This window comes from Sphingomonas pseudosanguinis, assembly GCF_014196255.1.
In the GTDB taxonomy this organism is placed as follows: domain Bacteria; phylum Pseudomonadota; class Alphaproteobacteria; order Sphingomonadales; family Sphingomonadaceae; genus Sphingomonas; species Sphingomonas pseudosanguinis.
In genome coordinates this window covers 57,672-173,014 of record NZ_JACIDH010000004.1, presented here as the reverse complement: position 1 = coordinate 173,014, position 115,343 = coordinate 57,672, and the positions used below count along the sequence as shown (strand labels likewise).

Here is a 115,343-nt window from a genome sequence, read left to right as displayed (position 1 = left end):
TGATTTTTCAAAAGAGCCTTTATCTCAATCTCTTTATGAAATTGGTATAAAATACGTTTTCATGGGGGATTTACTTGGCGGTAGACCGAAAGACCATGATTGCTATACAGATGGTCACGTCGATTATCGAAAAACACGGTCTAAAGATTTTTTTCTAAGGGGAATAGAAAGACTGAAAACTGCGCATAGTAAGGGGCTTCGGGTTTGTTTACTATGTAGTGAAGGTCAGCCTTCGCAGTGCCACCGATCCAAACTAATTGGTGAGGCACTTATGGATCATAAAATTGATGTTGCACATATATTGCCAGACGGTTCCTTGAAATCACAGGCTGATGTCATCTCTGAGCTCACGGATGGGCAATCTGAAATGTTTGGGAGCCAGTTTGTTTCGCGACGGGCTTACCGCTGAAAGGAGCGCCGTGAGGATTGTTACGATAGGTGGATATGGCTTTACAGAGAAGTCATTCATTGAAGCCCTTAAAGAGGCTAAGGTTGATACCTTCGTTGATATACGGCAGCGTAGAGGGATGCGTGGTCCTAAATACGCATTTCTCAATAGTCAGAAACTCCAGAAAATTCTTGCGTTAGAAAATATAAGGTATTTGTATGATCGAGACCTGGCTCCCACATCTGCGGTGAGGGCGGCTCAAAAAAGTAGCGATCAGATCAACGGAGTTGCAAAACAAGACCGAGATCATTTGTCTACGGATTTTGTCAACAGGTATAACTCGGAAGTTCTTGGAGCGTATGACGCTGAACACCTTTTAAAATCTCTTGCTACATCCAAAACGGTTGCATTTTTTTGCGTTGAGGGCCCGCCAGCCGCATGCCATCGCTTGCTTGCTGCAAATTACCTACTAAGCGTGTTAGATAGCAAAGAAAATGTAGAGCATCTCAGGCCATGAATGTCTTGATAGTCGGACGGACTAAAATGTCTGGATCAGCCCGCTGTATCGGCGGCCTGTTGCCGGATGGCTCTTCAGTTCGGCTAACTAAGGCAACAGGCCATTGGGATACGAATACCCCATTGCAGGTTGGTCAGGTGTGGGACATAGATTTTGATGCGGCGACCCAATTGAACCCTCCGCATGTCGAGGATGTAATTGTAAAAAACGCATCACTCGTTAGTACATCAAATAATATAGCTGCTGATATTAGGTCAACAATCACGCCGTGGAAGGGCTCCATAGGAAATATATTTCAAGGTCTTCTAGGATTTACAGGCGGCAACAACGGATACATAAGCAAATACCGTGGCGTTCCAGATCGGAGCACATGGTTTTGGGAGCCAGATAAAGACCTTACGCTTAGGTCCGACAATAAGCACTATGATTACAAAAGCTTTTTTATCAAAAGAGGTTTGTCTTACGTCGGCGAAGTGCCACCTATCCCAGTAATAGCTGCTGGAACTCTTGTTCGTGTATCTCTGGCGCGTTGGTGGCGCCCAGATGATGCGCCAGATTTGGAAGAGCGATGCTATCTTCAGCTTTCTGGGTGGTTCTAGTCCCAAGTGAAAATTGCTACATAGGCTACCATTTAACGCCTGATTCTGACGAAGTAGCATGTGTCACAACCGAGCGGTTATGACACTAGTAAGCTGCGCCAACGCGAAATTAGCGAGCGGCAGAAACTGCGCCTGCGGAAATGGGGCCGCCAGCGTCTGCACTTGGTCGGCGGAACAGAAGGGAAGGGCGGCAGCTCCCGACCAGCTTAAGTCGTTCGCCTATTGTTTTTTGAACGGCTGTTCCCGCTAAAATCAGCCATTCGCCCAGCGCGAAGCCGTCAGACAGAGATGTTGAGGGCGGCGGACCTGGCCTGAGACTCCGCGAAAGCCGCGATCGGCGTAAGTGCCTCGCTGGTTCAACATGCGCCAGCCAAATGCCCGGCGCTACCTGGTCCGCTTTGGCCGCCAGCGGCTCAGCGTCAGGGATGCGGCTGCGGTTCGTTTGCAGCCGGTATCTCCTTGTCCATGTTGAACCGCAGCACTTCCTCGAAGACTCGGTTGCGCGCCTTGGCGTCAGTTATGAGCGAGGCGGCAGGCATCACATAGAGGTGCAGCGGGACATCGTCGGAGGCGCCGATGACGAAATCATCATAGACCACCCGTTCACTGAGCGAGAACACGTCCTTGAAGCCGGTGCGCTTCATGTCCTTGTAGAATTCGTCATCGATCTCGACGACGGAGAAAGCGAACACCTCCCGCACCGTGGCGATGCGATCGACCAGCTCGCTCGCGTAGAGCCGGCACTGCACCAAGGCCTTGTTGTTCTCGAAGATGTCAGCGCCTGGCTTCTTGAACTCGATGATGACGAGCTTGTTCGGGCGCCCCTCATTATCCTTGGAGAAGAACGCGGCAACGTCGGGTTTCCGCTGCTGCTTCGACTCGGTCTCGATCCCGACCTCGCGAACGATCCGCGCCAACGTCTCGTCGCTGTAGATGTTGCTGTAGGACAGGAACTTGTCGTCCACGAGCCAGACATTATTCTCGCGGATGTCGCTGCCGTCGCTGTGTTTACGCAAGATCGCATTGTGCAGGACGTCCTCGGCCGAATCGCGCGGCATCTTCGCCAGCGAGTCGATGACCAACGCGCGGTGGACGATGAAGCGCGCCAGGTCGTCGCTGGCGAGATGCGAGATATCGTCGAAGGCGACGGCGCGTCCTTCCTCCATCGCTTCCACCAGCTGGTCTTCGCGTCGCGCCTGTTGGGCACGATAGGTTCTGACGATCTCATCGGCATCGAGCATCGCGGCCTCGCCGCTCAGCGATTCGACTTGGATGAAGGGATAATATTTCTTGAGCTTGTGGAGGTTGGCGAGCTTGAACGCCTCGATGTCGCCTTCAGCCGCCTCGTTGATCATGGCTAGGCATTCCTCGTGAACGCGCGGCATCAGCGCTTCGCGGCTGATCGGCGAGGCCATGTCGGTATCGGCTTCGGTTTTGGGAATTTCGAGCTTCTGCCGCTCGATGTTGGAGCTTCGGTTCAGATAGGCCGACGTAACGGAGATGAGATATCGGCAAATGTCGAACCGCTTGCTGATCTGATATTCCTCGACGCACAGTTCGTCGGCGCAGAGCATCGCCACGATACCGCGGCGCGGCGCCTCGTCGCGGAAAAGATAGCAGTCGAAAGTTTCGCCCTGGAGCTCGAACGACCGGGTCTTCTGCGCCTCTATCGCTTCGCCCGAGAAGGTGAAGTCGTCGGCGAAAGGCTGCTTGCTGTTGTGGGTGAATCGGATCGAGATGATCCGCCCAGCCTGCTTCTTCAGGAACAACAGCAGCCGGAGGTCGTCGCACATCGCATTGACGAGCTTGGTGACCTGGGTGTTGATCTTCTCCTTGAGCTCCGAAATCGTGATCGTCGTTTCCCGGCGACCGGCCAAGGTGCTCCGCTGGACGTCGTCCGGAGTGAAATCCGGCGTATAGCGAAAGGCGACCAGTTCGCTGTCCAGCTGGCTGCGAACCTCGACGCGGTTCCCATATTTCAGGAACGCCAGCCGGCCCACGCCCTTGCCGCCGATATCGTCCTTATGCCCGGTGCAGATTTCATCGAAGTAATTGAGATTGTCCTGAGTGAAGCCCTCGCCGTCGTCGGTGATCGTGATCTTCTCGAGGACATTGCGAACCTCGTCGCCGAACAGACCCGGCTGGCGATCGAACCACAGATCGACGGTGATGGCGCTCGCACCGGCATGGATCGAATTGGTCACACCCTCGCGGATGACATCCCGCGCGGTGACGCCCCCCTTATAGTGCTCGGCAATGAATTTCTTGAGGTTGATCCGTGCCATCGCGACCTGTCTAGTCGGTGGTCCAGAGGCAGGCAATCAGCTTTGCGGCGCGCCTGCCCGACATCGGCTAAAGGCGATGGAGGGTCGTTACTTTCGACAAATTGCCGACATGCAGCACGAGCGGGTCGGCCACATTCACCGCGAGCATCGGCACCCCACCCCCGGTTTCGAGCGCTAGGTCAACATTCTCGACGGCGAAGGCACCCTTGCGCCCAACGACGATGCGATGCTCCTTCTGCCACGCCTAGCCATCCGGCTTGATAAAGGCCACGCGTTTGGGAAGCGCCCAATCGATGCCGGGCGCCGCGTCCAGGTCACGATAATTAATTGCGTGACTATAGACGTGGCGATCGAGCCTCGAGCACAGCCGAACATGGCTCGAAATCCTGCTGAGCAAGCGCACGGGCTCCGAAATCTCCACGCAAAACGGGCATTCGAACTTCGCGGCAATCTCAGCCGAAAGCTCGGTGCTCAGGCAATAGACGAAGATGTCGTCGGCTCGGACCGACGCCCTGATCCCGGTCGTCGAAGCGCATTGCGGGCACGCCCATTATCCGATTTGGCATTTATGCTTCCTGGCGCGGTGCACGCTCAGCCATCCGGTCCGATATGGACCTGACGGGACCGCCCGGGTTGCGATAAGCAGCACGCAAAGCAGCATCCGCAGCACAGGTGGCGACCAAATCCGATGGGCACTTCGATCGAACTGGAAATCGGCGCGGTGTCGCTCGATTATGCCAAGAATCATATGGGCACCGATTATGGCTATCTGTTCCAGCAAGCCGACCTTTGCCATCGGCGCTCGGACCAGATCAATTACGCGGATGTCCCGCCAGGCGGCGATTCCGAAGAAATGGGCGAAAGCGAAGAGGCCTTCGTCCGGCCGCTCTCCCGCGTTCTGTCGCGGCTGCGCGTGCTCGGCCATTCGATTGAGGGTGCACGCGCCGAGTATCAGGCCGTCATTGACGATGCGGTGTCACTCGATGACGGCGATGAGGAAGATGCGGCATCGCGCTATTTGAGCTTCGATGAATTCTGCGCACTGATCTGCAAATATCCGGTCGCCAGCCTCGCTGACGCCTATATCGATTACGATACGGACGTTCGCCAGACGATCGCCCAAGGCAGGTTCGCGGCCGATGCGGCTCTATTCGAGCGCCTACCATGGACCGACAATTCAGATCTCTATTGGTCCGAGGCGAGCTATCTGGCCGCAAAGCTCGGCATCCTCAGCCCTGCCTCGATGTTGGAAGTCTTCGCGCTCAATCCGGCGAACGCACATGCCCCCGTTATCTGGCAGTTCGGTCCGATCGTGACCTCCGGATGGGCCACGCGCGAAGCATTTCAAGCGGGCGCAAGGCGAAGCCAGACCTTGCTGGTCGCAACGGAGGGCGCTTCGGACGCACGAATCCTGCGCCGCGCACTCGACCTCTTGCGGCCCGATGTCGCCGACTTTTTCCGGTTCATCGACGGCGAGGAGCGCCATCATTTCTGGGGCACCGGCAATTTGGTCAAGTTCGCCGAAGGGCTGATGCGGATCGACGTCCAGAACCGGGTCCTGTTTCTGCTCGATAATGACGCCGAGGGCGTCGACGCCTATCGCAAGCTCGAGGAACTCAAGCTCCCAGGAAACATGCGGGCGATGGTCCTGCCGGCGTTGGAAGCGTTCCGCGATTTCCCGGCACGTGGACCGGACGGTGTCCGGGCCTGCGACATCAACGGCAGAGCGGCTGCAATCGAATGCTATCTAGACCTGAAGTTGCCCCAATATCCCCCCGCCCAGATCGTTTGGAGCAATTACAAGAAGGAGCTGGATTCGTGGCACGGCGCGCTGGAGCATAAGGAATCCTATATGCGCCACTTCTTCGATCAGGACACAGAGACCCTCGCGGGCGGCGGCTACGATATCTCGAAGCTGACCCAATTGCTGGACGCACTGATCGCCGAGATCTCATGCCTCACGGGCGCCGACCCGATAAAAGCCTGAATTTCAAAAAAATTTGCGCATCCGACAGGATTCAGACCTTTGACCTTCGCCTTCGGAGAGCGTTGCTCAGGAGCAATTGATGGCTGCTATTATAGTCCTTGCAATTGGAAGCCGACATTCTGCTGATGGCCCAATTGCAGCTGCTGTGCGAGGGCGATCCACCAGACGCTAAATGTCGGCTCCTGGCGAGACCTGACGTTCAGCCCGGAACTCGGGAATGGCGGCTTTGTCCCAAAATCGGAAGCACCTGGGCCTTCGAACCCGATGTAAAACAGGAATGGGTGGCAGGAGTTGGGGAGCGGAATTCGCGGTTTGAACGGCCAATTTTGGGTCGTGGTGACAGCAATCGTGACCGCACAATCGTTAGCTCCCGCAACTGACCCCGGAAGCAAAAGGCTGATACCGATTTGCACGGATCGGCGGCCCCGCTAAGCCATGCTCATGGCATTCGGCGTTTTCATCCATCGGTTTGACTCGATCTACGACGACACGCCAGCGGAGCGTTACCAGTTTCCGGCCCAGTATCTGAGCCGGGCCCAGGCCTGTCTCGGTGACTGGATAATCTATTACGAGCCTCGCAAAGTCCGAGACACGCGCGGCTATTTCGCGGTCGCCAAGATCGAGCAGATCGTACCGGACCCGACGGCGCCCGGTATGTATCTCGCGCTGGTTGAGCCGGGCAGCTATCTCGATTTCGCTATGCCGGTCCCCTTCGCGGATGCCGATGGCCAAATTATCGAGCGTGGCGTTCTCAACGAAGCCGGCAGGATTTCTGGTCGTGCTCAGGCCGCTGTACGATCGCTGTCTCCAGCGGACTTCAATCGGATCGTGTCCGCAGGACTGGAGGACATCAGCCCGCTCCTGCCACGCACTGGCGACGTCGGCGTGCCAACTGCCGTGCAGGAAGAGCGCGCGCCCTTCATCTTCGACGAAGCACGCGAACGTGTCGCGACGCTGGTTTCACGAGTCGTGCGGGACCGGGTGTTCCGCCGCATCGTTCTGCGCGCGTATGACGAACGCTGCGCCGTCACCGGGCTGAAGCTGATCAACGGCGGCGGCCGCGCAGAGGTCGAAGCCGCCCATATCCGGCCGGTCGAAGCGAACGGTCCCGACATCATCAGCAACGGCATGGCGCTGTCGGGCACGGCACACTGGATGTTCGACCGGGGGCTGATCGGTTTCGACGACGACATGCGGATTCTGGTGTCGCGCCAGGTCAACGATCCAGACAGTGTCCGCTCGATCATCAACCCGTCTGAATGCGCGATCCTGCCCGCACATTTGGCAAGCCGGCCGCACCCGGAATTCGTGCGCTGGCACCGAGAGCACCGCTTCAAACAGTAGCTGGCGTCAGCCCGACTGATCCGTCGAGGTGGAGTAGTGAGCAGGATGATTTGTTGAGGCGCAATTCCGCAAACGTGAATCCTTCAGCTTTGCGTGCGCCGCCGTGCGGCGAGGCGGTTCCGGGACGCCGGGGTCGGCGTCCTCAAGGGCGCGCTGAGGCGCGGCCCGTCGGCGGCTGAGCCCCCTCGGGGAAAAATTGAGGGGGTGATTCACCCGGTGATTCGCGTCCTGTACCATGATGCCGGCAATAGGAGCCCGGCCATGTCGATCCAGCGTCCCCTCGGTCCAATAGGTCATTGTTCCGCACGGCTGCGACGCGCGCTCGCGATCGAAGAGGAAGAAGCGCTCGGTCGCGCGGTGCGCGTCCGCAAGGATGTTCGTGATCAGGTCAAGGACCGGAAGGCCGGTGGCAATCGCTGGTCGCGGTCCCCCAACTTCGCAGTGCCCGGTGCTTTTCACGAACGTTTCGTCTCTGCGGGCGGCAAGGTCACCTTCCATTTCGAATTTCAGGCGATCAGCAAGACGAACGACGGCGGGTGCCGCATCACGACGCCGGAGGGAAGCAAGCGCTTGGCGGTCGGGGCGCCGGCGGCGCATGACGCCTATATCGATCGTCCGGAAGCGGTGGAGGTTACGATCTCGCCGGACGGCTTCGACCGCTATGCCGTACGGCCGTCCGCCACCGAGGCGATCGATGGCGACCGCGCTGTATTCTCAAATATTTCGCACGATCCCCAGGAACGGCAAGCCTATTGGCGCGCCGTGCATCGCCATGAACGCACGCCAGGCGCAGACCGGCTGACGCTGGTGCCTGAGAGAGCGTCGCGTGCGGCGTGGCGTGTACTGGCAGATGCACAGGACGTTCCCTGTGCCGTGCGTGACGTGGCAGCAAAATTCGCGAATGACAGAGGCAAGCGCAGGCCCCGTACGGTCCCGCTCGATGAGCTGGCGATCAACCGTGTTGCCGCACGCAAGCTGGCGAAGACGCTTGCCAGCATTCTCGGGACCACGAAAGGCAAGCTGCCGGTTCGGCTCTCGGAGGCGCGCGGTGGACGGTCGCAGTATCGGCTAACGGCAGAGTTTCCAGATGGCCTTGATGCCGCTGGTCGGCGGGCGGTGACCGAAGCGATGTGCGCAGAACTGGAAGAGATCGGCATGATGTACGTCGCGGCGATCCATGCGCCCGATCACCATAATGACCGCCGCAATCATCATCTGCACGTCGCCTGTCATGACCGACCGGCCAGGAGGATGGGGGACCGATGGGACTTCGAGATCGCCGAGCCGGTTGAGGGTCAGCATGAGCGGGTGCGTTATCCGTACGCGCAAAAGAAGATCGCGGAATGGTCGCGAGACAGCGATGGCGGAAATTACCGCGCCTATGGCACCGCTTCGATCGCCGACATGCGCCGCTTCTTCGCCGAGCGGTGCAACGAAGAACTCGACCGGTTGGGCGTTACCCGCCAGCTCCATCCGGGTGATCTCCGCTCGCTGGGTTGCGAGCGCCAGGCGCAGAAGCCGCTTGGCACCCGCGCGGCTCCACTCGACGCAGTCGGCGTGTTGACCAGCCGCGGCATCGAGAACGCCGAGATACTCTGGTCCGCGCTGCTACGCGAGGCGTGGATCGCAGCCGAGAAGCGGGCGAAAGCCCGGGCGGACCTTCGGCGTCGGCTGCTAGAGGCGGAGCGCCTCTGCGCGGAGGGATCGGTCATCGATCAGGCTCGGACGGCCTCCATCCGCGATCTGATCGCCCGGTTCGATGCGGCCAGCGTGGTCCTGCAACAGCACGATGCCGAATGCGCCGAGTATGACGTCACGCTCGCCATGGCGCGGGCTCGGCCGGACAAAACGATCGCCGTATGCCGCCGGATGCTGGAGGCTATCAAGGGCGGGACGGCGGACCGGGCGGAGCAGCAAGCGAAAGGAGCGATCGTCGCGCGCGCAGACCAGGCAGAGGCATTTCTCGCCGGCATCACTGCGATCGAGCGCGACCATGCCCCGGTCCTGACCGAGCATCGAACCGCCGTCGCGAAGGCACAGGCGGCGATCGACGAGATCACGTCAGCGGCGACGGCGCTGATAGACCGCCCGGAGCCTCGGCGCGCGTCCAAGCCCGCCCGCCTAGACGCGCGGTCGACGCTCGATGCCCTGTTCGACAGGATCATGAAAGACGACATCCCGGTCCTGCCGCCGGAGGGGCCCGTGACCGAGTATAGGGTTCCCGGCGTAACTCGGGCCGAATTCACCGCCCTGACCACACCCGCACTGGCAGAAATGGCGCAGAGGCGTCTCGCCGCTTTCGCCGACCTCCAGGCAAAACGGATGATCGCCGCAGCAACGGACGTGGCATCGGTGGGCCTCGACAGCCTGCAACGCGCCGCCGCAGGTGGTGACGCGAGTGCAGCGCGAACGCTGAAACATGTTCGCGCCTATGGCGAGCATCCCGTCTATCGGCGCGTCCTCGCCGAGAAGCGATCCGTCGAGCGAGTCTTCGCCGTCGGTACATCGGAAACTGGTCGTGGATGGCGCGATTGGGTCGGAGGGCTGCTGGGCCGGAGCCCGCCAATCCAATCGCGTCCGCCGATCGAGCCAGCGCAGCCGCATCCGATGCCGGAACCGGCGAAGGATGCGGTGCTGTCCCAGCGCGACGAGGCCGTGGCAGCGCTAGCCGCCGCGCTGTTCTCCGAACCCGCCCTGCGGGTCGTCGAAGGGGAGCATGGGCTCGTCATCGACGCTACCCACGCTCCCGACTGGCGGTTTGCCGCCAACGCCTTCGCCGACGAGCCTGCCGTCGCCCATGCGATGCGGCGGCGTCATGCGTCGCCGTGGCTTAACAACAGCGTCGTCGAGCGGAACCGCCTGCTGGCCGATCTGCGCGCTGCCCTGATGAGCGCCGCCCGGTCTCCACTCCGGAAGGTCGGGAAAGAGTGGGAGGTCGACCTCGCCGACGAACGGCTCGCCACCCTCGTCACCGCGTGGCGTGGGTACAGGCGCCTGGAGGACCTGCTCGCCGACGTCGATCGTCAGCGGCACGGATCCGGGACCGACCGATATGTCGTGGAGGAACCCACCCGCGCTGGTGTCGGCGATGACGTGGTCAGCCGCGCCGGCGATCTCGCCGTCAGCCATAGCGACATGCCGAGCGACGATTTCGCCACCGTCATCACCGACTGGCGGGGACGTGACCGTGGGCGCTAGATAGCGCTTCACGGTCGCCGCGCTGATGCCGAAATGGCTCGCGGTGGCGGACAGGCTCGCCGCGTTGGCCACGCGCCAGGCGGCGACGCTGGCGGGGTCCGCCTTGAGCGGCCGCCCCAGGCTGGTCTTGCCCCGGTGCGTACGACCGGTGGCTGCGAGCGACTGTTTCGCGACGTCCAGTCCGGCCCGGGTACGGGCGCGGATGGCCTCGCGCTCCATTTCCGCGATCTGCGCCAGCACCGCGAGGATCAGGAGCCCCGCGCCCGACGTGATCGAACCGAGCCCGCATACCACGACCTCGACGCCCTTGTCCATGAGCGCGCGGACCGTCGCCTGGATATCCAGGGCATCACGGCCCAGCCGGTCGATGGCGGACACGTGCAGCCTGTCGCCCTCACGGGCATATTCGAGCATCGCAGAGAAGCCCGGCCGGCTCCGGGCCAGGACCGAGCCGCTGACGCCCTGATCTTCGAACTCCTTGTCGAAGGGACGGCCCATCGGCCCAGTCAGTGCGCCGCGTTGCGCCGCGATCGTCTGGCCTCCGGTCGACACGCGGTAGTAGGCAATATCACTCATTCTTTTTTCATCCTGGGGTGAAAGGTACCCCAGCACTTCCAAACCTGGCTCAATTGCCTTCTTCCTACCTTCTGCACCAAAGCCGGCGCTGTTCGAAGTCCTGGTGCAAAAGCTCCAAGTTCTGAACAGCGTCGCACGGGCAGCAAGCCTCAGCGCCTTGGCAGCTGGATCATGGGCTGGCCCCGCATCTTGGCCCAGTATCTCGCCGTCTGCTCCTTAATCCGCATCTGGAACTGAAAGTTACCAACGCGCTCAACAGAGATACCGAACGCGCGTGCGGTTCGGGCGCGGCTGGCCTTGTTGTCGACGATCCAGCGGCAAACAGCCTCTCGAAGCGCGTCGTCGGCATACGCACGGGCTTGGCGGCGGTCTGCGTCGACCTGCTTTGCATTCAGTCTCATCTTTTCCTCCAAAGGATAGTTGCTCCTTTGAAGATCCCATCCTCACCGCAGGCAGAGCCTTCACTCCCCTCCTGTGGTTACCGCGACGCGTGCATCACAGAACGGAGGGGTCACCTTCTCTGGGTAAGGTGTAGAGGACCGGGTGGCAGCTGAATGGGCACGGCGGTCCTGCAACCAGGCTCGGGGGTGCCAGGCCGCGCGAACGAAATCGTGCACCAGCGCAAAGGGGTTTGCAGGGTTTCAGGGCTGACCTGTTGGATCATGCCGAACGGGCGTGACGCCCCCATCCGTCAGCGACGCGCATCGGACGCAGGTCGGATTAGAGAGGAGGTGGGGTGTAGTCGTTGGACCCGAGTCCTTCGCCTCCACCCCACCTCCCTCTATATCTGAAACGAATCTTTCGTTTTCCTTAACGCCATCGCCGTTTTGCGACGAACGGTGGCGGCCTATCATCGGCCGTTGATCGTCATATCCCCTTAAGCCCGTGCCCTTAGAACCGCGCATCAAAGGGAGAATGACAGATGACCGATGAAAGCTGGACGGTTCGGGCGCGCAAGGGAGACTATCGGGCGATCGATGCCGCGTCGCAGAACCGCCAGATGGACTATGCCGTGGATGGCCTGATGCCAGCGACCGGTGCGACCATATGGTTCGGAGCCGGATCGACCGGGAAGACGCAGCTACTGCTCTGGATGGCCGCCCATATGGCCGCGACCGGAGATGCCGCACCACGCCAGTGGCTCGGTGCTGACCTTGGCGTTCGCGGGAACATCCTCGTCCTGACCGCAGAAGATTTGCGGGAGCATCTTCTGCTGCGCATCGGCTCGATCGCACGCCGCCTGATGCGGGAGAACGGCGGTACCGAGGAGGATGCCGTCGCTCTATGCCAGCGCATCCACGTCATGGCGTTCCTGAGCATGACGCAAACCGAGTTCCCGGAGCCGAACGCGTGCCTTTTCCAGCACGGTCCTGGCGGCCGCTGGCAGCCAAGCCCCGTTCTGAACGGCATCGAGGCATTTCTCGACGAGTGGAACAAGCAAGTCGAAGAGGACGGACGGCCGGAGGATCGCATCGTGGGCGTCATCCTCGACTCTGCGGTATCGATGGCAGGCTTCGAGTTAGCCAACTCGGAGGCGGCCACGAACTTCCTCTTCCATCTGAACAGACTGTCGTACCGGCAGAAGATGTTCTGGGCGGTGATCGGTCATACGCCCAAGGATGCCGCTCGGAAGACCGAGGACGCCGCGATCGAACGACTTCGTGGATCAGCCATGTGGTCTACCACGCCACGCTCCGTGGTCGAAGTGCGGCTCGCCGGAGCGTCCGAAAACCTCGAGACAGTCCGCGCCGTTCATCCGGGTCTGACGGACCGCGATGTCGTCATCGTCGAGGTGGCCAAGGCGAACTCGCTCGGGGCGGATCTTCGACCTCGCGCGCTGCTGAGGCGCAAGGACGGCGCCTATGATCACATCACGGCCGACTTCCCCGGCATCTTCGGTACGGCGTTGCTCCAGCCACGTGGCAAGAAGGGCGTGCATACGGAGGAACTCCGGAAAGCAGTGCTCTCGCTTCTGGCATCGTTCGACGGCGGCAAACCCAACACGGTCATCGAACGGGATGCGCTTCGTGCCGCATTCAACACGACGAAGGCCTCCTGTGCGGTCCTGGCCACGATCACCGACGAGGTAGACGGCGAGAAGGCGAAAACGCCAGGCACTCTGGCCAGGGAGTTGGCGCTGATAAGCAAGGACGGCCTGATCGATACGCGCCGGGGCAAAATCCGGATCGTCAACCTCGGCTTCAACCCACCGGAGCCGATTGCAGAGGCTGCTGAATAGCACCGCTATACTGGCTCATCGGGTCGTCCGTATATGGCCTCTAAAGTTGCCGAAATGGCAATTACGGGCCATATATGGACAATGATGTATGCGCCGAGCGAGATCTCTGTTGAAATCGGGCAGAAGGTCCAGCGCCGCCGACTGGCGATGAACCTGACACAGGTCGATGCGGCAGCCCGCGCCGGGGTCTCCTATCGCACTTGGCGACGCCTGGAGACCGAGGGCAAGGCGTCGATCGACGACCTCGTCCGCGCGGCCGTGGCGCTACGGTGCGAGCAGGATCTGTTCACCCTCTTCCCAGAGCCGGTGGCCAGTTCGATGGATGCTCTGCTGGAGCAAAACCGGATGACCGAACGCACCGCGTCGAAGCGTCGCCGCCGTGCAGTGTCAAGGATCCCATCGTGAAGCTGAGGCCGGGGGCACCGTTGGGGCTCACTCTGGCGTTCGACGACTCCGCGCCCGCTGCGCCAGCTTGCCGGGTCGTGATGGCCGGTGGTGTCGCCCAGCTCGAATGGTCGCCCGACGTGATCCGCAGCGGCTTGCTCGTCGCCCCGCTGCTCTATCCTCCCGAGCCGGGCCTGCATGCTGCACGGAGCCGGTCGTTCGGCGGACTGCACGGCTTCCTGGCGGACAGCCTGCCCGACGCCTGGGGACGGCTGTTGCTGCGGCGTCGCCTCGCCAGGATCGACGTCCAGTTCGACACGCTGAACCCGGTCGATCAGCTGGCCATCATCGGCGCTGGCGGGCGTGGCGCGCTGGTCTATCAGCCAGCCGCCACACCCGACGACGAGATCGGGATGATCGATCTCGATGCCCTGGCCGAGGAATCGCGGCTGCTCCTCGCCGGGGACGAGGGCGCGCTGGTCGACACGCTGGCGGCGCTGGGCGGGGCATCGGGCGGCGCTCGCCCCAAGGTCCATGTCGGCTTCGCCCCCGACGGCGCGATCAGCGTCGGCGAGGCTGCGGACGGCCATGACGCCTGGATCGTCAAGTTCCGCGCGACCGGCGATCCCGTCGATATTGGCCCGGTCGAGGAAGCCTATGCGCGCATGGCCCGTGCGGCCGGTCTGACGATCGCGGAGTCTCGCGTCCTGCCCGAGCGCGACGGACCGGGCTATTTCGCGACACGCCGCTTCGACCGGCCGTCCCCCGGACGCCGGCTGCACATGGTATCGCTCGCCGGGGCGGCCGAAGCCCCGTCCGAGATGCCGAGCCTCGACTATGACGGGTTCCTGCGCGCGACCATGGCGATCACCCGCCATGCCGGCGACGTCGAGCAGGCCTTCCGCCGCATGGTCTTCAACGTCCTGTCGCACAACCGCGACGATCACACCCGGCAGCACAGCTATCTGATGGGCACCACCGGCGAGTGGCGCCTCGCCCCGGCCTATGACCTGACTTTCTCCGTCGGTCCGGGCGGCGAACATTATCTCGCGGTCGAAGGCGAAGGCCGCACGCCGACCCGCGCGCACGTCCTCGCGCTGGGCCGTCGCCATGGACTCTCGGATCGCGTCATCGCCCAGATCATCGACCGGACGCGCGGCGCGCTGGCCGAATGGCCCGTCATCGCCGCCGATGTCGGCGTCACCGTCTCGCAAAGGGAGATCGCGGATCGTCTGAAGGCCACCGACGACCGCTTCGAATGAGAAGAAGGCCCTGCACGTGGGGTAACCCACGCCAGGAAGGAAAAGACATGACGAGCATCGACGCGGACGCCGGCGGCACCGTCACGATGACCCCGGGGACCGGCTCGGTCCTCCCCCAGGATATGATCGACGCGGCAACCGCCGACGCCCTCCTGCAGCTCGACCGCAGGATCGTTCGCGCGATCCAGACGAACCGGGGCATCAACCTGAAGTCGGAGGATCTCGACCTCCTCACCTTGGTAGGCGCAGTAAAACTGATCGGAGAGGCGCGAAGCGAAATCCTGAAGGAAAAAGCGCAGTGCCGTCACCGGAAGACCTCTATCGCCGCGGCGAATTCTACCTCGACCGCGTCCGTGGCAAGGACTGCGAGGTCGTCAGCCCGAACCTCTACATCTGCTGGTACGACCCGGTCACCGGCCGGATGCAGCGGCGCAGCACGCGCACGGCTGATCTTCGCCTAGCGATTGAGATGCTGGATCGTCACTATCTGGCGTTCCACCAGCCTGCGGACGACGACAAGGCGTCCTATACGGTTCATCAGGCGATGACAGACTATTGGACGCTGCACGGCGCCGAGAAGGCCAGCGCTGACGCGATCCATGCCCGGCTGAAACTGGTAAACCGGTTCATCGACCATGAGATCGCGATCGGTGTACTGCGTGAACCTGTGCTGCCGACGGTGCTGGACGCCGAATGGCTCATGCGATTTCGAAAATGGGGGACCGAGATCGATCCCGTGACCCAGCGGCGGCGTGACCCGGAGACCGGCGAATGGACCGTGTCGACCCGCAAACGGGCGAAGTCGACGGTCGAGGAGAGCATCATCCAGCTGAAGGCAGCCTTGCGGTTCAACGTGAAGCGTATGGAGGCGGTGCCCGAACTGAAGCACCTGCCCCGCGCCGCCGTGACGCCGGAGCGCAACTTCCGCCTCTCGCTCGACCAGATCGCCGAGATGCTCGACTATACGGCGGAAGGAGACCCGGAGCGCAGCCCGGCGCATCCGCCACGACTGATGCCACTGCGCCGCTACCTGATCGGTGCGACCTGCACGCTCGCGCGGCCGGACGCGCTCTACGATATCTCGGTGCGGCCCGACCGGCAGCAATGGCACCGCGACGCCGGCGTGCTCGACCTCAACCCGGCGGGGCGGATCCAGACGCGCAAGAACCGACCGGCGCTCCCCGTCACATCGCTTCTGGCGAACTGGCTGGAGGCGACGGACGACCGGCTGGTCTGTCACGAGAGCGTGGCAGAGGAGGATGAGGACCGTTGGGTGGTTCAGCGGCCCGTGGCGGACGTCAAGAAGGCGTGGAGCGTCATGGCAAGGCGGTTCGGGGTGCCGGTTGGCTTTGGCCCCAAGCTGATGCGCCATAGCATGGCGACCCTGATCGCACAGCGCGGCGTCTCGCAGCAGGAGATCCCGCTGGCGCTCGGTCACGTGGTGCTGCCCCCGTCGACGCGACGCTACGTGATCTTCAGCCCGGCTTATCTCTCCGAAACCCGACAGGGGCTGGAGGACATTGCCTCCGAGCTGGCGCGGAAGATGGCGACGCCGCTTCACGCAAAACCCACGCAAGTCGGTCCCGATGGACGGCGGCGGCAGGTATGATGGCCAGTCGCTTTCACACCATCGCTACCGGTCCCAATCCGCTGGCACGGCCGCCCTAGCGCCTCCGAGGCCCCCGTGAGCCCGGATGTTCCACTCGGCATGACACGCAAAAGGCACGCAAAACCGTGACGCGCAACTCGGGGGTCTGAAAACCAAAAACCCCGCTAAGCCATTGGCCTAGCGGGGTTTTCGATGGTGGGCGTGGCAAGGATTGAACTTGCGACCCCTGCGATGTCAACACAGTGCTCTACCACTGAGCTACACGCCCGCCGGAGGCCGGCCAATTAGCCGGGTGGTGGGGGGCTGGCAAGCCCTAAATTGCACCATCGAGCGAATTGGCGTGAAAAAGTCTGTCCACCTCCATCACCAGGTCGCGCAGATGGAAGGGTTTGGACAGGACGCGGGCGTTGGGCATCGCCTCGCCGGCCTTCAGCGTCACCGCCGCAAAGCCGGTGATGAACATCACGCGCAGGTCGGGTACCAGCGCGGCGGCACGCTGGGCGAGTTCGATGCCGTCCATCTCGGGCATGACGATGTCGGTCAGCAGCAGATCGATCACCTCCGTCTCCAGCAGCGGCAGCGCGGCAGTGCCGCGATCCACCGCCGTGACACGGTAGCCCGAACGGGTCAGCGCCCGGGTCAGATATTCGCGCATGACCTCATCATCTTCGGCCAGCAGGATGTGAAGCATGTCGTGATCCCGATTCATCGTGCCTTCCATCTAGCGAGGCGGCGGTTAAGATTTCCAGACCATTGCCGCCCCCGTTTTCCCGCCATAGGATCGGCCGCGATGGCATCTCCCTTTCCCGGCGCGAGCTACGAATGCCTGGGCACCGACAGCCCCAACGGCCCGGTGGTGATTTCGGTGCCGCATGGCGGGCGCGACTATCCGCCGGCGTTGCTGGAGGCGCTGCGCGTGCCGCTGTCCGCCATCATGGGGCTGGAGGACCGGCTGATCGATCTGGTCGGCCATGCCGCGCGCAGCGACGAGCCGATGATCGTGCAGACCCGCCCGCGCGCCTGGATCGACCTGAACCGGGATGAGCGGGACCGCGATCCCCTCATCGATCTGGGCGCGCGAGCGAGCGGTCGGGGATCGAGCAAGGTGCGCAGCGGCCTCGGCCTCGTCCCGCGTCGGATCGGCGGGCATGGCGACATCTGGGCGCGGCGCTTCACCGATGCGGAGATGGTGGCGCGGATCGCCAGCGATCATCGCCCCTATCACGCCGCCCTGTCGGCCTGTCTGGCGGCGGTGCGTGCGCGGTTCGGGGTGGCGGTGCTGCTCGATCTTCATTCCATGCCGCCGCTGGGCGCGGCCGACAGCTATCCGCGTGTCGTGATCGGTGATCGGCATGGTGCGACGGCGGCGATGCGCTTCGTCCGCCGGGTCGATGCCACCGTCCGCACCGCCGGCATCGCGGTGACGCGCAATGCGCCCTATGCGGGGGGCCATGTCGTCGAGCGGCATGGCGACACGTGGCGTGGCATCCATGCCATCCAGCTGGAGCTCGACCGCTCGCTCTATCTCGACGCCGCGCTGGAGGCCCCCGGCCCCGGCTTCGACGCGACGGTCCTGCTGGTCCGCCGGATCATCGCCGCGCTGGCCGCCGAAGCGCTCGGCCAGCCCCTGCCGCTCGCCGCCGAATAAAAAACCACCTCGCGCAAGGGGGAGAGCGCGAGGTGGCCAAGGTTCAGGGAGGAGACACGCTGAAAGCGTGTCATACGACACCGCGAAAGGGGGGACACGATGTCGTACTGGTATAAATAGGAAGGGGCCTATTTGGTTCAACCCCAGGCCCGGCAATTCGTCATTTTTTCGTCACGGGTGGTGGGCAGGCGGAAGAACAATCTTCCCCGGCACGGGGAGGTGGCAGGCCGAAGGCCTGACGGAGGGGGGCCACCTCATGGCATGACCCTTGTCGCACGCCCCCTCCACCACCGCTGCGCGGTGGTCCCCCTCCCCGTGCCGGGGAGGATCAGCTTTTGCGAAGACTCATCCGCGCGAGCAGGCCGTCGCGTAGCAGATAGTGATGGCGCAGCGCCGCGGCGACATGGATGGCGACCAGCGCCAGCATCACCCAGCCCAGGATCTCGTGCGCCTCATGCCCCACGCCACCGGCGGCGCGGCCGATCGGGAGCGGCGGTACGTCGAACAGGCCGAACCAGCTGACGGGGCGCGGCACCGCGCGGCCCGATCCCATCGCCCAGCCGGTCATCGGCATCGCGATCATCAGCAGATACAGAGTCATGTGCAGCGCATGGGCGCTGCCGCGTGCCCAGGCGGGAATCTCGGCGGGCAGCGGCGGCGGACGATGGCCGAGCCGCCACAGGATACGGCCGGCGGTCAGCGCCAGCACGGTCAGCCCGATCGATTGGTGCAGCGGGATCGTGCCCGGCAACAGGCTCTCATGGAGCAGGCCGATCGCCAGATTAGCGACGACCAGGGCCGCGATCGTCCAGTGAAAGACGATCGCGACCCGGCTGTAGCGCGGACCGGCAAAGTCCCGCCCGCGCATCGGATCAGCCGACCGGCTGGAGCTGCGGCTGCGGCATCTTGCCCAGCTGCGCCTGGCGGGCGAAGATGTCGCGCATCAGCGACAGCGAGAAGAGGTGCGCATAGAGCAGCGGGAGCATGCCCGACTGGCTCATCTTGCGCAGCTGGTCGCCGCGCAGGTCGACCAGCTTCTCTTCATTGACCATCTGGAAGCCGCGATAGACGAAGGGCTGATCCGCGCCATCGGGCTGGATCGAGACTTCGCCGTCCATCAGCAGACCCATTTCGGTCAGCTCGGTCATGAAGTTCTGGGTGCGGGCACCCGCCTGTTCGAACGATTCGTTGAACGACAGGATGTTCTTGGTCAGCTCGCTGGGCTGGCCGTTCTCGAACAGCGCATCGCCCTCGTCGAACGCACCGATCGTCGGCGAGGTCGGGTCGAAGCACAGCGACAGCTCTTCCGCCTCGGGACGCAGGCGCGCCAGCATGTACGGATAGCGGCGGACATAGGCGGGGACGTAGAAGTTCGTCTCGGTCAGACGGCCTTCGTCGCTGACGAAGACGTTCACGCCTTCGTTCAGGCCCATCAGCGCCAGCGGGATCGGCTGTTCGCCGACCGAAAAGACGATCGGCATGAAACGCTGCACCAGCGGAAATTCATCGACGGTCACGGGGATCGCATGCTGGCCGACCAGGAAGGGCGCGGTGTCCTGCGGGCGGACCTTGTAATTGGCGTGGGCCTCGCTCGAAAGCGGCTCCAGGCCATTATAGAAAAGCGGAAGCGACGGCGCGCTGGCCATGATGATCTCCAAAAAACCTTATCCACGCGAGCCCCCCGGCCGCGTGTCGTGCCCCCGTGTCTATGGGGCCGGGGCGTCATGCGCAAGCGATGAGCTTGCCCGGATTGAACAGGCCGTGCGGATCGAGCGCCCGCTTGATCGCGCGGATCGCCGCGACCCGCTCCGGCGACAGTCGGGCCAGTTCGTCGCGCTTCATCTGCCCGATGCCATGTTCGGCCGAGATGGTGCCCCCCGCCGCCGTCACCAGATCATGGACGAAGCGGGTGATCGTCGCCGCCTGTTCCGCATAGAAGCGGTCGCGATCGGTGCCGGGTGCGGCGCGGACGTGGAAATGGATGTTGCCGTCGCCCAGATGGCCGAAGCCCGAGGCGTGGGTGCCGGGGAAGCGCGCGTCGCAGGCCGCCGCCGCCTCGACCATGAAGCGCGGCATGGCGTCGACCGGCACCGCGATGTCATGCTGCACCGCCGGCCCCAGCGCGCGCTCGGCATCGGACAAGGAATGACGGAGCAGCCAGAAGGCTTCGGCTTGCGCATCCGAGGCGGCGATCACCGCATCGGCGATCACGCCATCCGCCAGCGCGCGGCCGAGTTGCGCCTCCAGCATCGCGGACGGATCGACCGCCGGATCGCCGGTCACCGCCTCGATCAGGACATGCCAGGGATGCGCGCCCTCGAGCGGCGCGCGGGCACCGGGCAGATGCGCGACGGCGGCGGCGAGGCTTTCGGCGGGCAGGATCTCGAAGCTCTCGATCATGTCGCTCGCCGCCTGCAAACGGCGGAGCAGCGCCAGCCCGGCGGCGGGGTCGGACAGCCCGACCCAGGCCGTGGCATGGCCCGCGATCGCCGGCGCCAGCCGCAGCGCCGCCGCCGTCACCACGCCCAGCGTCCCCTCCGCCCCGATCAGCAACTGGCCCAGATCATAGCCGCGATTGTCCTTCTTCAGCGCCGACAGACCGTCATGCAGCGAGCCATCGGGCAGCACCGCCTCGATCCCCAGGGTCAGCCCGCGCATCGTGCCGAAGCGCAGCACCTGCGTACCCCCGGCATTGGTCGAGGCCAGACCGCCGACCGTCGCATTGCCCTTGGCCCCCAGGGTCAGCGGAAAGCGCCACCCCTGCGCCTCGGCCGCGTCGTGCAGGTCGCCGAGGATCACCCCCGCCTCGGCCACCGCGACGCCGCCCTCCGCATCGATCCGGCGAATGTGGTTCATCCGCCGGGTCGACAGGATCAGCGCGGCACCGTCCTGCGGCGGGGTCGCGCCGCCGACCATCGAACTGTTACCCCCCTGCGGCACCAGCGGCACGCGGTGCTCGCCCGCCGCGCGCAGCACCGCCTGCACCTGCGCGGTGTCGGCGGGCGCCAGTATGGCGGGGGCATGGCCATGGAAGCGCCGCCGCCAATCGATCTCCCATGGCGCGATCAGATCGGGATCGGTGACGATGCCGCGATCCCCCAGGACGGGGCGCAGCGCGGCGAGCAGGGCGGTCTGGGCAGCGTTCATGTCCTTCGCGCTAGATCAGGTTCATAAAGCGTTCAATCTCGGCGGCTATAATCCGCATCCACAGACATGGCTCGCCCCGGACCGAACCTTCTCCCCGCCGCCCTGACGATGTTGGCGACGCCGATCCTGCTGGGGTCGGGCGATCCGCCGTCGCAGGTCCAATATGCCCAGATCACGATCCGCGAACGGGTGATCCTGCGCGTGCCGCGCTCGCCGATGCCCGCCGTCACCGCCAGCCGGTGGAAAGAGCGCAAAGGCCCCCGCTGCATCGCCGCGCAGGCGCTGGCCGGCGCGCTGCCGGGCGAGGCGGGCAGCGTCGATATCGTCCTGTCCGGCGGCAAGCGGGTGCGCGCGAAGCTGGCGCGGGCCTGTCGCCAGATCGACTATTATTCCAGCTTCTATATCCGCCCCGGCGCCGACGGACAGATTTGCGCGGACCGCGATCCGATCCGCACGCGCGGCGGCGCGGTGTGCGAAATCGAGAAGTTCCGCGCGCTTTCCCCACGCTGACATCCGGTCCATATTCGGTTCGGATGCGCCACCCCGGATTTGGGGCAAAACTTGACTTTTCCTGCCAAATCCGCAAGCGCCCGTAGAGTGCTGGGCGAGCGCGGGGCGATTCCCACTCCACGCCATATTCCGGAAAACTGCATGAGCTTTGCCGATCTCGGCCTCTCCGACGAACTCCTGAAGACGGTCACCGACGCCGGTTATACCGAGCCGACCCCGATTCAGGCCTCCGCCATCCCCTCCGTGCTGATGATGCGCGACATCATCGGCATCGCGCAGACGGGGACGGGCAAGACCGCCTCCTTCGTCCTGCCGATGATCGACATCCTGGCCCATGGCCGCAGCCGCGCGCGCATGCCGCGCAGTCTGATCCTGGAGCCGACGCGCGAACTCGCCGCCCAGGTGGCCGAGAATTTCGAGAAATACGGCGCCAACCACAAGCTCTCGATGGCGCTCCTCATCGGCGGCGTGTCGATGGGCGACCAGGTCAAGGCGCTGGAAAAGGGCGTCGACGTGCTGATCGCGACACCGGGCCGGTTGATGGACCTGTTCCAGCGCGGCAATATCCTGCTGACCGGCTGTTCGATGCTGGTCATCGACGAGGCGGACCGGATGCTCGACATGGGGTTCATCCCCGATATCGAGGAAATCTGCACCAAGCTGCCCAAGCAGCGCCAGACGCTGCTGTTTTCCGCGACGATGCCGCCGCCGATCAAGAAGCTGGCCGACAAGTTCCTGGAAAACCCCAAGACGATCGAGGTTGCGCGTCCCGCCTCGACCAATATCAACATCGCCCAGTTCGTCGTGCCGGTCGCGGCCCAGTCGTTCGAGAAGCGCAAGCGCCTGCGTCAGCTCCTCAAGCAGGACGAGGTTCGCACCGCGATCATCTTCTGCAACCGCAAGACGACGGTGCGCGAGCTGAACAAGTCGCTCAAGCAGCACGGCTTCCGCTCGGGCGAGATCCACGGCGACATGGAACAGCCGCAGCGTCTGGCCGAGCTGGACCTGTTCAAGCGCGGCGAGATCAACATCCTGGTCGCCTCCGACGTGGCTGCGCGCGGACTGGACATCAAGGGCGTCAGCCATGTGTTCAACTTCGACGCGCCCTGGCATCCGGACGATTATGTCCACCGCATCGGCCGCACCGGCCGCGGCGGTGCGACCGGCGTCGCCTATACCTTCGTCGCGCCCGATGACGCCGAAAATCTCGACAATATCGAGAAGCTGACCGGCCAGAAGATCGACCGGCTCGAACTGCCCGCCGTCGTCGAGGAGGAGCGCCCCGGCCGCCGTCGTCGTGAACGCGCGCCGCGCGAGGAGACGGTCGAAATGGCCGCGCCGGCCGACGCGGAGGTGGAGGCACAGCCCGCGCGTGCGCCGCGCCCGCGCCGGGACGAGCCGCGTTTCGAGGCACCGCGCGACGAACCGCGTGGTGGCGATCGCCGTCGCGACCGTCGCCGTCCGAACGCCGGCGAGGCACCGGACGATGGCGGCTGGAACGGCCCGATCCCGGACTTCCTCAAGGTCACGCTGACCGTCTGAGGCCCATGTCGCTCGACATCATCAGCTTCGTCGAACCCCAGTCGCCGAGCATCGCCAGTCCGTGCGTCAATGTCTGCACCATGGACAAGGCGACGGGCTGGTGCCTGGGCTGCGCCAGGACGATCCGCGAAATCTCCAACTGGAGCGCCAAGCCCGCCGAGGAACGCCGTACGATCCTGGCCGCGCTGCCCGCGCGCAAGGCCGAACTGGCGTCGCGCAAGGGTTGAGGGCTTAACCTCCGCTTCCCATACCCGACCCCCCGTTCCGCCTGAGCGTAGTCGAAGGCCAAGGGAAGCCATAGCCGCCGGGCACCCAGCCATCGACGAGAGCGCGCCCCTCCCCTTCAGGGGAGGGGCTAAATTCGATCGGAACCGCTCAGGCCGAACGGAGGTCGGGAGCTCTCACCGCCCCAGGAACCGCCCCGGCCGCCGTTCGGTGACGGCGCGTACCCCTTCCGCGAAATCCTCGGTCCGCATCAGCACCGCCTGCTCGGCCAGCTCATGATCGGTCGCCGCCGCAACCAGCGCGTGCAGGTCGCCGCGCAGGGTCGCACGCGTCGACGCGACCGCCAGCGGCGCGGCCGCCGCGATCTCCTGTGCCAGCGCCATCGCGGTGTCGTAAAGCGACTCGGCCGGAACCAACTGGTCGACCAGGCCCCAGCGCTCGGCCTCCTCGCCGCGTATCCGTCGCCCGGTCAGCAGCATCATCGCCGCGCGCTGCCGCCCGATCACGCGCTCGAGCACCGCCGAGATACCGAAACCGGGATGCAGCCCGAGCTGGACGAAATTGGCCACGAAGCGCGCCTCGGGCGTGGCGATGCGGAAGTCGGCGACCAGCGCCAGCCCCAAGCCGGCCCCGACCGCCGCCCCCTGCACCGCCGCGACCACCGGCGTCCGTACGCCATAGAGTCGCGCCGCCGCGACATAGAAAGGACTGCGCGTCCCCGGTGGCAGGGGATCGGCCACGGGATTGGCGTTGACCAGATCGGCGCCGGCACAAAAGACCCGACCTTCGGATCGAAGCAGGATGGCCCGCACCCGGGAATCGGAATCCGCCGAATCGAATGCATCGGCGAGTTCCGAAATGGTTCCCAGCCCCAGATGATTATTTGGCGGATTCCGTAGCGTAATGACGGAAACATAGCCGTCGCGATCCAATTTCACCGTCATATCGGCCTCTTTGCCGACATTTGCCATTCGACGCCAGCACCATACCCGTTGCTCGAAAGACACAGTGTTCGAGCATCCCGCTGTGCTGCGCCAACAGATGCTTGAGCCGACGCCATCACAGCGCGTAGATGAGCGCCATGTCAGAATGACCGGCCGACCACAGGCTGGCATCGGCATCAGGAGCCGGCGGGCTCCGTGCCCGGAGAGGATGCCGGGCGGCCCGGAGGCGGGCCGCCCCTTCCCCCCCTCGCCGACCCGCCCTTCGCGTCGATGCGTGAAGCCCATCCGGGATGGCACCTGAACACGGGACCGGCGCCGATAACCGCTTGGGGCCGCCGGCATATGGGGAACAATGATGAAGACGATGATGACGGCTGCGCTGCGCGCAACGCTGGCCACCTCCACGATTCTGGGCGCCGCGACGCTGATGGTTGCGCCCGCCGCCGCGCAGACGACGACCGCGCAGGTGCGAGGGCAAGTGCGCACGGCCGATGGCGGCCCCGCCACCGGCGCGCAGATCGCCGCGGTCAACACCGGCACCAACCAGACCTTCCGCCAGACCGCCGACGCGCAGGGCAGCTATGTGCTGGGCGGCCTGCGCCCCGGCCAGTATCGCATCACCGCGACGGCGACCTCGGGCGAGACCGTGACCCAGGTCGTGGTCGTCGCGATCGGCCAGTCGGCGACGCTCGACCTGACGATCGGCACCGCGACGCAAGCGGGCGGCGCGGACACGGCCGACATCGCCGCCGGCGGCAGCAGCAATGTCGAGGGCGGCGAGATCGTCGTCACCGGCGGTCGCCTGGTCGAGACGAAGACCAGTGAAATCGCGACCAACATCTCGCAGGAGCAGATCCGCACCCTGCCGCAGACCGACCGCAACTTCCTGAGCTTCGCCGCGCTTGCGCCGGGCGTCCGCTACAATGACAGCGAAACCGACAAGAGCTTCTCCTCGGGCGCCTCGCCCGCCGGCCAGGTCAACGTCTTCATCGACGGCGTCAGCTACAAGAACAACGTGCTCGACAGCGGCGTCGCGGGCCAAGAGGATAGCCGCGGCAATCCCTTCGGCCAGCTGGCGGTCGGCGAGTTCCGCGTCCTGACCCAGAATTACAAGGCCGAGTATGAACAGGCCGGCGCCGCGATCATCACCGCGACGACCAAGTCGGGCACCAACGAATTCCATGGCGAGGCGTTCGCGCAATATACCGACCGCAACCTGTCCTCGACCGACTATTTCGTGAAGCAGGCCGGGCTGCCCAAGCCCGCCTTCGAGCGCAAGCAATATGGCATCTCGCTGGGCGGTCCGATCATCAAGGACAAGCTGTTCTTCTTCGCCGCCTATGAAGGCAACGACCAGAACCGCGCGTTCAACGTCCGTCTTCAGAACCGCACGCCCGAAAACGTCGCGCGCTTCGGTCAGTATGAGGGCGCGTTCGTCAGCCCGTTCCGCGGCGACTTTTATTTCGGCAAGCTGACCTTCGTCCCCGACGATCGCCAGACCTTCGACCTGATCGTCAGCAAGCGCGTCGAAACCGACATCACCGGCTTTGGCGGTGCGTCGACCAACGCCTATTCCAACGCGCTGAACAAGAAAAACAACGTCGACACCTATATCTATCGCTGGACCTATCGCGGCGACAGCTTCATCAACGAGTTCAACGCCAGCTATCTGAACTATACCTACAACCCGACCTCGCTCGATCCGAACAGCAGCACGTTCAACTATCAGGGCGTGATCCGCTTCGGCGGCAAGGAAAGCACGCAGCGGATCAACCAGTCCAGCTATACGCTGCGCAATGACCTGACCTGGACCGGGATCGACAACCACGTCATCAAGGGCGGCATCCGCTTCGCTTTCCAGGACTATACGTTCCTGAAGAACTTCTTTGTTCAGCCCTTCTACGACTTCCGCAACGATCCGACCAACGGGCTGGACTTCTCCTTCCCCGCGACCGCGCAGATCGGCATCGGCAATCCACGCATCGCCGCGTCCAACTCGCAGCTCGGCCTGTATCTGCAGGACGACTGGGACGTGACCGACAAGCTGCAGGTCAATGTCGGCCTGCGCTGGGATTATGAGAGCAATCTGTTCAACAACAATTATCGCACGCCGGACGCCGCCGCCGCGCTGCTGCGCCAGTTGCCGCAGACCTCCTATTTCAACTCGGCCGATTACATCACCGACGGCACCAACCGCCCGCCCTTCCTGGGCGCGTTCCAGCCGCGCGCCGGCTTCTCCTATGACTTCAAGGGGGATCAGAGCACGGTGCTGTTCGGCGGCTATGGCCGCTATTACGATCGCAACGTGTTCAACAACACGCTGGATGAGCAATTCCGCCTGCAATATGCCTATGGCTCGCTGTTCTTCTCGCGCGATGGCCGCCCGCGTGCCGATGGCACGCCGACCGTGGTGTGGAACGACCGCTATCTGACGCGCGACGGCCTGCTCTCGCTGATCGCCAATGCGCAGACCGGCCAGCCCGAGCTGTTCGCGGTCAAGAACAACGCCCGTCCGCCCGTCACCGACCAGTTCACGCTGGGCGTGCGTCAGCGGGTCGGCATCTTCCAGGCGAGCCTGAGCGGCAGCTATGTCGCGGGGCGCAACGGCTACACGCATCTGTTCGCCACCCGCAACGCCGATGGCACCTGCTGCAATGTCGGGGTGGGCAGCCCGACGCGCAACGCGGGCTTCTCCAACGTGCTGATCGGCTATGACGGGCTGAAGACGCGCTACAAGGCGCTCTTCTTCACCCTCGACAAGACCTATACGCAAAGCTCGGGCTGGGGCTTCAACCTGGCCTATACGCTGTCGAAGGGCGAGCAGAACGGCAACGACCTGTTCAGCCTGCAATATGCGACGCCCGAGGCCTATGGCTATCGCCCGCGCCCGGGTGACGAGCGGCACCGGCTGGTCCTCTCGGGCATCGTCGACCTGCCGCTGGGCTTCAAATTCTCGACCATCACCACGCTGGGCAGCGGCAGCGCCTATCAGGTGACCGACGAGACGCTGGGCAGCACGCCCAGCCAGGTGCAGGTCTATACCGTCTATCCGCCCAAGAATTGCATCAAGGGCATCGCCGCCTTCTGCGAGGTCAACATGACCCTCCAGAACGACATCGAGATATTCTCGGGCCACAAGCTCAACGTCGCGGTCGACCTGCTCAATGCGTTCAACAGCAAGAATTTCGGTGGCTTCGACGATTTCACCAACGCCACCGATCCGTTGACGCAGTTGCCGCGCGAGCTGATCACCCTGCCCCGCCGGGTGCAGTTCCGGGTCGGCTATCGCTTCTGACGATCGGCCGGGCCGGGGGAGCGATCCCCCGGCCCGGCGAGGCTCTGATTACGAAGGACGGACCATGTACGATCGCCGCCGCTTGCTGGGTCTGGGCGGCCTGAGCCTGGCCGCGTTGATGACGGGCTGCACGGACCGGCAGGGGCGCGTCGCACCGCCGCGTATCATCCCCGCCGCCCAGCCCGACCTGATCCGCGATTTGCAGGAGCGGACCTTCCGCTTCTTCTGGGAGACGACCGACGCCCAGACCGGCCTCGCCCCCGATCGCTGGCCCACACCCTCCTTCGCCTCGATCGCGGCGGTGGGTTTCGCACTGACCGCCTATCCGGTCGGCGTGGTCAATGGCTGGATCACCCGCGAGGAGGCGCGCGCCCGCACGCTGACCACGCTGCAATTCTTCGCCGACGCGCCGCAGGGGCCGGGTGAGACGGGGTTCAGCGGCTATAAGGGCTTCTTCTACCATTTCCTCGGCGTGACCAAGGGACTGCGCTTCGCCCGGTGCGAGCTGTCGACGGTCGACACCGCGCTATTGCTGGGTGGCATCCTCTTCGCGCAGAGCTGGTATGACGCCGACCATCCCGATGAGGCGCGCATCCGGGCGCTCGCCGACCAGATTTACGGCGCGGTCGACTGGACCTGGATCACCCCGCGCGCGCCGCTCCTCTCGATGGGCTGGCATCCCGAGAGCGGATTCATCAAGTCCGACTGGGACATATATAACGAGGGGATGCTGCTCTATCTGCTGGCGCTCGGCTCCCCGACCCATCCGCTGCCCGAGGGGACCTGGGCCGCCTGGTCGAGCCGGTTCGAGAGCAGCTGGACCGATCGCTGGGGCGAGCCGCATCTGCACTTCTCGCCGCTGTTCGGCCATCAGTACAGCCATGTCTGGGTCGACTTCAAAGGCATCCGCGACCCCTATATCGCGTCCAAGGGCATCGACTATTTCGAGAACAGCCGCCGCGCCGCCTATGCGCAGCAGCGTTACGCCATCGCCAATGCCGGACGCTGGCGGGGTTATGGCGCGGATGTCTGGGGGCTGACCGCCTGTGACGGGCCGGGCGATTTCGGCCTGACGATCGACGGGGTGCGCCGGCAATTCTACAGCTATTCCGCGCGCGGCCCCGGCGACCGCGACGACGGTACGCTGGCCCCGACCGCGGCGGCGGGATCGATCGCCTTCGCCCCCGACATCGCCATCCCCGCGGTGCGCGCGATGCACGACCGCTATGGCTCGGCCATCTATGGCAAATACGGCTTTCTCGATGCGTTCAACCCGACGCTGACCGCCCCGCCCGAGCCGCTGAAGCATGGCGAGATCGTCCCGGGCATTGGCTGGGTCGACAAGGATTATCTGGGGATCGACCAGGGCCCGATCGTCACGATGATCGAGAATCACCGCACCGGCCTGATCTGGAAGACGATGCGGCGGAACCCGCATCTCCGGCGCGGATTGCTAAGGGCAGGATTCACCGGCGGCTGGCTGAACGGATAGCGGCCGCCCCCTTTTGGGAAGGCGGCCATGACCGATACCATCCTGATCACCGGCGCATCGGCCGGATTGGGCGCGGACTTCGCGCGGGCGCTGGCAAAGAAGCCGGTAACGCTGGTGCTGACCGCCCGGCGGACCGACAGGCTGGCGGCACTGGCGCAGGAGCTGGGCCAGCGCCCGGGGGTGGAAGTGCATGTCGTCTCCGCCGACCTGGGGCAGGCGGAAGGGGTGAAGGCGCTCCTCGACGGTATCGCGGATCGCGGGCTGCATATCGACACGCTGATCAACAATGCCGGTTACGGCGCGCTGGGGTCGTTCGCCGAGGGCGATCTGGCGACGCAGCTGGGGATGATCGACCTCAATACCCGTGCGCTCGTTGCGCTGACCCATGCGCTGCTGCCGCCGATGCTGGCGCGCGGACGTGGGCGGGTGCTGAACGTCGCCTCGACCGCCGCCTTTCAGCCGGGGCCGTATATGGCGGTCTATTATGCCAGCAAGGCGTTCGTGCTGCACTTCTCCGAGGCGCTGCACGAAGAGGTGAAGGAACGTGGCGTGACCGTCACCGCGCTATGCCCGGGGCCGACCAACACCGAATTCGCCGATGTCGCCGGGATGGCGCAGACGCCACTGTTCGAGCGCTTCGCCGGTACGTCCGAGCAGGTGGTGCGCGACGGGCTGGAGGCGCTGGAGCGCGGCCAGGCGGTGATGGTGTCGGGGCTGCTCAACCGGCTGACCGCCGCGAGTACGCGCGTCGCCCCGCGCGGGGTGTTGCGGCGGGCTGTCGCGAAATTGCAGAGCGGGCGGCGGTAGATTGGTTCGCGCGGAGACGCGGAGGCGCGGAGCTGCCTGGACGTGCCGCACTGTGCCGAATCGCCATCCATCTTATTCCTCCCCTGTAAGGGGAGGGGGACCATCCGAAGGATGGTGGAGGGGTGTCAGCCCATCGAGAGCGGGACACCCCTCCGTCAGGCCTACGGCCTGCCACCTCCCCTTCCAGGGGAGGAAAATATTGATCTGACCTATAGTCCGGGCGAGCAAATCGCGCTGCTCGGGTGGAGGCAGCCTGCGGCTAGGCCGATCCCCCCGCGTCTCCGCGCGAGTTAATCAGGCCGCAACCGGCGTCCGGCTCGCCCGCACGCTGTCGAAAGCATAGAGTGCGCACCCGGCCCAGATCAGCGCGAAGGTCACGATATGGACCGGCTTCAGCGGCTCGCCGAACAGCAGCACGGCCTGCGCGAATTGCAGCGTCGGGGCGAGATATTGCAGCAGCCCCAGCGTTGAATAGCGCATCCGCCGCGCCGCCGCCGCGAACATCAGCAGCGGTGCCGCCGTCACCGCCCCGGCCAGGATCAGCAGCATGTCGAGATGCCGGTCGACGCCGAACGCCGCCGTACCATTCCCGCTCGCCTGAAGCAGCACCGCCAGCGCGGGCGCGGCGAGCAACAGCGTCTCGACCGTCAGGCCGCCCAGCGCGTCGATCGCCGCGATCTTGCGGACCAGACCATAGAAACCGAAGGACAGCGCCAGTGCCAGCGAAATCCAGATCGCCCCGCCCCCGCTGATTGCCAATATCGCCACGCCGAGGGCGGCGATGCCGACCGCGATCGCTTGCCCTTTGCGGATTCGCTCGCCCAGCAGCGCGACGCCGAGCGCGACATTGATCAGCGGATTGATGAAATAGCCGAGGCTCGCCTCCAGCACATGGTTGTTCTGCACCGACCAGATATAGACCATCCAGTTGACCGCGATCAGCGCCGCACTGGCGCAGAGCAGCAACAGCGTTCGCCCTCGCGCCGCCGCCATGATCGCCTTGCCACGCTTGAGGACCAGCACGATGGCCGCCAGCAGGATGAGCGACCATAGAATGCGATGCGCCAGCACCTGAAGCGCGGGCACGCCCTTCAACAGCTTGAGATAGAGCGGCAATATGCCCCAGCTGACATAGGCCCCGATGCCGAGCAAAAGGCCGGTGCGAGCAGGTTGAGCGGTCGTCATGCCGCCCCCTGTTCACGCTTGGCGCGCGGAAGGCAAGGCTGGGGTCAGCCGGCGACCATGCCCTCCACCTCGACCATGCCGCCATGATTGACGACCCGGCCCGACACCATGCCGGTGATCCGCACCCGCGCGCCGGGTTCGACGATGACGTCCCCTGCGATCATGCCCCTGATCGTCGCATCGACACCGGACGCCACGATGACGTCCCCGCCGACCATCCCGCGCACCGTTCCGTCCGACGTCACTTCGACCGATCCCGCCGTCATTCCGCGCATGGCATCCTCCTGTCTCCGAAGACAGGACGCCGGGGGCGGGATTTGGTTCAAGGCCTGAACGTGGCCTTCGACGTCGCTCAGGCTGAACGGAGGTCGCGAAACAACACCAACAGCCGTTCACGCTGAGCGAAGTCGAAGCGCACGCCCCGCCCCCGCCCCCGCCCAGCGCGCAACCTCAATCCGCGAACAGCATCACCGGCGTTTCCAGCAACCGCTTCAACGCCTGGACATAGCTCGCCGCATCATAGCCATCGACCACCCGGTGATCGCAGCTGATCGACAGGTTCATCAGCTTGGCCCGCGCGATCGTCTCGCCGCCGCGCCCGTCGGAGCGGAAGACGGGGCGCTCGACGATGCGGTTGGGGCCGATGATCGCCACCTCGGGCCGGTTGATGACCGGCGTCGTCGCGATGCCGCCGAGCGGCCCGAGCGAGGTCAGGGTGATCGTACCGCCGCCCATGTCGGTGCTGGCGATGCTGCCCGCGCGCGCCGCTTCCGCCAAACGGCCGATCTCGGTCGCCAGCTGCCAGACATTGCGGCTCTCGGCATGGCGGATGACAGGGACCATCAACCCCGCCGGGGTCTGCGTCGCCATGCCCATATGCACCGCGCCCGAACGGTTCACCACGCCCGCCTCGTCATCATAGCGCGCGTTGAGCATCGGGAAGTCGGGCAGCGTCTTGCAGATCGCGACGATGAGGAGCGGCAGCATGGTCAGCTTGGGCCGGTTGCCCCGCCCCGCGTTCAGCTGCGCGCGCGTTTCCTCCAGCGCGGTGACGTCGATTTCCTCGACATAGGTGAAGTGCGGGATGGCGCGCTTGGAGGCGGCCATATTCTCCGCAATGCGGCGGCGCATGCCGATGACGCGCACGGCCTCATCAGCGCGAGGGGCGCGGGCGGGGGTGTAGCCCTGGCCCGAACCATAACGCAGGAACGCGTCGAGGTCCGAATGGCGCACCCGATCGCCCTCGGCAGGCTTCACGCTGCCCAGATCGATGCCCAGATCCTGCGCCCGCGCCCGGACGGCCGGCGAGGCCAGCACCTTCTTCTGCTCCCTCTCCCCTTGTGGGAGAGGGTCGGGGTGAGGGGTGGCCACGGGGGCTTCGGCTTGCGGCACCGCCCCCTCACCCCGCCCCTCTCCCACAAGGGGAGAGGGAGATTGCGCTTCTTCGACGCCGGGGTTTTCGGCCTCCAACACCGCCTCTTCCGTCGCGGGCGACGCAGGCTCCTCGGCTGCATCGGTCTCGATCACCATCAGCGCCGATCCGATCGGCACCTGATCGCCGACCTCGCCCGCCAGCTCGACGACGGTGCCCGACACAGGCGATTCCATCTCGACCGTCGCCTTGTCGGTCATCATGTCGGCGACCGACTGATCCTCCTCGACCCGGTCGCCGAGTTGCACGTGCCACGCGACGATCTCGGCCTCGGAGATGCCTTCGCCGATATCGGGCAGGCGGAAGGTGAAACGAGCCATGTCAGGCGTCCTTCAACAGGGTCTTGAGCGCCTGGCCGATGCGGACCGGGCCGGGGAAATAGGCCCATTCCAGGCTGTGCGGATAGGGCGTGTCGAAGCCGGTCACGCGCGCGATCGGCGCTTCGAGATGATAGAAGCAGCGTTCCTGGACCAGCGCGGACAGCTCCGCGCCAAAGCCTGCGGTCCGCGTCGCCTCGTGCACGATCATGCAACGCCCGGTCTTCTTGACCGATGCCTCGATCGCCTCGATGTCGAGCGGGATCAGGGTGCGCAGGTCGAGGATCTCGGCATCGACCCCCATCTCGGCGACCACCGCGGCGCAGACATGGACCATCGTGCCGTAGCACAGGATCGTCACCGCTTCCCCTGCTCGCACCGTCGCCGCCTTGCCCAGCGGGATGCGGTAATAGCCGGTCGGCACCTCGCCGCCGGGATGCTTCGACCAGTTCTCGGCCGGGCGATCCCAATGGCCGTTGAACGGGCCATTATAGATGCGCTTGGGCTCGAAGAAGAGGACGGGGTCATTGTCCTCGATGGCGGCGATCAGCAGGCCCTTGGCGTCGTAGGGCGTTGCGGGGATCACCGTCTTGATGCCCGAGACATGGGTGAAGATACCCTCGGGGCTCTGGCTGTGCGTCTGGCCGCCGAAGATGCCGCCGCCAAAGGGCGAACGCACCGTGATCGGCGCGGTGAACTCGCCCGCCGAGCGATAGCGCAGCCGTGCCGCCTCGCTGACCAACTGGTCGAGCGCGGGGTAGATATAGTCGGCGAACTGAATCTCGGGCACCGGGCGCAGGCCATAGGCGCCCATGCCGACCGCGACGCCGATGATGCCACATTCCGTGATCGGCGTGTCGAACACGCGGGTCTTGCCGTATTTCTTCTGCAAGCCGGCGGTCGCGCGGAAGACGCCGCCGAAATAGCCGACATCCTCGCCCATCACGACCACGTCCGGGTCGCGCGCCATGACCACGTCCATGGCGGAGTTGATCGCCTGGATCATGTTCATGCGGGTGGTTTCGCCCGCCTGTTCGACAGTCTCAGTCATGGTGTCGCTCACTGTCCCTCTCCCATCGGGAGAGGGAGGGAGGCGCAGAGCGCCGGGAGGGTGAGGGCAGGGAATACGGCGAGGATGCCCTCACCCTCCCACTCAGCGTTACCGAGCGGGCCCCTCCCTCTCCCGATGGGAGAGGGGACATTCATTTCCGCGCCCATGGCCGTCCGCTCGCTTCTTCCTCGTCGAGCATCTGCTGACGCTGCTCGCGCAGGTGCCAGGGCATCTCCTCGAACACACCGTCGAACAGGCTGTCGAGCGGCTGGTGCAGGCCATGGCCCAATATGCCGTTCGCCTCGGCGGCCTTTTGCGCGGCGCGGACTTCCTCGGCGACTTCGCGGTCCTGGGTCGCGTGGCGCTCCTCGTCCCACTCGCCCAGTGCGATCAGGTGATCCTTCAACCGCCGGATCGGATCGCCCAGCGGCCAAGCGGTCGGCTCGCCCGCCGAGCGATATTGGGTGGGATCGTCCGAGGTGGAGTGGCCTTCGGTGCGATAGGTGAAATGCTCGATCAGCGTCGCGCCCTGGTTGGTCCGCGCCCGCTCGGCGGCCCATTGGGTGGCAGCATAGACGGCGAGTGCGTCATTGCCGTCGACGCGCAACCCCGCAATGCCATAGCCGATCGCCCGCGCGGCAAAGGTCGTCGCCTCCGCGCCTGCGAAACCGGAAAAGCTGGAGATCGCCCACTGGTTGTTGACGACGTTCATGACGACCGGCGCGCGATAGACGGCGGCGAAGGTGCAGGCCGAGTGGAAATCGCCCTCCGCCGTCGAGCCCTCGCCGCACCACACGGCGGCAATCCGCGTATCGCCCTTGGCGGCCGAGGCCATCGCCCAACCCACCGCCTGCGGGTACTGCGTCGTCAGATTGCCCGAGATCGAGAAGAACCCGGCTTCCTTGGCCGAATACATGATGGGCAACTGCTTGCCGCCCAGCCGATCCGCGCTGTTGGAATAGATCTGGTTCATCATGTCGGTGAGCGGCCAGTCACGCGCGATGAGCAGCCCCTGCTGGCGATAGGAGGGGAAGCACATATCCTCATAATCCAGCGCATGGGCGGCGGCGACGGCGACCGCCTCTTCGCCCAGCGCCTTCATGTAAAAGCTGGTCTTGCCCTGGCGCTGGGCACGGAACATGCGCTCGTCGAACGCGCGAAGCAGCACCATGTGGCGCAGCATCCGGCGGAGTCGATCGGGCGATAGCTTGGGGTCCCAGGGACCCACGGCGCGGCCCTCGTCATCCAGCACGCGGACCAGCGTATAGGCGAGTTCGTGGAAGCTGTCGGCAGGCGCGGCGGTGTCCGGGCGGCGCTGGGCACCGGCGGGCGGAACCTCGACACTGGCGAAGTCGACCGCATCGCCCGGCCGGAACTTCGGCTCAGGGACATGCAGCTGCAACGGGGCCAGGTTGGCGCGCGAAATGCCTTCTGGCGGCACGGCCATGCTCTCTCCTCAACGCTTCGCCCGATTCTGCTCGGGTCGTTGCTATCTTTCAACCGGATGGAATTTTATTTCAAGCGCCTTTTCGGGGCGTTGGTCGGTTGAACGCGTCGAGTGGTGGCGTTTTCCCCTGCAGTGAACTGACCTGCCCTCACCCTTCCCACCCGCGATGCGGGCGGACCCCTTCCCTCTCCCGCTGGGAGAGGGAGGGAGGCGCGAAGCGCCGGAAGGGTGAGGGCCGTTTCAATCAGTTCCCCGTAATCGCGATCTCGAACGGCACCACCGGATGCGGGGCTTCGTCGTAGAAATTGACCACCGGCGCATCGGCCCAGGCATAGCGCACGTGCACATCGCTCGGGCGGGCATCGGCCAGCCGCACCTCCGCCCCATTCACCGTCGCATCAGCATAATGGCAAGCGCTAGCATCGCACAGTTCGAACCCGATCGGCGCCGCCGCGCTCCACGCATGAAGCGTGCCCTGCACACCGTTGAAGCGCAGCACCACCTCACTCCCCGCACGGGTCGCCGAGGCGATCATCGGCCCGGAGGCATTGGCGCGGTCGCCCGCCATCAGATGCTGTTCGGCGAATACCAGCCGCTTGGCGAGTTCGTTCTTGTCCGCCGGGTGGATGTCGTTGCGCACGCCAATATCGATCGTCGTCGCCAGCGCGGCATGTTCATCGCGCAGCATTGCCAGACGCTGCGTCTCGCGCAAGGCCGCCCAGCCGCTGTCACCGATCTTGACCGGCGGCGATCCGAAATTGGCGAGCTGCACGATCAGGAAGGGCAGCTCGGGGTTCTGGAACTGCCGCCGCCAGCCGGTCATCAGCGCCGCCAGCCGGTCGCCATAATCGGCGCGACCGACATCGGACTCGCCCTGATACCAGGCGACGCCTTTCAGCCCGATCGGCCCCAGCGGCGCGATCATGCCGTTATAGAGCGTGCCCAGCCCGGCATGGCTTTCCCAGGGGCTGCGCGGATAGCTCTGGTCGTCGCGCTTGTAGATCGAATAGCGCCAGCCTGTACCGAGCGGGATCGGTTGGCCGCTAGCGGGCGTGAACTGGATATGGTCGGCGGGGCCGAACATGCCGCCCGGACCATAGGTGTCGCCCAGCCCGACGACGATCTCGTTATGCCCCTTCTTCAGCGCCGAACGCGGCACGGTATAGCGCCGCCAGTCGCCCCAGCCGAACGTCGCGCCGACCACCACGCCATTGACCCAGACGGTATCGAGCTCGTCGATCCCCGCCAGTTCGATCACCCCGTCGCCGGTGGGGGCGGTCGGCAGGTCGAAGCCCTGCCGGAACCACACCAGCCCGTTATAGTCGGCGAGTTGTGGCACGCCCCATTCCTCCCACGGGGAGAATTTGGGCACCGGCGTCCAGCTCAGGCGATCGGGTGCGTTCCACGGTTCCTGCCCGCGTTTCGCCCCGCTCGCCTTGCGCCACCAGTCGCCCCAGCGATCACCGAAGCTGCGCAGCCCCGCCGCATGGTCGCGGGCATAGAGCGCCAGCAGATCGGCATCGGCGGACAGGCCGGGCAGTTTGCGCGCATCGGTGGCGTCGATCCACGGCAGGATCTTGGTTCCGCCCCAGCTCGAATCGATCGCGCCCATCGGTACGTTCGCCTTGGCCGCGAGATCCTTGACCATCAGATAGCAGGCGGCGGAAAAATCGGCGACGCTGGCGGGTGAGGCGGCGGCCCAGACCGGGCGCTTCTCCAGCGGCTCGTCGGCGGACAGCCCGACATGGTGGGCGATGTCCAACAGGCGGATACGGTCATTGGTCGCACCCCGGACCAGCCCTTCGCCGTTCAGCGCCTGCTTGGTCGGATATTCCATGTTAGACTGGCCCGAACACAGCCAGACATCGCCGACCAGCAGATCGTCCATCGTGTCGACCGCGCCGTCCTTCCCCGTCGCGGTCAGGGTCAGCGGGGTGGCCGTCGCCGTCATGGCAGGCAGGGTCGCGCGCCAGCGGCCCTTGGCATTGGCGGTCGCGGTGGCGCTGTTGCCGCCCAGCGTCACGGTGACGCCCTCACCCGCATCGGCCGAGCCCTCGACGATGATCGGGCGGTCACGCTGGAGGACGGCATGCGCGCTCATCGGGGTCAGGATGCGCGGCCGCGCCTCCGCCATGGCGGGCCAGGCCGCCGCCGTGCCCAGCAACAGTGCCAAACCCATGCGCCGCCCGGCGCCGGACCCTGAATGCCCCATCCGCATGCCATCCCTCTCCTATGCCCGCGACCGCGCCATTCCGCGCCGCGATCGGCTGTCCACCGATCATAGGAGGGCCCAAATGATAACGCTATCGGGAAACGATCCTCCCCGGAACGGGGAGGGGGACCAGCGAAGCTGGTGGAGGGGGCGTGCCGCATAGGACACCCCTTATGGAAGCCCCCCTCCGTCAGGGCTTCGCCCTGCCACCTCCCCGTACCGGGGAGGATTTCAGCGATCGAACATAAGCGTCGCTTGAACCGGGAAGTGATCTGATGGATAGGTCTTTCCCTGATGATAGGTGTCCGTCGTCACCGCCCCCGCCTTGAATCCGCGCAGGAACAGATAGTCGATCCGCCGGTCGGGCGTGCCGGTGAAGTCGTGGAACGTCATCGCCGGCCCCTCACGCCGCTTTGCGCTACCCCAGGCATCGGTCAGCGCGCCGGCGAAACGGCGGTAAGCCGCCGTATCGGGCCGCGCGTTCATGTCGCCCGCGACCACCACCGGCAGGTCCTTCGCCAGCGCAGGCAGCCGCGACAGGATCAGCGCCGCCGCCTTGTCGCGCGCCTCGGCATCCTCGTCGCGGTGCGCCAGATGCGTGTCGAGGAACAGAAAGCGGTGCGGCCTCGCCTCCTTCGTCTCGAACACCGCCCAGTTCGCCATGCGCGGCAGGTCGGTGCCCCAGCTCTGGCTGCCGACGACCTCGGGCGTATCGGACAGCCAGAAATCGCCATGCTCGACCAGCGTCAGCCGGTCGGGGCGATAGAAGATGCCCATATGCTCATTGGCATGCCCGCCCATCCGGTCGCGGCCGAACCAGCGATAGCCGGGCAGCGCTTTGGTCAGGTCGTCGCCCTGCCGCTGGAGCAATTCCTGCGTCCCGATCACGTCGGGCGCGGCGCGACGAATCAGTTCGACCATCACCGGCCACCGCACCGCCCAGCGCTCCGCCCCCTCGTCCGAGGCATAGCGGACGTTGAACGTCATGACCTTGAGCGGATCGGCCATCGCACCCAGCGGCGCGAGCACCGCCGCCATCATCGCCGTGATCCGCAACACGCGTCGAAACCCGGTCATATCATCGTCCCTTACACCAACCCGCCCGGCCGCCGCCCGAGCCGGACCCCCTTGGCAAGCGAGCATGGCAGCGTCGTGACACACACCAAGACCAAAATCGATCCAATTTTTGATTGAGAGTTATTAGCATTATCGATATTGGCGCCGTGCAAATCGATTGAATGGGGGTCGCTCGGAAATGTCGAAGACAATGGGCCGCGTCATGCTGTTGGCCGGATGCGTCATGGCGCAACCCGGCTGGGCCGCGGATCGGCCGACCGCCCCCCTTTCGCCCGTCGACGACAAGACCGCCGCGACCGACGCGCAGAGCGACATTGTCGTCAAAGGCCTGCGCGAGGCGAGCGCCAGCATCACCGGCACCGACGCCTCCGCGCGCCGCTATCCCCAGTCGCTGCGCATCATCGATCGCGCGCTGATCGACCGGCTGGGTGCGACCCGACTGGACGATACGGTCGAGCTGGCCGGCGGCGTCGCCCGCCAGAACGACTTTGGCGGGCTGTGGGACAAATATTCGATCCGGGGTTTTGCCGGCAACGAAAACAGCGGCCCCGATGTCCTCATCAACCGGTTCAGCAGCAATCTGGGCTTCAACGCCCCCATCGACACCGCCACGGTCGAGCGGTTCGAATTCCTGAAGGGTGCCGCCGCCGCCCTGTCGGGGCTGGGCGAGCCGGGGGGCTCGCTCAACATCGTCACCAAGACGCCGACCGCCACCCGCCAGGGTGAAACCTCGCTCAGCTATGGCAGCTGGAACCGGGTGCGCGCGACCGGCGACATCGGCGGGCCCGTCACCGACACGCTGGAGGTGCGGATGATCGGCGTGGCGGAGGAGGGCGACAGCTTCCGCCGCTACGTCCATACCGACCGACTGCTGCTCGCCCCCTCGGTCGCGTTCACGCCCAGCGACAGCCTGCGCCTGCTCTATCAGGCCGAGTTCATGCGCAACCGCGCGCCGATCGATCGCGGCGTGGCGGCGATCCGGGGCGATGCGCGCGCGATGGACCGCGCCACATATCTCGGCGAGCCCGCCGATGGCCGCATGACCCAGCGCATGCTGTGGCAACAGGGCAGCGTCTTCGCCGCGCTCTCTGACCGCGTCTCGCTGGAGGGCGGGGTGTCGAGCCGCGACGGCTTCCTGACCGGCTATGCGACGCAAGTCGATTTCGGCGCGCGCGGGGTGCAGGCCGATGGCAGGACGATCGGGCGGTCGCGGCGTTTCCATGATTTCCGCTGGCAGGACCTGACCGCGCGGATCGAGATGACCGCCAAGCTCGACTGGCTGGGCCTTTCGCACGAGCTGCGTTTCGGCGCGGACCGGGTGCGGCACGGCATGGACTTCCGCATGGACCAGGCGCGCGGGCGGCCGGGCGCGCCGATCCTGACCATCGACGCCTTCAACCCCGTCTATGGCCAGCCGCTGCCGGTGCCGACGCCGTTTCAGGACCGGCATCATTCCTTCCGCAGCGAGAGCCTCTATGCGCAGGACCTGATCCGCTTCGGAGACTTTACCGCGCTGATCGGGGCGCGCTGGAATAATTTCCGCGAGTCGATGCTCAACCGCATCCGGGATCTGCGGCTGGAGACGGTGGATCGCGGCATCACCCCGCGCGCCGCGCTGACCTGGGCGGCGACGCCCAACCTGTCGCTGTTCACCAGCTGGGGTCAGTCGCTGCGGCTCAACCCGTCGGACGGCGTCGCCAGCTTCGATGCGGAAAAGAGCGATTCGGCCGAGGTCGGCGCGAAATACACGCTGTTCGGCGGCGCGCTGACCGGTCAGACGGCGCTGTTCACCATGACGAAGCGCAACGTGCTGAACCCCAACGCCACCGACGTCTTCGTCAAGACGCAGATCGGCCGCCAGCGCTCGCGCGGCGTGGAGACGGTCGCCGATCTGGCACTGACCGGCGGGCTGACCGCGACCGGCACCTTCACCTATACCGACGCAACGGTGCGCAACGACAAGAATGCCGCGCTGATCGGCACGATGCTGTCCAACGTGCCGCGCTATCTGGGCGCGCTCGACCTGCATCAGCGGATCGGCGCGGTGACGATCGGCGGCGGGGTGAACCATGTCGGCGCGCGTAACGGCGATCCGTTCGCCTCGGGCTATCGCCTGCCCGCCTATACGACGCTGCGCGCCGATGCGACGTGGCGGGTCAATCCGCAGTTCGACGTGCGCGTCGACCTCGAGAATATCTTCGACACCTATTACATCGCCAGCAGCTATGCCGATGTCTGGACGATGCCGGGCGCGCCGAGGAATGTGCGGGTGACGTTGCGGGGGCGGTTCTAAGCTCCCCGCCCTCACCCTTCCCACCCGCCTATGGCGGGTGGGCCCCTTCCCTCTCCCGCTGGGAGAGGGAGGGAGGCGCAAAGCGCCGGAAGGGTGAGGGTGGAGGCTCAGGCGTCGGCCCAGCGGCGCAGCAGATTGTGATACACCCCGGTCAGCTCGACGACCGAGCGATCGCCCTGCCCCTTGTCGGCGCCCAGCCGCTGGATCGCCCGGTCCAGGTCGAACAGGATGCGCCGCTCGCCATCGTCGCGGACCATCGACTGGACCCACAGGAACGACGCGACGCGGGCGCCGCGCGTGACGGCCTCGACCCGGTGCAGGCTGGAGGCGGGATAGAGCACGGCGTCGCCCGCGCCGAGCTTCACCCGCTGTTCGCCGAACAGATCTTCGACCACCAGTTCGCCACCGTCATAGGCGGCCGGGTCTTCGAGGAAGAGGGTCAGCGACAGGTCGGCGCGCATCCGGAAATCGCTGCCGCGCTTCAGTCGCACCGCATTGTCGACATGGACGTCGAACGCCTGGCCGCCGGCATAGCGGTTGAACAGCGGCGGATAGACCTTGAGCGGCAGCGCCGCCGCGACGAACAGGGCTGAGCGGCCCAGCGCGTCGAGGACCATCCGCCCCGCCTGGATGGCGGCGGCGCTATCCTCCGGCAATTGCTCGTTGCGCTTGGCGAGCGCGGCCTGCGGCCCCGAGGTCGCGTTGCCGTCGACCCAGGGACTGTCGTCGATGATCCCGCGAATGGCGGCGACGCCGGCGGGATCGAGTATGTTCGGAATCGCGATCAGCATGGCGGCAACGCTATCCGGTTCAGAAATTGTAGAACAGGCTGAGCGTCGCCTGCCGCCGGTCGCCGGGCACCGCCCAGCCGCCGGTGACCATGCCGGTCGTCGCATTCACATTGTTGCGCACGCCGGTGACGTATGTCTCGTCAGTGAAGTTCTGGACATTGAGCTGCAGGGTCCAGCGCTGCGCGATGGTATAGGCCAGATAGGCGCGGTGGATCAGATAATCGTCCACCCGGAACTGCACCAGGTTCAGGCCCACCGGCGCGTTGGTCGCGAATGATCCCTGATAGGTCAGGCCATACCCGACCTCCAGGCCGAAGGGCAGCTTGTAGGTGGTGAACAGGCTGCCCGAATGTTCGGGCGTCTGGATCAGCCGGCTGCCCGCCTGCGGATCGACGATGCCGGCCGCCTTGTCGCGGTTGGAGATGCTCTGCCGGACCTTGCCGTCGAGATAGGTGTAGTTGGCGAAGATCGTCCAGGCCGGGGTGATCGCGCCCGATGCGCCCAGTGCGATGCCGTCCACTTGGCTGCGTCCGTCGAGTACCTGCAGATTGGCGGGCAGCGACGGATCGTTGGAGGGCACGCGGTAATTGGTGCGTTCGTTGCGGAAGACGGCGGCGGTCAGCTCCAGCCGGCGGTCGAACAGCCCGGCCTTCACGCCGACCTCGTAATTCTTCGCGGTTTCGGGTGCGACCGCGCACGGGTTGGCGGCGGTCGCCGAGGCCGGCACGCCGCAACCCAGCCGGACGGTCGTCGAGGACGGCGTCCTGGCATTGCCATAGCCGGCATAGACGCTGACATGCTCGACCGGGTGGAACACGCCCCCGACCCGCCAGGAGAACAGCCGCTCGCGACTGACCTGCGGCTGCGTCGCCAGCGTGTTCACCGCCGCCGCAGCCAGCGGCAGCGACCGGAAGTTCGCCTCCTGATACTCCCAGCGCACGCCGCCGTTCAGCTCGAAGAAGCGGTTCAGCTCCAGCGTGTCGAAGGCATAGACCGCGATGTTGCGCGTCTCGCTGCGCGACTGGGCGGTGGTGACGAAGTTGATCGGCCCGGCATAGTTGGTGTCGGGCGCGGCGATATTGATGAGGGGCAGCGTCACCGCGCTGCCATCGGCGTTGCGCGGCAGCGAGCCTTGGGTGATCCGGTAATTCTCGACCATCCCCGACACGCCGATGTTCAGGACATTGTGCAGCCCGCCCTTCGCGCCGGCCTCATGCCGCAGATCGGTCTGGTTGTAGAGCAGCTGGTTCTCCTGGTTCCGCACCAGCCCGCGCGGACCCGAGGGGAGATAAAAGCCGGCCGGGACATTAGCGGGGCAGGCCGCGCCGCTGGGCTGTCGGTTGGTCGATGCCAGGCAGAAAATCCCCTGCGGTGCCGAGGTCACGCTGTCCTGCTTCACCTGTTGCCAGCGGGTCAGGTTGCGCACGCTCCAATGATCGTCGATCGCGTGGCGGAAGGTGGCGGTCAGCCGGTCGACGGTGATCGCCTGACGGTCGAGATTGGCCATGCCGAAATAGCTGTCGCGCCGCGCGCCCGGCACGAAGCCGTCGATCAGGCCATTGTCGAACCAGGGCACGCCGTACACCGGCGTATTGCGATCCTCCTGATGGACATAGGCGAGCGTCAGGCTGGTCGGCCCGCCGATGCCGATGGTGACCGACGGCGCGATGCCCCAGCGCTCCATCGTCTCGACGTCGCGGCCGGGTACGTCATTATGGTGGTACGCGCCGTTCAGCCGCACCGCGACGAGATCGGACACCCGCACATTGCTGTCGATCGCGCCACGATAGTAATTGTCGGTGCCGGCCGATCCCTGGACGATGGTCAGCGTCTCAGGCGTGGGCACCTTGGAAACCAGGTTGATCGTGCCGCCGACCGATCCCGATCCGTTGAAGACGCTGTTGGCGCCGTTATAGACCTCGACCTGTTGCAGGTTGAACGGGTCGGTGCGGCTATACTGTGCGCTGTCGCGGACGCCGTCGATGGTGACGTCGTTGTTCGCCGAATAGCCGCGCAGGTTGATCGAATCGCCATAGCCGCCACCGCCCTCGCCCGCGCCGAAGGTGATGCCCGGTATCGTCTGGAGCACGTCGCGCAGCGTCTGGAGATTCTGTTTCCGGATGGTCTGTTCGCTGACCACGGTGATCGTCTGCGGCGTGTCGAGCAGCGGCGCGGTCGCCTTGGGACTTTCCAGCGTCGCGGCATGCGCGCGCTGTCCGGTGACGATCACCGTATCGCGCTGACCGGCGGCGTCCTGCGCGCGTTCGGCGGGTTCGACGCGCGGCGCCTCCTCGGCGGCGGCGACATGTGGCGCGGTGGCCAGAAAGCCCACGCAGGATAGCGCGATGAACGAATGCGACATGATCTTTTCCCCTTCGATCCAGTCGCTATTGCGAAACAATCGCACTGTCAATGCTATTGATATTGATTCTCATTTATCCAACATTCCCTCTTTTCCTTCCCTGCGAGGGGAGGTGGCAGGCCACAGACCTGACGGAGGGGTGCCCCCCATTGTTACGATCCGCCTCCGCTCACGACCGCGTACGCCTCATCGGCATGCTCCACATGAGTGCGAGCGCGATGGTGCATCGGGATGTCGATACGATCCGGTCGGCGCGACTGACATGCGGGCTACATAATCGCCCGCTAAGCGCGCCCGCGTCGGACCGGCACCCATGCGCCGGATCTGGGGGATCGGGCGCGGATAACGGATGACAGACGGGGCGAAGGGCCGCCGCACCGGCACGGGTCGGGTGCGGGGATGACGCTGTTGCTGGCGATCGCTCTGGCCGGGAGCGTGCAGGACGATCCCGTCCTGGCGGTCGACCTGCCCGCCGGCCCCGTCGCCGCCGGTCTCGACCGGCTGGCGCGGCAAGCGGGACAGGCGCTGGTCGCGCGGCCCGCCGATCTGGCGGGGCGTCACGCCCCCCGATTGCGCGGCGCGATGCGGCTGTCGACCGCGCTAGATCGCTGGTGCCGGCCGGCGGGACTGTCCTGCCGCCAGCGTGCCGGCGGGATCGTCGTCCGCCGCGCCATTCCACGACCGCCCGAAGCGCGCCCCGCCCCGGCCGGTCCGCCCCCCGTTATCGGTACGGAGGTGATCGTCTCCGGCCGGCGCGGCACCAGCGTGCAGGGGGAATTGGAGCGAAGCTATTCCGCGTCACAGATCGCGACCGTGGAGCTGGCCCGCCGCGCGCCGCAGAGTCTGGCCGAGCTGCTGTCGGGCCTGCCGGGGCTATGGGTGGACAATTCGGCCGGCGTCGCGGCGAACACGATCCGCGTGCGCGGCATCCCGCTCGACGGGTATCAGGCGATCGCGGTGCAGGAGGACGGCCTGCCGGTGCAGCATGACACGCTGCCCTGGACCGATATCGACCAGTTCGTCCGCCCCGACCTGATGATCGAGACGGCCGATTATGTGCGCGGCGGCCCCTCGGCGGTGTTCGCCAGCAATGCGCCGGGCGGCATCCTGAACCTGCGCAGCCGGGCGCCGACGAGGCGGCGATCGGCGGAGACCCGGCTCACCCTGACCGATTACGGCCTGGCGCGGTGGGAGGGCTATGTCGCCGGCCCCATCGCGCCGGGCTGGCGCGCGATCGTCGGCGGGATGGCCACCCGCGACCCCAGCGTCCGCCGCATCGCCTCGACGCTGGGCGGGGGGCAGGTGCGGGCGCGGGTCGACCATGATCTGCCGCAGGGCGGCACGTTGACGCTGGCGCTGTATCTGCTGGACGACGACACGCTCAACATCTCGTCCTTTCCGATGCGCTATGATCGCGGCCGCCTGTCGCCATTGCCCGGTTTCGATCCCCGGCGGGGGAGCTTCTTCGGACCCGATTTCGCCACGCTCGACTTCGCGGCGCTGAGCACGCGACCATTGGGCCGCAACAACCGCAATCGCCTGGCCATGCCCTCGCTTGCGTGGAGCCAGCCGCTGGGCGCGGGCAAGCTGACCCTGCGCGCGCATTACCGCGCCTCGCATACCGAGCGCTACGCTCTGTCCTCCTCGGGCAGCGCGGTGCCGGCGGCGGACATGCTGACCCAGGCCCTGCCCCGCCTGATCGCCGCCTTTCCCGACACGGCCAGCGTCGCGCTGCGCCATGCGGGCGACGGCACGCCCTTCGCCGCGCTGCCGGGCAATGACCGCGTCACCATCCTCAACCCGGTCGCCGCCGATACTCGGCTGCATGAGGCGATCGCCGACCTGTCCTATTCGCGCGCGCTGGACGCGGCGGGGCATCATGACCTGACGCTGGGCGTCTATGGCGTCGGCTATGACTGGCACTTCGCCCGCGCCGTCGCGCGTGCGCTGGTCGAGGCGCGCGAGCAGGGGCGGCGGCTCGATCTGGTCGCGCTGGATGTTAACGGTCGGGCGATCGGCCGGCTCACCGATCGGGGCCTGCTGACCGCCGGTTCGACCTATGAGGCGCTGGAGGGGCGACAGCGCATGGTCGCGCTCTATGCGGCGGACGAATGGCAGGTCGCGCCGCGCTGGCGGATCGACTGGGGTCTGCGTCACGAACGCGCGCGCCTGTCCGCCCGGATCGAGCGGCCCGCGATCCGCGACGGTGGCGATCCGGAGACACTGGCCGACGACCGGCTGATGATCGGATCGAGCCTGTGGGACGATCGCCGCCAGCCGCTGGCGCGGACCGCCGCGACCGTCGCGCTGCATTGGCGTGCCAGCGAAACGCTGGGGAGTTTCGCGCGGCTGACCCGCGCGATGCGGCTGCCCGATCCCGGCGTCTTTCGCATCGGCAGCGGCGACGCCCCGCGCGCGCTGACCATCGAACAGGCCGAGCTTGGCCTGATCTGGCGGCGCGGCGCTTTCGGCCTCGACGCGACCGCCTTCGCCAGCCGCTTTCCCAATATCGGCCTGCCCAATCTGTCGCTCGATCCCGCCACCGGCGGGGTGCAAGTCGGGCAATATGACGCGACCGCGCGGACGCTGGGATTGGAACTCGCCGGCCGGGTCGAGCCGATCCCCGGCCTGTCGCTGCGCGGCACCGCGACGTGGCAGGACCCGCGCCTGCTCTCCTATCGCCTGTCGCGCATCATCGACGGCCGCCCGGTCGTCACCGACCTCAGCGGCCGCCTGCCCCGCCGCGTACCGCAATGGATGGGCCGCCTGTCCGCCAGCTGGATCGCGCCCGGCGCCGGCGTCACGCTCGACGGCGATGTGTCGGCGATGGGCCGGCGCTTCGCCGACGATGCCAACACGCTGGCGCTGCCCGGCTTCGCCGTTATCGATCTGGGCGCGAGCTGGGCGGCGACGCCCGCCCTCACTATGCGGCTACGCGCCACCAACATCCTCGACCGGATCGCGGTGATGCAGGGCGACGCGCTGGGCGGCGAGGTCCGCGCCAGCGATGCCGGCGGCGTCATCACTGTTCGCGCCCAGCAGGGCCGCGTCATCGCGCTCAGCGCGGATTGGCGGCTGTGAGCGTCCGGCGATAGGCCGACAGCTCCTGCGCCGCCGCCGCCATGTCGCGGCGGAAGGCGGCATCGCCATGCTCGCGCGCCACCACCGCGCTCGCCGCCAGATAGCCGCCCTCGACCGCGCTCAGGCTGTGCGCGCCGCAGATCCAGCGGCTGTCGCCATAGTCGCGGCCACGCGCCAGGATCGCCTGCGCCCGGTCGGGCAACAGTTCGGCCATGATCAGCGCGAAGCCCCAGCCATGCGCGGTGTGCCCCGAGGGATAGTCGCCATTGGCGATCAGCGAGGGCGTGCGCGGCTCGCAGATGGGCAGGTCGGCGCCGATGAACGGTCGCGCGGACTGCCAATAGGCCTTGCCCGCCCGGATCGCCGCCGACCGATCGGCATCGAAGCGCGCGATCAGCGCCCTGGTCACCGGCAGCCGTGCCCAGTCCGGGCGAAAGCCCAGCGCGCCGGCGAAACGCTCACCCAGGTCGCTCGACACGTCCGCCGTCGCCTGCTGCCAGCGCGGCGAGCCCTGCATCGCGCGGCTGTCACGGAATATCTGTGCGTCCGCCCGCGCACGCGGCGAGCCGGCGGCGGGCGGCCCGGGCAAAATGGTCGCCAGGTCCAGCCCCTCGCCCGCGCGCAGATAGCCGTTCGTGTCCCGCGCCCCGGCCGGAGCCGACAGCATCATGATCGCCGCCAGACCCGCCCGCCATGCCATCGCCCGCATATTCCACCCCATGCCCAAGATGTGATCCGTGTCCCCAAGAGTATCGCAAAGATGTAACGGGGACAGCCATGGCCCGACAATTTTGCGAAAGGTCCGACATCGCCAGCGATGTAACAAAAACGCCATAAATGTCTTAAAACTTTTACAAAAATCCTTGTCCCCGTTTGTCGGCCGCCCCCGTCTTCCCCCGCGATCGTCCGCATGGCCGGGCGAGCTATTGGATTTCCTTGGGGGGTATTTCGTGACGGAGTGGACGAAGAGGGCGCTGCTGCTGGCGTCGAGCACGCTGTTCGCGGTGCAGCCGGCGCTTGCGCAGGATATGGAGGCGCAGGATGGGGCGCAGGACGCCACCGCGCCGGATCAGGGCAGCCCGACGAATGCGGCGGGCGACGTCGTCGTCACCGGCTATCGCACCAGCCTGGCCGCCGCGCGTAATTCCAAGCGCGAGGCGACGATCATCAAGGACTCGATCTCGGCCTCCGACATCGCCGCCTTTCCCGACCTGAACCTCGCCGAAGCGCTGCAGCGCCTGCCCGGCGTCGCGATCAACCGCGAGGCGGGCGAAGGTCGCCGGATTTCGCTGCGCGGCCTGGGTCCCGACTTCACCCGCGTCCAGCTCGACGGCATGGAAGTGCTGGGCAATGTCGACTCGCCGCAGGACAGCCGTGGCCAGACGACACGCGACCGCGCCTTCGACTTCAACCTGTTCGCCGCCGAACTGTTCAACCATGTCGATGTCGAGAAGTCCTACCAGGCCAGGCAGACCGAGGGCGGCCTGGCCGGCACGGTCGGCCTCTATACCGCGCGGCCGTTCGATCATAAGGGCGACAAGGTGGCCTTCTCGGCGCAGGGCGGCACCAACTCGCTGACCCGCGATTTCCAGCCGCGGCTGACCGGCCTGATCTCGAAGAGCTGGGGTGATTTCGGCATCCTCGTCTCGGCCGCCTATAGCCGCCGCAACACCCGCGAAGAGGGCTTCGACACCTATCGCTGGCGCCGCAACAAGGCCAATGGCAGCGACCTGTCGCGCCTGACCGCCGCCGAGCGGGCCAAGATCAATTCGGGCGACCTGCTGTTCCCGCGCGGCAACCGCCTGTCGGTGTGGGACAGCACGCAGGAGCGGATCGGCCTCACCAGCTCGGTCCAGTGGAACCCGACCGACAAGGTGCATCTGACGCTCGACGGGCTGTACGGCCAGTTCAAGGGCGACCGGTTCGAGACCCATCTCGCCTCGCGCGGCGGCGGCAGTTCGACCTGGCTGGGCGGCGGCGAGACCTTTGCCGGCACCGTCTATCCCAACTCGCGCGTCAACGCGATCCAGTGGAACGACCGCAACGAGGTGGTCTATCTCGACGTCAGCGGCGGCAAGGCATCGACCGAGACCCGCGTCCAGAACACCAAGAACATCTTCAAGCAGCTGGTCCTGTCGGGCGATGCCGAGCTGGCCGACGGCCTGACCTTCACCTGGCTGGGCGGTGTCGAGCGGTCGGGCTATGCGATGCCGGTCAACGACAAGTTCACCCTGGAAGGGTTCGGCGACGTCATCTCCGACTATCGCGGCGGCACCTATTCGATGGTCAACACCTATAAGTTCAACACCGCCGATCCCAATTTCTGGCATGCCAAGCGGCTGTATGCGAACAAGACCTATCAGGACACGGCGTTCGATAACGTCAAGGGCCGCTTCGACTACAAGGTCACGGCCGACGACACGATCAGCGTCGGCGGCGAATGGCGGCGGTTCGGCAATTCGGGCTATTATGCCGAACAGGACAATATCCTGACCAGCGGCTTCGTGTCGGGCAAGGTCAACGCCAATCCCAGCGCCTATGCGCAGACCTATACCGGTTATTCGGGCCAGGACTGGACGATCGTCGATTTCCCCAAGATGCTCCAGACGCTGGGCATCAACCGGTCGCAATATCTGACCAACAAGCTGGGCGTGTTCGCGGTCGAGGAGTGGACGGGTGCCGCCTTCGTCCAATATGACTGGAACCATATCCTGGCCGGCGTGCCGTTCCGCGGCAATATCGGCGCGCGCTATTATCGGACCACCGTCACCTCGGACGGTCTGGCCAGCGTCGGCCCGGTCACCGTGCGCGGCGAGTATGAAGGCGTGCTGCCCGCCGCCAACCTGATCTTCGAGCTGGATCAGGGCCTGATGGTCCGCTTCGCCGCGTCGAAGAACATCAACCGCCCCTCGCTGGGCGCGCTGGCGGTCAACGGCTCGGTCAACAACGACAATGGCAATATCACCGTGTCGCTGGGCAACCCCAATCTGCGTCCCTACAAGTCGACCGATTTCGACATCTCGACCGAATATTATTTCGGCTCGGTCGGCTATGTTGCCGCTGCGCTCTTCTACAAGACGCTCGACGGCTATATCTCGACCCAGACGGTCAACAATGTGCCCTATGCGCAGACCGGGCTGCCCGACAATCTCTATCCGGGCGTCACCGGCAGCACGATCGTCGACAGCTATTCGCGGCCCGTCAACCTGCTGAAGACCAACCTGTTCGGCGTCGAGCTGTCCGGCCAGACCGACTTCAAGTTCCTGCCCGCGCCCTTCGACCGGCTGGGGACGGCGGTGAACTTCACCTATGTCGACTCGCGGCTCGACTATTCGAAGATCTACACCGGCAGCATCGCGACCACGCTGGAGGGGCTGAGCAAGTACAACGCCAACGCCACCCTCTATTACCAGGACAAGGCGTTCGACGCCCGCGTCTCGGCCAATTATCGCAGCGGCTATATCTTCAGCGCCTCGCCGGTGCTGACCGCGCTCGGCCCCGATCATGACGTGACCGGGTTCGAGGGCACGGTCTATGTCGATATGTCGGCGCATTATGCGCTCACGAAGAACGTCCAGCTGACGCTGAACGGCATCAACCTGACCAACCAGCGCGAGCGGCAATATTCGAACAGCACCAGGCGGCTCTATGTCGTGACCCGTTCGGGCACGACGCTGCTCGGCGGTATCCGGGTCAGCTTCTGATCCCGATGCCTCTTGATGTCCCGCCGTTGCGGGGTATCGAAATCACCGCGCGTCGGCCCCTGACGGGGTCGGCGCGCGCCGTTTTTCGACAAGGAATGTCCCCGGATGCCCTGCAACCGGCTCTTCATGGACGGGACCGAATGACCGGGTCGGCGGCCTGGGTCGTCGAAGGGCGGGCGCGTCTGCTGACCTATGTCCGCCGGCGCATTCGCAAGCCCGAACAGGCCGAGGATATCGTGCAGGAGGCGATCATGCGCGTCATCGAACAGGAGGGCAAACAGGTAATCGAACAGCCGCTCGCCTATGCCTTTCGCGTGGCGGATTCGGTCATCCATGGCCGCGCCCGGCGGCCTGCGCCCGATACAGGGCCGGTCGATGTCGACCTTGCCTGCGCGCTGCCGCTGGCCGACGAGGTGCTCGACTATCGCCAGCGCTTCGGCCGTTTCCAGACCGCGCTCGCCGCCCTGCCGCCGCAACGCCGTGCGGTGTTCGTCGAACGGCATCTGGAGGGCAAGTCGCGCAGCCAGATCGCCGAGGAGATGAATATCAGCGTCGAGGCCGTGAAGAAGCATCTGGTCCGCGCCATGATCGATCTGGCCGGCTGTATCGACGACCTGCCCGTGCGCCTCGGCGGGATCGTGGCGCATGACTGATTCCCTGACACAGGCGCAGCTGGAGCAGGCCGCCGACTGGGCCGATCGGCTCGACACGCTGTCGCCCGACGAACGCGGCGAACTGGGCCGCTGGCTGCGCGCCTCGCCCGATCATCGCGCGGCGCTGGCGCGCATGGTCCGGCTGCTGGGCGACCCCGCGCTGTTCGAGGTCGTCGAGCAGGCGCGACGCGAGGCGATCCCGCCGCTGCCCGCGATGACCGAACCTCGGCCCGCCCGACGCTGGCCGGCTTGGACCGCCCGTCCGGTTCGCCGGCGGGTGGCGGTCGGCATCGCCGCCGCGCTGGCCGCCGCCGTCGCGACGCCGCTGATATGGCGCGCCGCCGCACTGGAGGAGGCCGCGACCGTCCGTCTCTACGCCAGCGCCATCGGCCAACAGCGGCAAGTGGCCTTACCCGATGGATCGGACATGACGCTCGACGCCGCATCGCGCGTCACCATCGCCTTTTCGGACGAGGCCCGCGACCTGACGCTGCGATCGGGTGCCGCGCGATTCGAAGTACGGCACGACTCCGACCGCCCCTTCGCCGTATCCACGCCCGAGGGACGGATGGTTGCGCTCGGCACCAATTTCAGCGTCGATCGCGGCGCGGGGCATAGCGAGCTGCGCGTGTTTCGCGGCCGCGTTCGGCTGACCGTGCCCGGCCAGCCGTCCGTCATCGTCACCGCCGGACATTGGGCGGAGGCCGGCGCCGGCCCCGTCATCGTCCATGACTTCGATGTCGGCGGCTATCAGGGCTGGCAGGACCGCTGGCTGAGCGGCGACCGCATCCGCCTGGGCGACGCGATCGCGCGGCTGGGCCGCTATAGCGACCGTCCGATCCGGCTCGCCGACCCGGCGCTGGCGGACGAGACGTTCAACGGCCGTTTCCGACTCGATCGACCGGTCGAAAGCCTGACGCTGATCGGCGAGCTGTTCGACATGCCCCTCGATCGGCGCGGACATGTCCTCTGCCTCGGGCTGAAGCGCCGCGACTGACCAAATTCGACAAATTTTTCCGCCGGCGAGGGCAAATCTTATCTCTTCTGGACAGACACGCCGTGCGTCCGAAACTGAAATATATATGTTTTCCCGCAGGTTAGAGAGACACAAGCCCCCTAAATCGTTTTCGAGGCTCAACGAAGCCTTTACCGCCTTTCCGCTACGGCTGGCGATATGACCGACCGTTCCGACCCGAATCGCTATCTCCGCATTGAAGGGCGGCAGGCGGAACTGGGCATGTATATCCATGCATTGCACTGTTCGTGGCTGGACAATCCGTTCTGGCGCACCAGCTTCCTGCTCACCGAGCAGGCCGACCGCGAGCAGATTCACGAGTCGATCCCGCATGTCACCATCGACCTGACCAAGGGGCGCGGCCTGACGCTGACCCGCGCCGCCGCCATCGCCGAGGACAGCCCGCCCCCGCCCGCCAAGGTCGCGCGCATCCGGCCGCCCCGGCGCAAGCCGCGCACCGATGTCGAGATGGCGACCGCGCTGACCGAGCATGCGACCGCCACCGTTTCCCGCCTGTACGGCGAGGCGCGGCTGGGTCATTCGATCCATGTCCCCGACCTGACGCCCGTGGTCGAGGAGATCGCGCAGTTCATCGCCAAGGGGTCGGCCACCATGCTGGCGGTCACCCGGCTGAAGGACGGCGATCAATATACCTATTTCCACTCGGTCGCGGTCGCGACGCTGATGATGGGGCTGGCACGGCATCTCGGCCTGCCCAAGGAAGATATTCGCGTGGCGGGCATGGCCGGCCTGCTCCATGACATCGGCAAGATGCAGGTCGCCCCCGCGATCGTCGACAAGGCGGGCAAGCTGACGATCAACGAACTGGCCGAGATGCGCCAGCATCCGCGCTGGGGCTATGACGTGCTGGTGGGGATCGAGGATCTCGACCCGCGCATCCTGGACGTGTGTCGCCACCATCACGAAAAGATGGACGGCACCGGCTATCCCGACGGGCTCCGCGACGATCAGCTCAGCGTCTTCGTCCGCATGTCGGCGATCTGCGACGTCTATGACGCGGTGACCTCGATCCGCCCGTACAAGCGCGCTTGGTCGCCGCACGAGGCGCTGGCGCGCATGGCGTCCTGGCAGGGGCATCTCGATCCCGAGATGCTGCGCGCCTTCATCGCCAGCCTGGGCATCCAGCCCTATGGCGCGCTGGTGCGGCTGCATTCCAACCGGCTGGGGCTGGTGGTGCGCGAGGGCGACTGCCCGCTGACGCCGATCGTGCGCACCTTCTTCCACATCCCCGACCAGCAGCCCCTGCCGCCCGAGGATGTCGCGACCGCCGCCGATCCGATCCTGCGCGGTGAGCGCGGCGATTACTGGTTCGGCGAGCGCTGGCCCGCCATCTATGACGAGATCATGGCGCAGGCCGCGCTGCCCGATCCGCCCCGGCGGCGGCTGGCGGGCGGCACCGCCTGATCCACCGGGCGACACGCCTTTCGCGCGATGGCGCGGGGGCGGCGGAGCATGTATGGCGCAGGCATGATCCGTCTCAGTGAATTGAAACTGCCTCTCCACCATGCGGACGAGGCTTTGCCCGCCGCCATCTGTCGCCGCCTGCGCGTGACGCCGCGCGACATGATCCGCTTCACCATCGCCCGGCGCGGCCATGACGCGCGCGACAAGAACAATATCCAGCTCGTCTATTCGGTCGACGTCACGCTGAAGAACGAACCCGCGGTGCTGGAGCGCTTCCGCCGCGACCGCGATGTGCAGCGCACCCCCGACCAGCGCTATCACCTGCCCAGCGCACCGCCGGCCGGCGCCAGGCGTCCGGTGGTGATCGGTGCCGGCCCGTGCGGCCTGTTCGCCGCGCTGATCCTGGCGCAGTCGGGGCATCGCCCGATCATCCTGGAGCGTGGCAAGGTGGTACGCGAACGCACCCAGGACACCTGGGGCCTGTGGCGGCGCAGCGTGCTGAACCCCGAATCCAACGTGCAGTATGGCGAAGGCGGTGCCGGCACCTTTTCGGACGGCAAGCTCTACAGCCGGATCAAGGACCCGCGCCACCTGAACCGCAAGGTGCTGACCGAGTTCGTGAAGGCCGGCGCGCCGCCCGAAATCCTGACTGAGGCGCATCCACATATCGGCACCTTCCGCCTGGTGACGATGGTCGAGAGCATGCGCGCCTCGATCGAGGAACTGGGCGGCGAATATCGCTTCTCCACCCGCGTCGACGGACTGGATGTCGAGACCGACGGATCGGGCGAACGGCGGGTGCGCGGGCTGCATCTGAACGGCGGCGGCTATCTGGAGGCCGATCACGTCGTCCTCGCCATCGGCCACAGCGCGCGCGACAGTTTCGAGATGCTGCAGGCGGCGGGCGTCCATGTCGAGGCCAAGCCCTTTTCGATCGGCGTGCGGATCGAACATCCGCAAGGGTGGATCGACCGGGCGCGTTTCGGGCATCAGGCGGGGCATCCGATCCTGGGCGCGGCCGAATATCATATCTCGCACCACTGCTCGAACGGGCGCACCGTCTATAGCTTCTGCATGTGCCCCGGCGGCACGGTGGTCGCCGCGACCAGCGAGGAAGGCCGCGTCGCGACCAACGGCATGAGCCAATATTCGCGCAACGAGCGCAACGCCAATTCCGGCTTCGTCGTCGCGATCGATCCGGAGCGCGATTATCCCGGCGATCCGCTGGCCGGGATCAAGCTGCAACGCGTGCTGGAGGAGCAGGCCTTCGTCGCGGGCGGCTCGAACTACAAGGCGCCGGCGCAACGGGTCGGCGACTTCCTGGCGGGGCGCCCCTCGACCAGCCTGGGATCGGTCACCCCCTCCTACCGCCCCGGCGTGACGCCGAGCGACCTGTCGCAATGCCTGCCCGATTTCGTGATCACCGCGATGCGCGAGGCGATCCCCGCCTTTGGCCGGCAGATCGCGGGCTACGACCATCCCGATGTGGTGATGACGGGCGTCGAGACGCGCACGTCCTCGCCGGTCCGCTTCACGCGCGGCGAGGACGGGCACAGCCTGAACACGCGCGGGCTGTTCCCGGCGGGCGAAGGCGCGGGCTATGCCGGCGGCATCCTGTCGGCGGCGGTGGACGGGATCAAGACGGCCGAGGCGGTGGCGCGCAGCATCGGCACCGCGTGAAGATCTTCTTCGACGGCGGCCACCGCCCCGGCGGCATGGAATATGCCGTGGTGCTGGGTGGGCAGGTCCATATCGTCCGCGACCTGGGGCCGGGGACCAGCATGACCGCCGAATGGCTGGCGCTGATCGCCGCGACGCGGTTGGCGCATGCGGCGGGGTTGGCCGATGCGGTGCTGCTGGGCGATGCGGCGGCGGTGATCGCGCAGGCGTTGGGCGAGGTGCGCGTGCCGCCGGCGCACCGGGCGCAGTTCCAGCTCTGGTCCGACCTCCCCCGCCCGCCCGGCCGCTTCCGCCTGCGTCATATCAAACGCACGCAGAATCTGGCGGGCATCGCGCTTGCCCGGCCGGCGCTTCGCCAGTCGACCGGCTGAGCGTCACCGCATCGCGAAGGTACGCGACAGGCCGTGATAGAGCTTTTCGCGGCATACCAGCTGGCTGACCCCGTCGGCGATGAAGGCGGCGGCGAACATCGGCAACATCAGGCCACGGCTGGCGGTCGTCTCCGACAGGATGATCACGGCGGTCAGCGGCGCGCGGACCACCCCGGCAAAATAGCCGACCATGCCGAGGATCACGATCGCCGAGGCGGGCGAGCCGGGAAAGATCGAGCAGAGCAGATTGCCCAGCCCTGCACCGACCGACAGCGACGGCGCGAAGATACCGCCGGGCAGTCCCGCGACCGCCGTCGCCAGCGTGGCGAGGAACTTGGCGGGCCCGAACCACAGTGGTGCATCGACCCCGACGATCATCGCGCGCGCCGCGCCGTAACCGGTGCCCCAGGTCAGCCCGGTGCCGACGCCCAGCCCCGCGACGACCAGGCCGCAGATGCCGGCGAACAGGACGGGGCGCTGCTTGCTCCACCGGGTCAGCCCGTTGGTGCCGGTTGCCATCGCCAGCATCAGCCGCGCGAAACCGCCCCCCGCCAATCCGCCGACGATGCCCGCGACCGGGGCCGCGACCAGCGCGGTCAGGATCGGCATATGTGCGCCGATCAGCCCGAAATAGACATAGTCCCCCTGCACCGACTGCGCGACCATGCCCGCGATCGCGATCGCGGCGATGACCAGCAGCGTGACCTTCTGCTCATAGGCCGAGGCCAGTTCCTCGATCGCGAAGAGCAGCCCTGCCAGCGGCGTGTTGAACGCCGCCGCGACGCCGGCCGCGCCGCCCGCGATCAGCACCGCACCGCGCAAGGGCACCCCCAGGATACGGTGCGTCAGCCCCATGATGGCGGCGGCGATCTGCACCGTCGGCCCCTCGCGCCCGACCGAGGCGCCGCCCAGCACCGCCGCCAACGTCAGCCCGGCCTTGCCGACGACGGTGCGGACCGACACCAGCCCCTGAGTCGCGCGTTCGGGATCGGCCTGCGCCGCCATCACCTGCGGAATGCCCGAGCCGCGCGCCAGCGGGACATAGCGGCGGGTGATCCACACCAGCGCGGCGAACAACAGGGGCGTGATCACCAGCGGCGCCCAGTGGTAGCGCGCGGCGAAATGGCCGAACATCTCGCTCGCCATGTCCGCGCCCTTCGCGAACAGGGTCGCCGCCAGGCCGATCGCCACCGCGCCGATCAGGATCGCCAGCCGCGTCCGGAACTTGACCGAGCGCGGCCCCTGTCGGCGCAGCAGCGCGCGGTAACGGGCGGGCGTCCAGGTCCGGTATCCGGGGCGGGGCGGGTGCGACTCGGCCATGCTCCGGCTGTACGGCGGCGACCGCGTCGTGACCAGCGGCACGACCCTCCCCCCCGGCTGGCACGGATCATCGACCGGGCCATGACGGAATGCGCCGGCCTCCATCCATGTTATGGCGGCGCGCCTCGCCTGTCGCTCTACTCGGATCGGCAAGGAGGTACGTCGTGCCACTCCACCATCGCCGCATCCTGATCGTCGAGGACGAATATATGCTCGCCTTCGACCTGCAGACCGAATTGGAAGACGCCGGGGCGGTGGTCATCGGCCCCGAGCCGTCAGTCGCGCGCGCGCTGTCGCGGATCGACCGGGAGGCGCGGATCGATGCCGCGCTGCTCGACATCAACCTGCGCGGCGAAATGGCCTTTCCGGTCGCCGATGCGCTGGCGGCGCGGCACATCCCGTTCCTGTTCGCCAGCGGCTATGACGACACGGTCATCGGCACCCGCTATCCGGGGGTCGACCGGTGCAACAAGCCGTTCAGCAAGCCGTTGCTGCTGGGTTCGCTCGGCCGGTTGCTGGACGCGGCGCCCGCGCGCCACCCCTGACCGGCGGCCGAAAGGAGATGGCCCATGACTCCCCCCGTGACGCCCGATGGCCGCTATATCGTGGTGCGTGGCCGGCTGTGGCGGCGGGCCAACCCGAACCTGCCGGAGGATGAGCGTCAGGCGCATGTCGATGCGCTGATGCGCGCGCGCCGGGCCGTCCGCGACGCGCTGGCGGGGGATGATGCCGAGGCGCTTCGCGCCGCGCGGGCGGCGGTGAACGAGGCCAAAGTGGCGCTGGGTGAGCGGGGGCCGACCTGGTGGCCGGGCGTCGAGGATCTGAACCGGCACATGGCGCACAACACCCGCTATGCCGACTGGTACGCCGCGCTCGACCCGTCGCAGCACCGCTGAACCAACCGCGACGGCGATCGGTTCTGTCTGCTCCAGATCAGGAGACGAGGCAGAATGGCGAGGATGACGCTGAACGGGTTGGAGATGGCCTATACCGATACCGGTCCCCGCAACGGCCCGGCGGCGCTGTTGCTGCATGGCTGGCCCGACGATGCCTCGACCTGGGATGCGGTGGTCAGCGTGCTGGCGGGTGCGGGCCTTCGCGTGATCGTGCCGACCTTGCGCGGCGTCGGCGAAACGCGATTCCGCCGCGCCGACATCCCCCGCACCGGCGACAGCGCGATCTTGGCGCTGGATGCGATCGCGCTGATGGACGGGCTGGGCATCACCCGCTTCCAGGTCGCCGGGCATGACTGGGGCAGCAATATCGCCGAGGCGCTGGCGGTCGGCTGGCCGACGCGGGTCGAGCGGATGGCGATGCTCAGCACCCCGCCCCGGCTGGGCGGCATGCCCACACCGTCCTTCGCGCAGGCGCAGCGCCAATGGTATCACTGGTTCATGGCGACCGCGCGCGGCGCGCAGGCGGTGCGCGACGATCGCAAGGGTTTTGCCCATATCCATTGGACCAACTGGTCGCCGCCGGGCTGGTTCGATCAGGCGACCTTCGACCGGGTCGCGAAGTCGTTCGAGAATCCCGACTGGGCGGCGGTGACGATCCACAGCTATCGCGCGCGCTGGGACGAGGCCAAGCCCGATCCCGCCGGGCGCTGGCTGGCCGAACGGGTCAAGGCGAAGAAAAGCCTGTCGCTCCCAACCCTCTATATTCATGGTGACCGCGACGGGGTGAACCCGCCCTCGACGGCGGACGATGTGGCGGCCAAATTCACCGGGCCGTTCGCCCGGATCACGCTGACCGGCGTCGGTCACTTCCCGCAGCGCGAGCGCCCCGACGCGGTGGCGCAGGCACTGCGCCGCCTGTTCACGGGTGACGCCAGCCTGTTCCCGGCGGAAGCCGTGCCGGCAAAGCCGGTGTCGCTGGCGCTGGGCGTCGCCGCGATCGGACTGGCGGTCGCGGTCGCCGGGATCGTCGGCAGCCGCCGTCAGGCGGCGGGGCAGTAGCTGCGCAGGAACGCCGCATGGGGCGGGATCGGCGCGATCGCCTCCTCGATCTGGCGATCCAGCCCCGTCAGCGACTCCCGCAACGCCTGGGGGCTGAGCATCCGGACGATCTGATGATGCGCGCGCGGCATCAGCCCCTGGCCCAGCATCACCGACACCCAGGAATCGATGCGGAACAGATCGTCCTGCCCCTGCCACGCGCCCGCGCTTTCGACGAACAGCGCGATGCGTTCCTTCAGGCTGTCGGGTAGCGGCATATCGGCGCACCGCTTCCAGAAGGGGGAATCGTCGCGCTCGGTCTGGGCGTAGTGCAGGATGATGAAGTCGCGGATATGCGCCCATTCATGCGCCGACTGGGCGTTGAACCTCGCCGCCAGCGCACCCGTATCGCCGCCACGGAACGGGAAGGACTGGATCAACCGCATCACCGCGATCATCACCAGATGGATGCTGGTCGATTCGAGCGGCTCGATGAACCCCGCCGCCAGCCCCAGCGCGACGCAATTGCGATTCCAGGCCCGCCGCCGCATGCCCGCGCGAAATCGCAAGGGACGCGGATCGAACAGCGGCCGTCCCTCGACCGCGCCGAGCAGGGTCGCCGTGGCTTCGTCATCGCTCATATGATCGCCGGCATAGACCAGGCCGTTGCCGACCCGCGTCTGAAGCGGGATCTGCCAGCGCCAGCCGGCACGGTGCGCGATGGCGCGGGTATAGGGCACGGGTTCGCGCACCGCCTCGGTCTGCACCGCCAGCGCGCGGTCGCAGGCCAGCCATTGGCTCCAATCCTCGAACCCAGTCTCCAGCGCTCCTTCGATCAGCAGCGCGCGAAAGCCGGTGCAGTCGATGAACAGGTCACCCGCGATCCGCTCACCGCGTTCGAGATGCAGCGCGGCGATGTCCCCGCCCTCACCGTCGCGCTCGACACGCGTGATCCGCCCCTCGACCCGACGCACCCCCGCCGGCTCGGCGATGGCGCGCAGGAAGCGCGCATAGGCGGTGGCATCGAGATGATAGGCATAGGCCAGCGTCTCGTTCGCATCGCGCGCGAACCGCCCCGCCGCCGCCGCGCGCGCCTCGCGCGAATAGTCGGTATAGTCGCGCCCGAAGCCCTGGGCGCGCGCCTCCAGCCAGAAATGCTGGAAATCGGCGATCGGGATCGACCGGCCCACCGTGCCGAAGGGGTGGAAATAGCGCGCGCCCACGTCCTGCCAATTCTCGAACGCGATGCCCAGCTTGAACGTCGCCTGGGTCGCGGACATGAACGCCGCCTCGTCCACCCCCAGAAAGGCGTGGAAGCTGCGTGCGGTGGGGATGGTCGACTCGCCGACGCCGACCGTGCCGATCTCATCCGATTCGACCAGCATGACGTCGACCAGCGGCCCCAGTTGCCGCACCAGCGCGGTCGCCGCCAGCCAGCCGGCGGTGCCGCCCCCTGCGATGACGACACGGGTGGGCGGGGGCCTGTCGCTCATCGATTCAACCTGTGCAGCAGATAGGCGCGCAACCGCCGCGCACCCTGATCGTCCAGCGGGGCGAGCGGCCCGTGCACCGCCGGCGGCAGATGGCCTGTCACCGCCTCGTCGGGGCCGAAGATGTAATGGTCGAGGATCGCGCGCCAGGCCTGTTTCTCCGCCGCCGGCCGGTCGCGCAGCGAGAGGATCGCGTGCATCACCGTGTCCATCGGGCTGTCGAGGAAGTCGGGCGCGGCGTTCCACCAGTAATTCACCAGGACGTTGAAATCGTCCAGCGCCTCGACATGATGCCACCAGAGCGCCGGATAGACGAGGAGATCGCCGGGGCCGAGTTCGGCCACCTGCGCATGGGCGACCGCCTCGGCAAAGCGGGGAAAGCGGTCGAGATCGGGGGCGGCGAAATCGACCATGCTCACCACCTGCCCGCCCGGGGTCGGCGCCAGCGGCCCCGGATAGAGATTGCCGATCTGGTCGGGCGGGAACAGCGTGAAGCGGCGATGCCCGACCGCGCAGATCGCGGCATTGTTCGCCATGTCGTAATGCGCCGAGGCGATGGTGCGATTGCCGATCCAGATGCTGGCGAGCGGCGGATGCTGCGCGAACAATCCCCCCGCCGGCGTGAGTTCATTCTCGGTCCGAAAGCCGGGCAGATAGGTGTCGAGGTCGGTCGACCCCATATAATAGGCCGTACCCGACCGGTCGCCGAGCAGCCGATCGAGAAATTCGGGCAAGGCGAAGGGCCGCGCCTGGAAATTCAGCGCGGTGGCGCCGGCGTCATAATGGAAACGCCCCCGGATCGCAGGGTCGCCGATATAGCCGGTGACCGGCCGTCCCTGATCGAAGCGGCGCAGATAGTCCGCCGCCGCCGCATCGGAGCGCTTGCCCTCGCGCACCAGCGGCCAGTCGGCGGCATGGCCGCGCAGGATGACCGGCACGCCGTCCGCGACCAGCGCCGCCAGGTCGGGCGCGCCGTCCGCCGCGATTTCGCGGACTCGCGCCGTCACGGGCAGGCGGTCAGCCATGCGCGTCCTTCCGGATCTTGCGATCGATCAGATGGCGCAGATTGCCCAGCGACGAGGCGATCCAGATGGCGGGGCGCAGATGGTCCTGCGCGTGCAACATCGCCAGCGTCTCAGGGTCGAGCGCCGCCAGCCGGTCGGTGTCGACGGTCAGGCAATCGGGGATATTGTAGCGCCGCCCCTCGTCCAGATCGAGTTGCAGCAGCGCAGGCGTCAGCAACCCCGCCCCCTCCAGCGCGTCGAACAGCTCGGCCTCGGTCTGCACCCCGACATAGATACGCTGAAGCATCGCCGAGACATGGTCGAGCAGCGGTGCGTTGCCGCCATGGTCGCGAAAGACGGCCATGCCGTCCGGGGTCAGGCGCGGATGATCGGGATCGACGAACACCATCGGCGCGCCGTCCGCGTCATGCCCGATCGAAAACGGCCCGCGCGCCCGCGTCGCGGGGATATAGCGCGCGTCCCAGCGCTCCTCGTCGAGGAACAGATTCTCGTCGGGGTCGAGGCCCAGCAGCACCGTGGCATAGAGCCTGTCGCTCTCGTCCCGGCGCAGCAGGATCGCATAGTCGCGCTGCAATTCCTCGAACTCGGGCGGGAAGACGCGCGTCTGGTTGATCGCGTCGCCGTAACGCGCGTGATGACCGACCGCGACGCGAAGGTCGCGGTGGTCGACATTGTTGAGCAGCACGAAGGTCATGATCGCCCTCTATACCCGGAAGACCGCCGGGGGGGCAGCGGCCTTCCGAGTTCCGGCATCAGAAGCGGTAGCGCGCACCTACCAGATAACGGGCGGAGCCTTCCGCCAGATACCAGGTGTTCATGCGGTCGCGACCATAGGTCTGGACGCCCTCCTCCGTCAGGTTGATCGCCTCGAAGCCGAGCGCGAAGCGCGGCGTCAGGTCGAAGCTCATCGAGAGGTCGAGCTGGCCATAAGGCGCGGTGAAGACCGGGTTGCGGTCGCCGCCACGATTGATGTCGCTCAGGAACTTGTCACGCCAGTTGTACGACAGGCGCATCGAGATGCCGTGCTTGTCGTAGATCAGCGTGGCATTGGCGGTATCCGACAGGCCGACCAACGCGAAGGTGTTGACCGTCGGATCGGCGGCGATGTCGATGCCGATATTGCCGCGCACCAGCGTGTAGCTGGCGGCGAGGCCGAAGCCGGTCTCGCCCAGGAAATACTGGCCCGCCAGCTCGACGCCATAGATATGCGCGTCGCGGTTGTTGATCGGCGTGTTGACCGCGAAGTTGAACAGCGGATCGCTGGCGTTCGGGCTGACGTCGAGCGCGCCAAGCACCTGGTCGACGAACCCCTGGTTCAGCGCGCGGCTCTGCGTGTTGTAGTTCGCCCCGAACTGCGCATTGGTCGCCGCGACATTGCCGCCATTCTGCTGGAGCAGCGCGGTATAGGTGAACAGGTTCACGTCCGTAATGTCGGCGCCAAAGGTGCCGGTCAGCTGCTCCTTGGCCACGCCCGAGCGCGTGCCCGCCGCACCCGAGGTCGCGTCGCGCAGGCCGAACAGGTTGCGGTTGACGACCGTGTTGCCGATGAAATTATGCACCCGCTTGTCGAAGAAGCCCGCCGACAGGAACACGTCCTTGCGCGGATACCATTCCAGCGTGACGTCGATATTGTCGGCCGACAGCGGCAACAGCCCGGTATTGTTGGCCGAGCCCGTGGCGATGCCGCCGATCGCGGTCGGCCGCCCCGGCGCGCCGACACCGGTCGAGGCGAACAGATTGCCGTAAGGCGCACGTGAGATCGTCTTGCTGTACGAGGCGCGGGCGAACAGATTGTCCATCACCTCCAGCTTGGCGTCGATCGCGGGCAGCCAGTTGCTGTACGATCCGCGCGCCGTGATCGCCTGGCGATCGGTGCTGTTCTGGACGACGAAGTCGTTGTCGGCGGTCCAGACGATGGCCAGCGGCACCGGCTGGAGCGAGACCGCGCTGACCTTGGTATTCTCGTACCGCAGGCCGGCGACGATCTGCGCGGTGCGGCCGAAGACGGTGCCGTTCCAGGTGCCCTGGAGATAGCCGGCCCAGATATTCTCGCGTACCGAATTGTCGCTGTTGGCGTCGATATTGTTGCGATGGTCGACGCCGTCGTTGGTCACGCCGATATAATGGTTGAACAGCGTGTTGTAGAGCTTGGTCGCGTCCTGCGTGCGGAACGCGATCTGGGTGTTCGCGTCGGCGTTCGGGTTGTTATGCTCGAACTTGCAGGTGTTGCAGAACTGGAAGACCTGGCCCGGGGCCAGCTGCGCGACGTCGGGCGGCAGCGAGTTGCCCCAGTCGCCCAGCACCTGGCGGGTATTGTACTGGGTCTGGCGCGTGGTGGTGGTGCGATAGTCGCCACCGGCGTCGAAGCGGAACTGGTCGTTCAGCTCCCACCCGGCATCGGCGCGGATTTCCTTGATCCGCTGCGTCTGGTTCGACGCGAACTGGCGCTGCACCGCGCTCGACAGATCGCCGACATCGAGGATGCCGTTGCCATTGCCCTTGATGAAGCTCTGGCCGGTCGGCGTCGTGCTGCGCGTGCCGTCATTGATGGTCAGCGTCTGCTGCGGGAAGCCGTCAGGGGTCCAGAACAGGCTGTGCGACGCCACGACCGGCGCGTTGATCGCGACGGTGGTCGAGGTCTGACCGTTGGGATTGTCCGGCGCGCTCTGCGCCTCGCCGATATGGCCGTCGATCGACAGGCTGAAGCGGTCGGTCGGCTTCCATTCGATATTGCCGCCGAAATCGTACAGCTTGTTCTTCTGCGCGCGGTACGCCTGCTCGAACGCGGCGTCCTTCACGCCGTTGATCGTCTCGGCCAGGAATTGCGTGGTGGCGATGCCGTTGCTGGCGTCGTCGAACGTCACTTCGCCGAACGGACGGTTGAACCAGTTGGACTGGCTCGACCGGCGCTCCGACTGGCGGAGCTGCGCGTAGAGGCCATCGGCGGTGAAGGTCAGCGTGTCGGTCGGGCGGAATTGGATGATCGCCTGGCCGTTGACGCGCTCGCGGCTGGCCTCCGAGAAGTGATAGCGGAAGTCGTTGGGGACCGAGACCAGCGGATTGCCGGTCGGGCGGTTGTTGATCTTGGTCGCCGCGTTCACGAAGCCGTTGGACGGGTTCAGGAAGTCGTTCAGCGAGCGGATGTTCCAGTTATCCGGCGCGACGCTGGCGAAGCTGAAATTGCGCTTCTGATAGCTGCCGAACAGCGACACGCCGAAGCGCTGCTCGCTGTCGGACCAGCCGACCGTGCCCGACGCCTCGGGCGTGACGCGTGCGCCGCAGTCGATGCAGTCGGCCGAGCTGTTGTCATAGCTGCCCTTGACGCCCAGCGAGCCGATGAAGCCGGTATCGGCCGCATCGAGCGGACGGCGGCTGACCACGTTGATCGTCGCGCCGATCCCGCCCGAGGGGATGGCGGCGCGGCCGGTCTTGTAGACCTCCAGCGTCTTCACGCCTTCGGAGGCGAGGTTGGAGAAGTCGAACGACCGGCCGAAGCCGCCCGCGCCGTCGCCGCCCTGGTCGCCGCCGACCGCGACGATGTTCGAGGTGGCCAGCTGACGCCCGTTGAGCGTGACGAGGTTGTATTGCGCGCCGAAGCCGCGCACCGTCACGGTCGAGCCTTCGCCGTTGCGCCGGTCGATCGACACGCCGGTGATACGCTGCAGCGACTCGGCCAGGTTGGTGTTGGCGAACTTGCCGATGTCCTCGGCGCTGATCGCGTCGACGACGCCGTTCGAGTCGCGCTTGATCGCGATCGAGCGTTCCAGCGAGGCGCGCACGCCGGTGACGACGATATCGCCGCTATTGGTTTCGGGCTGGGCGTTGGTGGGGCTGGCCTCGCCGGCGGGAGGCGGCGGGTTGCCGGTATCGGCCTGCGGCGTGCCCTGCTGCGGATCGCCGGCGGCGACCTGTGCCTGGGCGTGGCCGGCCAGCAACAGCCCGGCGCTCAGCCCCAGTATCGATGTCGAGCGCACGAGTGCGCGCGCAAGCGTCTTCCCCTTCATCCCACCTCTCCCTGTTCACGACGTCATGGCGCCGCTGTGTTCTGCCCGGCCGTTCATCGGCCAAGTCTTTGTATCAAAGCCTTGCTATACCGACCGACATCGGTGTCAACGAAATTGCCCTTCACCTATGCCGGTCGGATCGATCAGTTGGTCGACTGTGCTTCCGCCGCCACAGTCAAATCGCCCGACGCCACGGGATGTTCGGCATCGATGGCCAGCGTCAGGCGATAGGACCCGGCTGCGGTCGCCCAGCCTTTGCCCTTGGTCCAGCGTGCCAGGATGCGCGGGTCGGCGGCGATCGAGATTTGCCGCGTCTCGCCCGGCGCCAGCGTCACCCGCTGGAACCCGGCCAGCCGCAGCGGCCCCTGCCCCTGGCCGGTGACGTATAGCTGCGGCACGACGACGCCCGCGCGCTTGCCGCTGTTGGTGACCGCCACCGCGACCGCCGGGGCGGCGCCACCGGTGAAGCGTGGGCTGCCGAAGCGGAATCGGGTGTAGCTGAGGCCATGGCCGAACGGGAATAGCGGCCGGTCGCCCCGCGCGGCATACCAGCGATAGCCGACATCGCTGCCTTCCTGATAATCGACCGGGAAGGGGGCGAGGTCGCCGGTGTCGACGACGCCCGCATTGCTCGACGCATCGGTCAACGCGGTGACGCCGGCGGGCAGGACCGGGCGCGGACGCGGCAGTTGCGCGATGGTGCGCGGGAAGCTGATCGGCAGGCGGCCCGAGGCGTCGACCTGTCCGAACAGCACGCGCGCGATCGCCTCGCCACCGCGCTGGCCGGGATACCAGGCCTGGACGATGCCGGCGACATCATTCACCCAGGGCATCAGCACCGGGCCGCCCGTCTCCAGCACGACCACGCTGCGCGGATTGGCCGTGGCCACCGCCGCGATCACCGCATCCTGATTGTCGGGCAGCGACAGCGAGGGGGCATCCTGCGCCTCGGTCTGCCACTGGGTGGCGAAGACGATGGCGACATCGGCGGCCTTGGCGGCAGCGGCCGCCGCCGCCGGATCGCGCCCGTCGACGAAGCTCACCTGCGCGCTCGGTGCCGCCGCCCGGATCGCACGAAGGGGTGAGGAATTGTGATAGGTGATCCGCGCGAAGGACGCCGCCGCGCCCTTGGTCAGCGGAATCTCGATCGGCACGCCACCGACCGAGCGCACCTGGCTCGACCCGCCGCCCGACAGCACGCCGACATCGGCATGGCCGCCGATCACGACGATCCGCTTCGCGCTCGCCGCCAGCGGCAGGACGTCGCGGTCGTTCTTCAGAAGGACGATCCCGGCCTCGGCGGTGCGCTGGGCGACGTCGGCATGCGCGGCATAGTCGATGGCCTGCGCGGTCGCGGGCGTGGGATCGTCGTACAGCCCGCTGGCGATGACGCCGGTCAGGATGCGCTCCACCATCTCGTCGAGCCGCGCCTCGGGTACGCGACCGGCCGCGATCGCGTCGGCGAGCGGCTGGCCGAAATAGATCTGCTTGTCGAGTTCCTGCCCCGATTCCTGATCAAGCCCGGCGAGCGCGGCCTTCTCGGTCGAATGGACCCCGCCCCAGTCGCTCATGACGAAACCCGGATAGCGCCATTCGCCGCGCAATATGTCGGTCAGCAGGAAGCGGTTCTCGCAGGCATAGTCGCCGTTGATCTTGTTATAGGCGCACATGACCGATCCCGGCCGACCGAGGTCGATCGCGATCTTGAACGCCAGCAAGTCACTCTCGCGCAAGGCCTTTTCGTCGATCCGTGCGTCTAGGATGTTGCGCCCCGTCTCCTGCGCGTTGAGGACGTAATGCTTGACCGTCGAGACGATGTGGTTCGATTCGACACCCCGGATCGACTCGCCCGCCATGATGCCGGCCAGCAGCGGGTCCTCGCCCAGATATTCGAAGTTGCGGCCGTTCCAGGCGTCGCGGGTCAGGTTGACCCCGCCCGCGAGCAGCACGTTGAAGGTCTTGGCCCGCGCCTCCGCGCCGATCATCGCGCCGCCGGCATAGGCGATGGCGGGATCGAAACTGGCCGCCGTGGCCAGGCTGGAGGGCAAGGCGGTGGCGGTATCACCTTTGCGCTGTTCGACCTGGTTGGCCACGCCGAGGCTGGCGTCGCTCTCCCGCAGCGTCGGCACGCCCAGCCGGGGGACGCCCGGCACATAGCCCGCCGACGGAATCATGTCGGCATGGCGTTCCTTGGTCATCGGCGGGAACAGGCCATGGACATAGGCGAGCTTTTCGGCGCGCGTCATCGCCTTGACCAGCGCACGCGCGCGCTCGGCGGCGGGCGCAGCCGTGTTGCGCCACACGCCATCGACCGGGGCCGCCTGCTGCGCCGACAGGGCGACGGGGGCGGCGCCGACGAGAAGGGCGGCGGCAAAAGCGAGGCGATAGGTCATGAACGGCTCCTGGCAGTCGGGGTCGAACAGGAGCGCAAGGGCCCATGGCGAACGGAGGCCAAGCCCCCTGCCCGCACATGATCCTCTCCCGGTGAAACCCCGTTTCGCCATCGATGTTCGGCGTGTATGACATCGATGTCAACGCCAAATCGGTGATGATGGCGTGGGCGATGTCTGCCCAAGGCCGGGACAGGGTCGTGCCGCCTCACGCGTTGCGGGCGGGTCGGCCCTGGCTAAAATGGACAGAATATGCGGCCTTCTCCGATTCCCCTCCCCTCCGGTGCGCCGCGATGAAGCCGCTGACCATCAAGGACGTGGCGCGTCAGGCGGGCGTCTCGCCCAAGACCGTGTCGCGCGTCATCAATGGCGAGGCGCATGTCCGCCCCGAAGTGCGCGAGGCGGTGGCGCGCGTCGTCGCCGAGATGAACTATCAGCCCAACGCCTTTGCGCGCGGGCTGTCGAGCACGCGCTCCTTCCTGATCGGGCTGTTCTTCGACGATCCGGCGTGCAGCTATGCCAATGACGTGCTGCTAGGCGCGCTGGGCCGGGCGCGGGCGCTGGGCCGGCATCTGGTGATCGAGACGGTGGCGTTCGACCGGGCGGACTGGCGCGAGCGGCTGGAGGAAAGCCTGCGCGGCCTGCGGCTGGGCGGGGCGATCCTGACGCCGCCAATTGGCGACCGCGACGACCTGATCGCGATCTTCGAACGGCATGACGTGCCGGTCGTGCGGATCGCGCCGGGCACCCACACCGCGCGCACCCCGCGCGTCTGGATGGACGACCGCGCGGCGGCGCGCACGATGACCGAGCATCTGCTGGCGCAGGGGCATCGCCGGATCGGCTTCGTGCGCGGCAATCCGCAGCACACCGCGTCCGAGCGGCGCTGGATGGGCTTTTACGAGGCGATGACCGATTTCGGCATCGTGCCCGACATGGCGCATGTGGCGCAGGGCGACTTCACCTTCCGCTCCGGCCTGCTCGCCGCCGAGACGCTGTTGCGCGGGGCCAACCCGCCCAGCGCGATCTTCGCCAGCAATGACGAAATGGCGCTGGGCGTGCTGACCGCCGCCAGTGCCGCGCAGATCGCGGTACCGCAATCGCTCGCCATCGCGGGGTTCGACGATGCGCAACTGGCGCGCATGGCCTGGCCGCAATTGACCACGATCCGCCAGCCCAATGTCGAAATGGCCGCCGCCGCGATCGACCTGCTGGTCGACCGGCCACCCGATGACGGCGTCATGCCCGCGCTGGAGCTTCCCTATGAACTGGTCGTCAGGGCCAGCTCGCGCGTCGAGGACGCGCGCGAGGTCCAGCCGAAACCCCAGACCGGCAGGTAACAGGCGGCGGGCAAAAGCAACGCGGGCAGCAATCCGATTCGGTCGGCGAGCAGCCCGGTCAGCAGCGGCACGACCGCGCCGCCCACCACCGCGACGCACAGCACCATGCCGCCGGCCGGCGCCTCCTCCGGCCGGGCGGGCAGCGCGAGGACATAGATGGTCGGGTACATGATCGAATTGGCGATCCCGACCGCCAGCAGCGCGACCGTCGCCGCCATGCCCTGCCCCAGCAAGGCCGCCAGCACGAGGCAGGGTGCCAGCGTCGCCGCCGCGGCGAGCAGCAGCGCCGGCGCCATCCGCCGCAACAGCCACGCGCCCGCGAACCGCCCGACCATCGCCCCGCCCCAGTACAGCGCGACCAGCCGCGCGGCGGCGACGGGTGACCAGCCCCCGCCATGACGGGTCATCAGAAAGTCGGTCAGCAGCGCGCCGATCGTGACCTCCGCCCCCACATAGGCGAAGATCGCCAGCGCCCCGCCCTGCAACCGCCGGTTGCGCAGCGCCGCCATCCATCGCCCGCGCGCATGCGCCTTGGGTGCCAGCCCGGCCAGCAGGTCGCGGTAACGCGCAAAACCCAATGCCAGCCCCGCCAGCACCAGCGCCGCCAGTCCGAAGGGCAAGGCGGGCAGCCAGCCGCCGGCCCGCCCCGTCGCCGGGATTAGCGTGCTCGCCCCCAGCACCGGGCCGATGACGGTGCCCAGCGAGTTGAATCCCTGAAGCAGGTTCAGTCGCGTCGCCGCCAGCCGGGGATCGCCCGCCATCGTCACCGCATTGTTGCTGGCGATCTGGAGGAAGGTCGCCCCCGTCGACAGCGCGAGCAGCGCGAGCAGGACGGCCGCATAGACCTGCGTCCCCAGCCCGAGGATCAGCAGCCCGCTGCCCAGCGCCATGATCGCGAGGCCCGTCGCATTGGCGCGCATATAGCCGGCCTGCGCGACCAGTGCGGCGGCGGGAAAGGCGAACAGCAGATAGCTGGAAAAGGAGGCGAACTGCACCGCACTCGCGGCACCATAGCCCAGCCCCCAGGCGAGGCGGACGCGCGGCACCAGCAGGCTGATCGACGACGCGACGAAGCCGCCGATGAAGAATACCCCGATCGACAGCCGGAACAGCAAGGTCGCCGTCCGCGCCGCATCGCCCTGGGGCGCGACTTGAGATGCGGCGGGCGGATCGCACGGGGACATGGCCCCCTGCCTATCAGCTTTTGTCACGCCGCCAACACCGGCGTCAGGCCCGCATCCGGGCAACACGACCAATCCGGAACACGAAGACGCCCAGATAGACCAGGGTCAGGAGGAGCAATATGCCGAGCGGCCCGACCACCTCGCTCGCCCGTGCACCCATCTGGTTCAGCCGGATGAACAGATGCATGCCGCCGGTCGCGGGCGAGGCCCAGGCCAGCGTCGCCAGCCAGCGCGGCATCGCGTCGAGCGGCCAGGCGAACCCCGCCAGAAAGACGAGCGGGACCGAGGTCGGCAGGAGGATCTTCAACGCGTCGTCGCCATTCCGAAAGAACGTGCCCACCGCCAGCCCCAGCGCCGCGACCGCCCCGGCAAAGGCGGGCACCGCGACCAGCAGCATCGGCATGTTGCCGCCGCGCGGCATGTCCTGCACCCAATAGATGAACCCGAAATAGAAGAATGCCGCCAGCATGCCGATCACCGTGCATGCCATCCACATGCCGAGCGCGGCGGGCAGGCGGACGGGGGCGGGATTGCGCCGTCGCCGCTCCGCGATCAGCCGGGCGCTGGCGAACAACAGGGTCTGTTGCAGGATGATATTGGCGACCGCCGGGAAGATATAGTCGCGATAGCCGCCGGTGGTATTGAACAGCGGGTGGACCAGCACGGGCATCGCCGCCTGCCGCGCGGCCACGCCGCCCCGCGCCGCGCGCCATTCCTCGATCGTGTCGACGACCACCTCGGCCAGCCCCGCGCCGACGCTTTCGGCGCGCAGCAGATAGGTGCCGTTGAGCCAGAGCGCGACGCCGCTCGTCCCCCGCCCGGACAGCGCGTTGCGGGTGAAATCGGGCGACAGCATCAGGATCGCCTCCGCGCCGCGTTCGCGCATCACCGCGCGCGCGGCGGGCATGTCCGCCACCTCGCCCACCACCGCCACCGCCCGCGTCTGGCCCAGATGCGCGACCAGCCGCCGCGACAGGGGGCTGTGATCGCCATCGACCACCACCACCGGCAGACGGGTCGCCGTCTGGTGCGCATAGGGCGCGGGATAGTAGAAGGCATAGAGCAGGACCGACAGCACCGCGACCGCGACCAGATCGCGCGTCGTCAAGATGGTCAGCAGCGTCTGCTCGAACGCCGCGCGCACGCTCATGCCCGCGCCTCCGCCCGCCGGATCAGCAACACACCCGCCCCGCCGGCGACCAGCGGATAGAGCAGCAGGACGGCGGCATTGCGCAGGAAGGGCATGGCGGCGACACCCATCACCTGATCCATCTGCAGCGTCATGAAATGGGTCAGCGGCAGGATCTGGCTCCACACCCGCGCGAACAGTCCCGCGCCGGTCAGCGGCAGCGACGCCCCCGAATAGGCCAGCGCCGACCCCGCCAGGATCACCGCGCCCGACAGCGACGTCGACACCTCGCGCGTCGCCGCGACCAGCAGCAGCGCGAGCGCGGCGGTGGCGGCGAACAACAGGACCAGCCCGACGATGATCAGCATCAGGCTGCCCTCGGGCCGATAGCCGCGCGCCAGCGTCAGCCACAGCATCCATATGATGCCCCACAACGTCCCCGCCGCGATATGCGGCAACAGCCGCCCGACCAGCGTCGCGACCGGGGCCGGGGTGCGCCGGACAAAGGCGGCGAAGCCATGATCCTCCATCAGCGCGCCGATGCTCGAGACACAGGTGACCGCGATCATCAGGTGCAGGATGCCCGGCCCCAGCAACAGGCCCAGATACCATTCGAAACTGGTCGTCGGATTGCCCAGGATCGTGACCGCGATACCCGGCAGCGGCAGGCGCGCGCCCGCCACCTGGCCCAGCCCCGCGTCCCGCGCCCTCGCGCGCAGCAGCGTCGCGGTGATCACCGCCCGCAAATTGGTCGCGGCCAGTGCGCCGGTCGACAGGAACACCGCCTGATGGAAGATTTCGACCGGCGCGCCGTCCGCCACACGGCTCCCGACGCCGTGCGGGATGACCACCGCCGCCACCGCCCGCTCGCTGCGGATCATCGCCATCGCGCTGTCGAGGTCGGCGCTGCGCGCGACGATGCGAAGGCCGTGCGAGGCCGCGATGTCGCGCGCGATCGCCCGCCCCAGCGCGCCGCCGTCATGGTCGACGATCACCGTCTTCAGGCCATAGGGCGACCCCGCGAACAGCATCGCCGCCATCGACCCCAACAGGATCAGCGGCATCAGCGTCAACAGGATCAGGTCGACCCGCGTCCGCCCGATCCGCGCGATCTCGGCCCGAAAACCGGCCCCGACCGCGCTCATTGCGGCCAGTCGAACAGCACGCTCATCCCCGGCCGCAGTCCGGCGACCGGCGTCACCGGTTTCAGCTTCACCGCAAAGGCGCGCACGTCATAGCCGCGCGACTGCCGGGTGGCGCGCCATGTCGCGAAGCTGCCTTGCGCCGCCACATGTGCGACGCGGAACCGCACGTCGCGGTCGAGCGCGGGCACATGGCCGATCAGCTCGCGGCCCATCGCCATGCCGCGATAATCATCCTCGCGCACGTTCAGCGTCACCCAGGGATGATCGATGTCGATCACCTGAAAGGCGGGCAGGATCGGGCTGACGATCTCGCCGTCGCGCAACAGCCGGCGCGACACCTCGCCATCGATCGGCGACACCAGTTTCGTCTCGCGCAGCAGCGCATCGGCGGTCGCGGTGGCGGCGGTGGCCGCGCGCACCTGCGCATCGGCGATGGCGCGATTCTGGGGGCGGACGCCGGCGACGACCTTGTCATATTGCGCCTTGGCCGCCTGAGCCGCCCGCGCGCTGCTGTCGCGTGCGGCATGCGCCTCGTCGCGGCGTTGCGCGGCGATGACCCCTTCGGCGAACAGCCGGTCGGCGCGCCGGCTGGAGGTGGCGGCAAGGTCGGCGGTCGCCTGCGCCGCCAGCCATGTCGCACGGACCGAGGCGACATCCTCGCCGCGCGCGCCCTCGACCGCGATCGACTGGAGCGCGCGCGCACTGTCGAGCGCGGCCTGCGCCTGTTGGCGGCCATTGGCGACTTCGGGCGCGGACAGCGTGGCGAGCACCTGTCCCCGGCGGATGCGATCGCCCTCATCGACGTGCAGATGGTCGACACGCGCCAGCGTCTTGGTGGCGATGTTGATCTCCTCCGCCTCGACCTCGCCCTGCAACGGCTCGGGCGCGGGGCGGCTGGCGAGCCACAGGCCGATGCCGATCAGGACCGCGACCAGCACCAGCCCGCCCCACAGCAACACCCGCGCCCGGCGTGACGGCGTGGGCGAAGGCTCGGGCGGCGGCGATGGCGTGTCGGCGGGGGTTTCGATCTCGCTCATCGGCGCGGCTCCTCGGTCAGGCGGATGTCGGCCCGCGCCAGGTGATCGGAAAAATCGTCAAGCCGCCCCGACGCGGCCAGCAACCCGGCCAGCGCCAGATCATATTCATAGGCGGTCGCCGCCTTTTGCGTGCGCGCGGCCGCCAACACGGCCTCGGCCCCCAGCACGGCGGTCAACGTCCCCTCGCCCTCGCGGAACGACACCTGCTGAACACGCAGATTCTCGCGCGCCGCCGCCATCGAACTGTCGAGCGACAGGAACGCGCGCCGGGCGCTTTCGACGAGATCCCACGCCTTCAGCGTCGCCCCCGTCGCCGCCTTGCGCGACTCGCGCGCGGCATCGGCGGCGGCGGCGGCATTTTCCTGCGCGGCGTTCAGCGCGTGGCGGCGATCAACATTGGACAGCAGCGTATAGCGCACGCCCACGCCCGCCACCCAGTCCGGCTCGGTCGGCAGGCTGTTGCCGCGATTGAGATTATATTCGCCGAACGCGAAGGCCTGTGGTCGGTAGCGCGACCGGGCGAGGTCGACCCCGGCATCGGCCACGCCGCGCGTCGCCTCCGCCTGGCGCGTCTGGGGCAGGCTCGCCTCGCCGCCCAGGAAGCTGGCGGCGGGGGCCAGCGGACGGCTGGCGACGAACAGCGGGGTCAGCGGCGCGACCGCCTCCACCTCCAGCAGCCGCGACAAATCGCCCCGCGCGCTGTCGGCGGCGATCGCCGCGCGCTGCCATGTGCGGTCGGCGGTGTCACGCGCCACCTGCGCTTCCAGCGTGCGGGCATGGGGGATGACGCCCGCCGCCTCCAGCTTGCGCGCATCGGACAGCAGCCGGTCGAGCGCCTCGCGCGATTCCAGCGCGGAGGCCGCAAGCTGGGCCGCCATGATCTGTCCGAAATAGACGCGAATCAGGTTCAGCCGGGTCAGGTCGCGCGCCTGCGCCGCGCGCGCCGCCGCCATGTCCGCCCCCGCCCTGGCCCCGCGCTGGATGGCCGGGATCGCACCGCCCGAATAGAGCGGCAGGACACCCTGCACCGTCGGGCGGAACACATCGTCGCGGTAGCGATAGGACAGGCTGTCGGGAATGATCGCGAACAGGCCGGGCAGCGCCTGCGAGATGCGGCCGACAATGTCGCCGGCGATCTGTTGAAAGGCGGGGGGCACCGCGCCGGGAATGCCCGACAGGAAATCCTGGGTCGCATCGCTCGCCGACTGTTTCGACCCGGTAAGATCGACCGACAGCGTCTTCTGATATTCGAGATATTGCGCCGAGGCGGTGATGATCGGGCGGCGGAGCGTCGCGACAGCCGCCGCCGTCTCGCGCGCTGCGGTTTCGGCATGATCGGCGGCGGAAAGTGCCGGCGATACCGTCTGCAACCGGTGCGCGGCCGCGTCATAGCTCAGCGCGATCGGTCGATCCTGCGCCATCGTGCCCGCCGGCCACCCCATCAGGGCAAGGGCAAACAGGCATCGCGTGGGACCACGCGGCGAACCGACCGTCTTCACATCGACACTCCCCGTCTGGCCCCCGCCCATGACGGGCATAGCGCGGTTGACGCTTACGTCAAAGGGTCGGGCGTCAAAGGGTCGGGATGCGGAGAGGAGCGATCGGTCGAAATGGGTGCTCCGGCGGACAGGGCATGACCCCGCCCGCCGTCGCGATGACGTTACTTGCCGCGCAGCGTGTTGATCAGGGCAAGACCCAGCACGCCGCCCAGTGCGGCGGCCGCGAAGGGACGCTCCTGCACGAAATTGCGCACCGCGTCCTTGGCGTCGCCGAAGGTCTTCTGCGCGGTGCCGGCCAGCTGATCGGACTTGCCCTCGGCCTGCAGCGACTTGTCGCCCATCGCCGACCCCAGACCTTCCTTGACCTGGCCGCCGATGTTGGTGGCCGAACCGGTAAGCGTATCGGTGTTCATCGATCGTCTCCTTGGCAAATGGATGGGACAGCGTCCTATCCCCGCCAGCCCAACGCGCGACGCGCCTTTGGGGTGCATCGACCCGATCACCCCATCGCTTATCCGGCCAGCCCCGCCGCGACCGCCTGGACGCGCAGGCGCGGGAACACCGCCTCGACCGGCTTGGTATCGGGCAGGATATAGACATAGCCGCCCTTGCGCCGGAACAGCGGCTGGATCTGGCGGGCATAGACCGCCTTGGGCACGTTGATGCAGCCAAAGGTGATGCGGTTGTCCGCCGGGTCGGGCGACAACATCCGCTCGCGCCGCTTCTCGCGCGCGCCGGCATCGGTCGGGATCGGATGGATCGCCACCGAGGTCGCATAATCGACCCACAGCACCCGCTCGCCCGCCACCGGCAGCCCGAATTTGGCAAGATAGCGGCCCGCCGGCGTCGTCTTTTCGGCCGGTCCCAGATCGGCCAGCTTCTTGCTGCCGACGCCGGGACTCGCTTCGTCGCCGGGCGCGATGCCGATCAGGACGGGGGCGGCGGCGACCTGTTTGCCCTTGCCGTCGAACAGGAACATCGTCGCCTGGGTCTTGTCGATGACCGCCCAGGGCAGGCCGTGATTGTCGCCCGCGCCGCCGACCCAGGTCATGACGCGCGACGCCGCCTCGGACGGCAGCAGGACGGGCGGCGGCGCGACCGGTGTGGCGGCGGTCTTGGGCCTCGTCTTGGTCTTGGCGGACTTGGCCTTGGGCGGCGGTGCAGCCGCCATCGCCGTCGTCGGCAGGATCAACGCCAATCCCGCCATGATCCGCACGATCGGAGTCATCGTTGGGGCATGCTCACAAAAGATCGGCCGCCCCGCGAGGGGACGGCCGAGAGGCTGAAAGGGGATATATTCGGTACGCCTTGCGCGATCAGTGGCGCGCGCGCTTGGCGGGACGCTGTTCCTGAACGGTCAGGCGCTGGTCCATGCCATCGACCCGGCCATTGAGCTGGTCGAGCCGCTGACCGTTATTCTGCGCCTGTTGCGAGGCGGCCTGCGCCTCGGCCAGCGCGGACTTGGCCGTGCCATCGGTTTCCTGCAACCGGGCCTCGAGCGTGTCGACGCGCTGGCTGACCGGCGCGATCTGTTCGCGGACGAAGGACTTGGTGGCGCAACCGCCAAGGCTGACGGCACCTGCCAAAGTTGCCAGAGCAAGCAGGGATTTGGACGCGTAAGCAGACATTACTGGACTTTCAGTCGTTGACCAACTGAAACAAGCAAGCCGAGCCGCACGAAACGTACAATCCGCATTCTGTTCGACCGTGCCGCATCTTCGACCAGTCGATACGGCCGCGTAACAGGCCGTGAATTTGGCGCAGTTCGTCGCATGACACTTTGGCCCGCCGGGATTACTTGCGCGACTTGCGGCCCGAACCGCTGGCGAACGGATCGCGCGGAATGTCGTCCGAACCGGCTTTTTCGTCGCCCGACACGCGCGGCGTCGCGGCCGATCGGGCGACGCACTGGCGCAGCGCGGTGACCGCCGCACCGCTGCCATCGAGCGGCAGGCGCTCGACCGGCGTATCGCCGCGCGCGATCGCCAACTGACGCGAATTGGCGAAATAGGCGGGGAATTTCGGCTCGAAGCTGGTCACGAAGCCGCGCTTGCCGTCCGCCGCCAGCCCGACCGCGAAATGCCTGGCATAGCCGCCCTTGGACAAAGTGAAATCGAGCTTGAGCGATTGCTTCGGTTCGATCGACCAGTTGACGTTGAGCACCGTCAGATGGTTGGTGCCGTCCCGGTCCAGCCCGAGGAGCAGCGTCGTCTCACCCGGGCGGTCATAGACCTTGGTCAGGAAGCAACCCTGCCCGTCCTTGCTGGGCGCCACCGTCCAGCCGCCGCCGATCCCGCGCGGCGGATCGTCGCGCGCCGCCGCCGGCGCGGACACGGTCATTCCGGCGGCGATGGCAAGACAGGCAAAGGACAGGCGCTGACGGGATGTGTTCATATCATGGGTCTCCGCCGGCGATCCTAGCCGGCGGAAAGCGCATTGACCATGAACGGCCCCGCCCAGGCGACCGGCACCCGGGCGGGTCGGTCGATCAGGCCTTGAGCGACTTGGCCATGTTCAGATGCGCGGTGACCGTCGGAATCAGGCCGGTGGCGAAGTCCTTCAGCGCCGGCATGTCGCCCGACGCGGCATAGGCCTTCAGCGTGTCGAGCGTCTGCTGATGCCCGGCGGTCTGCTCGGCGATATAGGCCTGGTCGAAGGCGGTGCCGTTCAACGTCTTCAGCCGATCGAGCTTCTGCTGCTGCTCGGCATTCAGCGTCGCATCGGGGGTGATGGCGGGCATCAGGCCGGCGACTGTCGTCTTCAGCTTGGCGGTCGAGGCGGTGTGCGCGTCGATCATCTTCTGCGCATAGGATTTGACCGAGGCCGATGCGCCGTTGGTCAGCGCCAGCTTCGACGTCTCGATCTCGAAGGCGTCGCTGGCGGCGACCGCATTGGCGAAGGTCTGCGAGGCGCTGACCGCCGCCGTCGGGGTGGCGGACGTCGCATCCGGCTGCGTCGTCATGGCGGTGTCGTTGGCCATGTTGGTCTGCGCGGCCTCGTTGCCACGGCCGCAACCGGCGAGCGCGAGAAGCGCGGTGGTGGCGAGGATGGTGGCGCGGATCTTCATATCGGCAACTCCCGGAAATTGCATGCGAACGTCTTACATAAGCGCGCCAGCCACCATGACGTTCCATTGATGGACCCGACCCCGCCCCGCATCGTTGGAACGCCGAGCGTCCGCGACGCCACGATAGCGAAGGAAAGGGACATCATGAGCATCTTCGGCAATATCCTGGGCAAGATCTTCAACCATGGCGGCAAGAAGGCCGAGGCACCGGCCGCCCCCGCCCCGGCGCCTGCACAACCGACGCCCGCGCCCGTCGCAGCGCCCGCCCCCACGCCGGCCCCGGCACCGCAGGCGGCACCCCAGAGTGTCGATGTCGGCGCGGTCCTGTCGGAAATGGCGTCGATGAAAAATGGCGGCGGCAATTACCAAAGCTCGATCGTCGACCTGCTCAAGCTGCTCGACCTCGATTCCAGCCTGGCCGCGCGCAAGGAACTGGCGAACGAACTGGGCGTCCATGCCGGCGAGGATGGCAGCGCCGAGCAGAATATCGCGCTGCACAAGGCGGTGATGGCCAAGCTCGCCGAGAATGGCGGCATCGTGCCCGACAGCCTGCGCAACTGATCGCAGACGGATGACGTGTGTCACGAGCCCCTCGGCCCGTGACACCGTGTCCGGCCATCGGCCAAGGCATCGTTCCAGCCGGTCCGTCTTGCATTCAGCTGAGCCGGTCTATGCCGGCATGAATCAAGGGAAAGGTACGGCGATGCTGAAACGATGGGCAATGGTGGCGGCGGCGGGCGGCGTGCTCGCCGGGTGCACGACGATGGCGGCGGACGGCCACTCGACGTCATCGCCCACCGCAGAGACGGTGACGGTGGCGGTCGGTCCGTGCTTCGGCTTCTGCCCCGTCTATCAGGTCTCGGTCGCGCCCGACGGCATGCTGCGCTTCGTCGGCGAGCGGCATACGACGGTCATCGGCGAGCGCACGAAGACGATCGGCGCGGCGGCATCGCAGGCGCTGATCCGCGACCTCGCCCCCTATCGCCCCGCAACGGGCAGCGAGACGCAGGTCGCCTGCACCGCGACCGTGTCCGACACCTCCTCTTATACCGTGACATGGGAATCCCGGGACGGCGGCAAGACCGTCGCGACCGTGCAGGACCATTGTCCCGGCGGCCCCGGCCAGTCGCTCGGCGCGCTGTTGCGCACCCTGCCGACGCGGCTCGGCATCGCCGACTGGGCGAAGCAGGTCACGCGGCCCGGCGTCTCGCGCGGATAGACCCGCCGGTCAGGAGGCGCGGCGCAGCTGCGGTCGCTCGTACGTCTCGCGCCCATGCGCCTGCGGCGATGCCGCGCGTCCGCTCGGCGCGCCATCGACGTTGAAGCGCATCACCGAGGAGACGAGCGTGCCGCACTCCTTGGCGAGCATCGTCGCCGCCGCCGTCGATTCCTCGACCATCGCGGCATTTTGCTGGGTGACCGAGTCGATCTCGCCGATCGCGATATTCACCTGGCTCAGGCTGTGCGCCTGCTGCTCGGACGACTTGGCGATCACATCGACCACCGCGCTGACGTCGGACACCTTGCCGATGATCCGTTGCAGCGCGTTGCCGGTCTCGTCGACCAGCGTTACGCCCGAGCGGACATGCTCGATCGCCGAGACGATGCGCGACTTCACGTCCGAGGCTGCGTCCGCCGAACGCTGCGCCAGCGCGCGCACTTCGGAGGCGACGACCGCGAAGCCCTTGCCCGCGTCGCCCGCACGCGCCGCCTCGACGCCCGCGTTCAGCGCCAGCAAATTGGTCTGGAAGGCGATGCCGTCGATGACCGAGATGATGTCGACGATCTCGCGGCTGGCCTGGTCGATGCCGTTCATCGCGGTGATCGACTTGGCGACGATCTCGCCACCCTTTTCGGCTTCGTCGCGCGCCTCGGTGACCGCGCGATTGGCCTGGCTGGCATTGATCGCGCCGTCGCGCACGCCTTGCGTGATCTCCCCCACCGCGGCGGCGGTTTCGCGCAGGCTGGCGGCCTGCTGCTCGCTGCGCGCCGAGAGGTGATCGGTCGCCTGGCGGATTTCCTCGATATTCGTGCGGATCGCGCCCGCGCTGCCGCGCACGTCGCTGGTCAGGCTGGACAGGTTCTGGACCGCGCCGTTGAAGTCCTGCGCCAGCTGATGGAAGGCCGGCGGCAGGTCGGTCAGGCGCGCGGTCAGATCGGCCTGCGACAGGCTGTGCAACCCGGTGCCGATCGCCTGGAGCGCCAGTTCGCGTTCGCGGTCGTCATCGACCTTGGCCTTGGCCGCGTCGCGGAAGACGACCACCGCGCGCGCCATGTCGCCCAGTTCGTCGCCGCGCTCGCTGCCCGGCACCGCGATGTCGTTCTGGCCCTGCGCCAAGTCCGCCATCCGCTGGGTCAACATGGTGATCGGCCGGGCGATGCTGCGGCTGAGCAGCATCTGGAGCGAGATGGCGATACCGATCAGCATGATGCCGCCCAGCACCAGCGCGATGATCGCGGTGTCGATCGCATGGTTCTGCGACGCCGCATTCTCCTCGATCGCGGCGGTTTCCTGATCGCGAATGTCGCGCAGCGGCAGCACGATCGCGCTGGTCAGCACCGCCTTGCCCGCATCGCGCACCGCCTGCTGCGCCTCGTCGCGCCGGCCCGCCTTCACCCAGGTGGTCAGCCGGTCGCTCCACTGACGCCGCCACTTGGTGGTCTCCTCGCGCGACTTGGCGACCAGCGCCAGTTCGGCCGGATCGGTCAGCATCGCGGTCAGCTCGCGGCTGGTGGTGTCATATTCCTTGCGCGCCTCGTCATAGGATTTGAGGTAGCTCTTGTCGCCCGTGACCAGGAAGCCGCGCAGCTGGCTGTTCTCGCGCAGGATCGACGTCTCCAGCGTCAGTGCCTTGGCATAGACCTCACGCGCATGATTGTTCCGCTCCGCCGCGTTTCGGATTTCCCAGATGTTCGCGAAGAAGACGATCGTCATGACCGCAGCGGACATGCTGATCACCAGGAACGATACGCCCAGTTTCTTGGGAATGTTCATGTTCGAGAGCATCACGCGGTTCTTTCAGCAGATCGGGGCCAGGAGCGAAGGCAGACGGACGGTCAGAAGTCGAAGCGCACGGTCGCCGACACGGTGCGCCCGTTGAGCGGGCGCCCCCGGACGATCCCGGACGCGGGGATGCTCGATTCGTCGAAGCCGGTGAAGGCGGCGACATCGAAGAGGTTGTTGACGTTGAAGAGCAGGGTCATGCGATCCGCGACCTGCGCCTGGACGAAGCCGTTAGTGGTGACGAAGCCCGGCACCTTGAGCAGGTTGTTGTCCTGCGCATAGCTGTCGGTCGTGCCGACAAAGGTCGCGCCGATGGTGAAGTCCTCGATCATCAGTTGCGGCGTGGCCTGGAAGATGAAGGCGGCCTGGTGCCGGGGCGTGTTGCCCTCGAACGCGGGGTTCACGCGGTCCTTGACGATCCGGGCATGGGTATAGGTCGCCCCCGCCGTCAGGCCGAAGACGCCGCGACGCAGACCGCCCTCGAACTCCAGCCCCTTGGCCTCGTAATCGCGCGAGATGAACTGCGATGTGACGGGATCGACATTGCTGTCCTGGCTCTTGGCCCAGAATCCGGTCAGGTTCAGGGTCAGCAGGTCGGTGCGGTACTTCACCCCGACCTCGGCCTGCTTGACCGGATCATAGGCGGCCGATGGCATCAGCAGCGCGCCGGTGGTGTTGCTGACCGCCGGCGTGAACAGCAGGCGATCGGCATTGGCGCGCGCGCCCCGGCTGTAGCGCGCGAAGACCGCGAGCGGATCGGCGATGCGGAAGTTGATGCCCGTCGAATAGGACAGATAGTGATAGTCGTAATCGACCGGCGCGGGCGCGGTCAGCGGCGAGACGCCGACCTTCTGCTCGGCAGGCGAGATGACGCCGTCGCCGTTCATGTCGCGCGCGACCGTGCCGATCCGGCCACCGCCCAGATCCGCGCTGATCATCCGGCCATTGGCGGAGCCGAAGTCATAACGGACGCTGGCGCCGATCGCGACGCGGCCGATATGATAATTGACCGAGGCGAAGGGCGCGTTGACCGCATAATCGACATCGATCGAGCGGCGGCGCGTGCCGTTCGCCAGCGCCAGGTTGAAGGCGTAGATGCCGTTCAGCGTCAGCAACCGTCCGGTCCGGTCGCGAATGTCGAGCAGCGCGGTGCGGCCGTCACCGCGCACATCGGCGATCAGCGTCGACCACAGCGCATCGCGCGCGATCGTCTGGCGCGCGGCATAGAAGCCCGCCGTCGTCGTCAGCTCACCGCCGCCGACATTCCAGACGCGGCTGGCGCGAATGTCGTTGGTGACATTGTCGAGATTGTTGTTCTGCAGGTCGAGCAGGTTGACGATCGCGAACAGGCCGTTGCCGTTCAGCGTCGCCGGATTGGCGATCGCCTGCCCCGCCAGCGGACCATTGGCATAGGACAGGGTCGCACCCGCGCCGCCGATCAGCGGCAGGGCCGATGTCGGCAGGAACGCGCTGCTGAACGGTGCGATGAACGCGCCCGACATCTTGGCGTAGCGGAACCGTTCGGTGACGGTCCAGCCCGACAGGTCGATCTGGGTCTCCAGCCCGATCGTCGTCGCCTTGCTGCGCAGGCCATCGACCGCGTGCGCGGCGATGTTGTTATTGCCGTCGAGCACCAGGCTGTTGCGGATATAGCGCGACATCATGGTGTCGTGGATGCCGTCGAACCCGACCACCGGGCGCACCTGCGGATCGGCATTGGTGCCGGTCGCGCGATAGGGCACCGCGTCGTAGAAGGGCGTGCGGTCGTCCAGATACTTGCCGTACAGGCGGATATAGCCCCCGGCGAACTCCTTGGTGACGTTCAGCTTGATCTGACCGCCCTTCTGCGCGTCATAGCCGGTGCGACGCGGACCATCGCCCTGGCGATAGAAGCCGCCGACATGGAAGCGCAGGCCGTCGCCCAGCTTGGCACCATAGTCGAAATCGGCGCGGTACTGGCGATAGTCGAGGCCGGCGGTCAGCGCGACCGCGCCGCCCTCCTGCGTGCCCGTCTTCGACACGAAGTTGATCAGGCCGCCGGGCGAATTAGATGCGAAGGTGGAGGCCGATCCGCCACGAATCACCTCGACCTGCGCGATGTTCAGGTCGGTGCGCAGGTACAGGTCGGGTCCGGCGGCCAGGATGTCCCCGAACTCCAGGACGGGCAGTCCGTCCTCCTGCAACTGCACAAATTTCAGCCCCTGGCTGGCGATCGGCAGGCCACGAACCGACAGGCTGACCCCGCCCTCGCCGGTCGACGCCTCGGAACGGATACCCGGAATGATGCGCAGAAGATCACCGGTCGAGCGAGGACCGAAGGTTTCGATCTCTTCGGGATGGAGGATACTGGTCGAGGTCGCGCTGTCGAGTCGATCGCGTCCCTTGGCCACGCCGGTCGAAATCGTGTCGCGCGACGCCACCGGCGCCTGCGGCGCGGCATCCTTGGCCGCCACGTCTTCGACAATGGCGGGCGGTACGAAGCCTAATGAAGCGACGGTCGCCAGCAACGAATGAACGAACATAGTCCCCCGAATAATCTTATGATTCTTGTCCCGGGGACGATAGGATTGCGCCGTTAATTATAGGTGAAACCACCCATAATTTTGCTTGCACCATGGTTACAAAGGCTTCCAGTCGAACCAGCCGCCATAGGGGTGGCAATGCGCCAATATCCGGTCTTCCCCGTCCGGCCAGGACCGTAGCCGCAACTCGACCTGGGTACGCGTGGCATTCCATTCGAATCCGATACAGGCGAAGGGGCGCGCCGCGTCCGCCTGCTTGGCCGTCGCGGCCAGCGTGCATTCGATGGCGGCGCGTTCGTCCGCGCCGACATATTGCAGCACCATCGAATGCAGGACGACGCGGTGTCGGCCTTCGGGGGCGGGCATGGCGAGTCGCGCCGCCAGCCAGTCCGCCGCGCGTCCGGTCGCGACCTGCGGCGGATGCGCGCGCGCAATCCCGAGCGCACGATCGAGTCGCTCGCTGCGGTCGGGCTGGTCGGCGAAGATGAAGGAGGCCAGCCGCTCGCACGCCGCCGGATCGCGAATATCGATCGGGTTGAGATCCACACCCTGGGCGGCCTGGACGACCACCGGGGCGATCGGCGGTGGCGATCCGTGCCAGGCCGGGGCGATCCGCACCGGCGACCCGGGCAGGCCGGCATGGACGCCACCCAGATCATAGGCATAGCGCGCCAGGTTCAGGTTCAAGCCGGCGCTCGCGCCGATCTCGAACAGTTCGAACGGGTGCCCATAGCGCCGGGCGAGCACCATCAGCGCGGCGTGGAAGCCCGCGGCGCGCCCGACCTCGTTGGTCTGCGGCACCTGATGCAGCCATTCGACCAGCACATCGTCATGTCCCGCCAGGGCCTGGGCGACGGCGTCGTCGAAGCGGCGATGCTCACCGGCATAGAGCGCGCTGAGCAGCGGCACCCGCCGCTGCCGCGCCAGCGCGTGGAGCGCGGCGTTGATCCGCATGGCGATGGCCGAAGAGGCCGCCCCGCTGCCCCAGGAGCGGATCAGCCGCGCGGTGCGCGGCGCATGGTCCAGCTGGCGGTCGACCGCCGCCAGCAGGTCGGCGACGAAGGGCGTCCCGATGCTGCGCATGACCTGCGACTGGCGCGCCAGTTCGCTGACGGTTGGAGTATCGATGGGGGGCGGCATGCCCGGCGACGACGGACTATCCGACTTCACGCACATCACTGTCGAACGCTCCGGCTGCATCGCCCCTTCATGGGGCCGCACGGGTTAATAATTACAGGCGTGCCACGCGCCGCGCCACCGTCGGGCGCGACGCATGGCCGACCGCCGCCGGATCAGAAGCCGACGCGCACCGACAGCGAGGTCGTCCGCGCATTGATCGACCGCGCCCGGACGATGCCGTTCGCGGGGATCACCGCATCCTCCGCCTCGGTAAAGCCCTTGCTGTCGAACAGGTTGTTGCTGTTCAACGAAACGAGGATGCGGTCGGTCGCGCGGAACTGCACGAAGCCGTTCACGACCGTATAGCCGGGCAGCTTCAGCTGGTTGCTGTCCTGCGCATAGCTGCTGGTCGTGCCGATCGCGTTCGCGCCGACCGTCAGACGGCCGACCTCGACCTGCGGCGTCGCCTGAAAGATCAGCCGGGCCTGGCGGCGCGGCGTGTTGCCGACGACGCCGGGGTTCAGCGCGTCGCTGACGATCTTGGCATCGGTCCAGGTCGCGCCGCCCGTCAGGCTGAACGGGCCGTAGGTATAGGCACCGTCCAGTTCCAGGCCATAGGCCCGGTACTTGCGGTCGATGAAGACCTGGCGCGTCGCCTCGTAATTCTGCTCCTCGGTCTTTGCCCAGAAACCGGTCAGGTTCACATACATGCCGTTCCGGCGGTATTTCAGCCCCGCCTCGGCCTGCTGGACATAGTCGACCGCCGCATCGGCATTGACGAGATGGCCGTCGACCGTGCTGACCGCCGGGCCGAACAGCAGGCGATCGGCATTGGCACGCGCGCCCCGGCTGTAGCGGACGAACATCGCGAACGGTTCGGACACGCGGAAGTTGATGCCCGAGGAATAGGACAGATAGTGCCAGTCATAATCGACCGGGGCCGGGCTGCTGAGCGGGATCACGCTGACGCGGCGTTCAGCCGCCGAGACGACACCATCGCCGTTCATGTCGCGCACCGTCGTGCCGACACGCCCGCCGCCCAGGTCCGACCCGAAGATCGCCCCGCGCGCGCTGCCGAAGTCGTAGCGGATGCTGGCGCCCAGCGCGACACGGCCGATCTTGTAGTTCAGCGAGCCAAACGGTGCGTTGACGTCGTAATCGACGCGGTAGCTGCGCCGGCAGCAGCCGCCGAAATAGTCCGCGCCGAACGCGTAATAGCCATTCTGCGTCTGCGCGACGCCGCCAGCGTTGAACACATCGACCAGCGCGGCACGCCCCTGCCCGCGCACGTCCATCAGCGTCGAGGTCCACAGCCAGTCGGTATCGACCGTCTGGCGCGACTTGTAGAAGCCGGCGGTGGTGGTCAGCTCGCCGCCGCCGACATCGAACACGCGGCTGGCGCGCAGATCGTTGGCGACATTGTCCAGGCTGTTGAGATTGACGTCGAACACCACGACCCGCGCCAGCAGGCCATTGCCGTTCAGCCCCGCCGGGTTCGCGATCACCTGCCCGACGCTCGGCCCGCTGGCATAGCGCAGGGTCGCGCCCGCACCCCCCAGCGCCATGGCGGTCGCCGCCGCGCCATCGACGGCGGCGGGGAAGTTCGAGATGAAGCGGCCCGAAATGTCGGCATAGCGGAAGCGGTCGGTGACGGTCCAACCGGCCACATCGAACCGCGTCTCGACACCGAAGGAATTGGCCACCGGATGCATGCCGTCACGCTTGTCGTGGATGACCGGATTGTTCTGGCCGTCCAGCGTCACATTGCTGGTGTCGTAGCGCGACAGCAGCGCGTCGCGGGCGATGTCGAAGCCGGGCACACTCTCATAGCGCGGATCGGCATCGGTGCCGGTCACGCGCACCGGATTGGGCAGATAGGCGGCCGAGCGGTCGTTCAGGAACTTGCCGTAGAAGCGGATATAGCCGCCGCTGAACTCCTTGGTGACGTTCAGCTTGATCTGGCCGCCCTTGGTGCCGTCATAGCCGACCCGGCGCGGCCCTTCGCCCTGATGATAGAAGCCGCCCAAGTGGAAGCGCAGCGTGTCGGAAACCTTGGCGCCGTAGTCGAAGTCGAGCCGGTATTCGCCATAGTCCAGGCCGGCGGTCGCCATGATCGCACCGCCGGTCACGTCGCCGGTCTTGGAGATCATGTTGACCACGCCGCCGGGCGAGTTGGACGAGAAGGTCGAGGCCGAGCCGCCGCGAATGGCGTCGACCGAGGCGACGTTCATGTCGGCGCGCAGGAAGATGTCGGCATTGCCGAAGGTGATGTCGCCGAATTCCAGCACCGGCAGGCCGTCCTCCTGCAACTGCGGAACTTGGCGCCGCCCGAGGCGATCGGCAGGCCCCGGATCGAGATATTGGCGTTGCCGTCACCACCCGAGCTTTCCGAGCGCAGGCCGGGAATGTTGCGGAAGATTTCGGCGGTCGAACGCGGCGCCGCCTTCAGGATTTCGTCCTGCCCCAGCGAGCTGGTCGAGATCGCGCTGTCCAGACGGTCACGCCCCCGCGCCACCGCCGTCACCACGACATCCTTGTTCAGCGTGCCGCGCGACGCGGCCTCCTCGCCCGCCGCCTTGTCGGCGGTGCCGCTTTGCGCCAGCGCCTGCGCGGGCAGCATTAGGGCAAGCGGCATGGTCGAGATCAGCAAACCATTTAAAAGCATGACAGTCCCCCGGTCTTGATCGGACCGTCCCTATGGCGCGATGCTTTGGAAAAATGTTAATGCGCGGGGCCAGTTGATCAAAATTGTACGCTTTCCGCCGACATATGATCGGGCGCGGCGCATGACGAAAAGCGGCCGGCACTATTGATCCCGATAGCCGGCACGGGCGTTTCCTTCCGATCGGAAGGGGGCTGTTCAACGTGGCATTGGCTGACAGGGGGTTTCGGATCGTTCGGCATCTCGCCGCGACGTGGGCAAGGCCGCATAGCGCGTCGCCGGTAATGCACTGGGCAAAGCTACTGGTCCGTACGGTGCGCAGCGCGTTGCGGGACGATTTCGGCATCGCGGCCAGCTCGATCGCCTTCGCCGCCTTTCTGGCGATGATCCCGGTCATCGGCCTGACCACCGGGGCCTATGGACTGTTCGCCCCGCCCGCCAGCGTCATCCGCAATCTCAAGACCCTCGCCGCCATCCTGCCCGCCGAGGCGCGGCAGATCGTGGTGGGCGGGCTGCACAGCACGCTGGCCTCGCACCCCGGCGATCTCGTCACCCTCGTCATCGCGCTGGGCATCGCACTGTTCAGCGCGCGGCGGGCGGGGCGGTCGCTGCTGCACGGCATCAACCTGGCCTATCGGATCGATGGCGAGCGACGGGGGCTGAAGCGGCAGATCGCCTCGACCCTGCTGGTGCTGGGCTGCGCGGCGCTGGTACTGACGGCGCTGATCTCGCTGTCGGTGCTGGCCTTTCTGAAAAGCTATGTCCCTGATGGGCTGCCCGGCGCACGCACCGCCTCGACGATCATCCTGTTCGGGTCGCTGACGCTGGGCGCGGGCGGCGGCCTCCTCCTGATCTATCGCTACGCCCCCGCCGCCGAGGAGGCGATCCCGTGGCGTCGCGTCGTGCCCGGCACGATCGCGGCGGTGGCGATGTGGCTGGCCGCGACGACGCTGTTCCGCACCTATGTCGCGCATGTCGCGCGGTTCGATGACACCTATGGCTCGCTATCGGCGGTCATCGTGCTGCTACTGTGGCTGCTCGTCTCCGCCTGGGCGCTGCTGCTCGGCGCGCGGCTGAATGCCGAGGCGATGGACGGCCTCTGACCCGGCCTTATCCCTGCCGCCAGAGCCGATCATAGGTCGCGTCGAACGCGGCCCGGTCGGCGGCGTCCTCGACGGTTTCGGCGACGCGCCGCGCATGACGCTCGGCCCAGACGGTGATCGCATCGCGCGCATCGGGCAACGCGGCATGGATCGCGCGCAGCGTGTTTGTCAGGCGCAGCGACACCTCGATCTCGACCACCCCTTCGCGCACGATCGGACCGAAAGCGTCGGTCAGCATATCGTCCATCGACGGCAGGCCGATATGGACGGGATAGGTGCGTGCGGCCTCCTCCCGGGGCGTCGCGTCGGGGCGCAGCGTCAGGAAGACGCGCAACAGCGCGTTCAGCACCTCGATCCCCGTACCGGGATCGTTGGTCGCCGGCGCCAGCGCGCGGCTGCCGATCTCGGCCAGCGCGATCAGGCCCAGGCGCGGGTCTTGGTCGAAACGGCGATGGCGTTCGATGGTGAAGGCCCGGACCAACGCCGTGCGCAGCGCGTCGTCGACCGCGCCCACGACATGCAGCAGCGGGCGCGCCGGATGCATCATCGCCCCCGGCAGCGCGGCGACATGGACGGACACGCCGTGATCCTCGGCCAGGCGGCCCAGCGTCTCGGCATCGATATGGGTGATATAGCCCGTCTCGGTCGCGACGATCGCGGTTGCGCCCGCCGGCACCGGGGTGGCGGGGCGGCCGCACAGATGCGGGCGTGCGGCGAAACCGGCCATGGCGCGGGTCGCGGCATCCTCCACCCGGTCGATGACATCGGCCATCCGTCCGAAGGCGGTGATATGCCCGATCCAGCGCAGCAGCGTCCCCACCACCAGCAGGATGATCAGCACGGTCGCGGCGAACAGGATGATGCGGCCGCTATTGCCATAGGCCCCCGTATTCAGCCCGACGATGCCGATCATCGAAAAGACGAACGCCCCCAGAAAGGTCGACAGCGCGTTTTGCGAGGTCGGGTCGCTGACCATCAACTGGGTCGCGCGCGGCGTCGCCAGCTGCGTCGCGGAGGAATAGGCGCTGACCATCGCGGTCAGCGAGAAGGTGGTGACCGCCAGCATGCTGGACGCCATGATCTCCAGGATGGTGCCGACCGACGTCTGGCCGATCTCGACCGAGAAGCTATAGGGCAGATAGGGCGTGACGATCGCCGCCAGGATCGCCAGCGCCACCCCGCCGGCGCTGATCAGCGCGGCGCGAAACCAGATCTGCTGCACGACCCGACGCAGAATCCAGGACCATTGCTTCATCGCCCACCCCGTCCGCCGGGCGCCGGCCCCGTCATCGTCAATGTCGTCCATCCCCTGATGCGGGGCCGCCAGCGCCCCGTTCCGCCCCTATACCGCGCGGGCGACGCGCAAGGTTCCGGCAACGGGCCACGGATCGTCTTGGCGCGTCCGGGGTTGCAAGGTGTGAGGACCGACGATCCCGTTGGTTTTGCGTCGGAAAGGACCCGGACCATGGGCGATATCGAGACATCCCGTCGCGGCATATTGAGCGGCACCGCGATCGGGCTGGCGGCGGCCGCCACCCCCGGCGCAGCGATGGCCCAGGCGGGCGGCGATACGCCCGCGCCCAGCCTGCGCGATCCGCGCACCAAATATACCCGCACGCCCTTCCCCGAACAGCGCCAGCCCTGGCCCGCGCTCGCCAGCAAGATGACGCCGCGCCCCGATCATGGCGAAACCAGCTATCGCGGATCGGGCAAGCTGACCGGGCGCCGCGCGCTCTTGACCGGCGGGGACAGCGGCATCGGCCGCGCCGCCGCCATTGCCTTTGCGCGCGAGGGCGCCGATGTCGCGATCAACTATCACCCCAGCGAAGAGCCCGATGCGCGCGAGGTCGCCGACCTGATCCGCCAGGCGGGGCGCAAGGCGGTGCTGCTGCCCGCCGACATCCGCACGCAAAAGGCCTGTGAAGAGACGGTGCGCAAGGCGATCGCGCAGCTCGGCGGGCTCGACATCCTGGTCAACAACGCCGCCTATCAACAGTCCAAGGCCGACATCATGGAGATTTCGGACGAACAGTTCGTCCGCACCTATGAGACCAATGTCTTCCACGTTTTCCGCTTTTCGAAGGCGGCGATCCCCTCGATGCCGCCCGGCGCGGTGATCATCAACACCATCTCGCAGAACAGCTACGATCCGGGCGAGGACCTGATCGACTATGCCTCGACCAAGGCGGCGATCCAGAATCTGACGCGCGGCATGGCCAAGCAGCTCGCCAAGAAGGGCATCCGCGTGAACGCGGTGTCGCCGGGGCCGATCTGGACCCCGTTACAGGTCGCGGGCGGGCAGTTGCCCGGCAAGATGCACGAATTCGGGCAGGACACCTCGCTGGGCCGGGCGGGCCAGCCGGCCGAACTCGCCTCGCTGTTCGTCGCACTGGCCTCGGACGAGGCCAGCTATTCGACCGGCACCGCCGTCGGCGCGCATGGCGGCAAGGGGTTCCCCTGACGCCGTTTTCAGGGCCTGGGCCCGGATAGACGTTCAGACCGCCCCCTATCTTTCCTCCCCTGTAAGAGGAGGAGGACCATGCGAAGCATGGTGGAGGGGTGTCCCCGGCCATGGCTATAGTCCCAAACTCTCCGCCCGGAACACCCCTCCGTCAGGCCTGTCGGCCTGCCACCTCCCCTTCCAGGGGAGGAATAGGAGGAATGTCGATCCGGCCTGGACCATGATGACACTGCAGGAAGCCAAGACGAGCCCCTCCCCTTCAGGGGAGGGGTTGGGGTGGGGCCTCGCCACGGGCCCCATGCTTGCGGAGCGGGGGGGGCCCCCCCCCCCCCCCCCCCCCCCGGGGGGGGGGGGGGGGGGGGGGGCCCCTCGCCACGGGCCCCATGCTTGCGGAGCTGCCCCACCCCCGGCCCCTCCCCTGAAGGGGAGGGGGGAGTCCGTCTTAGTCATCACGCCCTAGCGCCGCCGCCAGCGCTCCAGCTGGCCCAGCACGTCATTGGCGATCTGATCGGTCGAATAGCCGGTCAGGTCGCGCGTGCCCGCCACCCCGTCGGTGCTGGCGGTCAGCATCCAGGTCAGGCTGCGCCGCTTTTCCGACGCCTCCAGCGCGGTGAAGGCCGCCAGCGGGCGCGAGCGCGCGGTCAGGCGATAGACCAGGACATGATCGGGGCTGAGCGTGATGGTCAGCGTCGCGGTCCCCTCGTCATGCTCGACTTGGCTGTCGGCCCAGCCCTCCTGCACCATCGTCTCGCACACCGAACGCAGCGCGGGCAGCGCGCGCTCCTCGATCTGGCGGAGGATGTCCTTGCGGCTGGCGGGCACGAACAGCCGCTTGAGTCGCTCGCCCACCGCCGGCGTGTCCCCATCGAGCGAGACGCCGGCGAGATCGGCCTTGGTCTGGCGGATCAGCCCGAAGGCGAGCAGCAGCATGATGAAGCAGAAGGGCAGAGCGGCGAGCAGCGTCGCGGCCTGAAGCGCGCCCAGCCCGCCCGCGACCAGCAGCAACGCCGCCGTCGCGCCCAGCAGCACGCACCAGTACATGCGCTGCCAGCGCGGCGTCTCGTCCTCGCCTCCGGATGCCAGCGTATCGATCACCAGCGCGCCGGAATCGGCCGAAGTGACGAAGAACACGCCCACCAGCAGGATCGCCAGCGACGAGGTGAAGCCCGCACCCGGCAGATATTCCAGGAACTTGAACAAGGCGGTCGACAGATTGTCCTGCACCGCCCGCGCGATGCCGCCCGCCGCCCCGCCCAGATCGAGCGAGATCGCCGTGTTGCCGAACACCGTCATCCACAGGAAGGTGAAGGCGGTGGGCACGAACAGCACGCCGATGACGAACTCGCGGATCGTCCGCCCGCGCGAGATGCGTGCGATGAACATGCCGACAAAGGGCGACCAGGCGATCCACCATGCCCAATAGAACAGCGTCCAATGCGCCATCCACGCGCGCGGTTCATAGGCGTAGAGGGTGAAGGTGCGCTTGACGAAATGGTCCAGGTACAGTCCGAAATTCTGCACCAGCGCGCGGAAAAGGAACAGGGTGGGGCCGACCGCCATCACGAACAGCATCAGCAGCACGGCCAGCACCAGGTTCAGCTCGGACAGGCGGCGCACGCCGCGATCCGCGCCGCTCAGCACCGACAGGGTCGCGGCCCCCATGACCAGCACGATTACCCCGATCTTCACCGTGATCGTATCGGGCACGCCATATTCGTAATTCAGACCCGCCGTCATCTGCGACACGCCGAAGCCCAGCGAGGTCGCCACGCCGAAGACGGTGCCGCAGACCGCGAAGATGTCGATCGCATCGCCCAGCGGACCGTTGATCCGCTTGCCCAGCACCGGCGACAGCCCCGACCGCATGGTGAGCGGCAGGCCCTTGCGATAGGTGAAATAGGCCAGGCTGATACCGACCAGCGCATAGATCGCCCAGGCATGGACGCCATAATGGTGGAAGGTGATCGCCATCGCCTCGCGCGCGGCCAGGATGGTGCCCGGTTCGACATCGGGCGGCGCGATATAATGCTGGATCGGCTCGGCCACCGCGAAATACATCAGGCCGATGCCCATGCCGGCGGCGAACAGCATCGCCAGCCAGGACAGATAGGGGAAATCGGGCTCGGCATCGTCCGGCCCCAGCTTCAGCTTGCCCGCCGGCCCGAAGCCGAGCGCCAGCACGATCGCCAGAAAGGCGGCGACCGAGGCGATGTAGAACCAGCCGAAGGTATCGATGGTCCAGTCCTGCGCGGCCTTGAACGCGGTGTCGGCGGTGCCGGGCATCAACAGGGTGGCGATCAGCATCGTGGCGACGATCGCGCTGGCGCCCCAGAAGACGCGCGGGTTCATTCGAGAAGTCGGCATCGCGCCAACCTAACCGGGATCAGTCCAAAAGCCCATATGCGCGAACGACTTGGGGCCGAACCCGGCCCGGCGGACGCCCGCGACGGGCGATCCTCACGCTCCCCCGGTCTTGGGGGAGCGTGAGGCGCGGCCTCAGAAGTCGAAGCGTGCGGTGGCCGAGATCGCCCGGCCGTTGAGCAGGCGGGCGCGCAGCAGACCGGTCGCGGGGATGCGGTCCTCCTCGATGCTGGTGACCGCCACGACGTCGAACAGGTTGGTCGCGTTCAGCGACAGGAGCAGCCGGTCGACCGGGCGCACCTGCACGAAGGCATTGGTGGTGACATAGCCGGGCATGCGCAGCAGATTGCTGTCCTGCGCGAAGCTCTTGGTCGTGCCGATGAACACCGCCCCCAGCGCGAACCGGTCATTGCTGATCTGCGGCGTGGCCTGGAAGATCAGATTGGCCTGGTGGCGCGGCGTGTTGCCCACCACGGCGGCGTTCAGGCGATCGGCGACGATCTCGGCGGTCGTATAGGTGGCACCGCCCGCCAGGCTGAACAGCCCCTGGCTGACCCGCCCCTCGAACTCCAGCCCCTTGGAGCGATAGCGCCGCGAGAGCGCCAGCTTGGTCGAGTTATCGACATTGGTGTCATTGCTCTCGACATGGAAGGCGGTCAGGTTCAGCGCGATCCAGTCCTGACGGAACTTCACGCCCAGCTCGGCCTGCTTGACCGGATCATAGGCGGCGCTGGGATCGGTCAGCCGGCCCGTCGCCGCGTCGATCACCGTGCCGAAAGCCAGGCGATCGGCATTGGCACGCGCACCCCGGCTATAGCGGGCAAAGGCCGAGAAGGGTTCGGCCACGCGGAAATTGACGCTCGCCGAATAGGACAGATAGCCATAGTCATAATCGACGAAGGCGGGCGCATCATTGGGCGTGACGCCGACGCGCCGTTCGGGCGAACTGATCGTGCCGTCGCCGTTCAGGTCGAAGGCGATCTGCCCCACCCTTCCCTGGCCCAACTCGACGCCATACAGCGTGCCGCGCGCCGTGCCGCGATCATAGCGCAGGCTGGCACCGACCGACAGGCGGCCGGTGCGGAAATTGGCCGAGGCGAAGGGCGCATTGACCGTATAGCGCAGGCGCGTCGTCCGCCGCTGCGTCCCCGACAGCGCGTTATAGGCATAGATGCCGTTCTGCGTCCGCGCGATGCCGGTGCCGTCGAACACATCGAGCAGCGCCGCATCGCCGCCGCCCCGGATTTCCGACACCGCGACCGCGTACATCGAGGTCGTGTCGATCGACTGGCGCGCCGAATACCAGCCGGCGGTCGTCGTCAGGCTGCCGCCCGCGACCTCCCAGACGCGGCTGGCGCGAATGTCGTTGGTGATGTTGCCGATGTCCTGCTGGTGGCGATCCCGGATCGCGAGCACGCCGATCAGGCCGTTGTCGTTCAGCGCGCTCGGATCGGCGATCACCTGCCCCGCATTGGGGCCATTGGCGTAGCGGAACGTGCCGCCGGTCGCCCCCAGCCGGGTCAGCGCGGCGGCGGGCGACAGGATCTGGCTGCCCGACGGACCGATCAGCCCGCCCGAGCGACCGGCGATGCGGAAGCGCTCGGTGATCGTCCAGTCGGCCAGGCCGAACTGGCTTTCCAGCCCGAACGCCTGCTCCTTCACCCGCTGGCCGTCGCGCATATCCTCCAGCACCGGGCGATTGTCGCCGTCCATGATCAGCAGCGACTGGAACCGGCTGGACAACAGCGTGTCGCGGGTCGGGTCGAAATTGGGGATGGCGGACAATGCGGGCTTTTCGTTGGTGCCCGTCACGCGGAACGGCACCGCCTCGTAAAAGGGCGAACGATCGTCCAGATACTTGCCGTAGAAGCGGATATAGCCGCCGGCGAACTCGCGCGTGACATTGGTCTTGATCTGACCGCCCTTCTGCCCGTCGAAGCCGGTACGACGCGGACCTTCGCCCTGGCGGTAGAAGCCACCGATATGGAAGCGCAGATTGCTCGCCAGCCGCCCGCCATAATCGAAGTCGGCGCGATACTGGTCGAAATCGAGTCCGGCGGTCAGCGCGACGGCGCCGCCTTCCTGCTCGCCGGTCTTCGAGATGAAGTTGATGATGCCGCCGGGCGAATTGGACGCGAAGGTCGAGGCCGAACCGCCCCGGATCGCCTCCACCTGCGCCAGGTTCAGGTCGACTCGCATGAAGCTGTCCGAGCTGGCGCCCAATATGTCGCCGAACTCCATGACCGGCAGACCGTCTTCCTGCAGCTGGACGAACTTGGCGCCCGACGAGGATAGCGGCAGGCCGCGGATGGTGATGTTGGCGATGCTCTCGCCATTGGGCGCCTCGGCGAAGATGCCGGGAATGTCGCGCAGCAATTCGCCGATCGAACGCGGTGCCAGTCGGGCGATCTCCGCCTCACGCAGCGAACTGGTCGATGTCGCGCTGTCCAACCGGTCGCGGCCCTTGGCGACGCCGGTGGTCACCACATCCTGTTCAGCCGTCTTGGCGTGTTCCGGCGCGGTCTGTGCTTGAGCGGGCATGGCGATCGCCGATGCGGCGGCCAGTAAAATCCAATTAACCTTCATGCACCCCCCGATGGCTATTGTTGATCTGGGGGATACACTTGCTCGATTGAAATATTCTTAAATCTTAAAACTACTTCATTACGACATCATCTTCTCAATGTCTTGATTATAACCCATCAATTTCTTACCTGTTTCTTGCCAATACCAAATCGGCTTGATAGCGTAAGCATTACAAGGACTTATCATTGCCACCTTGTTCCGCGGCATAAAATGCGGGCCAGATCGAGGATGATCGCCCCCCGTAAAGCCACGGCACCGACTCGCTCGACGCGCGGCCTCACTCCTCCACCAGCGCCTGCTCCAGATCGGCCCAGATGTCCTTGGGGTCCTCCAGCCCGACCGACAGCCGGACCAGATCGGGCATCACGCCATGCGCGATCAGCTGTTCGACCGGATAGGTCGAATGGGTCATGCTGGCGGGATGCTGGATCAGCGTCTCGGCATCGCCCAGCGACACCGCGCGGGTGATCAGCGTCAGGCGGTTCATCACGCGCTTGCCGCCCTCATAACCACTATGCAGTTGGAACGCGATCATGCCGCCGGGCAACGCCATCTGCCGCGCGGCCAGATCGCGCTGGGCGAAGCTGGCGAGGCCGGGATAATGGACCGCACTGACCGCCGGATGTGCCTCCAGCCGGGTTGCGATCGTCATCGCCGATGCGGCATGGCGCTCGACCCGCAGCTCCAGCGTCTTCAGCCCGCGCAGGATCAGCATGGCGTTGAACGGCGACAGCACCGCGCCCGTCATGTCCTTCAGCCCGAACAATCGGATCTGCTGAATGTCCTCCGCACGACCCAGCACGACCCCGGCGACCAGATCGCCATGACCGCCCAGATATTTCGTCGCCGAATGCACGACGAAGTCCGCGCCCAGCGTGACCGGGCGGGTAATGACCGGCGTCGAATAGGTGTTGTCGACCACGCTCCACGCGCCATGCGCCTTGGCGAGCCTGCAGACCGCCGCGATGTCGACCAGCCGCATATTGGGATTGGCGGGCGTCTCGAAATAGACGAGCCGGGTGTCGGGGCCGAACGCCGCCGCGACCGCCGCCAGATCGGTCATATCGACATGGGTCACGCGGATGCCGAAGCGCCCCAGACCATGCTGCATGAAGGCGAAGGTACAGCCATAAAGCGTGATGTCGGTCAGGATCTCATCGCCCGGCCGCAGCAGCGTCCACAGCGTCGCGGTGATCGCACCCATGCCCGACGCGGTCGCCAGCGCCGCCTCCGCGCCCTCAAGATGGGCGATGCGCCGCTCCAGCAGGTCGAGCGTCGGGTTGGAGATGCGGCTATAGACATGGCCCGGCCGCTCGCCCGAAAACCGCGCCGCGCCGTCCTCCGCGCTTTCGAAGGCGAAGGTCGAGGTCAGGTGCAGCGGCGGGGTCAGCGCACCGTCATGGTCGAGCGGGTCATAGCCATGATGGATCGCCGCCGTCGCGAAGCTGAGTTCGGCATGCTTGGTCATATCGGGGCCTTCCTGTCCGCCAAGACCGCATCCTATGACGAAGCGTCCCCGCCGAAATTGCGTTTTCCGCCAGAAATCGCGCCTGGCTTGGCAGAATCTGCTAAGGTCGGTCATGGACGCGAAAGACCGGCAGATCATCCGCCTGCTCCAGCAGGACGGTCGCCTCACCAACCAGGACCTGTCCGAACAGGTCAACCTGTCCCCTTCCCCCTGCCTACGCCGCGTGCGCCTGCTCGAAGAGGCGGGGGTGATTCAGGGCTATGCCGCGATCGTCGACCAGCGGCTATACGGCCTGCCCGTCACCGCCTTCATCCGCGTCCGCCTCGAACGCCACGGCCGCGCGCTGGTGCAGCAATTCGAGGACGCCATCCGCCAGCTGGACGAAGTGATGGACTGCCACCTGCTGACCGGCGACGCCGACTATCTGCTGCGCGTCATCGTCGCCGACCTGGAAGCCTATGAGATCTTCATCCGCCGCGAGATGCACGCCATCCCCGGCATCGCCAGCCTCGACACGACCTTCGCTTATGGCGTGGTGAAGAGCAGCCGGACCTTTCCGACGCGGTGATGAGGGGCAGAGATGGCGGAGCGGGAGGGATTCGAACCCTCGATACGGTTTTGCCGTATACTCACTTTCCAGGCGAGCGCCTTCGACCACTCGGCCACCGCTCCGCATGTGTTCATGCCTGGAACACGCGCCCCTAATGCGCTTCTCGGCCTCGCGCAAGCGATTGCGTGGGGCGGGCGGCTGGGGCAGTCTCATGCGTCATGACGATCGCGCTTCTGCTCGCCGCGCTTCTGACGCAGGCCTCGCCCGCCCCCGCTCCCGCCGCCCAGGCGAGCGATCCGCTGCCCGGCGACTGGATCGCGGTTCCCGATGACGAGGTGCTGGTCTTCACCCTGTCGAACGGCAGGACGGTGACGGTCCGCCTCGCCGCCGCGCAGGCGCCGGTGCATGTCGCCAATATCCGGGCGCTGGCACGGGCGCATTGGTGGGATGCGGGGACCAGCGTCTACCGCGTGCAGGAGAATTACGTCGCGCAATGGGGCGACGCGACCGAGAAGAAGCCGCTGCCCACCGGCATCGTCGCCAATCCGCCGGCGGAATATGTCCGCTCCGGCAACAGCGCGGTCGCGCGGCTGAGCCGGCCCGATCCCTATGCCGCCTGGGCGGGCTATAGCCGCGACGGCTGGCCGCTGGCGGGGAACGCAACCGGCGAATGGATTCCGCACTGCTATGGCATGGTCGGCGTCGCGCGCGATCTGGCGCCCAGCACGGGGACCGGGGCCGAACTCTATACGATCATCGGCCATTCGCCGCGCGGTCTGGACCGCAATATCGCGGTGGCGGGGCGCGTGATCGACGGCATGGAGGCGCTGTCCACCCTGCCGCGCGGGACGGGCGATCTGGGCTTCTACAAGGACGAGGCGCAGCGACTGCCGATCGTCTCGGCCAGGCTGGCGAGCGAATTGCCGGCGGGCGAACGGCCCCGCTTCCAGTATCGCGAGACGGTGTCGCCGCGTTTCGCCGCCTGGATCACGTCGCGCGAGAATCGCAAGAACGACTTCTTCACCGTGCCGGCCGGGGGCGTGGACATCTGCGCGGCCCTGCCACCGGTTCGCAAGGTGCCCTGACACGACGGGGGGGATGGCTTTCCCCGTCACCTGTTGGGGCGGCTTGCTGGTCCAGGTGCCCCTATCGCGCAACGGCAAGTGTAAACACAATAAAAACAGAGTTTTCGCCTGTCGGAGCAATTGCGCGTGATCGGCCGCAAGATCACGCCATCCCCCTCTGTTCCTCGTAACAAAGCAACGCTACAGCGATGGCTGCGCCACGTTCGAGGGAGACGGACGAAGCATGACCGCGACTGCCCATGCCGACATACCCGCCGGTTTTGCCGCCGTTCTGGCGCGCAACGGCGAGATGGGGCGGTTGATCGCGGGCCATGACTGGGCCGCGACGCCGCTCGGCCCGATCGCGTCCTGGCCGCAGAGCCGCATGACGGCGATCGGCATCGCCCTGTCGTCGGCCATTCCGATGGCGACGATCTGGGGGCCGGAGGGCATCCTGATCTACAATGCCGGCTATGCCGCCTTTTCGGGCAACCGCCATCCGGCCATTCTGGGCGCGCGCCTGCTCGACGCCTGGCCGGAGGCGCGCGCGTTCAACGAGCAGGTCGTCCTGTCGGGCATGAACGGCCAGAGCCTGGCCTATCGGGACCAGGCGATGATGCTGGAGCATCGGGGCAGCAGCGAGCAGCATTGGCTGGACCTGGACTATACGCCGATCGCCGACGAACAGGGGCGGCCCGCCGGCGTGCTGGCCACGGTGATCGACAGCAGCGCGCGGATGCGCGACCGGCAGGAGCGCGAGATCGCGATCGTCGCCGCGCGCGAGAGCGAGGCGCGGTTCCGCAACGTCGCCGATCACGCGCCGATCATCATGTGGGTGACGCAGGCCGATGGCCGCTGCGTCTACATCAACCGCGCCTGGACCACCCAGACCGGTTTCGACATCGACCAGGGGCTGGATTTCCACTGGATCAAGGCCATCCATGCCAAGGATCGCGCGCTGGTCGAGAACGCCTTTCGCGCCGCGACCCGCGACCAGGTGGCGTTCAACCTGGAGTTCCGCCTGCGCCACCGCGACGGCGGCTATCACTGGGCGACGGTCACCGCGATCCCGCGCATCGACGACGGCGTCTATCTGGGCATGGTCGGCTCGGTCTTCGACATCGACGAGCGCCGCCGGGCGGAGGCGACGCTGCGCGACGTCAACGCCGTGCTGGAGCGCCGCGTCGCCGAAGCCCTGGCCGAGCGCAAGCTGTTCGCCGACATCATCGATTCGACCGGCACGATGGTGCAGGTGCTGGGCTTCGACCATTGCTATCTGGCGATCAACCGCGCCGCGGCGGACGATTTCGAGCGGATCTTCGGCCTGCGCCCGCATATCGGCCAGCACAAGGGCGACGCGATGGCCGGGCGCCCCGAAATCCTGTCGGTCATGCGCGATTACTGGACCCGCGCGCTGGCGGGCGAGGAGTTCTCGGTCATCCAGGCGCTGACCGACCGTGCGAACGAGAAGCGGCATTATGAGCTGCGCTTCAGCCCGCTGGTCGCCGCCGACGGTACGCCGATCGGCGCGTACCAGTTCGCGACCGACGTGTCCGACCGGCTGGCCGCGCAGGAAAGGCTGGCCGATATGGAGGCGCAGCTGCGCCAGAGCCAGAAGATGGAGGCGGTCGGCCAGCTGACCGGCGGCATCGCGCACGACTTCAACAACCTGCTCCAGGTCGTGGTCGGCAATCTGGAAATGCTCGACCGGTTGCTGCCCACCGACGAGCAACCGCGCGCCAGGCGGGCCGCGACCAACGCCATGACCGGGGCCAAGCGCGCCGCGACGCTGACCCAGCGGCTGCTCGCCTTTTCACGCCGCCAGCCGCTGGCGCCGCAATCGGTGGACCCGGTGCGGCTGGTCGACGGGCTGTCCGACCTGCTGACCCGGACGCTGGGCGAGCAGGTGACGCTCGACATCCGCGCCGAGCCCGAACTGTGGCGGGCCGAGGCCGATCCCAACCAGCTGGAAAGCGCGATCCTGAACCTGGCGGTCAACGCGCGCGACGCGATGCCGCATGGCGGCACCCTGTCGATCACGCTGCGCAACGCCCGGCTGGACGGTCATGCGACGATGGTGGCGGGGCCGGTCCCCTATCCCACTGATCCGGGCGACTATGTCGCGATCGATGTCAGCGATACCGGCACCGGCATGGACCGCGCAACGCTGGGCCGCGTGTTCGAGCCGTTCTTCACCACCAAGGAAGTGGGCAAGGGCACCGGTCTGGGCCTGTCGATGGTCTATGGCTTTGCCAAGCAATCGGGCGGACAGGTCCAGATCGACTCCAAGCCCGGCCAGGGCACCTGCGTCTCGCTGTTCCTGCCCCGCTTCGAGGGTGCGGTCGAAGCGCCGGTCGAGGCCCCCGCCGCACCCGGCGGCGCGGTCCAGGGGTCGGAGACGATCCTGGTGGTCGAGGATGACGCGGACGTCCGCGCCTATTCGACCGAGGCGCTGCGCGAACTGGGCTATGACGTGCTGGAGGCGGAAGACGGCGCCAGCGCGCTCGCGCTGCTGGAGGCCCCCGAGGCATCGCGCATCGCGCTGCTCTTCTCCGACGTGGTGCTGCCCGGCGGCATGACCGGTGCCGACCTGGCCTCGGCCGCGCGGTCGCTCCACCCGGCGCTCAAGGTGCTGTTCACCACCGGCTATGCCCGCGATGTGATCGTCCATGGCGGGCGGCTCGACGCCGGCGTCGCGCTGATCACCAAGCCGTTCGACTTTGCCGACCTGGCGGCGCGGATACGGGCGATGCTGGACGGGTAAACCGCACACCGGAAAGGTGTCGCCGATCGCGATTACCTCCGTTTTCGATCAGTCTTCGGCATTGCGGATCGAAAATACGATTGCTCCTCTCACGATCCGTTGAGATCGATGGTGTTGCCGGATACCTTCCCGGGTTCGTGCCGGCTTGTTGCTTTGCGTCATTCTCAATCCATTTCCATGGGGGGATCATGCAAAAGTTTCTACATGCCGCTATCGGTATCGCCGCGCCTTTCGCTGCAACGGCGCAAGGTGCGCCGCCGCCGCAAAACGATAGCGCCGTCGTCGCCGAACAGCCCGCGAGTGCCGAACAGGTCGAGATCGACCGTATCAACCAAAAATATCAAGATGAATATCAGCAGATCGAAAATCAGACCGACGATCTGGAGAAGAAGGGCGACATTTGCGGTTCGGGCACGGTGAAGTGGGATGTCACGACGACCGCCTTCGACGTTCCCGAAGTCACGATGAAAACGCGTCGATTCAGCTTCGACACCATCAAGACCACGTTCAAGAACCGTGGCTTTTCGCTCGACCTTCCGGATTGTCGGTGGAAAATCCGGAACATCGGTTTCGGCATCAAGACGAAACTGTGGTCATGCGGCATGAAGCGCCAGGACTTCAGCACGAAAATTCCCGAATTTCGGAAAGCACGAACCGATTTCTCGTTCAACATTCCCGAATTCCGCAAAAAGCGGATCGAATGGAAATATCACATGCTCAAGATCATGAGCCTGGATTCGATTTCGGCACCCTGCAAGGAGCTTGAAGGCGAAGGCATCAGGATTCAAAAGCAGACCGAAGAGACTAACCAGAACCACATGGCCGAACTACGGCCCGTGCTGCGCAAGCAGATTCAGGATGGCCTTGCGGAGATGTCGCGATCGGCCATGGTGGCCGACCAGGACATGGCCGCCGCGCTGGCGGACATGGACAAGAGTATCGCCGAACTGGCGAAGAACGGGCAAAATCCGGCCACCATCATGACCGAGGTCGATGGCCAGCAGGTCAGCCTGGTCGATGCGCGCGCGCAGATCGCCAGGCAACGTACCGATCTGCAGACGCTCCTCGCCCTGCAACAGGCCGAGATGGAGGCGCGGCTGGTCGAACTCGATCAAGGGCTGACCGCTTAGGGCCGATCGACATTCACCCCATTCTTCCCCTTGCAGGGGAGGTAGCAGGCCGCAGGCCTGACGGAGGGGTGTTCCGGCTGGCAAGGTCAGTCTAACCAACGACCGGTGACACCCCTCCACCATGCTTCGCATGGTTCCCCTCCCCTTACAGGGGAGGAATGAAATCCCGCAGGGGTTTGCTAGGGTCACTCGCGGGCATCTGTCCCCGGCTTGTGCGGCGTGCGATCGTCACGCACCCGATTCAACGACTTGCGCGTTCGGCGCAGCGGGTCGAAAGGACAGGGATGGCGACGCGGTTTCGGCAATTTTGGAGCGAGGAGGAATGGTCCTTCGCTCCCCATGAACGGCCGACCATTCCCGGCTCTCCCGGCAATTTCGACCACCCGCTGCGCCGCCGGCTGGCCTATGGTTTGATCGCGGTGCTGATCGGGCTGACCGGCGGGTTGGGCAATGCGCTGGTCCAGGTCAACACCTTGCAGTTGCAGGGCGCGCTGGGGCTGGACCCGACCGAGATCGCGTGGCTGCCGATCGCCTATGTGATGACCAACGCGTCGATCAACCTGTTGCTCATCAAGTTCCGCCAGCAATTCGGCCTGCGCCCGTTCGCGCTGCTGTTCGTCGGGCTCTATACCGTCCTGGCCTTCGCGCATCTGTTCGTGCGCGATTTCGGCACCGCCATCGCGGTGCGCGCGGCCAGCGGCATGGCGGCGGCGGCGCTGTCGTCGCTGGGCCTTTATTACATGATGCAGGCGCTGCCCGCGAAATGGCGGTTGAAGGCCATCGTGCTGGGCATCGGCGTGCCGCAATGCGCGACGCCGCTGGCGCGCCTGTTCTCGCCCGAGCTGCTCGCCATGTCGCAGTGGCGCACGCTCTATATGTTCGAGTTCGGGCTGGCCGCGATCAGCCTGGCCGCGATCGTCGCGCTCCGCCTGCCCCCCACTCAGCGGTTGAAGGCGTTCGAGCCGCTCGATTTCCTGACCTTCGCGCTCTATGCGCCCGCCATCGGGCTGATCTGCGCGGTGCTGGGCCAGGGGCGGCTGGTGTGGTGGACGCAGGCGGAATGGATCGGCTGGGCGCTGGTCCTGGCCATCCCGCTGCTCGCCGCCGCGTTGTGGATCGAGCATAACCGGGTCAATCCGCTGCTCAACACCCGCTGGCTGGGGTCGGTCGACATCATCCGCTTCGCCATCGTCACGCTGATGGCACGTATCGTCCTGTCCGAACAGAATTACGCCGCGGTCGGCCTGCTGACCACGCTGGGCCAGAATAACGACCAGTTCGGGACGCTGTTCACCATCGTCTTCATCGCCTCGGTCGCCGGGGTCGTCGCCAGCGCGGTGACGCTGGACGTGACCCGGCTGACCCATCCCGTCATGTTCGCGATCGCGCTGGTCGCCGTCGCGGCCTTTGCCGACAGCTTCTCGACGAACCTCACCCGCGCGCCACAGCTTTATGCGACCCAGGCGCTGATCGCCTTTTCGACGACCTTCTTCCTCGGCCCCTCGCTGCTGTTCGGCATGACCCGCGCGTTGCAACAGGGGGCGGGGCATGTGATCAGCTTCATCGCGCTGTTCGGAATGCTCAACTCGGTCGGCGGGTTGGGCGGCACCGCCCTGCTCGGCACCTATCAGGTGGTCCGCGAAAAGACGCACAGCGCCGCGATCGTGCAGAATATCGACCCCACCGACCCGCAGGTGACGCAGCGTATCCAGGCCGGCGGCGTGCGCGTGTCGGGCGTCGTCTCCGACCCGACCCTGTCGCGCGCGGAGGGCGGCGCGCTGTTGTCGCAGGCCGCCACGCGCGAGGCCAATATCCGCGCCTATAACGATGTCTTCCGCCTGGTCGCAGCACTTGCGGCCGCCGTCACCCTGTTCCTCGCGCTGCTGACCTGGCGGCGCAACCGGCGCGCCCGCGCCGCTGCCAAGGCCTGAGCCATGACCGACACCCGCTCGCCCGTCTCCCCCACCCCGATGACCGAACAGGCCGCCGCCGAAGCCGGTGCCGGGCCGGTCGACGCCGCCCCCGTCCCCCCGCCCGCGCCGCCGCCGGCTTCGGGATGGCGGCCGCCCTCGGGCGGATGGCGGTCGCGCGCGCTGATCCTGGTGCTGGTCGTCGGCGGCATCGCGGCGGTGCTGGCGGCGTGGCGGCTGCCGCCCTTTTCCAGCAGCATCCAGTCGACCGACAACGCCTATGTCCGCGGTCGCACCACCGTGATCGCGCCGCAGGTCAGCGGCTATGTCACCGCCGTCCTCGTCCGCGATTTCGAGACGGTGCGCGCCGGCCAGCCGCTGGTACGCATCGACGACCGCATCTATCGCCAGCGCGTCGACCAGGCGACTGCGCAGGTCGCGGCGCAGGAGGCGACGCTCGCCAATAGCCGCCAGGCGCAGGCGTCGCGTACCGCCAGCCTGTCGGCGCAGGACGCCGCCGTCGCCAATGCCGAGGCGCAGCTGATGCGCGCGCAGGCCGACATGGCGCGCGTCAACGACCTGGTCACCGACGGCTCGGTGTCCTTGCGCGAACGCGACCAGACGCTGGCGGCGCTACGCCAGGCGCAAGCCGCGCTGCGTCAGGCCAAGGCGGCGCGCGAGATCGCGCAGCAGGACGTCCGCACCGTCGTCGTCGGGCGCGGTGGGCAGCAGGCGGGCGTGTCGGGGGCGGAGGCCGCGCGGCGCCTCGCGCAGATCGACCTCGCCAACACCATCGTCCGCGCGCCCGAGGATGGCCGCCTGTCCGAGGTTGGCGTGCGGCTGGGCCAATATGTCACCGCCGGATCGCAGCTGATGTTCCTGGTGCCGCCCGAAACCTGGGTCATCGCCAATTTCAAGGAAGCGCAGACCGCGCGCATGGCGGTGGGCCAGCCGGCCAGCTTCACCGTCGACGGCCTGAACAATGCCCGGCTGACCGGCCGGGTCGAGCGCATCTCGCCCGCCGCCGGGTCCGAGTTCGCGGTGCTCAAGTCCGACAACGCCACCGGCAACTTCACCAAGGTGCCGCAGCGTATCGCGGTGCGCATCCGCGTCGATCCGGGCCAGCCGCTCAGCCAGCGCTTGCGCCCCGGCATGTCGGTACAGGCCAGTGTCGATACCGCCGGCGGACCGGTGGTGCGATGAGGCGCGCCGCCCCTTCCCTGATCGCCGCGCTGCTGCTGGCGGGCTGTATCGGCCCGCGCCCCGAACGGCCGGCGGCCAGCGCGGTCGTCGCGCCCCCTGCCTGGCGCACGACGCTGGGGCCGGGCAGCCCGATCGCGACCGAGTGGTGGCAGGCGTTCGGCGACCCGCAACTGACCGCGCTCGTCACCACCGCGCTGGCGAACAGTCCCGATCTGGGCAGCGCCGCCGCACGGGTCGAGGAGGCGCGCGCGCAGGAGCGGCTGGCGCGGGCGCAGCTGTCCCCCAACATCACCGCCGGACTGCCGGTCAGCGAGGCGCGGACCGTCACCGCGCTCGGCACCGGGCTGGACGCCTTCGGGACGCAGCCGCTGGTCCAGGCCAGCTATGATTTCGACTTGTTCGGCCGGTTGCGGAGCGCCCGCGCGGCGGCGCGCGCGCAGTTGCTGGCGACCGAGGCGGCACGCGATACCGTCCGGCTGGCGCTCGCGAGCGGGGTGGCCAGCGGTTACGTCACGTTGCGCGCGCTCGATCACCGGCTGACCATCGCGCGCGAGACGCTGGCCGCCCGCGCCGACGCGCTGCGCATCGCCCGGCGGCGCGCGGAAACCGGCTATACCTCGCATCTGGAGCTGCGGCAGGCCGAAGGCGAGTATCGCTCGACCGAACAGCTGGTCGCCGCCGCGCAACTGGCGGTCACGCGACAGGAGAACGCGCTGAGCGTGCTGGTCGGCGGCACGCCGGGGCCGATCACGCGCGGCCTACCCATCGACCGGCTGGTCCGTCCCGCCATCCCCGACGGCCTGCCCGCCGACCTGCTGCGCCGCCGCCCCGACCTGTTTCAGGCCGAACAGGCGCTGGTCGCCGCCGACCGCTCGCTGGACAGCGCGCGCGCGGCGATGCTGCCCAGCCTGGGGCTGACCGGAACGGCGGGCGTCGTCCTGTCGAGCGCGCTCAAGAACCCGATCACCATCTTCTCGATCGGCGGCAGCGTGCTCGCCCCGATCTTCGACGCCGGCCGCCTGCGCGCGCAGGCCGATGCCAGCGCGGCGCGGCGCGACCAAGCGGCCTATGCCTATCGCAAGGCGGCGCTGACCGCGTTTCGCGAGGTGGACGACAGCCTGGCCTCGGTCCGCCGCTCGGGCGAGCAGGCGGTGGCGCTGGCCGGACAGCGGACCGCGCAGGCCGATGCGCTGCGCATCGCCTCCAACCGCTACCGCGCGGGCTATTCCTCCTATCTTGAACAGCTCGATGCGCAGCGCGGCCTGCTGAACGCCGAACTGGCGCTCGCCGAGGCGCAGGCCAATCAGCTGACCGCGTATATCACCCTCTATCAAGCGATGGGTGGCGGCTGGTCGGACGCGGCGATCCAGGCGACCGCGCGCTGAACACCGGGAAAAGGGAACGCCATCCGCGCTGACGCGCTTGTGCCCCCGGACTCGTTTAGCATGGGAGAGCCGATATGGGCGTGAAAGCCATTTACAAGACGAAAGCGACGGCGACCGGCGGTCGCGACGGTGCGGCGCGCAGCGAAGACGGCTCGGTTGACGTCAAGCTGGTCGTCCCGAAGGAAATGGGCGGTCCGGGCGGCGAGGGCGCCAATCCGGAAAAGCTGTTCGCGGCGGGTTATTCGGCCTGTTTCCTGGGCGCGATGAAGGCGGTGTCGGGCAAGGAAGGTGTGAAGGTGCCGCAGGACGCGACCGTCACCGCCGAGATCGGCTTCGGTCCGCGTGACGAGGGCGGCTATGGCATCACGGCCGACCTGACCGTCAACCTGCCCGGCGTCGACCGCGCCGATGCCGAGCGGCTGATGCACGCCGCGCATCAGGTCTGCCCCTATTCCAACGCCACGCGCGGCAATGTCGATGTCGGCCTGACGCTCGCCTGAGCCGACCACGACCGCATGTGAAACCTCCAGGCCCTTCGCTTTTTCGAAGCGGGGGGCCTCCTTTTTTTGACAAGGGACCCTTCATGACCCGCCCCGCCGGCACCGAATCCTTCGCGCTCAACCAGACCATGCTGCGCATCCGCGATCCCAAGCCATCGCTCGCCTTCTATCAGGACGTGCTGGGCATGACGCTCCTCCAGCAGCTGGATTTCGAGGAGATGCGCTTCTCGCTCTATTTCCTGGCCTATCTGACCGATGGCGAATCGATCCCTGAGGACCCGGCCGAACGCGCGCATTTCATCTTCGACCGCGAGACCACGCTGGAGCTGACGCACAATTGGGGCACCGAGTCGGACCCCGATTTCAAGGGCTATCATGACGGCAATGCCGATCCGCGCGGCTTTGGTCATATCGGGATCAGCGTCGCCGATGTGACGGGCGCTTGCGAACGCTTCGAGTCGCTGGGCGTGCCGTTCAAAAAGCGGCCGCAGGACGGCAAGATGAAGGATATCGCCTTCATCACCGACCCCGACGGCTATTGGATCGAGATTCTCTCGGCCGCCGGTATGACAGACAGCCTGCCGCCGCGCTGACGACCCAGTCCCTTCCCGACCGAAAAATGGTTCCGCAACCGGATATTTACCGGTTCGGACCATAACGGGCAGATCGGAGAGGAAGGGAAGGGATTCGCAAGCCCCTTCCCGACCAAGTGCGAGTCTCCCACTCGCGGTCGATGGAGGGACCATCATGATTACCTGGTTCGCCAAAACGGCACCTGTTCGCCAGAAATTCGACGTGTTGACCGTCGTCTATGGCGCACTGGCGACCGCCGGGCTGATTGCGACCATCATGGCACATGGCGGCGTCGCGCCGACCCTGCCGATCATCCTGTCGGCGGCGGTGCTGCCGATCACGCTGGCCGTATCGCGCGTCAGCCGTTCACTGATTTGCAACCCCTATGTGGGCAGCGTCGAGGCCATGGAACGCCTGGCCGCCGGCAATGTGCACACCGATGTGCCCTATACCGACTATCGCGACTGTATCGGTCGGATGGCGAAGGCCGTGGCCGTGTTCCGCGACAATGCCGTCGGCGTGCAACAGGCCGCGCAGGCGCAGCAGGTCGTCGTGACCGCGCTGGGCAAGGGCCTGGGCGAACTGGCCGAAGGCAATCTCGACCAGTCGATCGATACCCCCTTCCCGGCCGAGTATGAAAAGCTGCGCGCCGATTACAATCGCGCGGTCGGGGCGCTGGCGAGCACGATGGGCACCGTCATTGCCTCCACCCACGGCATCAATTCGGGCGCCAGCGACATCCGCCAGGCCTCGGACGACCTGTCGCAGCGCACCGAGCAGCAGGCCGCCAGCCTGGAGGAAACCGCCGCCGCGATGGACGAGATCACCTCGACCGTCCGCCAGACCGCCGAGGGCGCCAACCGCGCCAACCGCGCGGTCGCCGATGCGCGGGTCGAGGCCGAACAGTCGGGCGACGTCGTGCGCCGCGCGGTCGACGCCATGGCCGGCATCGAGCGCGCCTCCAGCGAAATCTCCGAGATCATCAGCGTCATCGACGGCATCGCCTTCCAGACCAACCTCCTGGCGCTGAACGCCGGTGTCGAGGCGGCGCGCGCGGGTGACGCGGGCAAGGGCTTCGCGGTCGTCGCCTCCGAGGTGCGTGCGCTGGCGCAGCGCTCGGCCGATGCCGCCAAGGACGTGAAGTCGCGCATTCTCGCCAGCTCCGAACAGGTCGAATCGGGCGTCGGCTTGGTCAGCGAGACCGGCAAGGCGCTGGAGCGGATCATCGCGCGCATCACCGAGATCAGCGGGCTGGTCGGTGACATCGCCAGCTCCGCCGAGAAGCAGGCGGTCGGGCTTCAGGAGGTCAACACCGCCGTGTCCGCGATGGACGGCGTGACCCAGCAGAACGCCGCGATGGTCGAACAGGCCACCGCCGCCGCCCGCTCGCTGGCGGTTGAGGCCGATGGCTTGGCACGCGAGGTCGCCCGCTTCCGCATCGCCCATGGCGGTGGCCATCATGACGGCTTCGTCGCGACGCCGGCCGCACCGATCGCACCCGCCGCCTCGTCGCTGCCGGTCCATCAGTTGCAGCAGCGCGCCGCCGCCGCCGGTCGTCGCATCGCGCAGACAACACGCGCCGCCCGTCCGCCGGTGGCCGCGCCATCCCCGTCCTTCGCGTCCAGCGCCCCCCAGTCGAGCGGCAATGCCGCGCTGGCGGTCAGCGACGACGACTGGACCGAATTCTGATGCCGGCCCCGCCCTTCTGAACCGGGGCGGGACCGCTTCTTCCCTTCCTGCCGCCGCCTCGAACTGCCGACTGGAGTTTCACCGTGACCGCTCTGTCCCTTGCCCCCGTGCTCGACACCACCGCCGCCGCGCCGCTGCGCCAGGCGCTGCTCGACCTGATCGCGTCGGGCGACGCCATCGCGCTGGACGGTGGTCAGGTGACCCAGGCCGGCCAGGCCTGTCTCCAGGTGCTGGCCAGCGCGCAGGCGATGGCCGCCTCGATCCGCACGGACTTCGAATTGCAGAACCCGTCCGAAGCGCTCGCTTCCATGATCACGCTGGCGGGCCTCGACCGCCTCGTCACCCCCGCCGCCTGAAAGGCCCGACCCGATGAATCTCGACGAGATCCAGCAGATTTTCTTCCAGGAATGCGAAGAAGGCCTCGGCGCCCTGGAAAGCGCCTTCGCCGATCTGAAGCGTGGGCGGCATGATGACGAGACGATCAACACCGTCTTCCGCTCGGTCCACTCGATCAAGGGCGGCGCGGGTGCGTTCGGCCATGACCGGTTGCAGCATTTCTCGCACCATTACGAGACGGTGCTCGACCTGATCCGCAACGGCACGCTGCCGCTCAGCGAGCCGTTGATCGACCTGATCGTCGCGGCGTTCGACACGCTGACCGACCATGTCGCGGCCGCGCGCGGCGAAGGCGGCATGCCCGCCGACCAGGCGATGCTCGACCGTCTGGCCGCCGCCGCCGAGGGCAAGATCGAGGGCGGGGCCGAGGCCGCACCCGAGGTCGAGGCGGTCGCCGACACGCCCGCGCCCGCACCCGCCCCGATGGACGATTTCGACGCGCTGTTCGCGATGCTGGAGGAACCCGCCGCACCGGCGGCCGAGACCGCACCGGCCGAATGGATCGTGACCGTGCATCCCGGCCCGCGCGCCTTCGATCACGGGGCCGAGCCGATGCTGGCGCTGCGCGAATTGTCGCGCATGGGCGCCCGCACGCTGTCCGCCGATCTGTCCGACCTGCCGCTGCTCGACGGGCTGGACGCCGAACGCTCCTATATGGGCTTCACCCTGGCGCTGCCCGGCACGACCGACGAGGACGACATTCGCGCGGTCTTCGACTTCGCCGATCCGCAATGCCGCCTGACCGTCACGCGCGCGACCGAGGAGGTGGTTCCGGCCGCCCCCGCGCCCGAACCCGAAGCAGTCGAGCCCGCGCCGGCCGCCCCGCCGGTCGCCGCCCCCGCACCGGTCGCCACCGCGCCCGCCCCTCTGGCCGCCGTTCCCGCCGCGCCCGCGCCCGTCGAACCGGCCGCCCCGTCACTGGCCGAGGTGGCCAACAGCCCGCGCGTCGCCGCGGCCGCCGCGCAGACGATCCGCGTCGACCTCGACAAGCTCGACCGGCTGGTCAACCTGGTCGGCGAGCTGGTCATCACCCAGGCGATGCTGGCGCAGCGCCTGTCCGAGAACGAGATGGGCTCGATCCCCGAGCTGTCCGACCTCGACCACCTGACGCGCGAGCTTCAGGATTCGACGATGGCCATCCGCGCGCAGCCGATGAAGACCGTCTTCAGCCGCGTGCCGCGTATCATCCGCGAACTGGAGGTCGAGACCGGCAAGCGCGTCCGCCTGGAGGTCGAGGGCGAGATGACCGAGGTCGACAAGACCGTGGTCGAACGCATCGGCGAGCCGCTGACCCATCTGATCCGCAACGCCGTCGACCATGGCCTGGAAACCCCGGCCGATCGCAAGGCGGTGGGCAAGGACGGCGAGGGCGTCGTCACCCTGTCGGCCGCGCACCAGTCGGGGCGGATCGTCATCACGGTCGCCGATGACGGCCGCGGCATCGACCGCGCGCGCGTCAAGGCCAAGGCGATCGAGCGCGGCATCATCGCCCCCGACGCGCAGCTGTCGGAAGAAGAGATCGACAATCTGATCTTCGCCCCCGGCTTCTCGACCGCCGCCGTCGTCTCCAACATCTCGGGTCGCGGCGTCGGCATGGACGTGGTGCGCAAGAACATCCAGGCGCTGGGCGGCCGCATCGGCATCCAGTCCGAACTGGGCAAGGGGTCGAGCTTCTCGCTCAGTCTGCCGCTGACGCTGGCCGTGCTCGACGGCATGATCGTCACCGTCGGCGACCAGACCTTCGTCATCCCGCTGACCCATATCGTCGAGAGCTTGCGCCCCGGCATCGACGAGGTCCATTTCGTCGGCGGCCAGTCGCCGCTGCTCGACGTGCGCGGCACCTATGTCCCGGTCCACCGCGTCGGCGAACAGCTGGGCGTCGGCGGTGCCACCCGCAAGCCCGAGGACGCGGTGCTGATCGTGGTCGAGAGCGACCAGGGTCAGGCGGTGCTGATGGTCGACTCGATCCAGGACCAGCGTCAGGTCGTCGTGAAGAGCCTGGAAGCGAATTACCGCGCCATCCATGGCCTGGCCGGCGCGACCATCCTGGGCGATGGCCGCGTCGCCCTCATCCTCGACGTCGATGCGCTGATCGGCCGCTGGCGCCGTGACGGCCGCAGCGGCGGCGCCTTCATCGAAGACCTGGCCGCATGAACGCCCCCGCCGCCATCCCCCAGCGCGAGATGGAGTTCGCCTTCTCGGCGGCCGACCATCGCGCGATCGCCGAGATGATCTATGCCGAGTCGGGCATCCTGCTGCCCGACAACAAGGCCAAGCTGATCTATGGCCGGCTGGCGCGGCGGCTGCGGGCGTGCGGGCTGGAGAGTTTTCCCGACTATCTCGCGCTCATCGCCAATGACACGGAGGAACGCGCGCGCGCCGTCGATGCGCTGACCACCAACCACACCTTCTTCTTTCGCGAAAATCATCATTTCGAGCATTTTCGCGACGAACTCTGGCCCGGTTTCGCCGATCGCCTCGCCTCGGGCGGGCGGGTGCGCGTCTGGTCCGCCGCCTGTTCCAGCGGCGAGGAACCCTATTCGCTGATGATGACCATCCTGGGCACCGACACCCGCGCGGCGGCCAAGCTGGCGGGTCAGGATTTCAAGATACTGGCGACCGACCTGTCGCCCAGCGTCATCGCGGCCGCGCGCGCCGGCCGCTATCCGGTCGACACCACGCGCACCATGCCGCCGGCGATGCGACAGGCCTGGTGCCAGCCGGCGGGCGACATGGAGGAGCTGTCCCCAGCGCTACGCGCGCCGATCGCGTTCCGCGAACTCAACCTGTTGCGCAGCTGGCCGATGCGGCGGCCGTTCGACGTCATCTTCTGCCGCAATGTCATGATCTATTTCGACGAGCCCACCAAGGCTCAGTTGCTGGCCCGTTTCGCCGATCAGCTCGTGGCTGGCGGCATCCTCTACATTGGTCATGCCGAACGCATCCCGCCGGAAGTATCGGCGCGCTTTCACTGCATCGGTCGCACCGCTTTCCAGAAAGTTTCCTGATGGCCGTTCGTACCCTGATCGTCGACGATTCCCCGACCATGCGCGCGCTGATCGCGGGGATGCTGAGTCGCGATCCCGATATCGAAGTGGTCGGCGCCGCCAACGGCCCGCACCAGGCGCGCGAGATGATCAAGGCGCTCGATCCCGACGTCATCACGCTGGACGTCGAGATGCCCGACATGAACGGGCTGGATTTCCTCGAGCGGGTCATGCGCCTGCGCCCGATGCCGGTCGTCATGCTCTCGACACTGACCCAGGCGGGCGCGGACACGACGATCCGCGCGCTGGAGCTGGGCGCGGTCGAATGCTGCGCCAAGCCGGCGGCCAACTGCCTCGACCCGCGCCTGGCCGAAAGCGTCAAGGCGGCGGCGAGCAGCCGGCGCATCCGGGTACGCGACATGTCCGCACCGCCCGCGCCCGTGGCCGCCGCCAACTTCACGCCCCGCGCCGGCTCGCTGATCGCGATCGGCGCATCGACCGGCGGCGTCGAGGCGCTGATCCAGGTGCTCAGCGGCTTTCCGGCGAACTGCCCGCCGACCGTGATCGTCCAGCACATGCCCGCGACCTTCACGACCAGTTTCGCGGCAAGGCTCGACCGGCTGTCCAAGCCGACCGTGGCCGAGGCGCGTCACGGCCAGCCGCTGCTGCCCGGCCATGTCTATCTCGCGCCCGGCGGCACCCATCATCTGGAAGTCGGCGGCACCGAAGGCCAGTATCGCGCGCGGCTGATCCCCGACGATCCGATGAGCGGCCATCGCCCCTCGGTCGACCGGCTGTTCCACAGCGTGGCCAAGAATGTCGGCGACAAGGCGGTCGGCGCGATCCTGACCGGCATGGGCCGCGACGGCGCCGACGGCCTGCTGGCGATGCGGCGCAAGGGGTCCTTCACCGTCGGCCAGGACCAGGAAAGCTGCGTCGTCTATGGCATGCCCGGCGTCGCGCAGGAGGTGGGCGCGGTGACCAAGCAGCTGACGCTGACCCGCGTCGCGCCGGCGATCATCGAACGGTGTCGCGCATGACCCCGTCACCCGCCGGCATGGCGCGCAGCGATGGCTTGCGACGAATCAACATCATCCAGGGCGAGACGCGCGTGTCGCAGGAACGCGATGTCGTGCTGACGACCGTGCTCGGCAGCTGCATCTCCGCGTGCCTGTACGATCCGATCGCCGGGGTGGGCGGATTAAATCACTTTTTATTGGCCGAACCGGGCGCGGCGGAAACCGATCC

General features: G+C 66.9%; 88 protein-coding genes, 2 tRNA genes and 2 pseudogenes (2 of these 92 cut by a window edge). 48 read left to right on the top strand and 44 right to left on the bottom strand.

The features are described 5' to 3' along the window. The 3 genes in view from GGR48_RS07645 to GGR48_RS07635 are tightly spaced (at most 10 nt apart) and all read left to right on the top strand, a layout consistent with a single transcriptional unit that may run on beyond the window. On the top strand, window positions 1-409 hold the 3' portion of the coding sequence (locus GGR48_RS07645; RefSeq protein ID WP_206362508.1) for a DUF488 domain-containing protein. Its footprint begins 80 nt before the window's first position; the window shows 409 of its 489 coding nt (coding positions 81-489); the start codon falls outside the window, past its left edge; its stop codon occupies window positions 407-409. A gap of 10 nt (window positions 410-419) precedes the next feature. Continuing rightward, a complete protein-coding gene (locus GGR48_RS07640) occupies window positions 420-905 on the top strand; it encodes a DUF488 family protein, N3 subclade (protein WP_183951317.1) in 486 nt (161 codons plus the stop codon). After that, the gene (locus tag GGR48_RS07635) at window positions 902-1,504 is read left to right on the top strand and encodes a dual OB domain-containing protein (protein ID WP_183951316.1); all 603 of its coding nucleotides are present in this window, start codon (window positions 902-904) and stop codon (window positions 1,502-1,504) included. Before GGR48_RS07640 ends, GGR48_RS07635 begins: the two co-directional genes overlap by 4 nt. A 419-nt stretch (window positions 1,505-1,923) precedes the next feature. Here GGR48_RS07635 and GGR48_RS07630 read toward each other — a convergent pair whose 3' ends face one another. After that, window positions 1,924-3,789: an ATP-binding protein gene (locus GGR48_RS07630; RefSeq protein WP_183951315.1), complete on the bottom strand. Its 1,866-nt coding sequence runs from the start codon at window positions 3,787-3,789 to the stop codon at window positions 1,924-1,926. 688 nt (window positions 3,790-4,477) lie between these two features. Here GGR48_RS07630 and GGR48_RS07625 point away from each other — a divergent pair. The 3 genes from GGR48_RS07625 (at window position 4,478) to GGR48_RS18095 (ending at window position 10,318) form a co-directional block, all read left to right on the top strand. Beyond that, complete coding sequence (locus tag GGR48_RS07625) at window positions 4,478-5,776, top strand: HEPN/Toprim-associated domain-containing protein (protein WP_183951314.1); 1,299 nt, start codon at window positions 4,478-4,480, stop codon at window positions 5,774-5,776. A gap of 441 nt (window positions 5,777-6,217) precedes the next feature. After that, window positions 6,218-7,120, top strand: coding sequence for an HNH endonuclease (locus GGR48_RS07620; protein ID WP_183951313.1), 903 nt, complete (start codon window positions 6,218-6,220; stop codon window positions 7,118-7,120). A gap of 261 nt (window positions 7,121-7,381) precedes the next feature. Next, window positions 7,382-10,318: a MobA/MobL family protein gene (locus GGR48_RS18095; protein ID WP_240456093.1), complete on the top strand. Its 2,937-nt coding sequence runs from the start codon at window positions 7,382-7,384 to the stop codon at window positions 10,316-10,318. Window positions 10,319-10,540: 222 nt separating this feature from the next. Here the strand turns inward: GGR48_RS18095 and GGR48_RS18090 are convergent. Continuing rightward, window positions 10,541-10,894: pseudogene (locus GGR48_RS18090) on the bottom strand (recombinase family protein); the annotation flags it as partial. Between the two features lie 149 nt (window positions 10,895-11,043). After that, window positions 11,044-11,295, bottom strand: coding sequence for a hypothetical protein (locus GGR48_RS07610; protein WP_183951311.1), 252 nt, complete (start codon window positions 11,293-11,295; stop codon window positions 11,044-11,046). 521 nt (window positions 11,296-11,816) lie between these two features. Between GGR48_RS07610 and GGR48_RS07605 the strand changes: the two genes are divergently transcribed. From GGR48_RS07605 to GGR48_RS07590, 4 genes are all read left to right on the top strand, one after another. Then, window positions 11,817-13,133 carry an AAA family ATPase gene (locus GGR48_RS07605; protein ID WP_183951310.1) on the top strand — a complete coding sequence of 439 codons (1,317 nt, stop codon included), beginning with the start codon at window positions 11,817-11,819 and terminating at the stop codon, window positions 13,131-13,133. 81 nt (window positions 13,134-13,214) lie between these two features. Beyond that, a complete protein-coding gene (locus GGR48_RS07600) occupies window positions 13,215-13,538 on the top strand; it encodes a helix-turn-helix domain-containing protein (RefSeq protein ID WP_183951309.1) in 324 nt (107 codons plus the stop codon). Beyond that, window positions 13,535-14,779 (top strand): HipA domain-containing protein, encoded by a 1,245-nt coding sequence (locus GGR48_RS07595; protein WP_183951308.1) that lies wholly within the window; start codon window positions 13,535-13,537, stop codon window positions 14,777-14,779. Before GGR48_RS07600 ends, GGR48_RS07595 begins: the two co-directional genes overlap by 4 nt. Window positions 14,780-15,077: 298 nt before the next feature. Beyond that, window positions 15,078-16,388: a site-specific integrase gene (locus tag GGR48_RS07590; RefSeq protein WP_240456094.1), complete on the top strand. Its 1,311-nt coding sequence runs from the start codon at window positions 15,078-15,080 to the stop codon at window positions 16,386-16,388. 193 nt (window positions 16,389-16,581) lie between these two features. Here the strand turns inward: GGR48_RS07590 and GGR48_RS07585 are convergent. Continuing rightward, window positions 16,582-16,656 (bottom strand) — tRNA-Val (locus GGR48_RS07585). Window positions 16,657-16,701: 45 nt separating this feature from the next. Continuing rightward, the gene (gene cpdR / locus GGR48_RS07580) at window positions 16,702-17,079 is read right to left on the bottom strand and encodes a cell cycle two-component system response regulator CpdR (protein WP_183951356.1); all 378 of its coding nucleotides are present in this window, start codon (window positions 17,077-17,079) and stop codon (window positions 16,702-16,704) included. A 99-nt stretch (window positions 17,080-17,178) separates the two neighbouring features. Here cpdR and GGR48_RS07575 point away from each other — a divergent pair, with 99 nt between their 5' ends. Next, window positions 17,179-18,036, top strand: coding sequence for an N-formylglutamate amidohydrolase (locus GGR48_RS07575; protein WP_183951307.1), 858 nt, complete (start codon window positions 17,179-17,181; stop codon window positions 18,034-18,036). A gap of 328 nt (window positions 18,037-18,364) precedes the next feature. Here GGR48_RS07575 and GGR48_RS07570 read toward each other — a convergent pair whose 3' ends face one another. From GGR48_RS07570 to GGR48_RS07560, 3 genes are all read right to left on the bottom strand, one after another. Continuing rightward, entirely contained in the window at window positions 18,365-18,904 is a 540-nt protein-coding gene (locus GGR48_RS07570) for a cytochrome b (RefSeq protein WP_183951306.1), read from the bottom strand. Window positions 18,905-18,908: 4 nt separating this feature from the next. Then, a complete protein-coding gene (locus tag GGR48_RS07565) occupies window positions 18,909-19,682 on the bottom strand; it encodes a SapC family protein (protein ID WP_183951305.1) in 774 nt (257 codons plus the stop codon). A gap of 76 nt (window positions 19,683-19,758) precedes the next feature. Continuing rightward, the gene (locus GGR48_RS07560) at window positions 19,759-21,183 is read right to left on the bottom strand and encodes an FAD-binding oxidoreductase (RefSeq protein WP_183951304.1); all 1,425 of its coding nucleotides are present in this window, start codon (window positions 21,181-21,183) and stop codon (window positions 19,759-19,761) included. 66 nt (window positions 21,184-21,249) lie between these two features. Between GGR48_RS07560 and GGR48_RS07555 the strand changes: the two genes are divergently transcribed. From GGR48_RS07555 to GGR48_RS07545, 3 genes are all read left to right on the top strand, one after another. Beyond that, window positions 21,250-21,693 carry a hypothetical protein gene (locus tag GGR48_RS07555; RefSeq protein ID WP_183951303.1) on the top strand — a complete coding sequence of 148 codons (444 nt, stop codon included), beginning with the start codon at window positions 21,250-21,252 and terminating at the stop codon, window positions 21,691-21,693. Between the two features lie 141 nt (window positions 21,694-21,834). Next, a complete protein-coding gene (locus tag GGR48_RS07550) occupies window positions 21,835-23,235 on the top strand; it encodes a DEAD/DEAH box helicase (protein ID WP_183951302.1) in 1,401 nt (466 codons plus the stop codon). Window positions 23,236-23,240: 5 nt separating this feature from the next. Beyond that, entirely contained in the window at window positions 23,241-23,462 is a 222-nt protein-coding gene (locus GGR48_RS07545) for a DUF1289 domain-containing protein (protein WP_183951301.1), read from the top strand. A 174-nt stretch (window positions 23,463-23,636) separates the two neighbouring features. Here GGR48_RS07545 and GGR48_RS07540 read toward each other — a convergent pair whose 3' ends face one another. Next, window positions 23,637-24,404, bottom strand: coding sequence for an enoyl-CoA hydratase/isomerase family protein (locus GGR48_RS07540; protein WP_183951300.1), 768 nt, complete (start codon window positions 24,402-24,404; stop codon window positions 23,637-23,639). 355 nt (window positions 24,405-24,759) lie between these two features. Here GGR48_RS07540 and GGR48_RS07535 point away from each other — a divergent pair, with 355 nt between their 5' ends. The 3 genes from GGR48_RS07535 (at window position 24,760) to GGR48_RS07525 (ending at window position 29,998) form a co-directional block, all read left to right on the top strand. After that, window positions 24,760-27,699 (top strand): TonB-dependent receptor, encoded by a 2,940-nt coding sequence (locus GGR48_RS07535; protein ID WP_240456095.1) that lies wholly within the window; start codon window positions 24,760-24,762, stop codon window positions 27,697-27,699. A 64-nt stretch (window positions 27,700-27,763) separates the two neighbouring features. Further along, window positions 27,764-29,191: a glucoamylase family protein gene (locus tag GGR48_RS07530; protein ID WP_183951298.1), complete on the top strand. Its 1,428-nt coding sequence runs from the start codon at window positions 27,764-27,766 to the stop codon at window positions 29,189-29,191. Between the two features lie 27 nt (window positions 29,192-29,218). Continuing rightward, a complete protein-coding gene (locus GGR48_RS07525; RefSeq protein WP_183951297.1) occupies window positions 29,219-29,998 on the top strand; it encodes an SDR family NAD(P)-dependent oxidoreductase in 780 nt (259 codons plus the stop codon). A gap of 294 nt (window positions 29,999-30,292) precedes the next feature. On the opposite strand, the gene rarD is transcribed toward GGR48_RS07525, so the two are convergent. The 7 genes from rarD to GGR48_RS07490 all read right to left on the bottom strand — a co-directional run bounded on the left by rarD (window position 30,293) and on the right by GGR48_RS07490 (window position 38,719). Next, window positions 30,293-31,183 (bottom strand): EamA family transporter RarD, encoded by an 891-nt coding sequence (gene rarD, locus GGR48_RS07520; protein ID WP_183951296.1) that lies wholly within the window; start codon window positions 31,181-31,183, stop codon window positions 30,293-30,295. 44 nt (window positions 31,184-31,227) lie between these two features. Next, window positions 31,228-31,458 (bottom strand): hypothetical protein, encoded by a 231-nt coding sequence (locus GGR48_RS07515; RefSeq protein WP_240456096.1) that lies wholly within the window; start codon window positions 31,456-31,458, stop codon window positions 31,228-31,230. A 175-nt stretch (window positions 31,459-31,633) separates the two neighbouring features. Then, entirely contained in the window at window positions 31,634-32,935 is a 1,302-nt protein-coding gene (locus GGR48_RS07510; protein ID WP_183951295.1) for a dihydrolipoamide acetyltransferase family protein, read from the bottom strand. Window position 32,936: 1 nt separating this feature from the next. Then, window positions 32,937-33,944 (bottom strand): alpha-ketoacid dehydrogenase subunit beta, encoded by a 1,008-nt coding sequence (locus GGR48_RS07505; RefSeq protein ID WP_007404760.1) that lies wholly within the window; start codon window positions 33,942-33,944, stop codon window positions 32,937-32,939. A 190-nt stretch (window positions 33,945-34,134) separates the two neighbouring features. Then, window positions 34,135-35,430 (bottom strand): 3-methyl-2-oxobutanoate dehydrogenase (2-methylpropanoyl-transferring) subunit alpha, encoded by a 1,296-nt coding sequence (locus GGR48_RS07500; protein ID WP_183951294.1) that lies wholly within the window; start codon window positions 35,428-35,430, stop codon window positions 34,135-34,137. Between the two features lie 244 nt (window positions 35,431-35,674). Continuing rightward, window positions 35,675-37,609 (bottom strand): sialate O-acetylesterase, encoded by a 1,935-nt coding sequence (locus GGR48_RS07495; protein WP_183951293.1) that lies wholly within the window; start codon window positions 37,607-37,609, stop codon window positions 35,675-35,677. Between the two features lie 264 nt (window positions 37,610-37,873). Continuing rightward, window positions 37,874-38,719, bottom strand: a complete 846-nt coding sequence (locus tag GGR48_RS07490; protein ID WP_183951292.1) for an endonuclease/exonuclease/phosphatase family protein — start codon at window positions 38,717-38,719, stop codon at window positions 37,874-37,876. A gap of 178 nt (window positions 38,720-38,897) precedes the next feature. Here GGR48_RS07490 and GGR48_RS07485 point away from each other — a divergent pair, with 178 nt between their 5' ends. Further along, a complete protein-coding gene (locus GGR48_RS07485) occupies window positions 38,898-41,012 on the top strand; it encodes a TonB-dependent siderophore receptor (RefSeq protein WP_240456097.1) in 2,115 nt (704 codons plus the stop codon). Window positions 41,013-41,119: 107 nt separating this feature from the next. Here the strand turns inward: GGR48_RS07485 and GGR48_RS07480 are convergent, their stop codons facing one another. Beyond that, a complete protein-coding gene (locus GGR48_RS07480; protein WP_183951291.1) occupies window positions 41,120-41,803 on the bottom strand; it encodes a Fe2+-dependent dioxygenase in 684 nt (227 codons plus the stop codon). 19 nt (window positions 41,804-41,822) lie between these two features. Beyond that, window positions 41,823-44,165: a TonB-dependent receptor gene (locus tag GGR48_RS07475; RefSeq protein ID WP_183951290.1), complete on the bottom strand. Its 2,343-nt coding sequence runs from the start codon at window positions 44,163-44,165 to the stop codon at window positions 41,823-41,825. 399 nt (window positions 44,166-44,564) lie between these two features. Between GGR48_RS07475 and GGR48_RS07470 the strand changes: the two genes are divergently transcribed. After that, window positions 44,565-47,246, top strand: a complete 2,682-nt coding sequence (locus tag GGR48_RS07470; RefSeq protein ID WP_183951289.1) for a TonB-dependent receptor — start codon at window positions 44,565-44,567, stop codon at window positions 47,244-47,246. Here GGR48_RS07470 and GGR48_RS07465 read toward each other — a convergent pair. Then, window positions 47,224-47,967: an acid phosphatase gene (locus tag GGR48_RS07465; RefSeq protein WP_206362511.1), complete on the bottom strand. Its 744-nt coding sequence runs from the start codon at window positions 47,965-47,967 to the stop codon at window positions 47,224-47,226. The two genes, GGR48_RS07470 and GGR48_RS07465, sit on opposite strands and share 23 nt — an antisense overlap. Before the next feature lie 229 nt (window positions 47,968-48,196). Between GGR48_RS07465 and GGR48_RS07460 the strand changes: the two genes are divergently transcribed. From GGR48_RS07460 to GGR48_RS07435, 6 genes are all read left to right on the top strand, one after another. Then, complete coding sequence (locus GGR48_RS07460) at window positions 48,197-50,950, top strand: TonB-dependent receptor (protein WP_338110517.1); 2,754 nt, start codon at window positions 48,197-48,199, stop codon at window positions 50,948-50,950. 140 nt (window positions 50,951-51,090) lie between these two features. Continuing rightward, window positions 51,091-51,603, top strand: a complete 513-nt coding sequence (locus GGR48_RS07455; protein WP_183951287.1) for a sigma-70 family RNA polymerase sigma factor — start codon at window positions 51,091-51,093, stop codon at window positions 51,601-51,603. Beyond that, window positions 51,596-52,600 (top strand): FecR family protein, encoded by a 1,005-nt coding sequence (locus tag GGR48_RS07450; protein ID WP_183951286.1) that lies wholly within the window; start codon window positions 51,596-51,598, stop codon window positions 52,598-52,600. Before GGR48_RS07455 ends, GGR48_RS07450 begins: the two co-directional genes overlap by 8 nt. A 177-nt stretch (window positions 52,601-52,777) precedes the next feature. Beyond that, a complete protein-coding gene (locus tag GGR48_RS07445) occupies window positions 52,778-54,043 on the top strand; it encodes a cyclic di-GMP phosphodiesterase (protein WP_183951285.1) in 1,266 nt (421 codons plus the stop codon). 63 nt (window positions 54,044-54,106) lie between these two features. Beyond that, on the top strand, window positions 54,107-55,723 hold the full coding sequence (locus GGR48_RS07440) for an NAD(P)/FAD-dependent oxidoreductase (protein ID WP_183951284.1): 1,617 nt from the start codon (window positions 54,107-54,109) through the stop codon (window positions 55,721-55,723). Next, window positions 55,720-56,094 (top strand): ribonuclease H family protein, encoded by a 375-nt coding sequence (locus GGR48_RS07435; protein ID WP_338110518.1) that lies wholly within the window; start codon window positions 55,720-55,722, stop codon window positions 56,092-56,094. The genes GGR48_RS07440 and GGR48_RS07435 overlap by 4 nt, the downstream gene beginning before the upstream one ends. Window positions 56,095-56,097: 3 nt before the next feature. On the opposite strand, the gene GGR48_RS07430 is transcribed toward GGR48_RS07435, so the two are convergent. Continuing rightward, window positions 56,098-57,414: a chloride channel protein gene (locus GGR48_RS07430; protein WP_183951351.1), complete on the bottom strand. Its 1,317-nt coding sequence runs from the start codon at window positions 57,412-57,414 to the stop codon at window positions 56,098-56,100. A gap of 164 nt (window positions 57,415-57,578) precedes the next feature. On the opposite strand from GGR48_RS07430, the gene GGR48_RS07425 reads away from it, so the two are divergent. Genes GGR48_RS07425 through GGR48_RS07415 form a run of 3 tightly spaced genes read left to right on the top strand, consistent with a single transcriptional unit; the run spans window position 57,579 to window position 59,369 of the window. Next, the gene (locus GGR48_RS07425) at window positions 57,579-57,959 is read left to right on the top strand and encodes a response regulator (RefSeq protein ID WP_183951283.1); all 381 of its coding nucleotides are present in this window, start codon (window positions 57,579-57,581) and stop codon (window positions 57,957-57,959) included. Window positions 57,960-57,983: 24 nt separating this feature from the next. Continuing rightward, window positions 57,984-58,310 carry a hypothetical protein gene (locus GGR48_RS07420; RefSeq protein WP_183951282.1) on the top strand — a complete coding sequence of 109 codons (327 nt, stop codon included), beginning with the start codon at window positions 57,984-57,986 and terminating at the stop codon, window positions 58,308-58,310. A 54-nt stretch (window positions 58,311-58,364) separates the two neighbouring features. Next, window positions 58,365-59,369 (top strand): alpha/beta fold hydrolase, encoded by a 1,005-nt coding sequence (locus tag GGR48_RS07415; RefSeq protein ID WP_240456098.1) that lies wholly within the window; start codon window positions 58,365-58,367, stop codon window positions 59,367-59,369. Here the strand turns inward: GGR48_RS07415 and GGR48_RS07410 are convergent. The 5 genes from GGR48_RS07410 to GGR48_RS07390 form a co-directional block, all read right to left on the bottom strand. After that, a complete protein-coding gene (locus GGR48_RS07410; RefSeq protein WP_183951281.1) occupies window positions 59,351-60,841 on the bottom strand; it encodes a tryptophan halogenase family protein in 1,491 nt (496 codons plus the stop codon). The genes GGR48_RS07415 and GGR48_RS07410 overlap by 19 nt on opposite strands. Beyond that, a complete protein-coding gene (locus GGR48_RS07405; RefSeq protein ID WP_183951280.1) occupies window positions 60,838-61,863 on the bottom strand; it encodes a cupin-like domain-containing protein in 1,026 nt (341 codons plus the stop codon). Before GGR48_RS07405 ends, GGR48_RS07410 begins: the two co-directional genes overlap by 4 nt. Further along, the gene (locus GGR48_RS07400) at window positions 61,856-62,557 is read right to left on the bottom strand and encodes a SapC family protein (RefSeq protein ID WP_183951279.1); all 702 of its coding nucleotides are present in this window, start codon (window positions 62,555-62,557) and stop codon (window positions 61,856-61,858) included. Before GGR48_RS07400 ends, GGR48_RS07405 begins: the two co-directional genes overlap by 8 nt. A 58-nt stretch (window positions 62,558-62,615) precedes the next feature. Next, window positions 62,616-65,867, bottom strand: coding sequence for a TonB-dependent receptor (locus tag GGR48_RS07395; protein WP_183951278.1), 3,252 nt, complete (start codon window positions 65,865-65,867; stop codon window positions 62,616-62,618). A 143-nt stretch (window positions 65,868-66,010) separates the two neighbouring features. Next, the gene (locus tag GGR48_RS07390; RefSeq protein WP_183951277.1) at window positions 66,011-68,260 is read right to left on the bottom strand and encodes a beta-glucosidase family protein; all 2,250 of its coding nucleotides are present in this window, start codon (window positions 68,258-68,260) and stop codon (window positions 66,011-66,013) included. A 290-nt stretch (window positions 68,261-68,550) separates the two neighbouring features. Here GGR48_RS07390 and GGR48_RS07385 point away from each other — a divergent pair, with 290 nt between their 5' ends. After that, a complete protein-coding gene (locus tag GGR48_RS07385) occupies window positions 68,551-69,597 on the top strand; it encodes a LacI family DNA-binding transcriptional regulator (protein ID WP_183951276.1) in 1,047 nt (348 codons plus the stop codon). On the opposite strand, the gene GGR48_RS07380 is transcribed toward GGR48_RS07385, so the two are convergent. The 10 genes from GGR48_RS07380 to GGR48_RS07335 all read right to left on the bottom strand — a co-directional run bounded on the left by GGR48_RS07380 (window position 69,519) and on the right by GGR48_RS07335 (window position 78,658). Beyond that, window positions 69,519-70,781, bottom strand: a complete 1,263-nt coding sequence (locus GGR48_RS07380; protein WP_240456099.1) for an MFS transporter — start codon at window positions 70,779-70,781, stop codon at window positions 69,519-69,521. The genes GGR48_RS07385 and GGR48_RS07380 overlap by 79 nt on opposite strands. A gap of 43 nt (window positions 70,782-70,824) precedes the next feature. Next, window positions 70,825-71,931, bottom strand: a complete 1,107-nt coding sequence (locus tag GGR48_RS07375; protein WP_183951275.1) for an ABC transporter permease — start codon at window positions 71,929-71,931, stop codon at window positions 70,825-70,827. Then, a complete protein-coding gene (locus tag GGR48_RS07370) occupies window positions 71,928-73,055 on the bottom strand; it encodes an ABC transporter permease (protein WP_183951274.1) in 1,128 nt (375 codons plus the stop codon). The genes GGR48_RS07375 and GGR48_RS07370 overlap by 4 nt, the downstream gene beginning before the upstream one ends. Continuing rightward, complete coding sequence (locus tag GGR48_RS07365) at window positions 73,052-74,092, bottom strand: HlyD family secretion protein (protein ID WP_183951273.1); 1,041 nt, start codon at window positions 74,090-74,092, stop codon at window positions 73,052-73,054. Before GGR48_RS07365 ends, GGR48_RS07370 begins: the two co-directional genes overlap by 4 nt. Then, on the bottom strand, window positions 74,089-75,513 hold the full coding sequence (locus tag GGR48_RS07360; RefSeq protein ID WP_240456100.1) for a TolC family protein: 1,425 nt from the start codon (window positions 75,511-75,513) through the stop codon (window positions 74,089-74,091). Before GGR48_RS07360 ends, GGR48_RS07365 begins: the two co-directional genes overlap by 4 nt. Window positions 75,514-75,752: 239 nt before the next feature. After that, complete coding sequence (locus GGR48_RS07355; RefSeq protein WP_183951272.1) at window positions 75,753-76,004, bottom strand: CsbD family protein; 252 nt, start codon at window positions 76,002-76,004, stop codon at window positions 75,753-75,755. Window positions 76,005-76,102: 98 nt separating this feature from the next. Then, complete coding sequence (locus tag GGR48_RS07350; protein ID WP_183951271.1) at window positions 76,103-76,819, bottom strand: hypothetical protein; 717 nt, start codon at window positions 76,817-76,819, stop codon at window positions 76,103-76,105. Window positions 76,820-76,907: 88 nt separating this feature from the next. Continuing rightward, entirely contained in the window at window positions 76,908-77,219 is a 312-nt protein-coding gene (locus GGR48_RS07345) for a hypothetical protein (protein WP_183951270.1), read from the bottom strand. Window positions 77,220-77,385: 166 nt separating this feature from the next. Beyond that, on the bottom strand, window positions 77,386-77,985 hold the full coding sequence (locus GGR48_RS07340) for a pseudouridine synthase family protein (RefSeq protein ID WP_240456101.1): 600 nt from the start codon (window positions 77,983-77,985) through the stop codon (window positions 77,386-77,388). A 94-nt stretch (window positions 77,986-78,079) separates the two neighbouring features. After that, entirely contained in the window at window positions 78,080-78,658 is a 579-nt protein-coding gene (locus tag GGR48_RS07335; RefSeq protein ID WP_183951269.1) for a DUF4142 domain-containing protein, read from the bottom strand. A 144-nt stretch (window positions 78,659-78,802) separates the two neighbouring features. On the opposite strand from GGR48_RS07335, the gene GGR48_RS07330 reads away from it, so the two are divergent. After that, window positions 78,803-79,219, top strand: a complete 417-nt coding sequence (locus GGR48_RS07330) for a DUF3597 family protein (RefSeq protein ID WP_183951268.1) — start codon at window positions 78,803-78,805, stop codon at window positions 79,217-79,219. 142 nt (window positions 79,220-79,361) lie between these two features. After that, window positions 79,362-79,877, top strand: a complete 516-nt coding sequence (locus GGR48_RS07325) for a DUF6438 domain-containing protein (protein ID WP_183951267.1) — start codon at window positions 79,362-79,364, stop codon at window positions 79,875-79,877. Between the two features lie 9 nt (window positions 79,878-79,886). Here GGR48_RS07325 and GGR48_RS07320 read toward each other — a convergent pair whose 3' ends face one another. The 4 genes and pseudogenes from GGR48_RS07320 to GGR48_RS07305 all read right to left on the bottom strand — a co-directional run bounded on the left by GGR48_RS07320 (window position 79,887) and on the right by GGR48_RS07305 (window position 87,968). Continuing rightward, window positions 79,887-81,665, bottom strand: a complete 1,779-nt coding sequence (locus GGR48_RS07320) for a methyl-accepting chemotaxis protein (RefSeq protein WP_240456102.1) — start codon at window positions 81,663-81,665, stop codon at window positions 79,887-79,889. A 50-nt stretch (window positions 81,666-81,715) separates the two neighbouring features. Continuing rightward, window positions 81,716-84,184 (bottom strand): TonB-dependent receptor domain-containing protein, encoded by a 2,469-nt coding sequence (locus GGR48_RS07315; protein ID WP_183951266.1) that lies wholly within the window; start codon window positions 84,182-84,184, stop codon window positions 81,716-81,718. A gap of 96 nt (window positions 84,185-84,280) precedes the next feature. Next, window positions 84,281-85,324, bottom strand: a complete 1,044-nt coding sequence (locus GGR48_RS07310) for a DUF2332 domain-containing protein (RefSeq protein WP_240456103.1) — start codon at window positions 85,322-85,324, stop codon at window positions 84,281-84,283. Window positions 85,325-85,476: 152 nt separating this feature from the next. After that, a pseudogene (locus tag GGR48_RS07305) lies at window positions 85,477-87,968 on the bottom strand (TonB-dependent receptor domain-containing protein). Between the two features lie 281 nt (window positions 87,969-88,249). Here GGR48_RS07305 and GGR48_RS07300 point away from each other — a divergent pair. After that, complete coding sequence (locus GGR48_RS07300; RefSeq protein ID WP_183951265.1) at window positions 88,250-89,068, top strand: YihY/virulence factor BrkB family protein; 819 nt, start codon at window positions 88,250-88,252, stop codon at window positions 89,066-89,068. Window positions 89,069-89,075: 7 nt separating this feature from the next. Here the strand turns inward: GGR48_RS07300 and GGR48_RS07295 are convergent, their stop codons facing one another. After that, entirely contained in the window at window positions 89,076-90,323 is a 1,248-nt protein-coding gene (locus GGR48_RS07295; RefSeq protein WP_183951264.1) for a DUF2254 domain-containing protein, read from the bottom strand. A 210-nt stretch (window positions 90,324-90,533) separates the two neighbouring features. Between GGR48_RS07295 and GGR48_RS07290 the strand changes: the two genes are divergently transcribed. Then, window positions 90,534-91,529, top strand: a complete 996-nt coding sequence (locus tag GGR48_RS07290) for an SDR family oxidoreductase (RefSeq protein ID WP_276208018.1) — start codon at window positions 90,534-90,536, stop codon at window positions 91,527-91,529. A gap of 456 nt (window positions 91,530-91,985) precedes the next feature. On the opposite strand, the gene GGR48_RS07285 is transcribed toward GGR48_RS07290, so the two are convergent. From GGR48_RS07285 to GGR48_RS07275, 3 genes are all read right to left on the bottom strand, one after another. Continuing rightward, window positions 91,986-93,893, bottom strand: a complete 1,908-nt coding sequence (locus GGR48_RS07285) for a BCCT family transporter (protein WP_183951263.1) — start codon at window positions 93,891-93,893, stop codon at window positions 91,986-91,988. A gap of 132 nt (window positions 93,894-94,025) precedes the next feature. Next, the gene (locus GGR48_RS07280; RefSeq protein ID WP_183951262.1) at window positions 94,026-96,476 is read right to left on the bottom strand and encodes a TonB-dependent receptor domain-containing protein; all 2,451 of its coding nucleotides are present in this window, start codon (window positions 96,474-96,476) and stop codon (window positions 94,026-94,028) included. A 277-nt stretch (window positions 96,477-96,753) separates the two neighbouring features. Further along, on the bottom strand, window positions 96,754-97,944 hold the full coding sequence (locus GGR48_RS07275; protein ID WP_183951261.1) for a methionine gamma-lyase: 1,191 nt from the start codon (window positions 97,942-97,944) through the stop codon (window positions 96,754-96,756). A gap of 112 nt (window positions 97,945-98,056) precedes the next feature. Here GGR48_RS07275 and GGR48_RS07270 point away from each other — a divergent pair, with 112 nt between their 5' ends. After that, window positions 98,057-98,512, top strand: a complete 456-nt coding sequence (locus tag GGR48_RS07270) for an Lrp/AsnC family transcriptional regulator (protein WP_183951260.1) — start codon at window positions 98,057-98,059, stop codon at window positions 98,510-98,512. Between the two features lie 13 nt (window positions 98,513-98,525). Here the strand turns inward: GGR48_RS07270 and GGR48_RS07265 are convergent. Next, window positions 98,526-98,616: transfer RNA gene (locus tag GGR48_RS07265), tRNA-Ser, on the bottom strand. A 96-nt stretch (window positions 98,617-98,712) separates the two neighbouring features. Between GGR48_RS07265 and GGR48_RS07260 the strand changes: the two genes are divergently transcribed. The 14 genes from GGR48_RS07260 to GGR48_RS07195 all read left to right on the top strand — a co-directional run. Beyond that, window positions 98,713-99,579 carry a peptidylprolyl isomerase gene (locus tag GGR48_RS07260; protein ID WP_183951259.1) on the top strand — a complete coding sequence of 289 codons (867 nt, stop codon included), beginning with the start codon at window positions 98,713-98,715 and terminating at the stop codon, window positions 99,577-99,579. A gap of 223 nt (window positions 99,580-99,802) precedes the next feature. After that, complete coding sequence (locus tag GGR48_RS07255) at window positions 99,803-102,322, top strand: PAS domain S-box protein (RefSeq protein ID WP_183951258.1); 2,520 nt, start codon at window positions 99,803-99,805, stop codon at window positions 102,320-102,322. A gap of 188 nt (window positions 102,323-102,510) precedes the next feature. Beyond that, window positions 102,511-103,452, top strand: coding sequence for a hypothetical protein (locus GGR48_RS07250; RefSeq protein WP_183951257.1), 942 nt, complete (start codon window positions 102,511-102,513; stop codon window positions 103,450-103,452). 284 nt (window positions 103,453-103,736) lie between these two features. Next, window positions 103,737-105,383 carry an MFS transporter gene (locus tag GGR48_RS07245; protein ID WP_183951256.1) on the top strand — a complete coding sequence of 549 codons (1,647 nt, stop codon included), beginning with the start codon at window positions 103,737-103,739 and terminating at the stop codon, window positions 105,381-105,383. Window positions 105,384-105,386: 3 nt separating this feature from the next. Next, window positions 105,387-106,565, top strand: a complete 1,179-nt coding sequence (locus tag GGR48_RS07240) for an HlyD family secretion protein (RefSeq protein ID WP_183951255.1) — start codon at window positions 105,387-105,389, stop codon at window positions 106,563-106,565. Continuing rightward, a complete protein-coding gene (locus GGR48_RS07235) occupies window positions 106,562-107,950 on the top strand; it encodes an efflux transporter outer membrane subunit (RefSeq protein ID WP_183951254.1) in 1,389 nt (462 codons plus the stop codon). The genes GGR48_RS07240 and GGR48_RS07235 overlap by 4 nt, the downstream gene beginning before the upstream one ends. 74 nt (window positions 107,951-108,024) lie before the next feature. Next, window positions 108,025-108,450: an organic hydroperoxide resistance protein gene (locus tag GGR48_RS07230; RefSeq protein WP_183951252.1), complete on the top strand. Its 426-nt coding sequence runs from the start codon at window positions 108,025-108,027 to the stop codon at window positions 108,448-108,450. An 83-nt stretch (window positions 108,451-108,533) separates the two neighbouring features. Continuing rightward, a complete protein-coding gene (gene gloA / locus GGR48_RS07225) occupies window positions 108,534-109,043 on the top strand; it encodes a lactoylglutathione lyase (protein WP_183951250.1) in 510 nt (169 codons plus the stop codon). A gap of 154 nt (window positions 109,044-109,197) precedes the next feature. Beyond that, a complete protein-coding gene (locus tag GGR48_RS07220; protein WP_183951249.1) occupies window positions 109,198-110,712 on the top strand; it encodes a methyl-accepting chemotaxis protein in 1,515 nt (504 codons plus the stop codon). Between the two features lie 83 nt (window positions 110,713-110,795). Beyond that, entirely contained in the window at window positions 110,796-111,068 is a 273-nt protein-coding gene (locus tag GGR48_RS07215) for an STAS domain-containing protein (RefSeq protein WP_037568354.1), read from the top strand. A gap of 13 nt (window positions 111,069-111,081) precedes the next feature. After that, on the top strand, window positions 111,082-113,262 hold the full coding sequence (locus GGR48_RS07210; protein WP_183951247.1) for a chemotaxis protein CheA: 2,181 nt from the start codon (window positions 111,082-111,084) through the stop codon (window positions 113,260-113,262). After that, window positions 113,259-114,116 (top strand): CheR family methyltransferase, encoded by an 858-nt coding sequence (locus GGR48_RS07205; protein ID WP_183951245.1) that lies wholly within the window; start codon window positions 113,259-113,261, stop codon window positions 114,114-114,116. Before GGR48_RS07210 ends, GGR48_RS07205 begins: the two co-directional genes overlap by 4 nt. Further along, window positions 114,116-115,135, top strand: coding sequence for a protein-glutamate methylesterase/protein-glutamine glutaminase (locus GGR48_RS07200; RefSeq protein ID WP_183951243.1), 1,020 nt, complete (start codon window positions 114,116-114,118; stop codon window positions 115,133-115,135). The genes GGR48_RS07205 and GGR48_RS07200 overlap by 1 nt, the downstream gene beginning before the upstream one ends. Further along, on the top strand, window positions 115,132-115,343 hold the 5' portion of the coding sequence (locus GGR48_RS07195; protein ID WP_183951241.1) for a chemotaxis protein CheD. The gene runs 361 nt beyond the window's last position; only the first 212 of its 573 coding nucleotides appear in the window; it begins with the start codon at window positions 115,132-115,134; its stop codon lies beyond the right edge, outside the window. The genes GGR48_RS07200 and GGR48_RS07195 overlap by 4 nt, the downstream gene beginning before the upstream one ends.

Bases quoted from the DNA above. Each gene is read 5' to 3' on its own strand.
- GGR48_RS07605 (WP_183951310.1), top strand. From the start codon at position 11,817: ATGACCGATGAAAGCTGGACGGTTCGGGCGCGCAAGGGAGACTATCGG.
- GGR48_RS07375 (WP_183951275.1), bottom strand. From the start codon at position 71,931: ATGAGCGTGCGCGCGGCGTTCGAGCAGACGCTGCTGACCATCTTGACG.
- GGR48_RS07385 (WP_183951276.1), top strand. From the start codon at position 68,551: ATGAAGCCGCTGACCATCAAGGACGTGGCGCGTCAGGCGGGCGTCTCG.
- GGR48_RS07630 (WP_183951315.1), bottom strand. From the start codon at position 3,789: ATGGCACGGATCAACCTCAAGAAATTCATTGCCGAGCACTATAAGGGG.
- GGR48_RS07380 (WP_240456099.1), bottom strand. From the start codon at position 70,781: ATGTCCCCGTGCGATCCGCCCGCCGCATCTCAAGTCGCGCCCCAGGGC.
- GGR48_RS07220 (WP_183951249.1), top strand. From the start codon at position 109,198: ATGATTACCTGGTTCGCCAAAACGGCACCTGTTCGCCAGAAATTCGAC.
- GGR48_RS18095 (WP_240456093.1), top strand. From the start codon at position 7,382: ATGTCGATCCAGCGTCCCCTCGGTCCAATAGGTCATTGTTCCGCACGG.
- GGR48_RS07515 (WP_240456096.1), bottom strand. From the start codon at position 31,458: ATGCGCGGAATGACGGCGGGATCGGTCGAAGTGACGTCGGACGGAACG.
- GGR48_RS07335 (WP_183951269.1), bottom strand. From the start codon at position 78,658: ATGAAGATCCGCGCCACCATCCTCGCCACCACCGCGCTTCTCGCGCTC.
- GGR48_RS07410 (WP_183951281.1), bottom strand. From the start codon at position 60,841: ATGAGCGACAGGCCCCCGCCCACCCGTGTCGTCATCGCAGGGGGCGGC.
- GGR48_RS07625 (WP_183951314.1), top strand. From the start codon at position 4,478: ATGGGCACTTCGATCGAACTGGAAATCGGCGCGGTGTCGCTCGATTAT.
- GGR48_RS07475 (WP_183951290.1), bottom strand. From the start codon at position 44,165: ATGTCGCATTCGTTCATCGCGCTATCCTGCGTGGGCTTTCTGGCCACC.
- GGR48_RS07545 (WP_183951301.1), top strand. From the start codon at position 23,241: ATGTCGCTCGACATCATCAGCTTCGTCGAACCCCAGTCGCCGAGCATC.
- GGR48_RS07450 (WP_183951286.1), top strand. From the start codon at position 51,596: ATGACTGATTCCCTGACACAGGCGCAGCTGGAGCAGGCCGCCGACTGG.
- GGR48_RS07445 (WP_183951285.1), top strand. From the start codon at position 52,778: ATGACCGACCGTTCCGACCCGAATCGCTATCTCCGCATTGAAGGGCGG.
- GGR48_RS07635 (WP_183951316.1), top strand. From the start codon at position 902: ATGAATGTCTTGATAGTCGGACGGACTAAAATGTCTGGATCAGCCCGC.
- GGR48_RS07235 (WP_183951254.1), top strand. From the start codon at position 106,562: ATGAGGCGCGCCGCCCCTTCCCTGATCGCCGCGCTGCTGCTGGCGGGC.
- GGR48_RS07530 (WP_183951298.1), top strand. From the start codon at position 27,764: ATGTACGATCGCCGCCGCTTGCTGGGTCTGGGCGGCCTGAGCCTGGCC.
- GGR48_RS07210 (WP_183951247.1), top strand. From the start codon at position 111,082: ATGAATCTCGACGAGATCCAGCAGATTTTCTTCCAGGAATGCGAAGAA.
- GGR48_RS07260 (WP_183951259.1), top strand. From the start codon at position 98,713: ATGACGATCGCGCTTCTGCTCGCCGCGCTTCTGACGCAGGCCTCGCCC.
- GGR48_RS07365 (WP_183951273.1), bottom strand. From the start codon at position 74,092: ATGAGCGAGATCGAAACCCCCGCCGACACGCCATCGCCGCCGCCCGAG.
- GGR48_RS07555 (WP_183951303.1), top strand. From the start codon at position 21,250: ATGGCTCGCCCCGGACCGAACCTTCTCCCCGCCGCCCTGACGATGTTG.
- GGR48_RS07345 (WP_183951270.1), bottom strand. From the start codon at position 77,219: ATGTCTGCTTACGCGTCCAAATCCCTGCTTGCTCTGGCAACTTTGGCA.
- GGR48_RS07395 (WP_183951278.1), bottom strand. From the start codon at position 65,867: ATGAAGGGGAAGACGCTTGCGCGCGCACTCGTGCGCTCGACATCGATA.
- rarD (WP_183951296.1), bottom strand. From the start codon at position 31,183: ATGACGACCGCTCAACCTGCTCGCACCGGCCTTTTGCTCGGCATCGGG.
- GGR48_RS07430 (WP_183951351.1), bottom strand. From the start codon at position 57,414: ATGGCCGAGTCGCACCCGCCCCGCCCCGGATACCGGACCTGGACGCCC.
- GGR48_RS07565 (WP_183951305.1), bottom strand. From the start codon at position 19,682: ATGGCCAGCGCGCCGTCGCTTCCGCTTTTCTATAATGGCCTGGAGCCG.
- GGR48_RS07315 (WP_183951266.1), bottom strand. From the start codon at position 84,184: ATGTTCGTTCATTCGTTGCTGGCGACCGTCGCTTCATTAGGCTTCGTA.
- GGR48_RS07320 (WP_240456102.1), bottom strand. From the start codon at position 81,665: ATGCTCTCGAACATGAACATTCCCAAGAAACTGGGCGTATCGTTCCTG.
- GGR48_RS07610 (WP_183951311.1), bottom strand. From the start codon at position 11,295: ATGAGACTGAATGCAAAGCAGGTCGACGCAGACCGCCGCCAAGCCCGT.
- GGR48_RS07480 (WP_183951291.1), bottom strand. From the start codon at position 41,803: ATGCTGATCGCGATTCCGAACATACTCGATCCCGCCGGCGTCGCCGCC.
- GGR48_RS07600 (WP_183951309.1), top strand. From the start codon at position 13,215: ATGATGTATGCGCCGAGCGAGATCTCTGTTGAAATCGGGCAGAAGGTC.
- GGR48_RS07290 (WP_276208018.1), top strand. From the start codon at position 90,534: ATGGGCGATATCGAGACATCCCGTCGCGGCATATTGAGCGGCACCGCG.
- GGR48_RS07540 (WP_183951300.1), bottom strand. From the start codon at position 24,404: ATGACGGTGAAATTGGATCGCGACGGCTATGTTTCCGTCATTACGCTA.
- GGR48_RS07295 (WP_183951264.1), bottom strand. From the start codon at position 90,323: ATGAAGCAATGGTCCTGGATTCTGCGTCGGGTCGTGCAGCAGATCTGG.
- GGR48_RS07340 (WP_240456101.1), bottom strand. From the start codon at position 77,985: ATGAACACATCCCGTCAGCGCCTGTCCTTTGCCTGTCTTGCCATCGCC.
- gloA (WP_183951250.1), top strand. From the start codon at position 108,534: ATGACCCGCCCCGCCGGCACCGAATCCTTCGCGCTCAACCAGACCATG.
- GGR48_RS07355 (WP_183951272.1), bottom strand. From the start codon at position 76,004: ATGAACACCGATACGCTTACCGGTTCGGCCACCAACATCGGCGGCCAG.
- GGR48_RS07440 (WP_183951284.1), top strand. From the start codon at position 54,107: ATGATCCGTCTCAGTGAATTGAAACTGCCTCTCCACCATGCGGACGAG.
- GGR48_RS07250 (WP_183951257.1), top strand. From the start codon at position 102,511: ATGCAAAAGTTTCTACATGCCGCTATCGGTATCGCCGCGCCTTTCGCT.
- GGR48_RS07495 (WP_183951293.1), bottom strand. From the start codon at position 37,609: ATGGGTTTGGCACTGTTGCTGGGCACGGCGGCGGCCTGGCCCGCCATG.
- GGR48_RS07370 (WP_183951274.1), bottom strand. From the start codon at position 73,055: ATGAGCGCGGTCGGGGCCGGTTTTCGGGCCGAGATCGCGCGGATCGGG.
- GGR48_RS07240 (WP_183951255.1), top strand. From the start codon at position 105,387: ATGACCGACACCCGCTCGCCCGTCTCCCCCACCCCGATGACCGAACAG.
- GGR48_RS07485 (WP_240456097.1), top strand. From the start codon at position 38,898: ATGTCGAAGACAATGGGCCGCGTCATGCTGTTGGCCGGATGCGTCATG.
- GGR48_RS07245 (WP_183951256.1), top strand. From the start codon at position 103,737: ATGGCGACGCGGTTTCGGCAATTTTGGAGCGAGGAGGAATGGTCCTTC.
- GGR48_RS07570 (WP_183951306.1), bottom strand. From the start codon at position 18,904: ATGCGCGGGCGGGACTTTGCCGGTCCGCGCTACAGCCGGGTCGCGATC.
- GGR48_RS07350 (WP_183951271.1), bottom strand. From the start codon at position 76,819: ATGACTCCGATCGTGCGGATCATGGCGGGATTGGCGTTGATCCTGCCG.
- GGR48_RS07330 (WP_183951268.1), top strand. From the start codon at position 78,803: ATGAGCATCTTCGGCAATATCCTGGGCAAGATCTTCAACCATGGCGGC.
- GGR48_RS07455 (WP_183951287.1), top strand. From the start codon at position 51,091: ATGACCGGGTCGGCGGCCTGGGTCGTCGAAGGGCGGGCGCGTCTGCTG.
- GGR48_RS07360 (WP_240456100.1), bottom strand. From the start codon at position 75,513: ATGGCGCAGGATCGACCGATCGCGCTGAGCTATGACGCGGCCGCGCAC.
- GGR48_RS07525 (WP_183951297.1), top strand. From the start codon at position 29,219: ATGACCGATACCATCCTGATCACCGGCGCATCGGCCGGATTGGGCGCG.
- GGR48_RS07415 (WP_240456098.1), top strand. From the start codon at position 58,365: ATGGCGAGGATGACGCTGAACGGGTTGGAGATGGCCTATACCGATACC.
- GGR48_RS07465 (WP_206362511.1), bottom strand. From the start codon at position 47,967: ATGGGGTGGAATATGCGGGCGATGGCATGGCGGGCGGGTCTGGCGGCG.
- GGR48_RS07280 (WP_183951262.1), bottom strand. From the start codon at position 96,476: ATGAAGGTTAATTGGATTTTACTGGCCGCCGCATCGGCGATCGCCATG.
- GGR48_RS07560 (WP_183951304.1), bottom strand. From the start codon at position 21,183: ATGAACGCTGCCCAGACCGCCCTGCTCGCCGCGCTGCGCCCCGTCCTG.
- GGR48_RS07275 (WP_183951261.1), bottom strand. From the start codon at position 97,944: ATGACCAAGCATGCCGAACTCAGCTTCGCGACGGCGGCGATCCATCAT.
- GGR48_RS07205 (WP_183951245.1), top strand. From the start codon at position 113,259: ATGAACGCCCCCGCCGCCATCCCCCAGCGCGAGATGGAGTTCGCCTTC.
- GGR48_RS07310 (WP_240456103.1), bottom strand. From the start codon at position 85,324: ATGCCGCCCCCCATCGATACTCCAACCGTCAGCGAACTGGCGCGCCAG.
- GGR48_RS07620 (WP_183951313.1), top strand. From the start codon at position 6,218: ATGGCATTCGGCGTTTTCATCCATCGGTTTGACTCGATCTACGACGAC.
- GGR48_RS07510 (WP_183951295.1), bottom strand. From the start codon at position 32,935: ATGGCTCGTTTCACCTTCCGCCTGCCCGATATCGGCGAAGGCATCTCC.
- GGR48_RS07505 (WP_007404760.1), bottom strand. From the start codon at position 33,944: ATGAACATGATCCAGGCGATCAACTCCGCCATGGACGTGGTCATGGCG.
- GGR48_RS07400 (WP_183951279.1), bottom strand. From the start codon at position 62,557: ATGACCTTCGTGCTGCTCAACAATGTCGACCACCGCGACCTTCGCGTC.
- GGR48_RS07405 (WP_183951280.1), bottom strand. From the start codon at position 61,863: ATGGCTGACCGCCTGCCCGTGACGGCGCGAGTCCGCGAAATCGCGGCG.
- cpdR (WP_183951356.1), bottom strand. From the start codon at position 17,079: ATGCTTCACATCCTGCTGGCCGAAGATGATGAGGTCATGCGCGAATAT.
- GGR48_RS07300 (WP_183951265.1), top strand. From the start codon at position 88,250: ATGCACTGGGCAAAGCTACTGGTCCGTACGGTGCGCAGCGCGTTGCGG.
- GGR48_RS07500 (WP_183951294.1), bottom strand. From the start codon at position 35,430: ATGGCCGTGCCGCCAGAAGGCATTTCGCGCGCCAACCTGGCCCCGTTG.
- GGR48_RS07470 (WP_183951289.1), top strand. From the start codon at position 44,565: ATGACGCTGTTGCTGGCGATCGCTCTGGCCGGGAGCGTGCAGGACGAT.
- GGR48_RS07490 (WP_183951292.1), bottom strand. From the start codon at position 38,719: ATGACCGGGTTTCGACGCGTGTTGCGGATCACGGCGATGATGGCGGCG.
- GGR48_RS07550 (WP_183951302.1), top strand. From the start codon at position 21,835: ATGAGCTTTGCCGATCTCGGCCTCTCCGACGAACTCCTGAAGACGGTC.
- GGR48_RS07270 (WP_183951260.1), top strand. From the start codon at position 98,057: ATGGACGCGAAAGACCGGCAGATCATCCGCCTGCTCCAGCAGGACGGT.
- GGR48_RS07255 (WP_183951258.1), top strand. From the start codon at position 99,803: ATGACCGCGACTGCCCATGCCGACATACCCGCCGGTTTTGCCGCCGTT.
- GGR48_RS07285 (WP_183951263.1), bottom strand. From the start codon at position 93,893: ATGCCGACTTCTCGAATGAACCCGCGCGTCTTCTGGGGCGCCAGCGCG.
- GGR48_RS07325 (WP_183951267.1), top strand. From the start codon at position 79,362: ATGCTGAAACGATGGGCAATGGTGGCGGCGGCGGGCGGCGTGCTCGCC.
- GGR48_RS07420 (WP_183951282.1), top strand. From the start codon at position 57,984: ATGACTCCCCCCGTGACGCCCGATGGCCGCTATATCGTGGTGCGTGGC.
- GGR48_RS07390 (WP_183951277.1), bottom strand. From the start codon at position 68,260: ATGACCTATCGCCTCGCTTTTGCCGCCGCCCTTCTCGTCGGCGCCGCC.
- GGR48_RS07230 (WP_183951252.1), top strand. From the start codon at position 108,025: ATGGGCGTGAAAGCCATTTACAAGACGAAAGCGACGGCGACCGGCGGT.
- GGR48_RS07575 (WP_183951307.1), top strand. From the start codon at position 17,179: ATGGCATCTCCCTTTCCCGGCGCGAGCTACGAATGCCTGGGCACCGAC.
- GGR48_RS07200 (WP_183951243.1), top strand. From the start codon at position 114,116: ATGGCCGTTCGTACCCTGATCGTCGACGATTCCCCGACCATGCGCGCG.
- GGR48_RS07535 (WP_240456095.1), top strand. From the start codon at position 24,760: ATGAAGACGATGATGACGGCTGCGCTGCGCGCAACGCTGGCCACCTCC.